92 protein-coding genes (1 of these 92 only partly in view) are annotated in these 115,343 nt (G+C 51.6%); 29 read left to right on the forward strand and 63 right to left on the reverse strand.

Going from position 1 to position 115,343, the window contains the following annotated elements:
* Window positions 1–257: 257 nt before the first annotated feature.
* The 18 genes from L1278_RS11650 to L1278_RS11735 form a co-directional block, all read right to left on the reverse strand.
* Window positions 258–776, reverse strand: a complete 519-nt coding sequence (locus L1278_RS11650; RefSeq protein WP_253404332.1) for a GreA/GreB family elongation factor — start codon at window positions 774–776, stop codon at window positions 258–260.
* Between the two features lie 137 nt (window positions 777–913).
* Window positions 914–1,834 carry a lytic transglycosylase domain-containing protein gene (locus L1278_RS11655; RefSeq protein ID WP_253404335.1) on the reverse strand — a complete coding sequence of 307 codons (921 nt, stop codon included), beginning with the start codon at window positions 1,832–1,834 and terminating at the stop codon, window positions 914–916.
* A 278-nt stretch (window positions 1,835–2,112) separates the two neighbouring features.
* Window positions 2,113–3,255: an alpha/beta hydrolase-fold protein gene (locus L1278_RS11660; RefSeq protein WP_253404344.1), complete on the reverse strand. Its 1,143-nt coding sequence runs from the start codon at window positions 3,253–3,255 to the stop codon at window positions 2,113–2,115.
* 43 nt (window positions 3,256–3,298) lie between these two features.
* Entirely contained in the window at window positions 3,299–4,249 is a 951-nt protein-coding gene (locus tag L1278_RS11665; protein ID WP_253404346.1) for a GNAT family N-acetyltransferase, read from the reverse strand.
* Window positions 4,250–4,562: 313 nt separating this feature from the next.
* On the reverse strand, window positions 4,563–6,017 hold the full coding sequence (locus L1278_RS11670; protein WP_253404348.1) for an NADH-quinone oxidoreductase subunit N: 1,455 nt from the start codon (window positions 6,015–6,017) through the stop codon (window positions 4,563–4,565).
* Window positions 6,014–7,618, reverse strand: coding sequence for an NADH-quinone oxidoreductase subunit M (gene nuoM / locus L1278_RS11675; RefSeq protein ID WP_253404350.1), 1,605 nt, complete (start codon window positions 7,616–7,618; stop codon window positions 6,014–6,016). Before nuoM ends, L1278_RS11670 begins: the two co-directional genes overlap by 4 nt.
* A complete protein-coding gene (nuoL, locus tag L1278_RS11680; RefSeq protein ID WP_253404352.1) occupies window positions 7,615–9,501 on the reverse strand; it encodes an NADH-quinone oxidoreductase subunit L in 1,887 nt (628 codons plus the stop codon). Before nuoL ends, nuoM begins: the two co-directional genes overlap by 4 nt.
* Window positions 9,502–9,505: 4 nt before the next feature.
* Complete coding sequence (gene nuoK, locus L1278_RS11685) at window positions 9,506–9,814, reverse strand: NADH-quinone oxidoreductase subunit NuoK (protein ID WP_371927350.1); 309 nt, start codon at window positions 9,812–9,814, stop codon at window positions 9,506–9,508.
* Window positions 9,811–10,368 carry an NADH-quinone oxidoreductase subunit J gene (gene nuoJ / locus L1278_RS11690; RefSeq protein ID WP_253404354.1) on the reverse strand — a complete coding sequence of 186 codons (558 nt, stop codon included), beginning with the start codon at window positions 10,366–10,368 and terminating at the stop codon, window positions 9,811–9,813. Before nuoJ ends, nuoK begins: the two co-directional genes overlap by 4 nt.
* 3 nt (window positions 10,369–10,371) lie before the next feature.
* Window positions 10,372–10,887, reverse strand: a complete 516-nt coding sequence (gene nuoI, locus L1278_RS11695; protein ID WP_026236257.1) for an NADH-quinone oxidoreductase subunit NuoI — start codon at window positions 10,885–10,887, stop codon at window positions 10,372–10,374.
* Between the two features lie 222 nt (window positions 10,888–11,109).
* A complete protein-coding gene (gene nuoH, locus L1278_RS11700; RefSeq protein ID WP_253404356.1) occupies window positions 11,110–12,081 on the reverse strand; it encodes an NADH-quinone oxidoreductase subunit NuoH in 972 nt (323 codons plus the stop codon).
* Window positions 12,051–14,786, reverse strand: coding sequence for an NADH-quinone oxidoreductase subunit NuoG (gene nuoG / locus L1278_RS11705; protein WP_253404358.1), 2,736 nt, complete (start codon window positions 14,784–14,786; stop codon window positions 12,051–12,053). Before nuoG ends, nuoH begins: the two co-directional genes overlap by 31 nt.
* Window positions 14,768–16,069 (reverse strand): NADH-quinone oxidoreductase subunit NuoF, encoded by a 1,302-nt coding sequence (gene nuoF, locus L1278_RS11710; protein ID WP_253404360.1) that lies wholly within the window; start codon window positions 16,067–16,069, stop codon window positions 14,768–14,770. Before nuoF ends, nuoG begins: the two co-directional genes overlap by 19 nt.
* 19 nt (window positions 16,070–16,088) lie before the next feature.
* Window positions 16,089–16,553, reverse strand: coding sequence for an NADH-quinone oxidoreductase subunit NuoE (nuoE, locus tag L1278_RS11715; protein WP_253404362.1), 465 nt, complete (start codon window positions 16,551–16,553; stop codon window positions 16,089–16,091).
* Between the two features lie 240 nt (window positions 16,554–16,793).
* Complete coding sequence (gene nuoC / locus L1278_RS11720; RefSeq protein ID WP_253404364.1) at window positions 16,794–18,542, reverse strand: NADH-quinone oxidoreductase subunit C/D; 1,749 nt, start codon at window positions 18,540–18,542, stop codon at window positions 16,794–16,796.
* A 535-nt stretch (window positions 18,543–19,077) separates the two neighbouring features.
* Window positions 19,078–19,716, reverse strand: a complete 639-nt coding sequence (locus tag L1278_RS11725) for an NADH-quinone oxidoreductase subunit B (protein ID WP_256488590.1) — start codon at window positions 19,714–19,716, stop codon at window positions 19,078–19,080.
* A 113-nt stretch (window positions 19,717–19,829) separates the two neighbouring features.
* Window positions 19,830–20,264 carry an NADH-quinone oxidoreductase subunit A gene (locus tag L1278_RS11730; RefSeq protein WP_253404366.1) on the reverse strand — a complete coding sequence of 145 codons (435 nt, stop codon included), beginning with the start codon at window positions 20,262–20,264 and terminating at the stop codon, window positions 19,830–19,832.
* A gap of 31 nt (window positions 20,265–20,295) precedes the next feature.
* On the reverse strand, window positions 20,296–20,733 hold the full coding sequence (locus L1278_RS11735; protein WP_253404368.1) for a CBS domain-containing protein: 438 nt from the start codon (window positions 20,731–20,733) through the stop codon (window positions 20,296–20,298).
* Window positions 20,734–21,049: 316 nt separating this feature from the next.
* On the opposite strand from L1278_RS11735, the gene ppsA reads away from it, so the two are divergent.
* The gene (gene ppsA, locus L1278_RS11740; protein WP_253404370.1) at window positions 21,050–23,458 is read left to right on the forward strand and encodes a phosphoenolpyruvate synthase; all 2,409 of its coding nucleotides are present in this window, start codon (window positions 21,050–21,052) and stop codon (window positions 23,456–23,458) included.
* Here ppsA and L1278_RS11745 read toward each other — a convergent pair.
* The 5 genes from L1278_RS11745 to L1278_RS11765 form a co-directional block, all read right to left on the reverse strand.
* Window positions 23,455–24,333, reverse strand: a complete 879-nt coding sequence (locus L1278_RS11745) for a ribose-phosphate pyrophosphokinase (RefSeq protein WP_253404372.1) — start codon at window positions 24,331–24,333, stop codon at window positions 23,455–23,457. The two genes, ppsA and L1278_RS11745, sit on opposite strands and share 4 nt — an antisense overlap.
* A complete protein-coding gene (locus tag L1278_RS11750; RefSeq protein ID WP_253404374.1) occupies window positions 24,330–25,841 on the reverse strand; it encodes a thymidine phosphorylase family protein in 1,512 nt (503 codons plus the stop codon). Before L1278_RS11750 ends, L1278_RS11745 begins: the two co-directional genes overlap by 4 nt.
* The gene (locus L1278_RS11755; RefSeq protein ID WP_253404383.1) at window positions 25,834–26,691 is read right to left on the reverse strand and encodes a restriction endonuclease; all 858 of its coding nucleotides are present in this window, start codon (window positions 26,689–26,691) and stop codon (window positions 25,834–25,836) included. Before L1278_RS11755 ends, L1278_RS11750 begins: the two co-directional genes overlap by 8 nt.
* A gap of 77 nt (window positions 26,692–26,768) precedes the next feature.
* Window positions 26,769–27,620, reverse strand: coding sequence for a membrane or secreted protein (locus tag L1278_RS11760; protein WP_253404385.1), 852 nt, complete (start codon window positions 27,618–27,620; stop codon window positions 26,769–26,771).
* Between the two features lie 72 nt (window positions 27,621–27,692).
* A complete protein-coding gene (locus L1278_RS11765) occupies window positions 27,693–28,214 on the reverse strand; it encodes a DUF2911 domain-containing protein (RefSeq protein WP_253404387.1) in 522 nt (173 codons plus the stop codon).
* 193 nt (window positions 28,215–28,407) lie between these two features.
* Here L1278_RS11765 and L1278_RS11770 point away from each other — a divergent pair, with 193 nt between their 5' ends.
* Window positions 28,408–29,505: a hypothetical protein gene (locus L1278_RS11770; protein WP_253404389.1), complete on the forward strand. Its 1,098-nt coding sequence runs from the start codon at window positions 28,408–28,410 to the stop codon at window positions 29,503–29,505.
* A gap of 197 nt (window positions 29,506–29,702) precedes the next feature.
* Here L1278_RS11770 and L1278_RS11775 read toward each other — a convergent pair whose 3' ends face one another.
* The 3 genes from L1278_RS11775 to L1278_RS11785 form a co-directional block, all read right to left on the reverse strand.
* Window positions 29,703–31,361 (reverse strand): M1 family metallopeptidase, encoded by a 1,659-nt coding sequence (locus L1278_RS11775; protein ID WP_253404391.1) that lies wholly within the window; start codon window positions 31,359–31,361, stop codon window positions 29,703–29,705.
* A 154-nt stretch (window positions 31,362–31,515) separates the two neighbouring features.
* Complete coding sequence (locus L1278_RS11780) at window positions 31,516–31,707, reverse strand: cold-shock protein (protein WP_007659836.1); 192 nt, start codon at window positions 31,705–31,707, stop codon at window positions 31,516–31,518.
* A 226-nt stretch (window positions 31,708–31,933) separates the two neighbouring features.
* The gene (locus L1278_RS11785; protein ID WP_253404393.1) at window positions 31,934–32,701 is read right to left on the reverse strand and encodes a S1/P1 nuclease; all 768 of its coding nucleotides are present in this window, start codon (window positions 32,699–32,701) and stop codon (window positions 31,934–31,936) included.
* Between the two features lie 157 nt (window positions 32,702–32,858).
* On the opposite strand from L1278_RS11785, the gene L1278_RS11790 reads away from it, so the two are divergent.
* From L1278_RS11790 to L1278_RS11800, 3 genes are all read left to right on the forward strand, one after another.
* Window positions 32,859–33,995 carry a P1 family peptidase gene (locus L1278_RS11790; RefSeq protein ID WP_253404401.1) on the forward strand — a complete coding sequence of 379 codons (1,137 nt, stop codon included), beginning with the start codon at window positions 32,859–32,861 and terminating at the stop codon, window positions 33,993–33,995.
* Complete coding sequence (locus tag L1278_RS11795; protein WP_253404409.1) at window positions 33,979–34,839, forward strand: aminotransferase class IV; 861 nt, start codon at window positions 33,979–33,981, stop codon at window positions 34,837–34,839. The genes L1278_RS11790 and L1278_RS11795 overlap by 17 nt, the downstream gene beginning before the upstream one ends.
* A gap of 122 nt (window positions 34,840–34,961) precedes the next feature.
* Window positions 34,962–35,783, forward strand: coding sequence for a phosphatase PAP2 family protein (locus L1278_RS11800; RefSeq protein WP_253404411.1), 822 nt, complete (start codon window positions 34,962–34,964; stop codon window positions 35,781–35,783).
* A gap of 38 nt (window positions 35,784–35,821) precedes the next feature.
* Here the strand turns inward: L1278_RS11800 and L1278_RS11805 are convergent, their stop codons facing one another.
* The 5 genes from L1278_RS11805 to L1278_RS11825 form a co-directional block, all read right to left on the reverse strand.
* Window positions 35,822–37,096 (reverse strand): SdiA-regulated domain-containing protein, encoded by a 1,275-nt coding sequence (locus tag L1278_RS11805; protein WP_253404413.1) that lies wholly within the window; start codon window positions 37,094–37,096, stop codon window positions 35,822–35,824.
* Between the two features lie 77 nt (window positions 37,097–37,173).
* Entirely contained in the window at window positions 37,174–38,448 is a 1,275-nt protein-coding gene (locus L1278_RS11810) for a HAMP domain-containing sensor histidine kinase (protein ID WP_253404415.1), read from the reverse strand.
* On the reverse strand, window positions 38,448–39,122 hold the full coding sequence (locus tag L1278_RS11815; protein ID WP_253404417.1) for a response regulator transcription factor: 675 nt from the start codon (window positions 39,120–39,122) through the stop codon (window positions 38,448–38,450). Before L1278_RS11815 ends, L1278_RS11810 begins: the two co-directional genes overlap by 1 nt.
* Before the next feature lie 402 nt (window positions 39,123–39,524).
* Window positions 39,525–42,032 (reverse strand): penicillin-binding protein 1A, encoded by a 2,508-nt coding sequence (locus L1278_RS11820; RefSeq protein WP_253404419.1) that lies wholly within the window; start codon window positions 42,030–42,032, stop codon window positions 39,525–39,527.
* A 474-nt stretch (window positions 42,033–42,506) separates the two neighbouring features.
* Window positions 42,507–43,514, reverse strand: a complete 1,008-nt coding sequence (locus tag L1278_RS11825) for a hypothetical protein (RefSeq protein ID WP_253404421.1) — start codon at window positions 43,512–43,514, stop codon at window positions 42,507–42,509.
* A 302-nt stretch (window positions 43,515–43,816) separates the two neighbouring features.
* On the opposite strand from L1278_RS11825, the gene L1278_RS11830 reads away from it, so the two are divergent.
* Window positions 43,817–45,340: a malate:quinone oxidoreductase gene (locus L1278_RS11830; protein ID WP_253404423.1), complete on the forward strand. Its 1,524-nt coding sequence runs from the start codon at window positions 43,817–43,819 to the stop codon at window positions 45,338–45,340.
* A 237-nt stretch (window positions 45,341–45,577) separates the two neighbouring features.
* Here L1278_RS11830 and L1278_RS11835 read toward each other — a convergent pair whose 3' ends face one another.
* The 3 genes from L1278_RS11835 to L1278_RS11845 form a co-directional block, all read right to left on the reverse strand.
* On the reverse strand, window positions 45,578–47,509 hold the full coding sequence (locus L1278_RS11835; protein ID WP_253405052.1) for a M13 family metallopeptidase: 1,932 nt from the start codon (window positions 47,507–47,509) through the stop codon (window positions 45,578–45,580).
* 381 nt (window positions 47,510–47,890) lie between these two features.
* Complete coding sequence (locus tag L1278_RS11840) at window positions 47,891–48,340, reverse strand: N-acetyltransferase (RefSeq protein WP_253404426.1); 450 nt, start codon at window positions 48,338–48,340, stop codon at window positions 47,891–47,893.
* 9 nt (window positions 48,341–48,349) lie between these two features.
* Window positions 48,350–49,963: a class I SAM-dependent methyltransferase gene (locus tag L1278_RS11845; protein ID WP_253404428.1), complete on the reverse strand. Its 1,614-nt coding sequence runs from the start codon at window positions 49,961–49,963 to the stop codon at window positions 48,350–48,352.
* Between the two features lie 102 nt (window positions 49,964–50,065).
* Here L1278_RS11845 and L1278_RS11850 point away from each other — a divergent pair, with 102 nt between their 5' ends.
* The 3 genes from L1278_RS11850 (at window position 50,066) to L1278_RS11860 (ending at window position 53,665) form a co-directional block, all read left to right on the forward strand.
* Window positions 50,066–50,623, forward strand: a complete 558-nt coding sequence (locus tag L1278_RS11850) for a fasciclin domain-containing protein (protein ID WP_253404430.1) — start codon at window positions 50,066–50,068, stop codon at window positions 50,621–50,623.
* Window positions 50,624–50,804: 181 nt separating this feature from the next.
* Window positions 50,805–52,259: a pitrilysin family protein gene (locus tag L1278_RS11855; RefSeq protein ID WP_253404438.1), complete on the forward strand. Its 1,455-nt coding sequence runs from the start codon at window positions 50,805–50,807 to the stop codon at window positions 52,257–52,259.
* A gap of 5 nt (window positions 52,260–52,264) precedes the next feature.
* A complete protein-coding gene (locus L1278_RS11860) occupies window positions 52,265–53,665 on the forward strand; it encodes a pitrilysin family protein (protein WP_253404440.1) in 1,401 nt (466 codons plus the stop codon).
* A 538-nt stretch (window positions 53,666–54,203) separates the two neighbouring features.
* Here the strand turns inward: L1278_RS11860 and L1278_RS11865 are convergent.
* The 9 genes from L1278_RS11865 to L1278_RS11905 all read right to left on the reverse strand — a co-directional run bounded on the left by L1278_RS11865 (window position 54,204) and on the right by L1278_RS11905 (window position 65,950).
* Entirely contained in the window at window positions 54,204–54,443 is a 240-nt protein-coding gene (locus L1278_RS11865; RefSeq protein WP_253404442.1) for a hypothetical protein, read from the reverse strand.
* 197 nt (window positions 54,444–54,640) lie between these two features.
* Complete coding sequence (gene hrpB / locus L1278_RS11870; RefSeq protein WP_253404444.1) at window positions 54,641–57,181, reverse strand: ATP-dependent helicase HrpB; 2,541 nt, start codon at window positions 57,179–57,181, stop codon at window positions 54,641–54,643.
* A 34-nt stretch (window positions 57,182–57,215) separates the two neighbouring features.
* A complete protein-coding gene (locus L1278_RS11875; RefSeq protein WP_253404452.1) occupies window positions 57,216–57,719 on the reverse strand; it encodes an ankyrin repeat domain-containing protein in 504 nt (167 codons plus the stop codon).
* Window positions 57,720–57,767: 48 nt separating this feature from the next.
* Entirely contained in the window at window positions 57,768–58,064 is a 297-nt protein-coding gene (locus tag L1278_RS11880; RefSeq protein ID WP_253404453.1) for an antibiotic biosynthesis monooxygenase, read from the reverse strand.
* Between the two features lie 34 nt (window positions 58,065–58,098).
* Entirely contained in the window at window positions 58,099–62,214 is a 4,116-nt protein-coding gene (locus tag L1278_RS11885) for a chemotaxis protein CheB (protein WP_253404460.1), read from the reverse strand.
* A 34-nt stretch (window positions 62,215–62,248) separates the two neighbouring features.
* Window positions 62,249–63,811, reverse strand: coding sequence for a GAF domain-containing protein (locus tag L1278_RS11890; protein ID WP_253404462.1), 1,563 nt, complete (start codon window positions 63,809–63,811; stop codon window positions 62,249–62,251).
* Window positions 63,812–64,047: 236 nt separating this feature from the next.
* Entirely contained in the window at window positions 64,048–64,794 is a 747-nt protein-coding gene (locus tag L1278_RS11895) for a carboxypeptidase-like regulatory domain-containing protein (protein ID WP_253404470.1), read from the reverse strand.
* A complete protein-coding gene (locus L1278_RS11900; protein ID WP_253404472.1) occupies window positions 64,781–65,353 on the reverse strand; it encodes an RNA polymerase sigma factor in 573 nt (190 codons plus the stop codon). Before L1278_RS11900 ends, L1278_RS11895 begins: the two co-directional genes overlap by 14 nt.
* A gap of 93 nt (window positions 65,354–65,446) precedes the next feature.
* The gene (locus L1278_RS11905; RefSeq protein WP_253404474.1) at window positions 65,447–65,950 is read right to left on the reverse strand and encodes a biopolymer transporter ExbD; all 504 of its coding nucleotides are present in this window, start codon (window positions 65,948–65,950) and stop codon (window positions 65,447–65,449) included.
* A gap of 175 nt (window positions 65,951–66,125) precedes the next feature.
* Here L1278_RS11905 and L1278_RS11910 point away from each other — a divergent pair, with 175 nt between their 5' ends.
* On the forward strand, window positions 66,126–67,148 hold the full coding sequence (locus tag L1278_RS11910; RefSeq protein ID WP_253405055.1) for an alcohol dehydrogenase catalytic domain-containing protein: 1,023 nt from the start codon (window positions 66,126–66,128) through the stop codon (window positions 67,146–67,148).
* Window positions 67,149–67,257: 109 nt separating this feature from the next.
* A complete protein-coding gene (locus L1278_RS11915; RefSeq protein WP_253404476.1) occupies window positions 67,258–67,956 on the forward strand; it encodes a hypothetical protein in 699 nt (232 codons plus the stop codon).
* Between the two features lie 9 nt (window positions 67,957–67,965).
* On the opposite strand, the gene L1278_RS11920 is transcribed toward L1278_RS11915, so the two are convergent.
* On the reverse strand, window positions 67,966–68,241 hold the full coding sequence (locus L1278_RS11920) for a hypothetical protein (RefSeq protein WP_253404478.1): 276 nt from the start codon (window positions 68,239–68,241) through the stop codon (window positions 67,966–67,968).
* Window positions 68,242–68,525: 284 nt separating this feature from the next.
* Here L1278_RS11920 and arsB point away from each other — a divergent pair, with 284 nt between their 5' ends.
* On the forward strand, window positions 68,526–69,569 hold the full coding sequence (gene arsB / locus L1278_RS11925) for an ACR3 family arsenite efflux transporter (protein ID WP_253404480.1): 1,044 nt from the start codon (window positions 68,526–68,528) through the stop codon (window positions 69,567–69,569).
* Window positions 69,570–69,586: 17 nt separating this feature from the next.
* On the opposite strand, the gene L1278_RS11930 is transcribed toward arsB, so the two are convergent.
* Window positions 69,587–71,266 (reverse strand): mechanosensitive ion channel family protein, encoded by a 1,680-nt coding sequence (locus L1278_RS11930; protein WP_253404482.1) that lies wholly within the window; start codon window positions 71,264–71,266, stop codon window positions 69,587–69,589.
* Window positions 71,267–71,563: 297 nt separating this feature from the next.
* Between L1278_RS11930 and L1278_RS11935 the strand changes: the two genes are divergently transcribed.
* Entirely contained in the window at window positions 71,564–72,694 is a 1,131-nt protein-coding gene (locus tag L1278_RS11935) for a hypothetical protein (protein WP_253404484.1), read from the forward strand.
* 93 nt (window positions 72,695–72,787) lie between these two features.
* On the opposite strand, the gene L1278_RS11940 is transcribed toward L1278_RS11935, so the two are convergent.
* On the reverse strand, window positions 72,788–74,182 hold the full coding sequence (locus L1278_RS11940; RefSeq protein ID WP_253404486.1) for an MATE family efflux transporter: 1,395 nt from the start codon (window positions 74,180–74,182) through the stop codon (window positions 72,788–72,790).
* 275 nt (window positions 74,183–74,457) lie between these two features.
* Window positions 74,458–75,540: an ATP-binding protein gene (locus L1278_RS11945; protein WP_253404488.1), complete on the reverse strand. Its 1,083-nt coding sequence runs from the start codon at window positions 75,538–75,540 to the stop codon at window positions 74,458–74,460.
* A 289-nt stretch (window positions 75,541–75,829) separates the two neighbouring features.
* On the opposite strand from L1278_RS11945, the gene L1278_RS11950 reads away from it, so the two are divergent.
* Window positions 75,830–76,729 (forward strand): neutral zinc metallopeptidase, encoded by a 900-nt coding sequence (locus L1278_RS11950; RefSeq protein WP_253404490.1) that lies wholly within the window; start codon window positions 75,830–75,832, stop codon window positions 76,727–76,729.
* A gap of 88 nt (window positions 76,730–76,817) precedes the next feature.
* Here L1278_RS11950 and L1278_RS11955 read toward each other — a convergent pair whose 3' ends face one another.
* A complete protein-coding gene (locus L1278_RS11955) occupies window positions 76,818–77,963 on the reverse strand; it encodes a serine hydrolase (RefSeq protein ID WP_253404492.1) in 1,146 nt (381 codons plus the stop codon).
* A 216-nt stretch (window positions 77,964–78,179) separates the two neighbouring features.
* Between L1278_RS11955 and L1278_RS11960 the strand changes: the two genes are divergently transcribed.
* Complete coding sequence (locus L1278_RS11960; RefSeq protein ID WP_253404494.1) at window positions 78,180–78,770, forward strand: fasciclin domain-containing protein; 591 nt, start codon at window positions 78,180–78,182, stop codon at window positions 78,768–78,770.
* Window positions 78,771–79,045: 275 nt separating this feature from the next.
* Window positions 79,046–80,017, forward strand: a complete 972-nt coding sequence (locus L1278_RS11965; protein ID WP_253404496.1) for an aldo/keto reductase — start codon at window positions 79,046–79,048, stop codon at window positions 80,015–80,017.
* Between the two features lie 3 nt (window positions 80,018–80,020).
* Here the strand turns inward: L1278_RS11965 and L1278_RS11970 are convergent, their stop codons facing one another.
* The 3 genes from L1278_RS11970 to L1278_RS11980 are packed head-to-tail and all read right to left on the reverse strand — an operon-like array spanning window position 80,021 to window position 81,879.
* Entirely contained in the window at window positions 80,021–80,914 is an 894-nt protein-coding gene (locus L1278_RS11970) for a DUF5777 family beta-barrel protein (protein WP_253404498.1), read from the reverse strand.
* A 2-nt stretch (window positions 80,915–80,916) separates the two neighbouring features.
* A complete protein-coding gene (locus L1278_RS11975; protein ID WP_253404500.1) occupies window positions 80,917–81,483 on the reverse strand; it encodes a YceI family protein in 567 nt (188 codons plus the stop codon).
* Between the two features lie 9 nt (window positions 81,484–81,492).
* A complete protein-coding gene (locus L1278_RS11980; RefSeq protein WP_253404502.1) occupies window positions 81,493–81,879 on the reverse strand; it encodes a hypothetical protein in 387 nt (128 codons plus the stop codon).
* 212 nt (window positions 81,880–82,091) lie between these two features.
* Here L1278_RS11980 and L1278_RS11985 point away from each other — a divergent pair, with 212 nt between their 5' ends.
* Window positions 82,092–84,647: a family 20 glycosylhydrolase gene (locus L1278_RS11985; RefSeq protein WP_253404504.1), complete on the forward strand. Its 2,556-nt coding sequence runs from the start codon at window positions 82,092–82,094 to the stop codon at window positions 84,645–84,647.
* A 169-nt stretch (window positions 84,648–84,816) separates the two neighbouring features.
* Here L1278_RS11985 and L1278_RS11990 read toward each other — a convergent pair whose 3' ends face one another.
* From L1278_RS11990 to L1278_RS12010, 5 genes are all read right to left on the reverse strand, one after another.
* Window positions 84,817–85,059: a hypothetical protein gene (locus tag L1278_RS11990; RefSeq protein ID WP_253404506.1), complete on the reverse strand. Its 243-nt coding sequence runs from the start codon at window positions 85,057–85,059 to the stop codon at window positions 84,817–84,819.
* Window positions 85,060–85,264: 205 nt separating this feature from the next.
* Window positions 85,265–86,074: a hypothetical protein gene (locus tag L1278_RS11995; protein WP_253404509.1), complete on the reverse strand. Its 810-nt coding sequence runs from the start codon at window positions 86,072–86,074 to the stop codon at window positions 85,265–85,267.
* 517 nt (window positions 86,075–86,591) lie between these two features.
* Entirely contained in the window at window positions 86,592–87,395 is an 804-nt protein-coding gene (locus L1278_RS12000; protein ID WP_253404516.1) for a hypothetical protein, read from the reverse strand.
* A 92-nt stretch (window positions 87,396–87,487) separates the two neighbouring features.
* Complete coding sequence (locus L1278_RS12005) at window positions 87,488–88,345, reverse strand: agmatine deiminase family protein (protein ID WP_253404518.1); 858 nt, start codon at window positions 88,343–88,345, stop codon at window positions 87,488–87,490.
* Window positions 88,346–88,408: 63 nt separating this feature from the next.
* Complete coding sequence (locus L1278_RS12010) at window positions 88,409–88,714, reverse strand: hypothetical protein (protein WP_253404520.1); 306 nt, start codon at window positions 88,712–88,714, stop codon at window positions 88,409–88,411.
* A gap of 195 nt (window positions 88,715–88,909) precedes the next feature.
* On the opposite strand from L1278_RS12010, the gene L1278_RS12015 reads away from it, so the two are divergent.
* The gene (locus tag L1278_RS12015) at window positions 88,910–89,587 is read left to right on the forward strand and encodes a hypothetical protein (protein ID WP_253404524.1); all 678 of its coding nucleotides are present in this window, start codon (window positions 88,910–88,912) and stop codon (window positions 89,585–89,587) included.
* An 82-nt stretch (window positions 89,588–89,669) separates the two neighbouring features.
* Here L1278_RS12015 and L1278_RS12020 read toward each other — a convergent pair whose 3' ends face one another.
* Together L1278_RS12020 and L1278_RS12025 are read right to left on the reverse strand one after the other, a co-directional pair.
* Window positions 89,670–90,662, reverse strand: coding sequence for a DUF2382 domain-containing protein (locus L1278_RS12020; RefSeq protein WP_253404526.1), 993 nt, complete (start codon window positions 90,660–90,662; stop codon window positions 89,670–89,672).
* A gap of 102 nt (window positions 90,663–90,764) precedes the next feature.
* Window positions 90,765–91,445: an OmpA family protein gene (locus tag L1278_RS12025; protein ID WP_253404528.1), complete on the reverse strand. Its 681-nt coding sequence runs from the start codon at window positions 91,443–91,445 to the stop codon at window positions 90,765–90,767.
* Between the two features lie 838 nt (window positions 91,446–92,283).
* Between L1278_RS12025 and L1278_RS12030 the strand changes: the two genes are divergently transcribed.
* The 6 genes from L1278_RS12030 to L1278_RS12055 all read left to right on the forward strand — a co-directional run bounded on the left by L1278_RS12030 (window position 92,284) and on the right by L1278_RS12055 (window position 102,217).
* Entirely contained in the window at window positions 92,284–93,114 is an 831-nt protein-coding gene (locus tag L1278_RS12030) for an SDR family NAD(P)-dependent oxidoreductase (protein ID WP_253404531.1), read from the forward strand.
* Between the two features lie 50 nt (window positions 93,115–93,164).
* The gene (locus tag L1278_RS12035; RefSeq protein ID WP_253404533.1) at window positions 93,165–93,833 is read left to right on the forward strand and encodes an NAD(P)H-binding protein; all 669 of its coding nucleotides are present in this window, start codon (window positions 93,165–93,167) and stop codon (window positions 93,831–93,833) included.
* A gap of 930 nt (window positions 93,834–94,763) precedes the next feature.
* Window positions 94,764–97,955, forward strand: coding sequence for a SusC/RagA family TonB-linked outer membrane protein (locus L1278_RS12040; protein WP_253404535.1), 3,192 nt, complete (start codon window positions 94,764–94,766; stop codon window positions 97,953–97,955).
* 69 nt (window positions 97,956–98,024) lie between these two features.
* The gene (locus L1278_RS12045; protein ID WP_253404543.1) at window positions 98,025–99,467 is read left to right on the forward strand and encodes a SusD/RagB family nutrient-binding outer membrane lipoprotein; all 1,443 of its coding nucleotides are present in this window, start codon (window positions 98,025–98,027) and stop codon (window positions 99,465–99,467) included.
* Between the two features lie 91 nt (window positions 99,468–99,558).
* Window positions 99,559–101,082 (forward strand): calcineurin-like phosphoesterase family protein, encoded by a 1,524-nt coding sequence (locus L1278_RS12050; protein ID WP_253404545.1) that lies wholly within the window; start codon window positions 99,559–99,561, stop codon window positions 101,080–101,082.
* A 397-nt stretch (window positions 101,083–101,479) separates the two neighbouring features.
* Window positions 101,480–102,217, forward strand: a complete 738-nt coding sequence (locus tag L1278_RS12055) for an endonuclease/exonuclease/phosphatase family protein (RefSeq protein WP_253404548.1) — start codon at window positions 101,480–101,482, stop codon at window positions 102,215–102,217.
* Here the strand turns inward: L1278_RS12055 and L1278_RS12060 are convergent.
* The 3 genes from L1278_RS12060 to L1278_RS12070 form a co-directional block, all read right to left on the reverse strand.
* Entirely contained in the window at window positions 102,207–103,454 is a 1,248-nt protein-coding gene (locus L1278_RS12060; protein WP_253404551.1) for a serine hydrolase, read from the reverse strand. The two genes, L1278_RS12055 and L1278_RS12060, sit on opposite strands and share 11 nt — an antisense overlap.
* Window positions 103,455–103,957: 503 nt before the next feature.
* The gene (locus L1278_RS12065; RefSeq protein WP_253404558.1) at window positions 103,958–105,487 is read right to left on the reverse strand and encodes a DUF5723 family protein; all 1,530 of its coding nucleotides are present in this window, start codon (window positions 105,485–105,487) and stop codon (window positions 103,958–103,960) included.
* A 255-nt stretch (window positions 105,488–105,742) separates the two neighbouring features.
* A complete protein-coding gene (locus L1278_RS12070) occupies window positions 105,743–107,629 on the reverse strand; it encodes a gamma-glutamyltransferase family protein (protein WP_253404560.1) in 1,887 nt (628 codons plus the stop codon).
* 260 nt (window positions 107,630–107,889) lie between these two features.
* Here L1278_RS12070 and L1278_RS12075 point away from each other — a divergent pair, with 260 nt between their 5' ends.
* The 5 genes from L1278_RS12075 to L1278_RS12095 are packed head-to-tail and all read left to right on the forward strand — an operon-like array spanning window position 107,890 to window position 114,102.
* Complete coding sequence (locus L1278_RS12075) at window positions 107,890–109,482, forward strand: AAA family ATPase (RefSeq protein WP_253404562.1); 1,593 nt, start codon at window positions 107,890–107,892, stop codon at window positions 109,480–109,482.
* Window positions 109,470–110,432 (forward strand): hypothetical protein, encoded by a 963-nt coding sequence (locus tag L1278_RS12080; protein WP_253404564.1) that lies wholly within the window; start codon window positions 109,470–109,472, stop codon window positions 110,430–110,432. The genes L1278_RS12075 and L1278_RS12080 overlap by 13 nt, the downstream gene beginning before the upstream one ends.
* Entirely contained in the window at window positions 110,420–112,195 is a 1,776-nt protein-coding gene (locus tag L1278_RS12085; RefSeq protein WP_253404566.1) for a hypothetical protein, read from the forward strand. Before L1278_RS12080 ends, L1278_RS12085 begins: the two co-directional genes overlap by 13 nt.
* Window positions 112,188–112,763: a hypothetical protein gene (locus L1278_RS12090; RefSeq protein ID WP_253404567.1), complete on the forward strand. Its 576-nt coding sequence runs from the start codon at window positions 112,188–112,190 to the stop codon at window positions 112,761–112,763. The genes L1278_RS12085 and L1278_RS12090 overlap by 8 nt, the downstream gene beginning before the upstream one ends.
* Window positions 112,750–114,102 carry an AMP-binding protein gene (locus tag L1278_RS12095; RefSeq protein ID WP_253404569.1) on the forward strand — a complete coding sequence of 451 codons (1,353 nt, stop codon included), beginning with the start codon at window positions 112,750–112,752 and terminating at the stop codon, window positions 114,100–114,102. Before L1278_RS12090 ends, L1278_RS12095 begins: the two co-directional genes overlap by 14 nt.
* Here L1278_RS12095 and L1278_RS12100 read toward each other — a convergent pair.
* Window positions 114,078–115,097, reverse strand: coding sequence for an AAA family ATPase (locus L1278_RS12100; RefSeq protein ID WP_253404571.1), 1,020 nt, complete (start codon window positions 115,095–115,097; stop codon window positions 114,078–114,080). The two genes, L1278_RS12095 and L1278_RS12100, sit on opposite strands and share 25 nt — an antisense overlap.
* Before the next feature lie 198 nt (window positions 115,098–115,295).
* Window positions 115,296–115,343 carry the final stretch of a sulfate adenylyltransferase subunit 1 gene (locus tag L1278_RS12105; RefSeq protein ID WP_253404572.1) on the reverse strand. It continues 1,200 nt past the right edge of the window, so only the last 48 of its 1,248 coding nucleotides appear in the window; its start codon lies off the right edge, out of view; its stop codon occupies window positions 115,296–115,298.

Consider the following 115,343-nt stretch of genomic DNA (forward strand, 5'->3'; position numbering starts at 1 on the left):
GTGGACAAGGATGTCCGAAAGAGCGTTTATCATTCAACTCCGTTTCGCGCGGGTCTGGAGACCCGAAAAAGTTGGGGGTAGGGGCCCTCTATTAGATTCGGATTGATAAATCCGAATCAGCATTAAGACAGCTTTGAGCATTAGCTTAGATGTAATTATGTCATTTCGAACACAGTGAGAAATCTGGAGAGGTATAGAACTTCCCATTCAGGTTTTTCACTAAGGTTCGAAGTGACATTTTTTTATTATTCTTATTCTCAACTATACCTGATTTCTACTACCTCCACTTCCTCTTCCACCCGGCCTAGCTTGAGCTGCAGTCTCTGCCCGACTTTTGCGCCGGTTACAGCTTGCGCGATAGGGGCTACAAAGCCAATCAGACCCTGCATCACATCGGCTTCGTCTACCCCTACAATCGTAAATTTTCGGATTGTGCCGGGCTTGCCACCGTTGATGGTGCGCAGCTTGACCGTGGCGCCAAATCGGACCTCGTCAGTGGATTGTTCCTGCGGATCGATGATTCTGGCACTGGCGATTCTACCGTTCAGGGCGTTGAGTTTACCGTTGAGGATGGTGAGTTGGCGGGTCCGGTCGGCCTCGTTTTCGCGGTTGGCTTCCGCCTGGCTGCGCTCGGCTTCCAGTTCTTCCAACTCGGCCCGGAGCTTCTCCAACCCCTGCGGACGAACGTAGTTGGGCACCCCCGCTGGAAGGGCAGCCCGTGGCGGGATGATGGGCGCTTCGCCCGTGTCGTCTTCTTTTACAAATGCACGGCTCATGCCCCGTTATACAGCAAGGGAGCGACAGATGTTTCCGTCGCTCCCTTTTCTTGTTTAGAAGGTATAGTAACTGTCGTTAAACTTCCCGGAGATGCTGAAATTTATTCAAAAGGACCAATTTATTTCTATCAGTAAACTTACATAGGCAGTTGCAGTACATACTCCTTTCCTTCCGGCACCGTCAGCTTATAGCCCCTGATCCAGGGGTTATAGAGGCGCAGCGTTTTGTAGTTGATACCCTGCTCCAGAGCAAAGGCGGGCAGGTCGTTGATGGAATTTGAAACAGTAAGTGGCTTGCTCGGCAGCGGCTTGTAGCCATGCTCTACTGCCAGGTCGAAACCGTATTTCTGAGGATTTCCCAAGATCTCTTTCAAGGCCAGAATACGGAACATGTAGCGGGAAGTCTCGTCGTTCAGGTATAGGTCGTAGTAGTCTGTCACGCCCTGCTGTTTCATGGCGCGATCTATACCTGCCATGCCGCGGTTATAAGAGGCGGCGGCGTTGGTCCAGTTTCCAAACTTGGCTTTGGCGGTTTTAAGGTAGCGGCAGGCTGCCAGCGTGGACTTCTGAATGTGATAGCGCTCATCTATTTCACCGTTCACTATCATGCCATAGCCACGGGCCGTGTCGGGCATCAGCTGCCAGAAACCAGAGGCGCCCGCCGGTGATGTCACGTGGCTTAGCAAGCTCTCGGCAAGGGCAAGGTATACGAAGTCTTCGGGTATATCATTTTCCTTTAGCAGTTGTTTTATTTCAGGTACGTAGCGCTGCATCCGCTTGAGGGCCAGCAGGGTGCTGGTATGCAGATAGGAATTGGCCAGCAATTCGCGGTCGAGGCGCTCGGCTACATCCGGCACGTGCAGGGGCACGGGTTCGCCCGCAAAGGTAATGGCATCGGGCAGGGCAGGAGACGTGAAAATTTGCCTGTTCGTTTCAAAAGCACGGTCGCTGCGCTCGTTAGGCGTGGCGTTCAGCTTCAGGCTGTTCTCGCCGGTGAATTGTAAAACCAACAGGGGGGCGACCAGCACCCATCCATACTTAATAAATTGTTGTTTCATAGCGTGCTCCTTTCTTATACCTATCTGTTATAACCTGAAAACCGTGGGCGAATTGTGTTTCAAGGTAAGGAAAAATGCAATAGGATGCCACCTGCTGCAGCGGTTTTTAGGTCTAAAAAACGCCTTTCAGAAATTAATTTTACCCCGAAGTGACCTTTGAAGAACACGTAGGGCATATAAAGCTTGGCTGTAGGGCATCAGCCGATGGGTGTTGCGGGATTATAAATATATCTGTTTTGCAATATTTGTGTGGCGAGCTTCTTTTTACAGATATCCCCTTACTTACCAAGCATAAAGGTAAGCGCCCTCGGCATACGCTTAGACCAGGCTGCTTCGTTGTGCTGGGCATTTGTGTCCAGTATCCAAACATAGTCCTTGCCTTCGCGATAACCTTTTTCCTGCAGGGCTGTGAGCATCTCATCTATACCTGGCTGCAGGCGTGCCTCAAGGTCCACACCGCCGTTGTCAATGTAAAATTTCAGCTTCCTCTTTTTACCAGTATAAGCCTGCACGTCTTTCACATAATTGATGTGCATAATCTTAAAAGCAGGCGACATGCAGATAGCCTTACTGAAAACCTGCGGATATTCCCAAGCCAGCATAAAGGCTATGATACCCCCAGCCGAAGAGCCGCCGGTTAAGGTGTGTTTTGCGCTTGGTTTGGTGCGGTAACTTTGGTCGAGGAGCGGCTTAACCGTGTTCACCACAAAATCCATGTAAGCGCTTCCTTTGGTGCCCGGCACATACTCCTCCATGCGGTCCGGAGTGTTGTTTATACCTACAATGATGACCGGCTCCATTCGCTTGCTTCGTATCATGCTGTCGGCTATTTCGTCGATGCGCCAATCCACACCGAAAGAGCTGGTGGCAGGATCGAACACATTCTGGCCGTCATGCAAGTAGAGTACCGGATAGCGCTTGCTGCCTTTCTCGTAGCCCGGAGGCAACCATACGATCAGATCGCGTGGTTTGAGACTGTCGGCGGTGAGGTTGCGATGATAACGCACTGTACCCGTAATGCCACCTGTAACTTTTCGCTCTTCCTTCTTCAGCCAATACCTTAATTCGTGCTGCACGAGGGTGTCGCCTTCAAGCTGCAGACTGAAGTTCGGCAGGGGTTCGCCATTCGCGTCAGTAGCCTCAGTTTCCCATGAACCCAGCGTGAATTTGTAGGCAACCGATGGTTCCTTCAGGTATAGTATCTTTTCCCATACCTGCCCGCCCACATATTCCAGCGCCACTTTGTCCGGCTGCCAGTTACCGAGCTCAGGCGTGCTGCCGCTCAGGTATACACGCTGTGAATCCAGGAGTGTGGCAGCGTGTATCCGGAAGGTCACACGGATGCTATCGGGCTGTTGCTGGCCCCAGACAGTCTGGCACAGGCAGAGCATAGCCAACAAAGTCAACAGAAAGTATCTCATAGGTTTTGCCTCAGTTGGTTCTGCCATAAAGATAGGGGAAATGTCACAGACAGCGGACGTCGAGCGTAAGGGGCTCGTCTGGATTGAGTTCCTTTGTGCCCACAATGTAGTGGCTGAAAGCGTTGAGGGCGCTTTTCTGCAGGGCATGGTATACCGCATCGCTGGGCTGACAGCAAATCTGCATGTAATTGATGCCCTGCTTGTAGAGTTGCAGCGACACCTCCGGCAAGGTATGGATGTTTTCTTGGGTCAGATTGTAGATGGTTGTCGTTTTCAGCATCGAACCGATCAAGGGCACATACTTATTTGTTCGTATAAACCGGTTTCCGAGCCAAAGCCCGCCACTCAACACCGGGTTCACGGACTTCACTTTGAACTGGTATACCTGGTGCGTGTTCCACAAGCCGAGTCCACCGTCTGTCACTTCGCAGTAGTTGCTCAGTTTATCACTATCCGAGAGGAGCGAAACACTGAAAATAGGCTCCCCAATGGCCGCATTTTCGACCCGTAAGGTGCGTGCTGTCGGAAAGGTCAGGTATAGAAATTCGTACAGGAAGGTACTGCGATAGGATTTGGAGATCAGGTTCAGCATGGTGAGGTTGCCTGCCCGCAAGCTGGTGAACTGTCGTGTTAGCCCCTTTGGTTCAAAAAAACGTTTACGCAGACAAGTAGCTAGTTCACGCCCAATTCCCCTGTTCCGAACAGTCGGATCGACCACTACGTCGAAACCGAAGCCAGCCTGGTGCAGTTCGCCGTTGATGCGCATAGGAGCCTGCGCAGCGGTGACACCTGCCAGCACCTTGGCATCCGGCCCGACCGCGACAAAGGCTGTATAGTCTTCAAACAGAGCAGCCCGGCTCAAAAACTCCGAACGCACGGTTTCGAGCTTCACCATAAAGCCCTGCGGTGAAAGGCGCTCGATTTCCAGGAGGGCCTGCTCATGCTCAGGACGATAGGGCACTATTTTGAAACCCTTTTTTCTATTGGCCATCATGGTATGAAATAGCTGTCTCCTAAGCGCTTAGTGAACTTATGCGGGTAGGGCTGGTGGTAATTCTAGAGGATTTAATTGTCCTTTAGAATACGATTGATTCTATAAATAAGATAATATTAATTTTAATTATATTGAGCGTGTTAAGCTGCTCTAACTCTTGGTGCAATTGTTCAAACAGATGCTTGAACTCAATGATGAATCTAGGCAAGGTTTTCTGCTAAGAGAGAGACAATAACGGTCATTTGACTCGATGACACTAAAGCAAAAAGCCCTTCATTTGAAGAGCTTTTACTAATAGCTTTTGGACGAATAGCTAGGGCACAGCAGTTGCAATTAATCCCTGAATGATCTGTAATAAGCCGGATGGGTATACGCCAATATAAACCAGTAGCAAAGCCAGTACAGTGAGGGTACCTACACTAGCCAGGTAGATGGAAGGGCGCAAACGGCCCCGCGGTTGAATGGCCGTATCCGCTTCGGGTTGCTGGAACATGACGGCTACAATGCGGATGTAGTAGAACAGACCGATAACACTATTCAGCGCCAGCATGATCACCAGCAGCCAGAGTTGCGTGTTCACGCCCGCCGCCAGGATGTAGAATTTGCCCACGAACCCCGCCGTGAGCGGTATACCTGCCAGCGAAAGCAGCATAGCCGTGAACACCGCCGCTGTCCACGGGCGCTGCCAAAACAGGGCGCGGTAGTCTTCCAGTTGCTCCGCATCGCGTTCCGTGTCCGAGAGCATGGCGATCACGCCGAAAGCACCGACTGTAGTAATAAAATAAGCCACCAGGTAAAAGGTCACTGCCTGCACGCCCATCTGGTTGCCGGCCAGAAAGGCCACCAATAGGTAACCCAGGTGTGCGATAGAGGAGTAGGCGAGGATGCGCTTGACGTTGCGCTGCAGCAGGGCCAGCAGATTACCGGCCAGCATGGAGGCAATGGCTACAATTGTGAAAATCAGCATAAGCGTTGGGTAGCGGAATCCGTCCACTTCCATGAAAAAGCGAATCAGCACACCCAGCACACCGCCTTTGGAAACGGTGGCAATAAAGGCCGTGACCGGAGCGGGAGCACCTTCATATACATCCGGCGCCCACATATGGAAGGGCACGACACTCAGCTTAAAACCTATACCTACAATCATCATCCCGAAGCCGGTCAGTAGCAAAAGAGGCAGTTCTGTAAAACCGGCAATAGCCGTGGCTATACCTGCAAATTCCATGGTGCCGGTGCTGGCATAAACCAGCGCCATCCCGAAGAGCAGGAAAGCCGAGGAAAATGCGGCCAGAATGAGGTATTTTATACCTGCCTCGTCGGACCGCTCCCTTTTGCGCAGATAAGCGATAAGCGCATAAAGCGACACACTCAGTATTTCCAGGCCCAGGAAAAGCGAAGCGAAATGTTTGCTGATGACGAGGACACAGGCCCCAATGGTTGCCAGCAGCAACAGGATGTAAAACTCTTCCTTGCGCTCTTCCCGTTGCTCGAAATAAGCATAGGAAAGCATGCTGATGAGCAGCGCCGTGAGCAGCATCATCCCGATGTAAAACATACCAAACCCGTCTACCACCAGCAGCGGCTCGATGGTATAACGCGCCACATCTCGCAGTTCATACAACGAGGCGAAGGCTGCCAGGAAAGAGATTGCCGTAATCACGTACATGATTTTGTGGTTGCGGCCCACGGCAATCACCAGCATGGATACCAGCACCGAAAAGGTGAGGATAAGCAGCGGCATGAGGTGTTGGAAATCAGTCAGTGTCATGGTGTTTTAATTTGAAGATTTGGAAATGGCTTCGCTTCCTCCAGTTTAGCTGGGCTTGCCTCGGTTTTGGACTCTTCTATATGCGCCATATTTTCTGGTTTTAGAGGGAGTTCTTCTGGCTTAGAAGTAGGTTTGGTATAAGTCTGAAGTTGCTCCTGTATACTTGGATGGGCGGTTTCGAGGAAGGGCTGCGGGTATAGTCCGAGCCAGAGAATCATCACGACCATAGGTATAGCAATCAGCATTTCGCGGGCATTCAGGTCTGGAAGTGATACCTCCAGTTTATACCCTTCAAAGAAGATTTTCTGCATGATGCGCAGCGAATAAATGGTGGCCATCACCAGCCCGATGGTCGCAAAAACCGTCAGCCAGTTGTTTGCTTGCCAGGAGCCAACCAGCGTCAGGAATTCGGCGATGAAGTTACCGAGTCCGGGTAGACCGAGGGAGGCCATGACAAAGACAAGGGCAATGACGCCCATCTTGGGAGCCATGGTCCAGAAGCCGCCCATTTTCTGGATATCGCGGGTATGGAGTCGTTCGTATAGGAAGCCCGCTATGATGAAAAGCGCACCGGTGCTCAGACCATGTGTAATCATCTGCATGACGACGCCCTGCAGTGCCCACTCGTTGAAGGCGAACACACCCAGTATCACAAAACCCATGTGGCTCACGCTGGTATAAGCCACTAATCTTTTGAGGTCCGTTTGTGAGAAGGCCAGCATCGCGCCGTAGATAATGCCGATTACACCGAGAAGCATGGCCCATGGAGCGAACTCCACAGTGGCCGTCGGGAATAGTGGCAGCACGAAACGCAGTAAACCATATGCTCCAGTTTTGAGTAATAAACCCGCCAGAATCACGCTGCCCGCGGTTGGCGCCTGTGAGTGCGCATCGGGTAGCCAGGAATGGAAAGGCACGACGGGCAACTTCACCAGGAAAGCAGCGAGGAATCCGAACATCAGCAGGCGTGCCGCTTCGGGTGCCAGCGTGGTGTTCAGCAATTCAAAATAGTTGAAGGTATAAACGCCGGTCTGGTTGCCATGAATGAAGTAAAGTCCGAGGATAGCCAGCAGCATAAGCAAGCCAGAAGCCTGTGTGAAGAGGAAGAATTTGAAGGCGGCATAACGTCGGTTTTCGTGTCCCCAGATGCCAATGAGAAAATACATCGGGATAAGCATGACTTCCCAGAAAAAGTAAAACAGGAAGAGGTCCATGGTGAGGAACACACCGGTTATACCTGCCAGCACCCACAGCAGATTGAAGTGAAAGAAAGCGACCTTAGTCTGAATCTCGCGCCACGAAATGAGCACCGATAGCAAGCCGAGGAAAAAAGTGAGCAGCAGCATGAGGAGACTCAAACCATCCAGCGCCAGACGAAAACTAATGCCCCACTGCGGAATCCAGGGCTGGTTGAACTGAATCAGCCAGGCCGAGTCCAGAACAGGTATAGGGTTGCTCAGCCACTGGTATAGTGTCATCCCGAAAACAGCCAGTACCGAGCCCAGCGCTATCCAGCGGGGCAGAGCACGGTTAACCTTTCCGGAAATCCAGGCCAGCACGCCGCCAGCCATCAGTATCACAATCAGCCAGACCAATATCATAGCAGTAGACTTATGGTTAGAATCATAATCGCGCCGACGACAATGCCTGCCACATAATTGCGCATCACGCCGGTTTGGGTGCGGGAGAAGAGCTCGTGAAAGTTCTGTGTCGCGTTGGCAATGAAGGTATAGATGGAGTCAATGAAGTCGTTTTTATTCACCTTGGACAGGTATACATAAGGCCGCACAAAAAGCGCATCGTAGAGTTGGTCGAAGCCCCAGCCGGATTGCCAGAAACGGTGAACCGCCATGGCAAATTCAGAGCGGTGGATGCTTTCAACCAGCTCTGGTTTTTTGTAATAGAAAAGGTAGGCAATGAAAATGCCACCCAGCGAAACTGCCGCCGCTAGTAACTGCAGCATCCACTCGTACTGGCTAAAATTCGGTACCATTGTGACAGCAGGCAGGATAGGTGCCAGGAAGTCGGAGAAGAGCACAACGTGCCCGAAGTTGTGCGGCAGCTCAATGAAACCACCAGCAAAAGAAAGGATACCCAGGATAATCAGTGGCACTGTAATGGCCATAGTTGGTTTATGTCCGACATGGGTTTTTTCTTCGCCAAAGAAGGTGAGGAAGACCATCCGGAAGGTATAGATGGAGGTGATGAAAGCACCCAGTAAACCGGCCAGGTATAGCCAGATGTTGCCGTTCTCACCTGCCAGCTGCAACCACAGGATCTGGTCTTTGCTGTAGAAGCCCGCCGACACCAGCGGGAAGGCCGCGAGCGAGGCTGCGCCAATCAAGAAGGTATAGAAGACGACGGGCAGTTTCTTGCTCAGGCCACCCATCTTCCGCATGTCCTGTTCGTGGTGCATCGCCAGTATAATTGCTCCTGCACAGAGGAAAAGCAGCGCTTTGAAGAAGCCGTGAATCATGAAGTGGAACACACCCGATGACCAGGCACCCACACCCAAAGCCAGAAACATATAGCCCACCTGACTGATAGTGGAGTAGGCCAGTACCCGCTTTATGTCGTACTGTGTGAGTGCTGCAAATCCCGCGATGAGCAAGGTAACAGCTCCAATCACCGCCACTGCCGTCATGGCCACCGGCGATACCGCAAAAATCACGTGCATGCGGGCAATCAGGTATACCCCGGCCGTCACCATGGTCGCCGCGTGTATGAGCGCACTCACCGGCGTCGGACCCGCCATCGCATCAGGTAGCCAGGTCTGCAAAGGCAATTGACCTGACTTGCCGACCGCACCGCCCAGTAGAAGCAGGGCGATAATCATGGCCGTTTCATTGCCTACGCTCCATACCTGCGCCGCTTCCGTGGAAATGCTCTGGATGTGCAACGTGCCGAAATGCTGGAAGAGCATGAACAAACCAATGGCCATGGCCGTGTCACCGACACGGGTGATGATGAAGGCTTTTCGGGCGGCGTAACCGTTGGCGGGCTCCTTGTACCAGAAGCCAATGAGCAGGTAGGAGCAGAGACCCACGCCTTCCCAACCCAGGTATAGCAAGAGTAAATTATCGGCCATCACGAGCATGAGCATGGAGCCTACAAAGAGGTTCATGCAGGCAAAAAATCTTGCATAGTCCTTGTCTTCGGCCATGTACTCGGTGGAGTAAATGTGAATCAGGAAACCGACGAAAGTGATGACGAAAATAAAGACCATCGAAAGGGCGTCGAGGTGGAAAGCAATGGAGGGACTGAAACCCGCCACATCAAACCACTGCCATACTTCCTGCCGGATAAAAGCCGGTCGCGAACTGAGGTATTCTATACCCAACACCAGTGTAACAGCGGCTGAAATGCCGACGCTCCCGACCCCGATGACCGAGACCAGCGCACGGGAAATGCGGTTGCCAAAGAGTACCAGCAAAAGGGCGCCGGCAAAGGGCAGGGTGGGGATTAACCAGAGTAATTCTCCCATCGTTTTATCCTTTCATAAAATTAGCTGCGTCGCTGTTGAGCGTCTTCAGCTGGTGATGAATCTGCAGTATCAGAGCCAGACCAACCGACACTTCAGCGGCGGCCATTGTGAGAATGAAGATGAACATGATTTGTCCGTCCGGCTGTGCCCAGTGACTACCTGCCACGATAAAAGCCAGCCCGGCGGCATTGAGCATAATCTCCACGGAAATGAGCATGAAAATGATGTTGCGGCGAATCATCACACTAATCAGCCCGAGCATGAACAGCACGCCTGCCAGCAACAAACCTGTTTCCATTGGTATAGTCGTCATAGGACAGCGCTCCTTTCTTTTTGCGGTTCCTGTTGCTGCAGGAAGCGGTGGATGATTTTCTTCTTTTGCCGACCTAAGTGGTAGGCTCCCACTATACCTGCCATCAGGAGAATACCCGATAGCTGCACACCCAGCACATAGGGGCCGTACAGCGCCAACCCGACAGCCCGTGCATCAACATAACTGCCAGCGGCAGGAGCGGCAGGCATTTCAGCGATGACCAACAGGTATACCAACTCAGCCAGCAAGACAAAGGAAAGCAGAGCAGGACCCATCCAGAGTTTGGGCTGGAGCCATGCTTTTTCCTGTTCCACATCTTCGCGGGTAAGGCTGAGCATCATGATGACGAATATGATGAGCACCACAATCGCCCCGGCATAAACAATCACTTCAAGGGCTGCCATGAAAGGTGCGCCCATCGTCAGGAACACCACGGCCACTGCCAGAAAAGAGACCACCAGGTATAGCAGGGCATGAATCATGTTGAAGCGCGTGATGACCATAATGGTGGCTAGCACGGCGACGGCTGCGGCTATATAAAATGTGAGTTCCATAGGCTAGGGGAGTAAGCTTTTGATGTCTACAGGAGGCGCTTCGTTCTCGGCTTCGCCCTTGCCTTTTCCGCCGATGGCCAGTCCCGCTACCTTGTAGTAGTTGTAGCCGTGGTACTTGCCTTGTCCGTTGATGAGGAGGTCCTTTTTCTCGTAGACGAGGTTTTGGCGGTTGTATTCGCCCATCTCAAAATCAGGTATGAGCTGAATGGCATAAGTCGGGCAGGCGTCTTCGCAGAAACCGCAGAAAATGCAGCGCGAAAAGTTGATGCGGAAGAACTCGGGATAGCGTCGGCCGGTCGGGTCTTCGGTGGCCTGCAGCGCGATGCAGTCTACGGGGCAGGCAGCAGCGCAGAGATTGCAGGCCACGCAGCGTTCGCCCCCGTCCGGGTCCCGCGACAAGACAATGCGGCCCCGCCAGCGGGTCGGGAGAATGGCCTTTTGCTCCGGATACTGAATGGTTTCCCGCTTGTGAAACGCATGCAGAAACGTGAGCCACATACTGCGCAATAAACTAAACATAATTGCTCCTTTCGTTTATTGATTTTTCTTTAATTGTTCTTTGACCGTTCACTATTTCGGATTTCGCATCCGAAACAGCAGTTAGAGCAGTTTTGCGAGTTGTCATTTCGAGCTTAGCTAGAAATCTGGATCAATGTGATTACCGAACTATTCCAGATTTATCATTTCATTCGAAATGACATAATTATATTCACTCAATCGCTAAATCACTCATTCACTCAATCACCTAAATCCATCATTCAGCCACAACAACACCCCCGCCGTCACCACCAGATTCAGCAAGGTCAGCGGCAGCAGATACTTCCAGCCATACTCCATCAACTGGTCGTAGCGTGGTCTCGGCATGGAGGCACGCAGAAGGATGAAGATCATCAGGAAGAAAGCTGTTTTCAGGATGAACCAGACGATCGGTGGCAGGAAATCCGGGCCGAGCCAGCCGCCGAAAAATAAAACCACCATCATGCAGGAAATCAGGGTGATACCCATGTATTCGCCGATGAAGAACATGCCGAATTTCATGCCCGAGTACTCGGAGTGGAAACCGGCTACGAGTTCACTTTCCGCTTCGGGCACGTCGAAGGGCAGGCGGTGCGTTTCGGCTATACCTGCGATGAAGAAGATGACGAAGCCGATGATTTGCGGCACCACGAACCACATACCCCGCTGCGCTTCCACAATGGTGCTGAGGTTGAAAGAGCCCGCCATCAGCACCACGCCCATAAGCGACAGGCCCATGAACACTTCGTAGGAAATCATCTGCGCCGCGCCGCGCATGGCACCCAGTAAACTGTACTTATTGTTGGAGGCCCAACCACCGAGTATAATGCTATATGCACCCATCGACGACATCGCCAGAAAGAACAGCAAACCGATGTTGAGGTCAGCCACTACAATGCCTGGCGCGAAGGGAATGACTACGAACGACATCAGCACGGTGACCACCACAATGGCCGGAGCCAGTATGAAAACCGGTTTGTCAGCAAAGGGCGGAATCCAGTCCTGTTTGAAAAACAGCTTGATGGAGTCGGCCGCCACAATCAGCAAGCCGAAGGGACCTGCTCGGTTGGGTCCATACCTGTCCTGGAACAGAGCCAGACCGCGTCGCTCTACCCAGATAAGCAGTGCCGCCACGTTGAGCATGACGAACAACACGCCACCGATAATCAGTAAGTAGTTTGGGGTTGCTGTTTCCATTTGAGTTCTCGGTTAAGTGTAGCCCAGGCAGGCAATTCGGCATAAGGTATACCCGGCAATCCGGCGGGCATACCTGCGGTGCCGCTGCGGATAATCGGACTTATTTTCACAGGCAGTTGGTATACCTGCCCTTCGATGGTGAAGCTCAGGCTCTGGCCTTTCTGCAGTTTCATCTGGATGGCGTCTTCTTCGTTGAGCAATACATAAGGCTCCGGCGCCCGCTCCACAATCGGCGGGGAGTGCATGCTGAGCTCTTCGGAACCGAAAATGTGGTGGAGCGGCAGCATGTACAGGTGGCCTTCCAGCGGCTGGAACTTCTGCGGCACCGTCTGGGTATAGGGAGCGGTATGGCTCGTATCCGGTTTGATGAGTCGCAAGCCCGGGTCGCCGCCTTTGAGGTGTCCGCCCACTTCCTGCTGGTACTTGTTGGTTGCCTGCGACGAGTTCCAGCCCGGTGCCCAGAAAAACGGAATGATGGAGGAAGGTGGTTGTCCGCGATAGCCTTCCATGGTATAGGAAAGCGGGGCGTCCGGGTCCACAGGCGGCTTGGGTTCGTTCACGTTGATGTTGGCGAGCATGGCGGTGCGACCGCTGAAACGGTGCGGTGCCCGCGGTATTTTCTGACCAGCAATGCGGAAGTCGGTGCCCGGCGCAACAGCATCTATACCTTTAAACTCCGGCATTTCTTTCACCATGGCCTGTAGGATGTCGTCGAAGCCGTGCCAGTGACTGATGCGGTCGTGGGCCAGCAAGGTGCCTAGCTCTCCGAGCCAGCGCCAGCTTTCCTGCAGGTCTTCACTGGTCGGGTATACCTGGAAGAAGCGCTGCGCACGGCCTTCGTTGTTAATCAACGTCCCATCGGCTTCGGCAAAAGTACCGGCTGCCAGTAGGATGTCGGCTTCTTCGGTGGTGGCGTTGTGCAGGTGGTCGAGCACTAGCACGTTCTTGGCAGTCTTCAGGAAGTTGGTCACCATACCGGCGTTGGCGCGTCGGTAAAGGTCGTTCTCCAAAATGATGACCGTATCAGCATAATTATTCAGAATCGCTTCGAAAGCCGACTCCAGTTTATGACCGCCCAGCATCGCTAGACCCATGCTGTTGCATTCCGGCAAAGTGAGCACAATGCCCGCTTCTTTTTCTTTTGCCGCCAGCGCATTGGTGATGTTTGCTGTGGCCATCAATACCCGCTCGCTGCCACAGTGCGTTCCGGAAATAACAAGTGGTTTTTTCGCCGCCATCAATGAGTCAGCAATCTGGCGTGCCAGCTGAATTTCGTCTTCATTTAACCCTTTCACTTCCGGGAAATCAGCATGTATAAAGTTGGCCACAGCAAAACCCAGTCGCGCAATGGCGTCAGGAGAATCGTGGTAGGTATGGGTGGCGATTTCGTCGAGTTTGGTGTCGTGGATGGTGGCGATGAAGAGCGGTCCCATTTCGTCCTGCATCAGTTCCCGAACGGCCGCATCCTGCCATACCGGTATGTTCGCTTTGGAAATATGCTCAAGGGCCGGTTGCTTGCGCACCGATTGCCGTACGGCCAGCGCCAGCATGGGAGCGGTGTTGATCAAGTCTTCACCCAAAATAAACACCGCATCGGCTTGCTCCACTTCCCGCAACGATGGAGTACGGGCGGCGCCTTCATTCAGAATCTTCAGTGCCAGACAAACTAAATCGTGCTCCGTGTCGGAAATTCCCTGGTAAAAATTGTCTTCTCCCACCAGCGTTTTCAGCATGAAGTTCGACTCCAGTGAGGCTCGTGGTGAACCTATACCTATCACGCTGCCGGTTCTGAAAGCGGCAGCCGCAGCTTGTAGTGCAGTTAATTTATCAGTCGCTTCAGGTAGTTTTGCCCGTACCAGTGGCTTTCGGATGCGGCCCACATGGTTCACGTGCTCGTAGCCAAAGCGGCCGCGGTCGCAGAGGAAGTAGCCGTTCACTTCCCCGTTATACCTGTTTGTGATGTTGCGCAAGCTGCCGTAGCGTTCGCCTGCCGTGATGTTGCAACCGAGACTGCAATGGTGGCAAACGGACGGCGCCATGGTGAGGTCCCATTTGCGGGTATAGTGCTGTTTAAGGGTTTTGTCGGTGAACACGCCGGTCGGGCAGACTTCCACCAAGTTACCACTGAACTCACTCTCCAGCACGCCGTCTTGGTGGCGACCAAAATACAAGTGGTTGTGTGCGGCGAATACGTCGAGGTCCTTGCCGCCGGCATAATCTTTATAGTAGCGCACACAGCGGTAGCACTGTATGCAGCGGTTCATTTCGTGGTTGATGAACGGGCCGAGGTACTGGTTGATATAGGTACGCTTGTCGAAGCGGAAGGCGCGGTAGTTGTGGCCGGTCATCACCGTCATGTCCTGCAAATGACAGGAGCCACCTTCGTCGCACACAGCGCAGTCGTGCGGGTGGTTGGTCATCAACCAGCCAATCACATGCGCGCGGAATTCCTTGGCTTCCATGTCGGCGATGGAGATGCGCATGCCGTCACGCACCTGTTCCATACACGACATAAAGAGCTTACCCTTGGTGTCGTTTTCGTCCTTGTAGACCTTCACGGCGCACTGCCGACAAGCACCGATGGAGCCCATGGCCGGGTGCCAGCAAAAGTAGGGGAGGTCCTTGCCGAGGGTGAGGCAGGCTTCCAACAGGTTCTTGCCAGTGGGTACTTCGTAGGGTTTGTCGTCTATATAGATGGTTGCCATACTTTCGCTTTGCTCCAGGGACAGTGGTGTTCGTGAATGTGTCTTTCAAAATCTTCTCTGAAGTATTTCAGAGCGCTCTGCAGGGGTTCCATAGCGCCGGGGGCAAGTGCACAAAACGTGTTGCCGGGGCCGAGGTATTTGGTATGAAAGTCGAGTGTGAGGAGGTGTTCGGGTTTGCCTTCGCCTTTATCGATTGCCTGCAGGATTTTCTCCACCCACGGCAGTCCTTCGCGGCAGGGCGTGCAAAAGCCACAGGATTCCTGGGCAAAGAAATGCTGCAGGTTGTGCACGAAACCCACCGGGCAGGTCTGGTCATCGAGGATAATCATGGTGCCCGTACCCATGCGACTGCCTGCTGCCTGAATGGCGGTATAATCCATGGGCAAATCGAGGTGCTCTTCGACTAGAAAATCTGTGGAAGCGCCGCCTGGCAAAAGTCCCTTGAAGAGGTAGCCGTCCTGCATGCCGCCTCCGTGCTCTTCAATCAGTTCGCGTATGGTGGTGCCCATCGGTAACTCCCAGCAACCGGGCGTTTTCACGCGGCCGCTGATGCCGTATAGTTTGGTACCCGCATCTCCGGTTTTGCTCAGGCCTTTGAACCACTCAGCGCCGTTGTTGATGATGTGCGGCAGACAGCAAAGTGTCTCCACATTGTTCACGATAGTAGGTTTGCCAAACAGACCACTTACCTGCGGAAAAGGCGGCTTGGCGCGTGGGTTGGCCCGCTTGCCTTCGAGCGCATTGAGCAAAGCCGTTTCTTCGCCGCACATATATCTGCCCACGCCGGTGTGCAGGTGCATGTCCAGACTGAATCCTGAACCCAGAATATTCTCCCCCAGATAGCCCGCTTCGTAGGCTTCGTCGATGGCCTTCATAATTTCCCGAGCTGCTACCTTATAGGCCCAGCGCATGAAGATGTAGGAAATGCTGGCGTCGATGGCGTATGCTGCGACAATCATCCCCTCTATTAGCTGGTGCGGATTGCCTTCCAGCAACACACGGTCCTTGAAAGTGCCGGGTTCCATCTCGTCGGCGTTGGCCACAAGGTATTTGGGCTTGGCCGCTTCGGAACCCATTGGTACGAAACTCCATTTGAGGCCGGTGTTGAAGCCCGCTCCACCGCGACCCCGCAGGTCGGAAGCTTTAACTAAATTCTGCACATCGGCAGGAGCCATTTCTTTCAGGATTTTACGCACCGACTGATAGCCGCCCACTTGCTCGTATTGTTTGAGTGAGAGCGGTGCGCGTCCGGGGACAATGTGTTGGGTCAGGGGCTTCTCCATAGGTATGCCCGCTTGGGTTTTAGGTATACTTTTCCAGAATCTCGTCCAGTTGTTCCACCGTCAGGTCACGGTACAAATCGTTGTCAATCATAAGGGCAGGGGCCCGGTCGCAGGTACCGAGGCAGCAATTGGGTAGCAAGGTGAAGCGGCCGTCTTCGGTGGTCTGGCCGTATTTGATGTTCAGTTTTTCGCTGAGACTGTCGCGTATACCTTCGTAGCCCATCACCCAGCAACTGATACTGTCACACACCAGAATCACATGCCGTCCCACTGGTCTGCGGAAAATCAGGTTGTAGAAGGTGGCTACACTGTCGAGCTCCGCCGGCGACATCCCCACATAGTTCGCCACATCCTGCAGGCTCTCGTCCGATACCCACCCATGGTTTTGCTGCACGATTTTCAGCGCTTCAATACACGCATTCTTTGGCGAAGGCACCAGGCTTATTTCGTGGTCGATTTTGTGTTTTTCTTCTACCGTCAACATGTGGATGTATGGTTTAAATTGCTACATGATTAAATGGTTGATTGCTAATTGTTGTCTTAGCTTCTCTTGCCCTCGCTCGCGTCCCGCGAGTGTGCGTTATCCAGTTGCGTCTCGCCACTTGTGCCCTAGGTACAAACTAAAGCGGCCGGAGTCCGCCTGATAGCTCACACTCGCGGGACGCGAGCGAGGGCAGTCAATATATTTTTATAATTCTCAGTCACTCATTCACTCAATCAAAAATTACCTATCAATATCCGCCAGCACATAATCCATCGCACCCAGTATCGACAGTAAATCTGCTACAGTATAGCCTCTCGTGATGTAGGGGAGCATTTGCATGTGCGGGAAGGAGGGAGTGCGGATGCGGACCCGGTAAGGGGAAGTGTTCCCGTCACTGGTCAAGTAGTATCCGTTGGCTCCTTTGGTCGCTTCGATGCAGCTCATGGCTTCTCCCGGAGGTATCACCGGCCCCCAGGTCACACCCAAAAAGTGCGTGATTAGTGTCTCGATATCGTGCATGGTGTTTTGCTTGACAGGCGGCGTGGTGATGGGGTGCTCTGACTTGTAAGGTCCGGCCGGCATGTTCTTCACGCATTGCTCGATGATGCGCAGACTTTGCCGCATTTCCGCTACCCGTACCACGGCACGGTCGTAACAGTCGCCGTTGCTGGCAGTAGGTACTTCAAAGTCGAAGAGCTCGTAACCGGAGTAAGGGCGCATTTTGCGGAAGTCCCAATCAAAACCACAGGCGCGCAGGTTCGGCCCAGTCACGCCCCATTCAATGGCTTCTTCTTTGGTGAAGATGCCTATACCTACCGTGCGGGCTTTGAAGAGACTGTTCTTCATCACCATCCCATCATATTCTTTGAGTCGTTTCGGGAAGTAGTCGATAAAGCTTTGCACGAGTTGCTCCCAGCCTTTGGGCAGGTCCTGCGCCACACCGCCAATGCGGAACCAGTTCGGATGCATGCGGCCGCCGCAGATCCCCTCGATGATGTCGAAGATTTTTTCGCGGTCGGTGAACATGTAGAACACCGGCGATAACTGGCCTACGTCCTGCGCGAAAGTGCCGTACCAAACGAGATGACTGGCAATGCGGAAGAGTTCGCACAGCATCACCCGGATATACTTCACCCGCTCCGGCACTTCGATGCCTGCCAGTTTCTCCACAGCCTGCAGGTAGGCGAGATTGTTCATTACACCGCCGAGGTAATCCACGCGGTCGGTATAAGGTATGTAGGTATGCCACGACTGGCGCTCACCCATTTTCTCTGCTCCGCGGTGGTGGAAACCAATGTCAGGTATAGCGTCCACAATGTCTTCGCCGTCGAGCTGCAGAATGATGCGCAGCACGCCGTGTGTGCCCGGGTGTTGCGGACCGATGTTAAGGAACATGAAATCCGTATCATCACTCTGCTTCGCCAGTCCCCATTCTTCGGGTTTAAACTGTAGGGCAGATTGCTCGAGGTCTATCTTATCGTCATATAGCTGAAACGGTCCCATCTCCGTAGCACGGGCCGGATGCTCTTTGCGGAGCGGGTGGCCGACCCAGGTACGGGGCATCAGGATGCGGGAAAGGTGCGGGTGCCCTTCGAAGCGAATGCCGAACATGTCGTATACCTCGCGCTCGTACCAGTTGGCGTTTTGCCAGAGTCCGCTGATGCTTGGTGCTTTTGGGAAGTCTTCGCGGAGGCCAGCTTTGAGTCTGATGAAGGTATTGCGCTCAAAAGAGAAGAGGTGATAGATGAGCGTGAAGCTGTAAGGTATATGGCCGTTCTCGGGTTTGCGGGTGCGTTCGTCAATGGCCGTCAGGTCGAAGAGAAGGAGGAAGGGTTGCGGCAGGTCGTGCTTCAGGAATTTCAGCACTTCCGGCACATGGTCCACAGGAAGCCAAAGGGTGAGGATGTCATCCTTGGTGGTCTGCGACTTGAACGTGTCTTCGCCGTACCGCGACTTGAGTTGCTCCAGTATGCCGCTGTTGTTGTTCATGGGAGGAGGCCATTAAAATTTGATGAATGCTTAACTCATGTACTCTCTTTCTTTTTATGCTAAGTTTATATTTGTGTCTATACCTTGCTAGCGTAGCAACTGCTGTCGCTTATAGTTGCTAACTTGTTTCATTGCTTGCCCTGGCCGGGCGGGCCTCACTTTTTTCCTTGATGAAAAGAAAGAGGGCCCCTACCCCCAGTAAGCAAAAAAGTCAAGACGCTCCAAACTCGCTGAACGCTCAAACAGTGGAGCGCCGTAAAGTGCACTTGGCTGAGGTGATATGTTGCATAGCCTAAGGGGCAAGTTAGTCTTGCTATACCTGCCAGGGGTTTATAACTTTGACTTTACTACAGCGCCTATACCTATCAATCAGCAATGGCAGAATTCCCGCTTCGAAGGGGGCAGGGGGATGTTAATCGTGCTCGAGAATCCTGCCAATCTTACAATCCTAGAAATCCTGATTCTGACAAATCATACCTGTACACGATTCGGACAGGTCGTGACCTGTCTCTACAAACCTAAACTCTCAAACTCCCTAAAGCTCATCCGGTGACTTAAATTCATTCATCTGGCTCCAGCGTTCTTTCTTGCCTGCTTTCACTTCTATTTTTTCCGGTCTGATAACTCCTTGTTCGCCGATGGTCCAGCTTAAGGGGCGACGTTCTTTCCCTACCCGGTCGGCCAGTAGCATCAGGCCTTCCATGAAGGCGTCTGGTCGGGGAGGGCAGCCGGGAACGTATACATCTACTGGCAGGAATTTGTCCACGCCCTGCACTACGCTGTAGATGTCGTACATGCCGCCGGAGTTGGCGCATGAGCCCATCGAGATCACCCATTTCGGTTCCATCATTTGCTCGTGTAGACGTTTGATGATAGGGGCCATTTTGATGAAAACTGTGCCGGCGATAATCATCACATCTGCCTCCCGGGGGGTACCCCGAATTACTTCTGCTCCGAAACGGGCCAAGTCGTATTTAGGCGTCATGCTGGTGGCCATTTCCACAAAACAGCAGGAGAGACCAAAGTGAAAAGGCCACATGGAATTTTTGCGACCCCAGCCAATCAGGTCCTGCAGCGTGGTAAGCATAATGCTTTGCTGCACAGTCTCTTCATAAGAACTGGTGCCTGTCAGGGCATTGGCCGGCGCCTCGGGTTTGCTTAACCACCATTTCATAGCGTAGGGTGTTTCGTTATACCTTTCAGACCTAAGTATTATCTGACAGTATTATACCTCTCGTCAAATAATCTTAAGTCTTTCAATTGTCTACTAGTTTTCTGTCTAAAGCCTCAATTAAGACTTGGCTTCTGCAGCAATCGTTTGTAAGCGGCCAGTATTTTCTTGCCATCCGGACCGAAGTCCAGAGCACCGTTACGCCACTCGTATACCAGCACCACCACCAACATTGCAATAAAGACAAGCACGCCGAAATAGCCATACCAGCCCAGTTCGGGGAAAGCAATGGCCCATGAGAAAATAAAGATGGTCTCTACGTCGAAGATTACGAACATCATGGCGACCATATAGAACTGAGAGGAGAAGCGGATGCGGGCACCGCCTGCGCTCACAATGCCGCCCTCGTAGGGCTCACCGGTGGCGCGTGCGTTTCCCCGCTGGCCCAGCACGTATGAAAGGCCCAGTATAAGTAGCACCAGGCTAAGCACAATGGCGCCATACACTGCCAGGGGCCACAGTAACGTTGTTGTTTCGGCTGTTTCCTGCATGGTTTCTCCTAAATCGATGATATCCGGGCTACTACTCGTGGTGCCCGGTTATATACTGCTCGAGGTCTTCAATAATGCATTTTTGCTCGTCAATCATGCATTTCACGATGTCACCAATAGACACCAAACCTACGAGTTGTTGATTCTCCATAACAGGCAGATGGCGGATGTACTTTTCAGTCATCAGTGCCATGCACTGGTCTATGGTCGTGTCGGTTGTCACCACAACGGGGTGCTCACTCATGATTTCGCGCACCAAAGTATCGCGCGAAGCCTTACCCTTAAGGATAACTTTACGGGCATAGTCACGCTCGGTGAATATCCCGGCAAATTTGTCATGATCCATCACAATGAGTGCGCCCACGTTTTGAGCCACCATTTTTTCGAGTGCGCTGTAAACAGTGCTATCGGGGGAAATGGAGATAACCCTATTTCCCTTTTTCTGGAGTAAGTGCCTGACAGTTCCCATAATACCTCCCGTATTCTTGTAATATATGCTTGAATGTTAGGGTGTTATACGAGAGTGTTTTAAAACCGGACAAAGAATTGTTTAAATAGTACTTAAAAATATTATAACCCTTGAGATTTGTCGTAAAAGCTAGCTTACCTTGAACTGATGTTATGGCTTAAAACAGGTGGCGGACAGCTAGTAAAGGGACTGGTATTTATATAAGATTGATTTGTATATAATTCAAAACCAAGTAAATAGACCTTCGTTATGAGATTAGGTGTGAATTTGAGAACTCACTTCGACCAGTTATACCTCAGCTTATATGTAGCCAGCCATGGAACCGTTCATCAAGCACTTCAAAGACATCAGTTACAAAGACATCAGCAAAGTGGGTGGGAAGAACGCCTCGCTTGGAGAGATGTATAACCAGCTCAACCCGGAAGGTATACGCGTGCCCGATGGCTACGCAACTACTTCGGCCGCCTACTGGCAGTTTCTGGAGCAGCATAATCTGAAAGCACAATTAACGGAAGTACTAGCCAGGCTGGACACCAACGATTTTCATAACCTATCCGAAGTGGGCAAACAGGCAAGGGAACGGATTCTGAGTACGCCCTTGCCGGATGAGATACGGGCAGAAATTGAGAAAGGCTATACCTATTTGAAATCAGCGTATGGCCAACATATTTCGCTGGCCGTGCGCAGCAGTGCCACTGCCGAAGACCTGCCCACTGCCAGCTTTGCCGGTCAGCTCGAAACCTACCTGAATGTGAGCGGACTCCAGAATCTTTTCAACGCCTGTCACCACAGTTATGCCTCACTGTTTACGGACCGGGCCATCAAGTATCGGGTAGACAATGGGTTTGAGCACATGCAGGTGGCACTCTCGGTAGGTATACAGACCATGGTGCGGTCAGATAAAGCGTGCTCCGGGGTGATGTTCACGCTCGATCCGGATACGGGATTTGAGAATGTGGTCGTGATTTCGGGCTCCTGGGGCCTTGGTGAGAACGTGGTACAGGGCGCTGTGAATACCGACGAGTTTGTCGTATTCAAGCCCATGATTGACAAAGCAAGGCAGCCGATCATATCGCGCAAGCTTGGGAGCAAGGCAAAGACCATGGTGTATGCCGAAAGGCCGGGAGATGATTTGCAAAGTCCAACAGACGCTATCGTCAATCTTGACACTCCCGCGGAACAGCAGGAACAATATGTGTTGGCAGACGAAGAGGTGGTGCAGCTGGCGAAATGGGGCAAGCGCATCGAGGAACACTACCAGCAGCCCATGGACATTGAGTGGGCCAAAGACGGCAACTCTGGCGACCTATTTATTGTGCAGGCTCGTCCAGAAACAGTCCAGAGCCAGCATAAGAACCAGGCTTTTTTCACAGAATATACCTTGCAGGAAACGGGAAAAGTGCTCTGCTCAGGTATAGGGCTAAGCAACCGCATTGTGTCAGGTATAGCCCGCGTGTTGCAGACCCCAGATGAGAGCAACAGGCTGCAAGCAGGGGAGGTGCTGGTTACCCGCAAAACCGACCCGGACTGGGACCCCATTCTAAAAAAAGCCAGTGCCATCATTACCGATCAAGGCGGTCGCACCAGTCATGCCGCCATTGTGGCACGGGAGGTAGGTGCCGTAGCTGTACTGGGTACCAGCGATGCTACCAGAACCATACAGGACGGGCAGGAGGTTACTGTGTCGACGGCGGGAGGGGAGACGGGTTATGTGTATGAAGGTAAACTCGCGTGGAACGAGAAAAAGACCGATATGAGCAAGCTCGGTAAACCCCACACCAAAGCCATGCTCATTCTCGGTGATCCGGAACAAGCCTTTAAGTATTCTTTTCTGCCGAATGATGGTGTTGGGCTGATGCGCATGGAGTTCATCATTACCAACTCCATCCAGATTCACCCCATGGCGCTCATCCATTTCGAGCAGGTGGAGAATATAGAGGCCCGTGAAAAGATTGAACAGCTCACGCACCATTACCCAAACAAGGCAGACTATTTTGTTAACAAACTGGCCGAGGCGACAGCGGTTATTGCAGCGGCATTCTACCCCAAAGTCGTGATTGTGCGGATGAGCGACTTCAAGTCGAACGAGTATGCCAATCTGGTGGGGGGCCGGCAGTTTGAGCCGGACGAGGCCAACCCGATGATCGGATTGCGTGGGGCCTCGCGTTATTATCACAAGCTCTATCAGGAAGGCTTTGAACTGGAATGCCGGGCCATGAAAAAAGTTAGGGAAGAGATGGGCCTGACGAATGTGAAACTGATGATCCCTTTTTGCCGCACCGTGCAGGAAGGAGAGAAGGTGATCAGGCTGATGGCAGACCATGGGTTAAAGCGCGGGGAGAACGGCCTGGAGGTATACGTGATGGTGGAGATCCCAAGCAATGCCTTACTGGCCGAGGAGTTTGCCGCGCACTTTGACGGCTTTTCCATCGGCTCCAACGACCTCACACAGCTCACCCTGGGGGCCGACCGCGACTCAGGCTTGCTCAGCGATATCTTTTCACCCTTTGACCAGGCGGTGCAGCAACTCATTGTGATGACCCTACATAAAGCCAAGAAAAAGGGCACCAAAGTCGGACTCTGTGGCCAGGCCCCGAGTGACTACCCCGCCTATGCTGCCTTCCTGGTAGAGCATGGCATCGATAGCATTTCCTTTAATCCGGATGCTTTTTTCAAAGGACTGGAAAACATGCTGGCGGCGGAGCAGAAAAAAGGGAGGTCTTAAGCCTGGATTGCCTCTGCTAATAAAGCGTCAACCTGTATGCCATTGGAGACGTGCGGAATTGTGTTGCAGGTGATAACCTGGGCAGCTCCGGCCTGAAGCAGGGCCTCATAGGCTCCCTCGGCAAAAACTGCGTGTACACCAATGCAAACGGGTGCCTGTGGCGTGAGTTTTTTCAGGTGCTGCACGGTTTCGATCATGGTACTGGCCGTGGAGATGATGTCGTCTACCAGCACAGGCGTATGCTGCTGGTAATTGGCCATTTCGGGTTGGGTCACCTGCACTTCACGGTCGCCGAGTCGGGTTTTGTTCAGCACCAGGTAAGGCGCCTCTGCTAGTCCGGCCACTTCACTCACCCACTGCAGGCTCTCTTCATCCGGACCGATCAAAATTGGCTTGTTAATGTGAGCTTTCACCCAGGAAGCAACAATTGGGGCGGCATGCAGCGCCTGTGCAGGTATAGCGTATAGCTCGTGCATGTCGTGGAAGCGGTGCAGGTGCGGGTCAATGGTGTAGAGCCTGTCTACGGTGCCCGAAAGCAGGTCTGCAAAATAGCGGGAGGTGACACCCTCGCCGGGATAGAACTGCTTGTCCTGCCGCATGTAGGCCAGGTAGGGGGCTACCAGGCTTACTTCGGCTGCTCCTAGTTCTTTCGCGGTGTTAGCCATGAAGTAAAGGGGTAGCAGCTTTTGGTCCGGCTGGTGCAGTGTGCAAACCAAAATGACCTTCCGGTCCTGCACATCCGATAGAATGCGTACGTAGCTCTCGCCATCCGGGAAACGACGTATAACGGCTTCTCCAATCTCAGCCTGTAAGTGCACTGCTAATGCTGCAGCAAGGGCTTCGTTTCCGGACAGGGCAAATACGAGGGTTTTCATGGGCTAACCAGTTCTACAATATGGCCTGAGCTATGCAGGTAATTAAGGGCGTAGCTCAACTCGCCCTGCGACTCGGAAAAGATCGTAAACAGCGGCTCTCCTTTTTTTACATACCTGCCGAGCGGAGCCTGAAAACGTATACCTGCGCCCGGAGATTTTGGAGCACCCGCCAGCTTAGCGACTTTGGCCAGCTTCCGGTTGTCGATGTTGCGCACCACGCCACTTGACATGGCCATTACGTCGTGCTGTAAAGGTGCGGCCACAGGCTCCCGGAAACCTCCCTGAGCAGCGCAGATGCTGTAGAATTTTTCAAGGGCCACGCCGCTTTGCAGGATTCCCATTGCCTTTTCAAAACCGCCTCCTTTGGGTACCAGACCAGCTACCTCGAGCGACAAACCAGCCAGTTGTACTGCCCGATCACGCAGGTCCGTGGGGGCGTCTGCTTCGTTACGCAGTACCGACAATACATCCATTGCCTCCAGGGCAGGGCCTATACCGCGGCCCACGGGCTGGGATCCGTCCGTGATCAGCACTTTCACTTCCATCCCGATTGCCAGTCCTACTGCCCGGAAGTAGTATTCCAGCAGAAAGGCCTCTTCCTTGGACCGTACCTTGGCTGTCTGGCCCACCGGAATGTCGATGACAGTATGTGTAGAACCTGCGGCGGCTTTCTTGGACAGGACGGAGGCGATCATTTGCCCGGCACTGTCCACGTCCAGGGCTTTTTCTACTGAAATGATAATGTCATCTACTGGACTCAGTTTAACAGCGCCGCCCCAGGCCATGCAGCCGCCTTCTTTCTTTACGACCTCCTTTATCTGTTCCAGCGTCAGGTCAACCGGTGTCATGGTTTCGATGACGTCGGCTGTGCCGGCAGGGGAGGTGATGGCTCTGGACGAGGTTTTGGGTATAGTCAAGCCAGCGGCGGCCAGGATGGGTACCACGATCGGGGTGGTGCGGTTGCCCGGCAGTCCGCCTACACAATGCTTGTCTACGACCATTTTTTCCTTCCACTGCAGGCGTGAACCGGATTCGATCATGGCGCGGGTGAGGTAGATCACTTCATCGAGCCCCAGGTTGTCGCCGGAGCAGACGGTTACAAAAGCAGCGATCTCTATTTTAGAGTATAGGCCCTGCGTGATGTCTGCGATGATCCGCTGAATGGCCTCTTCGTTGAACTTTCGCCCGAACATCTTCGCCCGCACCTCGCTGAACGAAAGAATAGGCCGTAAATGGGTGACAGTGATCAGATCTCCTTCCTGTGCATGCAGGTGCCGAAATCCCTCTTCAGAAAGCACGGCTTCACCGGGATGTATGATGTCAGAAGTGATGACATTGAGTGTCGCGATGATATGGCGCGAACCATGGTTCACCGATACCCGCGTATTGGCCGTGAAGCCTTCGGACCGGCATACCTGACAGTCGGCCCGCATGAAGACGATGTTTTCGGTATGCGTGTCGATGCCGAGGCGGCGCAGGCGCAGTATGTTGGAGTTGTTGTCAGGCATAGCGTCCGTTGCAAAGGTCCTCTACTTCTTTCATCACACGTGTGGCCCGTTCCTCGTTCAAACCAGCCCGGTGCAGGAGCTCCTCGTGGTGCAACAGCTCACTGCACAGCACGATTTTTTGGTCCAGTAGTCGTTGTTTTTCCGCTTTGGTAAGCGTAGTCAAGGTGGTAAGCGGGTATAGTCGGTACGAGTCCACAATGTCTTTGAGGCCCCCTTTGTGCGGATAATCCCAGCCGACCAGCTTCATTTGCATGCAGGAGGCAAAGCGGATGGCATCTTCGGTGAAGCGGGTGTTCGTCATCACCCAAACCTCATGAAAGCGAATTTCAAACTCATTTTCAGATGGCCATACCTTTTCCACGTCTTTGAAGCGGGAATGGATATACATCGGAATTTTTACATCAGACTTGTTGCGCTTCAGGTTATGGTATTTACATTCGATCATCACCCGCTTGCCATCCTTCACCGCCAGCACATCTATTTCGTGGCGCACGCAGTGGCCGTCTATGAAAACGCCGATCTCTGTCAGGTAACCCTGCGCGCGCAGGATCTCGGCGACAAACTTCTCGAAAGGGAAGCCGGAAGGACCCAGTTGCATGATGCCCTGCTTTAAACTGTAGCGGGCAGCAGCCGTGCTGGAAATCTGCTTGAGGATGGCAAAGGCCTTTCGGTAGATCTTTTTGGTGGAGATGCCGGGTGTGAGTTCGGGCACCAGTTGGCGGAGCACCTCATCGGCCTGTTCCTCATCGGCCCCGGACTTGAGGAGCGAGAGCCGGAGCTTGCCTACAGAGAAAAGTACTTTCTCGCCTGAAGCTTTTGTCACGACCAGATGGTCTAGTGTGTCCTTCATGGTGGGTGCTTGTTTAGGAATCAATTTCAGGAAAGCCTGGCAGATATCCAATTTATACCCACCATACCTGCAGGAAATTAATCTTTCGAAATGCGGGACCAGATCTCGTTCACCGGCGCACCCGTGCTGCTCTGGCCGGAGTGGTGCCAGTTGCCGTTTTTTACTTCATAATTAAAGCTGAGTGACATGCCCACCCGGCTGCTGTCGCGCGAAAAGAACTCGATGTTTTCGGTATACTTGCCGTTTTCGGCGGTATAGGTGCCTCCGCCCGTACCCGAGAACTGTCCTGTTTCGGAATTGAAGGCGATCCACTGGAAGCGGGTGCCCGAGAGTACTTTCAGCGTCTTGCGCGGACCGGGGCGCATGGTATTCATCTGCCCGTCACGCTCGCGCCCCGTAATGCGCCAGGTGCCCGCCAGCGGGGAGTTGCTGTTGCTTTCGTTGATGCGGTTCCAGGTATCTGTCGAACCGTCCCTGCTTAAAGTCCACTGGTCCTTTTCGAGTTTATAGTTCGCCGAAGTACTTGTACCTACCTGGGTAGAATCTATGGTGTTGAATTCATAGTTGAGCTCAAACGTACCGTTGGATAAGGTATAGGTGCCCCCGGTTGTGCCCAGAAACTGCTTGTTTTGCTGGTTGAAACGGGCAAACGTCATGAAGCCGTCCTGCACGATCATCACCACTTCATTGCCTTGGCCGTCAGTTGTTCGCCAGGCACCTTCCAGTTCCGTAGCCTGCCGCACAGCTTGAGTGGCTTCAGTTGATGCTGTAGCTGTATTGGTGGCAGCGGAGCTGGCGGCGGCTCCTTTTGGAACAGAGCTACTGCCCGATGACACTATCTGGTCTCCCGAGTTGGCAGAGCCGGCGCAGCCCATCAGGAACAAATAGGAGAGTCCGGCAACAGTTGTGTTTTTCAGTAGTTTTATCATCGATGCTTGAGGTTATGGGTTTGACATAAAAAAACCGCGCTATACCAGGTATAGGCGGCTTTCAAATGGTGGTTACTTTATCTTAACAGGCAACTCCAGGTTTTCCCAGCGCATCAGGATGCCATTTTTAGCGACCACATAGGCCAGTCGCTCGTGCATCTTAGCGGCTTTGCGGGGCTTTACCGTTACCCGCAGTGCGTCCTGCCGCTCATCGTACTCCGTGCCCCACTGTCCGGTGGCTTTGTTGAAAATGACTGTCCAGCTGTTCTCGTTCGGTATGGTATAGAGGCTGTACTTGCCTTTGGCCAGGTGTCGGCCTTCGATCTGCACATCCTGACTGAACTCGATCGTGGTGGCCTCGTTGGCACCGGCGCGCCAAACTTTGCCGTAAGGTACCAGTTCGCCCCAAATATTACGGTTTTTGACCGCCGGACTGCTGTATTCGATGGTTACCAGGGCATCGCCGATCTTGCCGGAGGCGGTAGCTGGCGGGCTCGGACGGTTATTCCTGTTGCCGTTTTGCGCCATGGTCAGCAAGGGAGCCAGCACCAGGATGAATAAGAGTATGTGACGTAAATAAAAGGAAGTTTTCATAAAGCGATAAAAGAAATACCTGAATGGTTAGGCTAAGATAGTCAAAAGTATAGACTGGATTGCAAAAAAATAGTTTAATACTGCAGCTGATTTTATGCGGTAAAGCTCCTTCAAACTGACTGAACGAAACCTGCCCGGGCTTCTGTTACAGGTATAGCCTCAGAAAAAAGCTCATATTCTGATCATGCATTTTATGTCCAAAAAACTTTATACCAGCATGGCTGGGTTGCTGTTTCTGGTAATATTTTACGCAAAGGCAACAGGTATAGGCAGTAATGCGGAGCCTATCGTACTGCGAGTCGAGAAGCTGCCGTTTACGCCCCGCGAGTTTTACATAGCTGATATCGTAGATGACCGCAGCGACCGCAAAGCGGTTGCCTACCTGCTGCCGGTAAGCGGGGCGGGTAAGTCACAGGCTGTCGATCTGCAAGGAGGTGCCCAGGTGGCGCTTCGTACTTTTATCCAAAAAAGCCTGCCTGCAGACAAATCACTACGGCCCATCATCATCCGGTTGAAGGAACTGCAGGTAAAGGAAGCACCTACGGCGAGTGGTCGGGTAGCCGGCAACATTTCAGTGATCATGTCCTTTGAAATGGAGCGGGAAGGGGAGACGGTGCCACTGCTGCAGTATAAGGGTGGTGGACGCTACGAGCGGTCAGTGACCCGAAACGAAGTGACAGCGCCCGCCATGCGCCAGTCGATTGTGGAAGCTTTGCGCTACCTCAACACTTGGATGGACCGCGAAGCCAATACCAATCCCAGGCTGGCCAAAGGTATAAAGGTGAGTTTCAAAGATTACGTTGGCTCAGCCGATCAGGACACTGTTTTCTACGACTCGAACCGGCCGCTCAACTGGAATGACTTTCAGGCGGATGTCAACAAAACGAGCCGCTTTTCTGCTACCGTTTTTCCAAGTTTTGCCTACGAGGGCGAGACGGAGATACGCGATGGAATTATTCACCTGAATCTGAACATGAAGGTATACGTGCTCAAAAGCTCCTCCTGGGTAAAGGAAAATGCGCAGGATCCCTATGGGCTCAACCACGAGCAGCGTCATTTTGATATCGTCAAACTGGTGTCGGAACGCTTCAAGCAGAAAATAAAACCCGAAGAACTCTCGCTTTCAGATTACAACAGCAATATCCAGTACCACTTCATCGAGTCTTTCCGAGAAATGAACCAGTTGCAGGAGCAGTACGACGCCGAAACCCGCCACAGCCTTGACAAAACCGCCCAGGACAACTGGAACAAGCGACTGGAGCAAGAGCTTAATGGTATAGGAGTGAAATGAGTTTAGGGTTGGAGAGTTCGAGAGTTGAGGAGTTTATATTTGGTTGTACTTTGAATTTTGCTTCTAACTTAAGTTATACCTAGGTATACAGATGTGGGTACTAAGTAAAAAGAAGGCCTGCCAGATTTTGCTGGCAGGCCTTCTTTTTACCTATTTAATAAAATTCTTAATTCTCAAACTCCTCAACTCTCCAACTTCTAAACTTCCTTCCCTTCCTGCACATAGAAGTTCGGGTCGATGGTCAGTTTGGTGCCGGCTTTTACTTTTTTGATTTCTTTCCAATCAGTTGTTGGTTCTAACCATTGTTCCTCGCCATTCAGGTATACCTTCACCGGCATATCGAAACCTTCTACTACACTGGTCCAGCGGTACGTTAGTTTTTTCTTTTCCAGTTTGTACTCCAGCGCAGGTAAACGGGTATCGCGCAGGTATTGGTCGAAGAAGCGGCTCAGGTCACGACCTGTGTGCTGCGAAAGGTAGTTTTCGATCTGCTCGGTTGTCACTGTCTGGTGATAGAAATCACGGTTGAGCCCGCGCAATATGCCGCGCCATTTTTCGTCGTCGTTCACAACCTGGCGCAAGGTATGGAGCATGTTGGCACCTTTCGGGTACATATCGCCGGAGCCGCTCTTGTTCACGTTGTAATGGCCAATGATCGGGCGGTCGTTTCGTATGTTCTGCCGTATCCCGATCACGTATTCGCTGCCCGCCTGCTTGCCGTAGTGGTATTCTACAAACAAAGGCTCCGAATAAGTCGTGAAACTCTCGTGGATCCACATATCGGCTACATCCTTGTAGGTGATGTTGTTGGCGAACCACTCGTGTCCTGTTTCGTGGATGATGATGTAGTCGAATTTCATACCCCAGCCCGAGCCGCTCAGGTCGCGACCGCGGTAGCCGTTTGCGTAGCCATTGCCGTACGTTACAGAACTCTGGTGCTCCATACCTAAATAAGGGGCCTCTACGAGTTTGTAGCTGTCTTCATAAAAAGGGTAGGGACCAAACCAATGCTCAAAGGCATCCAACGTGCGGCGCACATCCTTAAACTGCACTTTTGCTTTCTCCAGATTATCGCGGATTACCCAGTAGTCGCAATCCAAAACGCCTTTTTCGCCCTGGTACTTCTCGCCAAAATGCACATAGTCGCCGATGTTGATGTTGACCCCGTAGTTGTTGATTGGGTTAGTGACTGCCCAGTGGAAGGTACGTGTGCCGTCGGGGTTCTCGTCAACGCCACGCAGTCTGCCGTTCGATACATTGGTCAGGTCTTTCGGAACAGCCACACTGATCAGCATGCTGTCCGGCTCATCGTACATATGATCTTTGCAAGGCCACCACAAACTGGCGCCGTCGCCCTGGTTTGAACTGGCAATAAATGGTTTGCCTTGCGCATCACGCTTCCAGGTGATGCCCCCGCTCCAGGGCGGGTTTTTGCTTACCTTCGGCTTGCCACCATAGTATACCTCCACTTCGTTTTGAGCGCCCTTTTTCTGTGCGTCTATCAGCTGTACAAAATAGGCATTGCCTTCCTGACGAACATTCAGCTGCTTTCCGTTCTGCATCACCCGTTCCATTCGCATAGGAGGCTGCAGGTCGATCTGCATTATCTGGTAAGGATCCAGCACTTTGTAGCGAATTGTGTTCTTGCCGTGGATGCTGCTGTCCGCCGGATTCACACTGATGTCGAGGTGGTAATAGGTGAGGTCCCACCAGGCCCGCTCTGGGGTGATGGTGCCCCGCAGGGTGTCCTGGCGGGTAAAGGTGGGAGTTTTCTGCTGCGCCTGCGTCTCAAGGCTGCAGAGTCCCAGCAAAAGCGCAACTCCGGTAAGTGTACGCCTGGCCGATAGGTTTTTCATAGGTATAGCTTTCATTCAGAAAGCTTAAATTAAAAAGAATTTCGAAAAGGAACAGCCTACAGTATGTCAATTGTCACGCAGATAGGTATAAACGACAAAGGGCCCCGCATGATGCGGAGCCCTTTGTTTGATTTACGCTTTATATATAACCAGACTAAGCCAGTTTCACATTTACCGCGTTTAGTCCTTTTTTGCCCTCTTTCACTTCGAATGTTACTTCGTCGTTTTCTCTGATCTCATCGATCAAACCTGTTACGTGTACGAAGTACTCTTCGTTTGTTTCACTGTCTTTGATAAAACCGAAACCTTTGGTTTCATTAAAGAATTTTACTTTTCCGTTACTCATGATATGTTGTTGTTAATACATGTTAGACACTGCATAACGGTAAAACGTTCATAGTATGTTGCAACTTTTTGCAAAAAACTTTAAAATATGCTTCTGCGCACGCTCAAGGCCTATTATTTTTTTCAATTTGCTTTCTCGTATGCATAGTCGTCCAGAAAAAGGCATAAAAAAATCCGACAACATGGAGTAGCTGCCGGATTTTTCGGAGGTATGAATGTTGTACTGTTTAGCCGTAGATTTGGTTCAGCAGACCCGCCAGTCGAATGCCCGCCTGCAGGATGCGCTGCTCCACGGTGCTGAAGTTATCATAGCTGTAGCGGTAGCCCAAACGACCATCTTCCGGCAGGCTGTATACCTGCTCTCTTAGCTGTACCGACTCGTAAGCCCACTCACGCACGCCGGTAGACTGCCAGGCTTTCACCTGATCTTTGGAAGGAGTACCGACAAATAGGGCCAGCTCTGTAAAGCTCAGGTTTTTGCCGTCGATCATGTCGCTATCCCATACCCGGTGCAAATTAGATGGCTGTCCGAACCACTGCAATTTCACAGCATTCCCGCCTGTATCACCTTCTTTGCCCACATGTAGTGGTTGGTGGAGGTCGCCTACCAGGTGCACCAGGTACTTGAGGTATTCCTCTTCCTGCTTCGCATTCAGGTTGCCGGCTTTTAGAACAGTCACTAGTTCCTCGATCTTCATGATGATGTCACCGTTCGGGTTTTTCTCGGTCTGATCGTAAGTCTTGCCGCCCGGTACAGTTACCCAGTGCCAGTCGTGTGTGTGGTTATAGGCTTTGTCAGACTTGATATCATCCATCCAAACCGACACTTCAGCCAAAGAATTATCTGCCAGAATCCTGTTGATTTTCTTCTGTGCTTTTTTCTTCAGGTGCTGCTCTGCTATCAGGCCGACGGCGCGGTGTCCGTTTTGTCCCCAGGCCATTGCCTGCGACACAAACAATGGGAGAAACAGCAGAATACAAACTATTTTTTTCATCGATAAAATTATTGGATTTTTAATGCTGCAAAACAAAGGCTTTTTTGCTTAATTGTGTAGAATAAAGCTTATTTCTTTTAGAGAATGGCTTTTCCGGCTTTGGTTTGAGAGGCACGTGGCAGTTGTGAAAGCTCATATTTAGACTTAGATTACCGCTATGAAAATACTCCTGACAGGAATCCTTATGATGACAGTATTGGTAAATGCAAGCGGACAGGATCGTAAGCGGGCTCGGGACTATGGCATCCGGATCGGGGTGCTGCAGCCCGGTACGAACAATGCCATTACAGATGTGGCCGGTCTGCGGGTTGGGCACACCACTTTGGTGCAGAAAGATAATGTACGGACCGGTGTGACGGCTATATTACCACATAACGAAAACCTCTTTCAAAATAAAATACCAGCCGCAGTCTATGTAGGTAATGGTTTCGGCAAACTGGCCGGCAGCACACAGGTGCAGGAACTCGGTAACCTGGAGTCGCCGATTATTCTAACCAACACCCTAGGAGTAGGCACGGCCATGAATGCCGTGGTCGGCTATACCTTGCAGCAGTCCGGTAACGAAGCGGTGCAGTCGGTGAATGCGCTGGTGGGTGAAACGAACGACGGCTACCTGAACGACATCCGCGGCCGTCATGTGAAAGAGGAGCATGTGCTGCAGGCGATCAATCAAGCAGCAGGCGGACCGGTGGCTGAAGGCAATGTGGGGGCAGGAACCGGAACAGTCTGCTTCGGGTATAAGGGAGGAATAGGAACAGCATCGCGCAAACTGCCCGCTAGTCTGGGTGGCTATACCGTGGGTGTGCTGGTACAAAGTAATTTTGGTGGCGTGCTGCAGATCGACGGCATACCTGTAGGAGAGGAGTTAGGTAAGTTTTCGTACAGCAAACAGATATTGGAAAGTGCGGATGGTTCCTGCATGATCGTGGTGGCAACTGATGCGCCCGTGGATGCCCGCAACCTGGAACGTATCGCCAAAAGAGCTATGCTGGGCCTGGCCAAAACAGGTGGAATCGCTTCCAATGGCAGCGGCGACTACGTGATCGCATTCTCCACCAACGAAGGGCTGCGTATACCTTATCAGTCTGAAGAAAAAACACAGACTTTCACGCTTCTGCGGAATGATGAGATGTCGCCGCTCTTTATGGCTACGATTGAGGCAACCGAAGAAGCGATCATCAATTCGCTTCTTCGGGCTGAGACCATGAAAGGGCAAAATAATAACACGGTAGAAACACTTCCGATCGAATCCGTTATCAAACTATTAAAGAAACACAATGCCATCAAACGATAAGCTTTTCGCCTACAACCTGGGCCAGATCGTACCTCTGAGCGAGGCGCGACTGCATGTCAGTGACCTTTCCGTGCAACGCGGCTACGGGGTGTTTGATTTTGTGAAAGTGCAGCAGGGCTGTCCGTTGTTTCTGGACGAATACCTGGACCGCTTTTATCAATCGGCACAACTGATGCACCTGGAGGTACCGCTGTCAAGGGAAGAACTGAAGCAGGTGATCGCCGATCTGATAGAGCGTAACCAATTGCCGGAAGCCGGTATGAAGATGATCCTGACCGGTGGTTACTCCGAGGATGGCTTTACACCGATGAACCCCAATCTGCTTATCACACAGCTCCCGCTCACGCTGCCTTCCCCCGAAAAAGTGGCCAAAGGCATTCCGATCATGACGCATGACTACGTGCGGGAGGTGCCGGAAGTGAAAACGATCAACTATTCCATGGGTATACGCCTGCTGCAGGAACAAAAGGCCAGCGGGGCAGAAGAGGTGCTATATGCTAAAAACGGGATTGTCTCTGAATTTCCACGCTGTAACTTCTTCCTCGTGACGCATGATGATACCGTGGTGACACCCGCCAAGAATATCTTAAAGGGAATCACCCGCAAAAATGTGCTGACGCTGGCTGGCCGCAGGTATAAGACAGAAGTGCGCGACATCCGGTTAGAGGAAGTGCTGCAAGCCAAAGAATGTTTTCTGACCAGCACCACTAAGCGTGTGCTACCCATTGTTCGGGTTGATGACATTTTGATTGGTACAGGCAAGCCGGGCGAAGTGAGCCTGCAGTTATTGCAAGATCTGGTGGACCTGGAAAATGAGCAAGTGGCTGCTTTGAAAAGCAAATAACCACTCAGAACTCTTATGAAAACTTAAAGCCGCTAACTATTTGATAGGTAGCGGCTTTTTTTTAGTAGAAATCAGATTTTCTTCAGAATCGGCCTGTATATAGTAGAGAAAAGGCCTTTGCTATGAAGAAATACGTTTACTGCTTTTTCATGAGTTGGTTGTTGCTCCCCCCGGTGTTCGCTCACCAGCCTCAAATCAAAATTCCCCACATTCCGGATACCACTGTTGTCGAACAATTAGCTGACACAACCACGCAGGTGACTGAGACAAAGAAACTCAGCGAGTTCACCAGAAAAGCAGCGATACCTGTTCTGCTGATCGGGCTGGGGGTGAGCCACATGGATGATGAAGGGCTTTTCGAAGGAAGCCGCGGCCTGCGCCGGGTCGTTCGGCGCGAATACGCCGATTACAACACCCGTGTGGACGACTACCTTTACCACATGCCGTTAGCACTGACGGTGGGGCTAAACCTGGCAGGCGTAAAAGGGGAGCACCACTATGCAGAACAGGCACTATTACTGGGCATGACGCACTTCGTCAACAGGGTCATCACCAACAACCTCAAATCCATCACGGCCATCAACCGCCCTGATGGCTCTAGCAACGATGCCTTTCCCTCGGCGCACACCAGCAAGGCTTTCGCATACGCTACCTTTTTTCACAAGGAGTATGGAGGGCGCAGCATCTGGTATAGCATAGCAGGTTATTCCGCGGCCACGGCCACGGGTGCAATGCGCATCCTCAACGATAAACATTGGCTATCTGATGTGCTGGCCGGAGCAGGTATAGGAATCCTATCGGCGGAGGTCGTATATATGGTTTACCCCAGACTTCAGGAGATCATAGATCGCAGTTTTCACAGCAAGCAGCAAAATAAACTGATCATGATGCCTTATTATGGTGGCGGGGCTGGCGGTATTGCCCTGGTATGGCAGCTGCATTAAAGCAAATCGCCCGACACATGGGGTGCCGGGCGATTGTTCTAGTTGATGCTTTTGGTGTATTTCAAAATGACCCCTTTTCCTTTTTTGCCGCCCTCGCTGGCAATGTACATGGCGCCGTCCTGATCAAAGGTCAGGCCCTCGGCCTGCCGCAGCTGCGACTCGTCCAGCTCCAGGGTTCGGGAAAGCTTCCCATCCTTCGTCATCGCATAAAGTCGGTTGTTGACCGCATCGAGCAGGTATAGCGTGTTGTCAGACGGGTGCTTTTCGAGGGAGGAAGGCTGCAGCACATCGTAGTCCGACTTCTGCTTTTTACCCTTCTTTGGTGGCTCTACCTGCTCCAGCGATATGTTGATGACTGGCTCTGACTGGAATTTATTGGAGTCCAGCGAAAAAGCGTAAATGGCTTTCTGCATTTTCAGTTTCGGGTCATGGCCTTTAGGAGCCAGTAGGAGCTGGTTTTGTTCCTGGTCATAAGCAAGGCCTTCTATGTTGATCGTAGCTGGAAAGGAGGCTTCGTATACCTTGACATTCGGCTTCTGGCCCATAAATCCGGCTACTTCAAAGAGTGTTCCGTCGCTCCGCACAATGTAGGCATTCTCGCCAGCTATGGCTATACCTTCGTAGTCGCCAGGTCCTGCAAACGGGATTTCTTTAGTGATCGCTTCCTGTTGCAGGTCATAGATGAAGATCTTGCCTTCTTCGTCCTGCACACAGGCCATAGTGCCATCCGGGAGGAGGGAGATGCCCGACACTTCACGCAGTTCGGCGGGTAATTCCCAACGTGTATCTGCCATACCCAGGTCATCTGCTGTTGTTTCATTGTCGGCAAGTGGCAGGAGGGAAGCAGACTGATTCAGTATCCTGGAAGCAGGGAGTGCAGATTTCTCCATCAGCTCACCCGCTTCATTGTATCGCAGCCAGATGTCGCGTCCACTTTTTTCAAGCTCCACCACGAAGCTGGTCACGTTGTTTTCCTGCACGCGATGTACTTCCTCTATTTTGTAGCGGTCAAATTCCTGCTGCAGTTGCGCCACCACTGTTTTCGGGAGGTACTGTTCTTCGATCTCTTCGGTATAGCTGATGAGTGTGCCGTCCTCCCGGAAAAGAGCTTTCCGCTCCCGGCCGCTTATCTTGAATTCAGCTTCGTATACGCTATCCAATCGCTCCCAGTCCACTTGCTTGATGGTGGGGTAACTCTCCACAAATTTCACTTTTACGGCATCGGGTACGTTTCGGGCGGACCAGATCTGATCGCAGCTGCTGAGGGTGGTGCCCGCTACAAGCACCATTGCCCATAAATATGTATGTTTCATTTTTAGCTTCATAATTCTTTCGTGTATCTGATAAGGTATACAGACCGAATTTGAAGCAATTCTGAAGAAACGCGATTTTATGAAATATTTTTTTGAAACTTCAGCCGGAGCACGTGCAGGCCCTCTTCGTAGGTATAGGAAGGTGTGAGCTGGTAGAGCTCGCTGATTTTGCTGACCAGAGCCAGTCCAATTCCCATTGATCCGGAAAGTTTGTTACCACTTCTGAAGCGTTCAAATAAAGTCACAGGCTCTTCCTGCAGGGGCTCACCGGAGTTCTTGATGCAAAGCTCATCTGCTTTCAGGCTGATCCGGATAATGCCGCCTGTGCTGTTGTGCCGGATGGCGTTGAGCAGCAGGTTGGAAATCAGGATCTCGCACAAACCAATGTTCATCTCCACAAATACAGGCTGCATGGCTTCGATCTCTACCTGAATGTCGTGCATCAGCATCATCTCGTGCAACTGGTCGAGTTGCTCCTGCAGCAGTTCGTGTAGCGGGATGACTTCGTTCTCCGAAAACTCCCGGTTCTCGATGCGGGTGAGCAGAATCAGGGAGCGGTTGAGGCGCGACAAGCGGTTGATGGAGGCATGCATCTCTTCCAGCATGGATGCCTGCGCCTGCGTCAGATTATCGGACTGCATGAAGAGCTCCAGTTTGCTGCCTACAATGGCCAGCGGCGTCTGTATTTCGTGCGAGGCATTTTCGGTGAACTCTTTCAGGTTGAGGTAGTCGTTGTGGATCTTGCCGGTCATGGCCTGCAGCACTTCGTTGAGCTCCTGAAACTCCTGAGTATCGGTTGGTTTGAGCAGCAAGGGTTTTCGCTGTGTCAGGCTGTAGCGCTTGGCCCGCTCGAGCGTGTCGTAGAAATTGCGCCAGTTGTATTTGTTGATGAAGTAGTTCACCCCGGCCAGCCCGATAAGCAGCAACACGAAGATCCAGGCCATTGCCAGCATGGTACTCTCAAAAAGGTCCTCAAAGTCCATCAGCGACTTTAGGATGGTATACTCGAAGGGTTTGCCGTCCTGGTAGGTGGTGAAGGTGAGCTTACGGAAGGGCACATACTCTTCGTCGTAGGTGCTGAATATAAGCGTGTCCGACAACGCTTCGAGGGCTCCTGCATGGGCGCTCGTTTCCCTCACAATGATGGCTTCCGATATGCCAGAGGTCACGTTGGGTAGCTCGTTGTGACTCCGGATGTATTCGATGATGTTCTCTTTGTCCGTGAAGAGTTGGTCGTCAACTTCGTCGTAGATCTCCGTCTGGAGGATCTTGTAAAAGCTCAGGCCACCCAGCAAAAACACGATAACGGAAACCAGAAGATAGTAAAGACTGGTCTTGGTGAGTATGCGCATCAGAAGCTGAATTTATAGCCCATCCCGTACACGGTCGTGATCGGGTCTTCACCACCGGCCTCCACCAACTTGCGTCGCAGATTTTTGATGTGCGTGTACACAAAGTCGAGCGAATCAAGCGATTCGATGTGGTCGCCCCACAGGTGCTCGGCAATAGAGTCTTTGGTTAGCACCCTGTTTTTGTTGGTGACGAAGTAGAGCAGCAGATCATATTCCTTTTTGGTCAGGGTAAGTTTGCGGCCCTGCACCAGCGCCTCAGCCGACTCCGGGAACACTTCCAGGTTTCCGATCTTAATTACCTTCTGCCCGTTGAAGTTCCGGCGCCGGATAACGGAGCGCAGCCTGGCGTTGAGTTCGGACAGATGGAATGGTTTAGTCAGGTAATCGTCTGCGCCCAGTTCTAAGCCGGTTATTTTATCGTCAAGGGCGTTTTTAGCGGATATAATGATGATACCCGTATCCGGGTTGTTCTTCTTGAGCAATCTCACCAGGTCCAGCCCATTGCCGCCCGGCAAGGTGAGGTCTACCAGTACACAGGTATAGTGCTGGTCAGCGAGCATACGGGAACCGTCGTGATAGTTAAGGGCCGTATCGCAGGTATAGCCACCCGCTTGCAGGTAGGAAACCATGGAGGCATTCAGGGCTTGCTCGTCTTCAATTATCAGGAGTTTCATCCATTCGGTTTATTTCACGAAGTATACGGAAAGAATCTGAAGACAATCTGTTTCGAAGCTTCGGAAGGCAGGTATAGGCCAATACGTGCGGACACTGCCATAGGTATATATAATATCTCAAGGTATACCATTAACCATTTCGGAGGAAGGAGACTGCTGGATCAAGGTATAGCCCAATGCCGTCAAATTAAGCACTTTTCTGTCATTTCGAACTGGGGGTGGAGGCACTCTATTAGTGAGAAATCTGGAATATAGCCAAGGTCTTGAAATAAATCAGATCTTTCCTATCGTCGAGATGAAGCTTGAATTGATCATTGCTTATTTGACGGAATAAGGTATAGCCCGACTTTCTCCTGACTTCGGGAAAACACAAATTGCTCCAGGTCTAAGGGCTGTCCTGGGTTAGAACCAGCGAATTTTCCGGTTCTTTTTCTCTTCCTGCCTACGCTTTTTTTCTTCCTTTTTTCTTTCGCGGTTGCTCTTGGCCTGGTTTTTCCAGTCTTCGTAGGTTTTCACGACCGTGTCGGCAATCCGGTCAAAGATGTTTTCCGGTTCCGGTGGACCTTCGCGGTAAGACGGGCAGCTTACCATTTCTTGCAGGTGAGAAGGGAGAGGAGCAAATCGGCCGGTCCGAAGACTGGCAAACTCTTTGTCCTGCGCCACGCGACGCATATACTCTCCCCATACAGGCATGGCTGTGCGAGATCCTTGTCCCTCGGTGATCGTTCTGAACCTGACCTTCGGACTTTCTGCCCCAACCCAAACGCCTGTGACCAGTTCCGGGGTGATGCCGATGAACCAGCCATCGGCATGCTCCTGCGAGGTGCCTGTTTTACCGGCAATGTCCATGCGCAAGCCATACTCTGTCCGCAGGCGGGCAGCGCTGCCTTCTTCTACTACACCCTGTAGCAGGTGCAGCATAACGGCCGCGTTGTCGCGCGACAGCACACGCTGTGTGCCACTTCGGCTACGGTGCTGGTGAATGACACGGCTTTGCCGGTCCTCAATACGATCAATGTAAATGGGTGCTGTTTTATAACCCCCATTGGCAAAGGCCGCATAGGCGCTCACCATTTCCAGCAGCGAAAGGTCAGCGGTGCCCAGGGCCAGCGAAGGTACCCGTGGCAGGTCTTGTTGTATGCCCATACGCTTAGCTAGTGCCACGGTCCGGTCAACCCCGGTCTCGAGGATCAGGTGTGCAGATATGGTGTTCACCGATTGGGCCAGGGCACCCCGCATGGTATACTCTCCGCCGTACTGTCCGTTGGAGTTTCGGGGTGACCAGTCCTCATATTCCGGGTAGGTGGTGAGCTCGTTCGGGAAATAATCGCAGGGCTTTATACCTTTCTCCAGCGCAGCGGCATACACAAAAGGCTTGAACGTGGAGCCCACCTGGCGCCGGGAGCGCACATGGTCATATTTAAAAGCATGGTGGTTGATGCCGCCCACCCAGGCGCGCACAAATCCCGTGGCAGGCTCCATTGACAAGAGTCCAGTGTTCAGGAAGCGCTGGTAATATTGCAGCGAGTCCATTGGCGTCATGGGCTTGGTGGTGCTGCCTTTCCAGTTAAATACCTGCATGTTGACGGGCTGCCGGAAGTTTTCCAGTATTTCGGCTTCATCCGCACCACCTGCTTTTAGTTTTTTGTAACGGTCAGAGCGCTGCATGGCCAGCTGAATAACCGAGGCATCGGAGCCCCATGGTTTGCGGCCTTTCCAGTGTGTATCAAACTGCTGCTGCAGCTGGGCCATTTTTTTGCGCACTGCCTGTTCGGCATGCCGCTGCATACGCGAGTCAATTGTGGTGTAGATCTTGAGTCCGTCTGTGTACAGGTTGTAGGGCTGACCATTCTGCTTGCGTTGTGTAGCGGCCCACTGCATGAGTTCCTGCCGAAGTTGCTCCCGGAAATAAGGAGCCACCCCGTCGTTGTGGGTGATATAGCGGTAGTTTAGCTTAAGCGGTATTTTCTTCAGAGAATCAGCTTGTTGTGGTGTAAGATAATTATACTTGGCCATTTGGCTAAGTACCACATTACGACGCTGCAGCGAGCGCTCCGGGTACAGGCGAGGGTTATAACTGGTAGTCGCTTTCAGCATACCGATCAGCACAGCGGCCTGCTCTGTCTTGAGCGAGTCGGCGGTTGTATTGAAAAATCGTCGGGAAGACCGCTCGATGCCGTAGAGATTGCCTCCCATGGGCACTGTATTCAGGTATAGCTCCAGTAATTCCTGCTTGGAGTAGATGCTTTCGAGCTTGCGCGCGATGATGATCTCGCGCAGCTTATTGATCGGCATTTCCCAGATACGGCGGCCTTTGCGCGGAAAAAGGTTCTTGGCCAACTGTTGGCTCAAGGTACTGCCCCCGCCGGCACTTTCCTGACCCATCAGCAGCGTCTTCACAAACACACGCGCTAAGCTTCGGGCGTCCACGCCGCTGTGCTCGTAAAAGCGCACGTCTTCGGTCGCAACCAGAGCATCGATGGCAACGGGCGCAATATCGTCATAGCGAATGTTGGTGCGGTCCTGAATGTAGTAGCGACCCAGTAGCACATTGTCAGCAGAGTATACCTCAGAGGCCGTGTTGTTCTGGATCGCTTTCAGTTGCGCGCGAGAGGGTATGGCGCCGCCCACTATACCTGTGAACACGGTAAGGTAGAAGATCGTGAAAGCGAGTACAAGAAAAAGAGCACTCTTCAGGGCAAAACGCAGGATAGCGCGCATATCTGACATGCGTGGCTTCAGGGGGTTAAACTGACGTATAGCTTGTCCTTTCTGCTGCCAGTATGTGGCTGTGAATTTGGGCTGCTGGCTCTTAAAAAAGAGGCGAAACTGTGTGCCCAGAAAGGTGAGAACAGGTACAAGGAGACCGTAAGTGATTAATTTTATTAGCTTTACGAGCAAACGCTTCATATAAGATTAGTTTTGCACAACTGCTGCGGCAGCTGCAGCCAAAAGGCAGGCAATAACCACGCCATACCTTGCCTTGTTTTTCAGAGGCCATACGAGAGAAATACTCTTCAGGACGTCCGGTTTTGGCAATTGCCATGGCTAATAACGCAATAAGACCACATAATATTCATTTTTCTCTGGCGTATTAAAACTCCTGTGTACAATAACTCTCTTGTTTTAACTCCCATCAAAACTAAACAGCACGTGCTATTTAGCAGCTCATCTTATAAAAACAGAAAACTCCCTGAAACTAAAAAGCCTTTAACTGAAGATTAGTTAAAGGCCTAATTTACTGGTGATTTTGTGAGAAAACGTCAGGTATAACAGTACGCAATTCTAATGTCGGGAGATCAGATTTTAGAACAGCTGTTGTAATTGATAAGGCAGACTATACAAACTTCCATTCAGAAAGAATCCTTAACTAAGCAAAAGAACTTAATCTTGCTCCAACCAATCCAATGCATCTTCTTCTGCCAAAAAGTATTGTGCCTGATGGTCTATTGCGGCCTGCTTCAGCTTTTTGCCAATATTTTCGCTGCTCATTTGCTGCAGGGCATCAGCTGAGGTGATCACTGCCAGCTTTCTCAGATTCATTTTAGGTAGCATTTGCTGCGATGTAGTGATCAGCCAACCCTGGTCTTCGAGTGTGAGCACGCCGAGGCGCTGGTTATTGAGCAACAAGCGCTCTAGGCGATGCGCTACCAGGGCGCGTCCCGCCTTCAGCATTCCGTAGCGGTATTGACGGCTTTGTGGTGCCTTCTTCCAGCGAATATGCATCAGGCTTTTCGCCTTATCCAGCAGTATAGACACAAAATCGGTTTCGATGGTGATCAGATCCGGAAGGGGCTCCGGTATACTGGTGGGATTGCCCTGTTGGGCAGGTGCAACCGGTACGGAGGCATGTCCCTTGGCCTTCAGACCCGCGCGTATAAGCTTCAGGTTAAAATGGAGGGGTATTTGAATAAATTCTTCGTTGACGATCGCCTTGTAGTTGTCCCGCAGCAGCCAGCGCAAGCCTTCTTCCCAGTTATCAAATAAACAGGCTTCGTAGGGCATTTCCCCCAGGGTGAGCAAGGTCTGTCGCATCATAGTATTCATCTCGCTGGGTACCACGCGGGCCACCCGCCGGATGGAGGTATACTGCAGTGCGTCGTACATGAATTTCTTCGCCCATTGCTGATCCTCTGTCGTTACATTGTATTCGGCAGGTATTTCAACCAGCAAAAGTTCTGCTTTAAGAATAGCTGTAGCACGTGCCAGCAAACGAATCGACTGCTTTAGTTCAGCAGAAGTAGTAAAGCGGTTCCATTTTGCACAAAGCAGCTTGTAATGCGGACAAAAACTTACGGAAAGGATGTCAGTCTCATGCTCGGTTGTGGGTGAATAAGATGATTTAAAACCAGCATACTGAGGCAATAGATTTTTTGAAATATTGGTACTCATATTCATCATTTGTTTCATAAGACAGGAATCCTGTCAGTAGGTATAGGCAGCGGGGTATTGTAGTTCAATGCATTAGCAACCGCAATATAAGTATTTGAGTTCAAGGAATTTATAATTTTATGTGGGTTGCTCTTTATACCGTTCGCTACAGATTCATTCACTGGCAAAATCCGGCTGTTCACCTGATGCCAGCAAACATTGACCATCAATACGATCCTCCAACAAAGCCAAAAAATTTCAATTCAGCATACCCATTACAGCTCGCTGCGTAGTATACTTTCTAAACTACTAAGCTGAAATTTATGAGAAAGGAACGTAGATTGCCTGATATTTCGGAGACGGATGTTGTACTGATTGGTGCTGGAATAATGAGCGCTACGCTGGGTATGATGTTAAAGGAACTACAGCCCGATTTGCGGATCACGGTACTCGAAAGGCTTGATGTAGCAGCAGCAGAAAGCTCCGACGCCTGGAACAATGCCGGAACGGGCCATGCTGCTTTCTGTGAGCTAAACTACACCCCAGAAAAAGCCGACGGCAGCATCGATATCGCCAAAGCAGTCAGTATTTCCGAATCGTTTGAAATATCGCGGCAGTTCTGGTCCTACCTCATACAGGAAAATATGATCGACCTTCCGGGTAATTTTATCAATAGTATTCCGCACATGAGTTTTGTGTGGGGTGATGACAATGTCAATTATCTCCGGAAGCGCCATGCCGCCCTCACTTCCTGCCATCTTTTTGAAGGTATGGAGTATACAGAAGACCTGGATGAGCTGAAGCGCTGGATGCCGCTGGTGATGGACGGACGTGACCCGCTCGAGAAAGTGGCAGCCACACGCATGGACCTAGGCACAGATGTGAATTTTGGGGCGCTGACCCGCTCTATGTTTGAGCGACTGGGCAAAATGGAAGGGGTAAACCTGTACTTCGGCTACGATGTTCGTAAACTAAAGCAGCGGCCTGACAACAGTTGGAGTGTTCGTGTTCGACATCGGGAATCAAGAGATAAGCACAGGGTAAGCGGAAATTTTGTTTTTATTGGGGCAGGTGGAGGTTCTTTACCCTTGCTGCTGAAGTCAGGTATACCTGAAGGAGAAGGTTTTGGGGGCTTTCCGGTAAGCGGCCAGTGGCTCAAATGCATTAACCCGGATGTAATTGAGCAGCACAAGGCCAAGGTATACGGCAAAGCTTCTGTAGGCTCCCCGCCCATGTCGGTGCCGCACCTGGATACCCGCTTCATCAATGGCAAGCGCGAACTGCTTTTTGGGCCTTATGCCGGCTTCACCACCAAGTTTCTAAAAAACGGTTCTTTCTTCGATCTGCCGCTGTCCATCAAAGTAAATAACCTACGTCCGATGCTGTCTGCCGGCGTAAAGAACATCCCACTCACGCAATACCTGATTGACCAGGTGCTACAATCATCAGATGAACGGCTAGAGGCGCTACGTCAATACTACCCGGAGGCAAGGGGCGAGGACTGGAAACTGGAAGTGGCCGGGCAGCGGGTGCAGGTAATTAAAAAGGACCCGGAGCATGGCGGTGTGCTGGAGTTCGGTACTGAGGTAGTTGCTGGTGCTGACGGGTCGTTGGCGGCGCTGCTGGGGGCGTCTCCGGGGGCTTCCACAGCTGTTTCCATTATGATCAACCTGCTGCACCGCTGTTTTCCGGAGAAGATGCAATCAGCAGCCTGGCAGCAGAAGCTGAAGCAGATGATTCCGTCGTATGGGGAGTCGCTGGCCGATGATGCTGCGCTGCTCCACAGAGTACGCAGCTGGACCGGCGAGGTGCTCGGTTTGCAGAAAACGGTAAAGGGCAAGGTATAGCTCGGGGAAATTGTCAGTGCTATACCTGCTGCTCAGTCTGTCCACACAATTTGGTTGGCGATGTATTCTTATACCTGCCGGACAAGCTAGGTGAAGGCAAATCACATAAGGTTCATAAGTATTCTACTTCTATACCTGATAGTGAGGTATAGCCAGCTGTTCCGGTTCGATACTTACAACACAAAAAGCCCTCCCGATAGCTCGATCGGGAGGGCTTTTTCATAGGCAGAGCGCCAATTACCAGATTCTGATTCTTTCTTCCGGCGATTTGTACAGCTTGTCACCTGGCTTCACATTAAAGGCCTTATACCAGGCATCCATGTTCACCGGCGCACCAATTGTGCGGTACATGCCTGGTGAGTGCGAATCTGTCAGGATCAACTGGGCAGCAGTTTCAGGCAGGATATTCGTTCTCCATACCTGTGCCCAGGCCAGGAAGAAACGCTGATCCGGCGTGAAACCGTCAATTTTCTTCTTGCCCTTGCCTTGCTTGGTCATTTTAAAGGCTTCGTAAGCAGCACTCAGGCCACCCAGGTCACCAATGTTTTCACCCAGTGTCAGCTTACCATTCACATGGATGGAATCCAGCACGGTATAGCCATTGTACTGCGCAACCAATTGGTCAGCTTTCTCCTGGAAACGGGCGCGGTCTGCATCCGTCCACCAGTTGCGCAGGTTACCGTCTTTGTCGTACTGGCTGCCGGAGTCATCGAAACCGTGGGAGATCTCGTGGCCGATCACAGCACCAATACCACCGTAGTTCACCGCGTCATCAGCATTCGGGTCGAAGAACGGGAACTGTAGGATACCGGCCGGGAACACGATCTCGTTCATCACCGGGCTGTAGTAGGCGTTCACGGTAGGAGGTGTCATACCCCACTTGGTTCTGTCAACTGGTTTGCCCAGCTGGCTGATCATGTCGTTGTAACCCCACTGGCCGGCGTTGCGCACGTTCTGGAAGAAAGCATTGCGGTTTACTTCCAGTCCATCATAGGTTTTCCACTTTTCTGGGTAGCCCACTTTCGGACGGAAGGTAGCCAGTTTAGCCAGGGCTTTATCCTTTGTTTCGGCAGACATCCAGTCCAGACCTTTGATGCGGATCTCGTAGGCTTTGATCAGGTTAGCGATCATTTCGTCCATACGGGCTTTCGCTTCCGGCTTAAAGTGTTTCTCTACATAGAGTTGGCCAAGTAGCTCACCTATAGTGCCATCTGTCAGCTGCGACATGCGCTGCCAGCGTGGTGTCTGTACCTTCTGGCCAGATAGTGTCTGGGTGAACGCGAAGTTCGCATCTACAAAGTCAGAGCTCAGGTATGGCGCTGCAGACTTGAGTACGTTGAACTGAAGATAAGTCTGCCAGTCGGCTACCGGCGTAGCGGTTAGCATACCATTTAGCTCCGTGAAGAACCTTGGATTGTTTACCAGGATCGTGTCTTCACCGGTTACTTTCAGCTCCGTCATCAGCTGCTTCCAGTCCATGTTTGGCGTGGTTTTGCTGAAGTCGGCTACGGCAAATTTGTTGTAGGTCTTGTGCGGGTCACGCATCTCTACACGGGCCATCTGCGCGGCTGCCATTTTCTTTTCGATGTTGAAGATGGTCTCGGCGTTTTTCTTCGCAGCAGCCTCGTCTGTACCTGTCAGGGTGAAAAGCTTGGTGATGTAGGTTTTGTAGGCATCCTGAATGCGGGTGCTTCTTGCATCATTCTTCAGGTAATAGTCACGGTCTGGCAGGGTAGTACCGCCCTGGCTCAGTTGCGGGATCATCACCTCTACGTTCTTGCGGTCCTGGCCTACATAGAAGCCAAACATTGGGGCAGCGGCACCTGTGCTACGCAGTGTTGCTACTTCATGCAGCACACCGTTCACATCCTGTATACCTTTGATGCGCTCCAGGTCAGCTTTGATAGGGGTATAGCCGAGCTTCTCGATGGCAGCGCTGTCCATGGCAGCGGCATAGAAGTCACCCACGCGGCGTTCTACCGAACTGGCCGGTGCGCTAGTTTTGGCTGCAGCGTCTTTCAGGATTGTGCGAACAGCGATGATGTTGAAGTCGCGCAGCTGGTTGAAACTACCCCAGCGGGTTTCCTTGGCAGGCACCGGGTTGTTATTCAGCCAAACGCCATTAGCGTAGGTATAGAAATCGTTGCCAGGCTTCACGCTCAGATCCATGTTCGACTTGTCGATGAACTTGGCCTGGCTGGCAGGTTTGCCGCCGTTCTGGGCCGTCGCCTCAAGAGAGCAGAAAGTTGCCGCGCCGAAAAGCAAAAGTCTCAGGCGGTTTTTCCAGACAGACGACTCTCTCACGGTCTGAGACAGATTAGTAGTGTCTTTTGTGTTTTTCATGTTAGATTGATTGTTTTAAAATGCTCAAACAGAAGTCCTGCTAGCAGGACTCTTTTGAATGGCCTAAAATAAGGCAAATAAGCGAAATAATGATGTTTATTTTTTGGGTAGCCCGTGTTAAGGCGTGTCTTACCTGTAACACAACAAGCCCGTTTTAAGTTTAGCAGTCAATTTTGGTGCCGTTAACCAAGTATCTTACAATAATAGCTAATGATTCACTTGTCTGCTCATCAAGATCCGCGGACTTTGATCCAGGTAGTAATCTGTTACTTCTTCCAGCACGCTGAAACCAAGACGGGTATAGATGCTGATGCCGGCGGCATTGTCAGGGTGCACGGTCAGGTATAGGTTTGTTACACCCCGGGACTCCATTGTGGACATGGTAGCAGCCATCAGTTTCTCTCCAATGCGCTTGCCCCGGTGCGTTGGCAGCACACCAAGCGAGAGCAGCCAGCCCTTTTTGTTTTCATGGTCCAGATGCGACAACATATAGCCTACTACCACGCTTTCTGTTTCTGCTACCAGCAGGTAGTCGCCCGAGATATCATAGAGCTGGCGCAGCACAAAAAGCGGATAACTGTCGGCCCCGAACAAAAGCTGGTCAATTGCTTTTATACCTTTCAGGTCGCTCAGTTCGGCTTTGCGGATGGTCAACATAGTATAGACTTATTGATTTCTACCCTTGAGCAGGTTGATGCTGATGGTGGCCATATCAGAGTCCGGGAAGCGATGGAAGACACCTTTCTCAGGGTATAGACCAGCCTCGCCCGCTACTTTATGGAATACTTCCACCTCAACAATGTATTGATCTGAGAATCCATGTGTTGCATCGTAAGCAGTGGCTGCTGTTTTACCCAGGTTAGCGGCTGCCAAAGCAGGGGGGATGGTATGCAGTTCCATGGTCAGCAACCCGAACTTATCCACATAGGGCGTCCATTTTTTGAGGTGCTCCAGCAGGTTGTCTTCTACTTCGTTGTTGGGAATGCGTTTGCCCCGGAAAGCGAATGAACCGGTCGACTTGCTCAGGCGATTTTCGTTGCGCTGCGCAGGCTGCTCCCAGATGCGGTTGTGGTCGAGGAAGGTTCGCACGTTCAGCAGTTCTTTCAGATCAATGTTGTAGTTATCGCGCAGGTCCTGAGACAGCAGATCCGGACGACCGATATCGCCCCAGATCACTTTTGCCCAGATGTCCGCTTTAATCAGATTGGCCCGTGTCACTTTTAGCGCCGCCTGGTTGTAATCGGCTCCAACCAGAAAGAGCGGGTACTGGTCCAGCATTTTCCCACGGGCGGTCTGCCGCTCGATCACCTCGAACATGTGCTGTAAAAAAGCTCCGTTTCCGCAACCCATGTCCAGTATACCTTTGGGCTGCTCGTGTATGGGCCGGTTAAAGAGCTCGATAATGATCTCGTCAATAACATTAAAGTAGGTAGCGTGCGCTCCGCCGCTTCCCCACACGTTCATTTCGCGGTCCACGTGCAGTTCAGGCGCTCCTTCGGGTTTATTCCAGAGTACGTTCGGATTACCAAACAGCAGCTCATCCATTTGGCGGAAAGTCGGAATGTAGGAAACCGTTACCCCGTACGCGCTGCCTCGCTTTGCAAAGAAAATGCCTTCATCGGTATACTCATACTGGTCGCGCACCTTCCGGAACCAACCCAGGTGGGCAAACAGGTCCAGAATCTTACGGAAGTCTTCGTGGTTTTCGTGGAATTCCTCGGGACTGAAGCGGCTTTCCATGAAGTATTTGTGAAACATACCGTTCATGCCCAACAGCACAATAGTCGGTCCCATCAGCAGGCCTTCGATGTGCTTTAAAACCTGCTCCTGCACACTACGTTCTTCCGGATTCTCTGAAATTTTCAGGCTATACCTATCTTTATACCTGTCGGCCACTTGTGCCCAAAGCTGGTAGGGTTCCTTTTCGAACTTGCGCGGGTGGTAGTTGCCAGACACTTGCATAAGCTTCACAACATCCTCATACAGGTATATCAAAGGGAAAGCTATTCTCCCACGATCAGTAATGCGAAAGGTGACCTGGTTGGTGGCATTATTGAGGTCCTGCTCCAGCCAGCCCTGCGAGCAGAGCACTCGCAGCGCCACATTTAGGTAGCCGTCGTTGGCCTTAAATTGAGCTACCAGTTCGTCAAGGGACGCTTCCTCCTGTTGCAGCATGTAATCCAGCACACCGTGCTTTTGAAGGCTATAGGCCGTAGGAGCCGTCACGATACCATCCAGGTGACGGAAGATAGTTTCGCGCAGTTCGTTTTTGCTTCTCATATTAAATAGTAACTAATATCATCTTTTTGACTAATCACTGTCATATTTAAATGATTGAAAATTACGGAATATTACATCATCAAACTAAACCACCTAACAAAAATGAAAAGTTTACATGTAGCCTTGATAGCTATTGCCTTTGGTCTGATGACCTCGTGCAATACGGAAAGCCAGCCCGAGACGGCTGTAGCAGCCCCTGAAGCAGAAACCGAACAAGCCGCAGGACAGTCTGCCGTAGCTGATGACCAGTCGCAGCAGAACGTGGTGCAGATCGCGGCCGGATCGAAGGATCACTCTACGCTGGTAGCTGCCGTTAAAGCAGGCGGGCTAGTGGATGCGCTCTCCAATGCAGGCCCTTTCACGGTATTTGCGCCTACCAATGCCGCTTTTGATAAACTGCCGGCTGGTACAGTAGACGACCTCCTGAAACCAGAGAATCGCAGCAAATTACGTAACATCCTGCAGTACCATGTATATGTGGGCGTTATACCAGCTGAGCGTTTTGACAACGACATGACACTTGGGCAGGTAAACGGAGGCCGCGTGAAACTCGGTCTGGAAGGTGATCAGCCAACTGTCAATGGCGTCAAGATCATTGCTTCTATACCTGCATCAAACGGTATCATTCACGTAATAGACCAGGTCTTGTTGCCGGAATAAAGAAATTTATCGCTTTGCAAGAATACAAAGCCTGTGCATAAGAGATTTATGTACAGGCTTTTTTTTATATAGCATAAGGCTGATTTTAAACTTTAACATATTTTTTAGAATATATTTTAGTTTGTTTACGTACTATGTTCTGAATTAAGGCTTACCCGAGTTTCCACTTTAAAATCAGCGCATGATGAATCACACACCTTTTCAAAACTATGTGAGATGGGGCGCCCTGGCATTGCTGCTCAGTTGGAGTGCCTGCGGCCAGCGGACCACGACCCAGTCTCCCGACACCACCACGGCAACCGCGGAGAGTGCCCCCGTAACCACGGAGAATACAACGACCGAATCGGCCTATCAGATTCCAGTGGACTATTATACCCTGGACAATGGTTTGAAGGTTGTACTGTCCCAAGACAAAACAGCCCCGATCGCCACCATCGCTGTGTACTATAATATCGGTTTTCGAAACGAGCCGAAAGACCGCACTGGCTTCGCTCACCTGTTTGAGCACATGATGTTCCAGGGCTCTGATAACCTGGGCAAGATGGAGTTTATTCAACTCATTCAGAAAAACGGTGGCATTCTGAATGGCTCTACCCGTTTTGACTTCACCAACTACTTTGAGATCGTACCGGCTCATAAGTTGGAAACCATGCTCTGGGCGGAGGCTGACCGCATGAAGGGACTCAACATCACACAGGAAAACCTGACCAACCAGCAGGGTGTGGTGAAAAACGAGGTGAAAGTGAACGTGCTCAACCAGCCCTACGGTGGCTTCCCCTGGCTAGACATGCCGCAGTATGCCAACAAGAACTGGTACAACGCACATAACTTTTATGGCGACCTCAAAGACCTGGATGCAGCCACGCTGGTGGATGTGCAGTCATTTTTCGACACTTTTTACTCTCCAAACAATGCGGTGTTGGTAATAGTGGGTGATTTCGAGACGGGCGATGCCAAAAACTGGGTGCAGCAGTACTTCAGTGCTATACCTTCGGTTAAGTTGCCGGAGCCAGTAGACCTGACCGAACCGCGGCAGGAAAAAGAGCAGCGCTTTACCAAAGACGACAAACTGGCCAACCGACCGGCCCTAGCTTTTGCCTATCACATGCCGGAACGCAACTCTCCGGAGTACTACGCCATGGGCTTGCTTGACCAGATCCTGCTGCAGGGCAATGATAGCCGACTATACCAAGCGCTGGTGCAGGAGCGGGGTTATACCGCTAGTGTAGACGGAGGCATCAACGCCTATTTAGGCAATATGTTCAATTACAACGGACCTATGCTCTGGATGGGCAGCTTGATACATGACCAGAACGTGAATGCCGATGAAATTGTGAAAGTACTGGACGCGGAGATACAGAAACTGCAGCAGGAAGGAATTGACCAGGAGTTGATCGACCTGGCGATCGTGAAGATGCGCTCCTCCCTTTACGATCAGGTAAGCGCCTCCTCAGGTTTCGGCAAAGCTGATCTGCTGGCCACCTTTGCCTTGTTCGACGATGATCCGGCACGTATCAACCGCCTGGAGTCAGAGTTCCGGAAAGTGACACCAGAGCTGCTCCGCAAGACCATCGAGGAGTACCTGCGTCCGACCAACCGCACTGTTCTTGTTGTTAACCCACTCGCAAAAAGCTAAGCGCCATGAATAGAAATATCTTCACAATTGCCTTGAGTGCTATCCTGACCCTGTCGGCAGGTATGGCGATGGCTCAAAAGCAAACGCCACCCGAAGGGGGCCATCCAAAGGATTTTAAATTGCCCGCCAAGCAGGAATTTGACCTGAATAACGGCATGTCTGCTGTATTGGTGCCTTACGGCGATGTACCGAAGGTGGTGGTCAGTATGGTGGTACAGGTAGGAAACGTACACGAAACTGCCCAGCAAAACGGTCTGGCCGATATTGTAGGCAACCTGATGCAGGAAGGCACCGCGACACGTAATGCTACGCAGCTTGCCCAGGAGGTTGCCCGATTGGGTGGTTCGGTGTCGGTGAGCGTCGGTCCTAACGAGACATTTATCTCCGGTTCAGCACTGTCGGAGTATGGCCCGGAGCTGGTCGGGATCATGGCGGATCTGCTCAAAAACCCGGCTTTCCCAGAGTCCGAGATGGCGCGTATAAAGAATGACTTCAAGCGCCAGAACAATCTACTGCGTCAGCAACCGGGCGCTATCGCACAATCGAAATTTAGAGGGGCGCTCTATCCCAACCACCCCTATGGCCGTGATTTCCCGACTGATAAAATGATTGATGGCTTTACCAGGGAGCAAGTGCAACAGTTTTACGAGCAGCAGTTCGGTGCCGACCGCACCACGGTATACGTAGCCGGTAAGTTTGACCAGGGAGCCATGAAGGACGCACTTACCAGTCAGCTAGGCGATTGGCGAAAAGGGGCAGCCCCTCAGATCACCATTGCGAAGCCAGTCACTAAAAGTGAGATGATAGTCATCGATAGGCCGGGAGCCCCGCAGTCGACCATTGTTTTTGGTCTGCCAGTGGTGGATCCTTCCCATCCCGATTATATGGCGCTGCGTGTGACAAACTCCCTGCTGGGTGGTTCCTTTGGTTCCCGCATCACCCGCAACATCCGCGAAGACAAGGGCTATACCTACTCACCTTACAGCACACTGGCTGCCCGCTACCGGGTAGGGGACTGGGCGCAGGTAGCCGACGTGACCACCGAGCACACAGGTAACTCACTTCGCGAGATACTGCATGAAATAAACCGCTTAAGTACGGAAGCACCTTCTCCGGAAGAACTGGAGGGTATCAAGAACTACGAAGCGGGACTATTCGTTCTGCGTAATTCTTCCCCCTGGGGCATTGTGTCGCAGCTTAATTTTCTGAAGTTGCATGGTTTGCCAGATTCTTTCCTGGAAAACCAGGTACAGAATATTCACGCGATCACCCCGCAGCAGGTGCAACAAACCACCCAAAAGTACATGGCACCGAAGAACATGACCCTGGTGGTAGTGGGGGATAAGAAAGTGATTGAACCACAACTGAAGAAGTTTCAGGCAGAATTGAAAAAGAATGCGCTTTGATTAGGCAGTCTTTTACACAAAAAAGGGCGCCCGGACCATAGCCGGGCGCCCTTTTTTGTGTGTGGTAATTACAAAATAAGAACGGACTCCTTTATCAGGAGTCCGTTCTCTATTGAAAAGATTAGTTTTTATAACAATTAACTTTTCAACTTTTAGCCATTCATTTATACGGTAGCAGTTTTGCAGAGGTTACACATCTTTTGAAATTATTTTTTATTTTTCATTTATGAGTAGGCCAGGCTTACCAGTAGATAGTGCTGATGAAGGCTTTAAGCAGTCATTAACGAGATCCAGCTCTTAGAAAACATACATTTCAGAGTAGTTCCTAAATTGTTTAGACCGAATTCAGCTATCGGAGAAATTGGGAGAATTATAAGAAGTCGTTATAAATTGGACAAAAAAAGAAGAGCTCCTTCGAAAAGGAGCTCTTCTATATTGAAAAGATTAGTCTGTAACAATTAACTTTTCAACTTTTAGCCGTTCTTTTATACGGCGGTATTTTAGGTCGGGTTACGTTTACCCAAAAAATATTTTAATTTTAGTTGTTGTCCCGGTTGTTATCGTCATTATTGTCATCAACATCCACCTTTTTAGTATTCGTGGTGGTGTCATAATCCACAACAGTTTCTGTTACTTCGTACTCGGTAGCAACAGAATCCCGATCAACTACTTTTTCAGTATCGCTGGCTGTAGTACCAGTTCTGTCTGTGTTATCGCAGGCTACCAAAGCCATAGTGCCAAACAGCATACCGAAACCTGTATATAATATCTTTTTCATGGTCTTATAGTTTTAACTTTGTTATAATACAATGTTCGCCTTTTAGTAAAGCAGAACATATGTTGATTAATTGTACGGTATTGCCGGTGTAAAAGGTTGTTATTCAGTATGTTTTAGTTTGCATGTTCTTGATAATGTTCTATTTAAAGCAGAACTCTCAATGTTCCCGCCCGTTTCAGGATTTAAGCTTGTACAAATTAGCTACCTTTCCTTTTTATGCTGCGTGTAGGTATGGCACTCAGCGGATCTTCTGGCCAATGATGCTTGGAGTAGCGCCCGCGCAGGTCTTTTCTGACCTCAAAATAACCGGTATTCCAAAAACTACGCAGGTCACGGGTTACCTGTACGGGGCGTGAAGCGGGAGATAACAAGTGCATGAGCAGCGGGACCTTACCTGCCGCAATCCGGGGGGTGTCGAGCAGCCCGAAGACCTCTTGCAGGCGCACGGCGAGTACGGGGGTAGTGGGGTTAGTATAGTCCAGCGCAATGCGGGAACCACTGGGTACCTGCAGATGCGTAGGAGCCAGCTTGTCCAGTTCCTGCTGCTGTTCCCAGGTTAGCATAGATAGCAATATCATATTTAGATCGAGCCGGCTGACCTGTTCCATACTGCGCAGGCCTGCCAGGTGCGGAAGGAGCCATTGTCCTATGGTCTTTTCCAGCGCCTCGTCTGAGACATCCGGCCATTCAACTGGTGCAATCTGTTGTAAAAATGTGATCCGCTGGCGGGTTCGAACTGCTTCGTCAGACCATGGGAGGCGTGCTATACCTTTGTCCTGCAAGGCCTTCATGAGCGCTGCTGCCAGCTGCTCCGGATCAGGTTGTGTCAGCTTTTCTTCTAGTACCAGCGCTCCCAACTTGACAATGCGTCGGGCCTGCACACGCCCGCCGGCATCATCCCAGCGAACCTCCTCGGTTTGTATGAGTTGTGCGTCGAAGTATTCAAGCACTTCGTCTTTGCTTAGCGGTGCAGCCAACAGAATGCGTGGGTGTTGCCCCGCATCGAGGTGGGCGATACCATAGTAGTTCGCTTCAGAGAATAACTCAGTAGGAAGTGAGGCAATCTGCCCTGCGATCAGCCGTACCTTGCCCGTGCTCTCGCGCTGCGCCAGCCGGTCGGGGTAGGCCAGAGCGGTGAGGAGACCGGCAGCATGCACTTCGATCGTTCCTTTAGGCGCACGAAGTCGCTGCCGCAGGTGCTGGGCCTGTTCCTGCACGCGCCGTATGGCGTTATCGTCGCGCACGAAGCCGGGCATGGGAGGGCGCTTGCCCGCCAGTAATTCTAATCGCAACGCCAGATCTGGCAGTGGCGTACTGAACGGCTGTTGCGCCCGGATGATGTCGCGCTCAGCTAGCAGTGCGGCCAACGTGCAGGCCGTTTCGGTTAGTCCGAGTTCGTGGCCCCGGATCACCAGATGCCCGAGACGGGGCGTGAGTCCCATAGAGGCGATGGCCTTTCCGTGGGCTGTAGCCTGACCCATACTGTCAATTGCTTCCAGTCGCAAAAGAAGGTCACGTGCCAGGGAAAGGGCTGCAGCAGGCGGTGCGTCCAGCCACTGCAGGGTGGTTACGTCTTTCACGCCCCACAACGCCAGCTCCAGCGCCAAACCCGATAGGTCAGCCTCACAGATTTCAGGGTCCTGCCGCTCGGGCAGTTGCAACTGATCGGCATTGGACCAAAGCCGGTAGCAGACACCGGTACCCAATCGTCCGGCTCGACCGCGACGCTGGTCAGCGGCTGCTCTGGATACAGGTGTGGTGACCAGTGTAGTGAGTCCGGTGCGGGGCATAAAGCGCGGCACTCGGGCATAGCCGCCGTCCACGACAATTTTAACGCCTTCTATGGTTAAGCTGGTTTCGGCAATGCTGGTAGCAAGTACTATTTTTCGGTTACCGGCGGGGGATGGCTGGATGGCTGCCATCTGCCGGCTAAGTGCGAGGTCACCATGCAACAGGTGCAGTTCTACATCGCTTGGCAATCTACTTTCCATCTGTTCAGCTACCCGGCGCATCTCGCCCATACCTGGCAGAAAAACCAACACGTCCCCGGCAGGCTCTTCGCGCAGCGCTCTGAAAATGGCTTTGGGCACAAGCTGCTGCAGACGCTCAGCGGGCCGTGTACCGGATGCGGCAATCTCAGCTGGGGTCAGGTAGTGGGTTTCGACAGGGTAGAGGCGGCCATCGCTCCGGATAACGGGGGCCTGCAGCCACTTGCCTATACCTGTTGCGTCGAGGGTGGCGCTCATGATCACAATGCGGAGGTCGGGGCGCAGGACGGCCTGTGCGTCCAGCGCTATTGCCAGGCCAAGGTCGGCCTGCAAGCTGCGTTCATGGAACTCATCGAAAAGGATAGCGGAAATACCTTCCAGGGCGGGGTCCTCCTGCAGCATGCGGGTGAGGATGCCTTCCGTCACGACCTCCACACGGGTGCGGGAGGATACGACATGCTCCATGCGCACCCAGTAGCCCACGGTCTGGCCGAGCGGCTCCTGCATCAGGTCAGCCATCCGCTGCGCAGCGGCACGGGTCGCCAGTCGCCTGGGCTCGAGCACCAATACCTTACCACCCTGCATCCAGTCGGCTTGTAATAAGGCCAGTGGTACCAGTGTCGTTTTACCTGCTCCCGGGGGGGCTTCCAGCACAGCACGATTGGTGGCAGCAAGTGCCTGCAACAGGCTGGGGAGGGCTTCCTTTACGGGGAGCTCCGGCAATTCAGGTATAGAAAGGGCGTACGACATGTCGCCGCAATTTCCGAAAAATAAGTTAAACTTATCAGGTGGTGCTTTCTGTAGAAGCTTCGAAAAGTTTGAGAGCTTCTTCGTTGCCGACCTGGGCAGCCATTTGCTGGGCTGTCAGGCCGCGAATGTCGCGCAATTCCCGGTTGGCACCGTTTTCGAGCATAAACCTGACCATGTTGGTACGGCCGTACATGGTGGCAAACATCAGGGCAGTGCCACCACTGCCGTTCTGCAGGTTAAGATTAGCGCCGTATTCCAGCAGGAGCTCGGCTATACCTTCATAACCATTGAAGCACTGACCCATAAGGGCGGTATTCCCGGCCAAGTCCTGGGCGTTTACATCAGCACCCGCTTCCAGCAGCATGCGGGCTGCCACGGGCTGGTTGTTGTAGGTCGCAATGATCAGGGGCGTAAAACCGCGCGGACCCTGTTCGTTTACATCAACGCCTTCGTCAATCAGTTGTTTGAGGAGGGGGAGATCGCCGCGCCGGGCAGCGTCGAACAGAATGTCAACGGGTCTTGTAGAGGAAAAAGTCATCGGGATAAGGGCTTTTGGTCTTTGCCTTACCTACGATAAAAAACTGATTTAGTCACTCACCATGTCAAAAAAACGCACTTTTAGGCTGCCGGGTACCAGCTTCAGACCTTTCGGTATACCTTCGTGTGAGGCCTTCATGTGTTCTTTGTACCATTCCCTGTAACTAATTTCGTCGGTCCAGGTGGTCATCACCCAAAACTCATTTTCGTTTTCCTGCGGAGTGAAAACCTTCATGCCCAGAAAGCCCTTCTCGTGGTCGACCATGTGCGGTCGGTTTACAAATGCTTCCTTCACATCGGCTGCCATTCCGTTGGCAACCTCAAACTGGCTCATGGCTATATACATAGTTCGTTTTAAATTTGATGGATTGCCCGCCTTCTTACTGCTGAAAAGTGAGGGTGAAGGTGGTTCCTTTGTTTGGTTCGCTTTTGACGTGCACCTGCCCGCCTGAGTTGTCCATGATGCGCTTTACAATATAAAGCCCCATGCCAGTGCCGTCTACGTGGGAGTGGAAGCGTTTGAAGAGCGTAAACATCTTACCCTGGCTTTCTTTACTGATACCGAGTCCATTGTCTTCTATGCTCAACACGAGTTTTTTCCCTTTGTAGCTGCTTTTGATCTTGACATACGGTATGCGTTCCGGAGAACTGTACTTCAGTGCGTTGCTCATCAGATTGTACAGGATACTGTGCAGGTTCTTTTTAGAGAAACTGATATTGGGTGCCTCCGAGAAGTCAGTTTCGATCACCGCCTGTTTACGCGCTGCCTCTTCCCGCAAGCCTTCGTAAATCGTGTTGTAGACTGCTTCGATCTGGAGTGGTTCTGACTCGCCATCCACGTCGCGCTGCACTTTAGCGATATCCGTCAGGTCGCGGATCACATTTTTGAAACGTTTGATAGAGTCTTTGATCATGACAAAGAGCGGATCTGTCGGCTCGCCTGGTAGTGGTTCCGCTTCCTGTATCTGTTCTTCCAGCACCAGCATCAGTCCTTCTATGTTCGCGATAGGCGACTTCAGGTCGTGCGAGGCCGTGTACACGAAGGTGTCCAGGTCGTCGATCACGCGCATCAGGTGCTCGTTGGTTTGCTGCAGTTCCTCCTGTGCCAGTTTCAGGTCCGAAAGGTCTATAAATGAGCCGATCATCCGGTAGGGCATGCTGTACTCATTATACAGAATGTAGGCCCTGTTTGAAACATAGGTATAACTGCCCCCTTTGTGCTGTATGCGGTATTCGGCGTTCCACTGCTTTCTACCGTTGTTGATGGCATCATTCACGCTTCGCTCCACTCCCTTCCTGTCATCGGGGTGCAGTTTTGAGAACCAGCCTTCCAGTCCACCCGACATCTCCTGTTCGTCGAAGCCAAGCATTTTAAAGAGACCATCACTCCACCAGATCTCGTTGGTTGCCAGGTTCCAGTCCCAAACCACGTCGTTGGTAGCCATGGCCACCAGCCTGAACCGTTCTTCGCTTTCTGCCAGCTCACGGGTACGATCCTGCACCAGGCGTTCCAGCTGATTGTTGAGTACGGTTAAATTTTCTTCTGCCTTCTTGAGTTCCTCGTAGGCTTCTAATGTCTGATCCTCGCTGTTTTTTTTGTCATTAATGTTAGCCATGGTAACGGCTATGCCGGTACCCATTTTCACGGCGGCAATCTCGTACCAGGCTTTCTGCTCATTTAAAATGAGTAATTGCTCAATATGCAGTGGTTTGCCAGTTTCCACTACCTGGCAAAACTTCCGGAATAGCCCGGTGTCACGCAAATGAGGTATGGTCGCTGTCACACTTCCATGCATCAGGTTGGCGCTCGACTCACCAAGCATTTCCTCTGCCTTTTTGTTGAGCAGGGTCCAATTGAAGTCCTTGATCTGCTCTTTGTTGTCGCGCACGGCCTGCATGGCCATGATGCTGCTAAGCGAACTGTCGAGCACACCCTGTACCACACTGCTCAGTGTTTTAAGGGTGGTGACATCCACAAAGCTGATCACGACCCCGTCTTTGTTGCCGTCCCGCTTCAGGTAGGGGATGATGCGCATCAGGTAATAGCGCCCATTCTCGGTCTCTACTTCCTGCTCTATTTCCTGCGAGGTATTGTTTACCTGGCGTACATCGTCAAACAGGCGGTCGTACTTAAGTTTGTGCGACAGGTGGTATACCGGTCGCCCGATATCGCCCCCAATGATGTTCATGATCTGCTCTACGGAAGGGGTGTACTTGCGGACTTCCAGGCTGTGGTCTACAAAGATTTGCCCCACATTGGAGCTGCGGAAGTAGTTGTCCAGGTCTTCGTTGAGTTCCTGCAGTTCCTTTATTTTGAGCTGATGCTCGGAGTTAACCGTGTGCAGTTCTTCGTTGAGCGACTGCATTTCCTCGTTCGAGCTTTGCAGTTCCTCGTTGCTCGACATCAGTTCTTCGTTGCTCGACTGCAGTTCTTCATTGGCCGTGCTAAGGTCCTGCACGGTCATCTGCAGGCTTTCGCGTGTCTCGCGCAGATCAGATTCCAGCGTCGTCAGCTGTTGGTAATAGTCGGCGTCTGAGAGGTGTGGCGTCTCACTTAATCTCGGCTGCGGACTCACTTCGCCCATTTCCTGCAGCAAGACCAGGATAAGCGGCGGCTGGCCTTTTTCGAGCGTCACCGGGCGCACAGAGGTATGGATCAGGCGCTCTTTCTTGCCGAACTTCACGGCTACCTGCCGGCCTACCACACTTCGCTTGGTCTTAAGGGCTTTGCGGATGCTCACACTGAGTACAACGGCCAGTTCTTCCGGCACCATTTTGATGAGGTTGAAGTGCAGGCGCTTATCCGGAAACTTGAGGAAGCGGTTGATGTCGCCAATGCCGTGCAGCAGTTGATAGTTTGCGTCCACGTAAAGAGCGGTCACTTTAAAGTCCTCTGCCAGGGCATCCATAAATGCCTCGTTATAGCGGTTCAGCTGCGTGGTCTTAAACTGGCTAGCCTGGCTTTGCTGCATGCTGTTGGTATGGTAGTCGGTAACGCCATAGCTGCGTTGCAGGCTACTGCGGTCTTTCACTTTTCGGAAAATATTCCATTTGCGATTTTCTTCCTCAAAGTATTCCTGCATATCCCCGATGTGCTCGCTGGGGCCGAGCATCAGGTAGCCGCCCATGTTCAGAGCATAAGGAAACAGCGAGAGTACTTTATGCTGCAGGCTCGGGTTGAGGTAGATGAGCATATTCCGACAGGTGATCAGGTCGATCTTGCTGAAAGGCGGATCCTTCTGCAAATCGTGCTGTGCAAAAATCACCATCTTGCGTATCTCATCACTTACGATGTATTTGGTACCTGTCTGCTGAAAGAAACGTTGCAGCCGCGCTTCTGATACCTGCTTACGGATGGTAGCGGCAGGGTAGGCTCCCTTTGAAGCTTTCCGCAGGGCCTGCTGGTCTACGTCGGTCGCAAAGAGTTTGACATCCAGGGGGCGACCCAGTTTATGGGAAGCCTCCTGGAAAAGGATGGCCAGTGAATAGGCTTCCTCGCCTGTGCTACAGGCCGCTATCCATATTTTTATTTGTTCGCCTTCTTCTTTTGATTTCAGAATATCCGGAATCACCTTTGTTTCCAGCAGACGAAACGCCTCCGGGTCGCGGAAGAAGCTGGTTACATTGATGAAAAATTCCTGGCAGAGGATTTTGATCTCAGCCGGATTAGCGTGCAGGTAGTCCAGGTACTCCTGCAGACTGTTCAGTTTGAGGGTTTGCATCCGCTTCTGGATGCGGCGATTCAGCGTGGGCTTTTTGTAATGCGTGAAGTCAACCTGGGTGTGGCTGCACACCAGGTCCAGGATTTCTTTCAGCACGGCCTCATCATCGATTGGCTTTTCCTGTTGCTTACTGTTCTGGATGATATTCTTGACGAGCGGGGTGCGACGCGTGTATTCCATAATCTCGTGCGGAATCTGATCCGGCGGCAGCACAAAGTCTACTTTACCCGTGTCGATGGCGCTGCGGGGCATACCGTCGAATTTTGCGCTTTCCGGGTCCTGCACCACCACCAATCCACCTGCCTCTTTAATAGCACGCACTCCTTTGCTGCCATCCGTACCAGTGCCCGATAACACCACGCCAATGGCATATGGACCGCGGTCCACGGCCAACGACTCAAAAAAGGTGTCTACTGCAAAGTTGGGCTCCCGATTGCGGGGCTTTTCGGTCAGGCGCAATCGTCCGTTCTGCAGGCTCAGCTGCTTGCCACTAGGCAGTACATATACGCAATTGGGCCTTGTAAACGTATTATCTTCTGCTTCGCGCACCTGCATGCTGGTATGCTTGGACAACAACTCGGCCATCAGGCTTTTGTGATCAGGCGAAAGGTGCTGGATGATCACGAAAGAGAAGCTGGAGTTTCCAGGAAAATGGTCGAAAAGCTTGTGAATAGCTTCCAGGCCTCCTGCAGAGGCGCCTATGCCAATCAGGTAATGATCGGCAGGCTTCGGTATTATTTTTTGCTCCTGCTTATTGTCTGCTTGCTGCAACATGCTGTGTTAGCCGTAATAAAGGTAATTCTTTTACTTAGTACTTCTCGCGGATGATCTTGCTAAGCACAGCACTGCGCAGCGCTTCGGCAGCTTCCAGCTCTTCCTGTTTCCAAGGGTGAGAGGTCAGCTGCACGGTTTGCTGGTAAAGCGCAAACGAGTTGCGCGGATGATAGCTCTTTCCGTCCGGTTCCATCCGGATGGCCTGATCAGGATTACCGCTCCAGTTGACGGTGCGTAGCACTTCTCCCCGGAAACACAGGATGTATTCTCCCTGGTCAGGGTTTATGGGCAGCGCCAGCAAACCGCTTGCCTCGTCCTTGTAGTCTTTGCTGTTCGGATAGGCCTGTGGGAGCGAGTTGGTTACGTATGTTTTGTCGGAGCTGTTGCGCCGCAGCCAGGAAGCAAGTTCTTTTAGTTTTGGAACAGGCGGGGTGTTGCCCACTGTGTGAACATTACCTTCATACAGCACAGCCGCACCACCAAGCGACAACAGTTCTACCAGGTTTGGCTTACCGTGCAGAAGTGCCTCGGCAAAAAAATCATGGTTGAAGAGCTGCTCCAGCATCGTGGCGTGCTGTCCGCGCATGTGCGCTTGCATCGTGGCGAGCTGCTCCTTTTCATAAGCGCCCAGCCGTACTGCCGCGATCGTGGACAGCAGTTCCATAGCAGTGCGCTCCTGGTAGCTGGGGTTTTTCGGGGTTTTGTGGTGGCAGGAGATTAATCCCCACAATTTGCCTTCCATAATAAGCGGCACCGACATAGACGCCGAAATGCCCATGTTACCCATGTACTCCAGGTGCACGCCTGCTACGCTGCGCAAGTTGCAGCTGGTCAGGTCGGTAAAGCGCCGTGTAATGGGGTTCAGGATAGGGTGGAGGCGTACCGGTTCGTAGTCGCGGGCAGGTATAAGGCGGTAGGGATTTTTGAAGTAGAGGTCGCGGGCCTGCTTAGGCACATCAGATGCGGGGAACCGAAGCCCCAGCAGATCACTCATGTCCTCCGTTTTGGCCTGGCCGATCACGGTACCGTTCCACTGCTGGTCGAAGCGGTAAACGAGCACCCGGTCAAAGCCTGTAAACAGCTTAAACTCATCGGCTACGATCTGCGCGATCGCCTCGGTGCTGTCGGCTTGTTTGATGCGCGATGTGATGTATTTGATCTGCTGAAAAAAAGTCAGGAAAGATTTGTCATCCTCACGCTGGGCCGGCTCCATTTCAATCAGGATCTGCTCTGCTTCCGGATGCACGGTGGCCGTAAACACTTTGCTGCTTTCTCCTGTTCCGAAGGTCAGCGAGAAGGGGATGTCCACCTGGTCCAGTTCAGACTCCTGTTCCCGTGTGAGTTTCAGCTGCAGGTCAGCCAGCTCTTTTTCGGGCACGAAAGCGGAAAGTGGTTGTTCCAGAATCGTATCGGGCGCAAGACCAAGTAGGGCAACACTGTTTTCACTTACCTGTCTGATGTGTAACGAATTGTCAAGAACCAGCAGCAGGCCGTGAGGTTGTATCAGGTTAATCTGGTGTAGCGGAATGCTCCCGCAGAAGTCAGAATCGTAGTTTTTTTCGCCACCGTTTAGCAGCGCAGATGTTTTATTTTCCATAGTATGCCAAGACCTCTGCCAGGGATGGTAGAGGAACATGAATCTAAGCAATCTTGGAGTCTATATTCTTCTGGCAAAGGGCATCAGGGTGTAAATTAAGTGTTTTTACCCTAAAATCTTGATGAAAGTACTGAATTTTGACGCCTAGGGTTACATCGTAAAGCCGATCATGTGTGATTTTGACGCTGGGGAAAAGCAAAAAGAGACATGCTTTGTTACGCATCTTTTTTGTGGAACTACCTCTTGTTTTCCATGTGCAGTTGCAGTGTTTTGTCTGGACTTTCTATACTAAAGGTCTGCGGAGCAAAGCCAAGACTGCTGACAAGTAAGGTATGGCTGCCTTCTGTGAGCGAGAGTTTGAAATAACCCTTGTCGTCGCTCATAGTTTGCCAGGGACTGCCCTGCACCTGAATGGTAGCGTGTGCTATACCTTGTCCGTTTGCATCCAGCACCTGCCCTTGCAGACTAAATTCGGATGGGACTCTCTGACCGTCGTTGTCAAGGGTGCTTTTACTGACAGGCGGAGCTGGAATGTCAAGCACCAGCGCAGCATCGATCGTGCGGGCCAGCAATTCTTCCGGACTAGGGGGCAGTATTTCGGCCGCATGTATGGCTGCTTTTTCCTGATCGGATGTGCGTGTGTAAGCGTAAAACAGGATAAGGCCCAGCGAACTGAACATCATCAGCACGCCCAATGCCACACGCCAGTCGGCCAGGCTAAGGATTGTTCTGGGACGATGTTTGCGACGCAGGCGGGTGCGCACGCGCTGCCAGATGCGGTAGCGGGCCTGGTTTGTCCGGTCCCGGTCAGCGAGCGACATGCCCGTCAGTATATCCTCGCACATCTCGCAGTCGAGCAGGTGCTTCTCGAGTTCGTAATTGGTAGCCGGCGGCAGCGAACCTTCCTCGTATTGCCGCAGCAGTTCTGTGGAGGGGTGTTCCTCCAGTCCCCATTCGCTTATTTGTATTTTATCGTTGCGCATGGTTTTTTTCAATGTAAATTTTAAGGTTACGGCGCCCGTTCTGTATGTAACTCTTCACCTGTTTAAGGTCGCAGCCGGTTATCTCTTCTATCTCGCGGTAGCTTTTCTGCTGCAGGTAAAACAGCTCGATGCAGGTGCGTTGCTCGGCAGGGAGGTGTACGAGGCCATGTTCGAGCGCTTGCCAGTCGAGGTCGGCCTGCTGTGTTTCGCCTTGCTGCATGGTGTGCTGCTCGCGGGGCAAGGCCTGGCTCACTTTTTCTTTCAGGCGGTTGGTGCGCAGCAGTTGCAGGCAGTGGTTTTTGGTGAGTGAGTGCAGCCAAGATTTAAAGTTGCTCACCTCATGCCGCTTCAGGGCCACGATCAGCTGCTCAAAAACCTGCATGGTGGCATCTTTGCTTTCTTCTTCCTCCCCGAGGTAGCGCAGGCAGATCAGGTATACCATCTCCGTGTGCCGCTCGAAGAGTTTCCCGATCACGTCCAGGTCACCGGTCCGGCGGTATTGCCGTACCAGCTCCAGGTCATCAGTGGAAAGGGATTTCGAGAAGAACTTTAAAAACATAGCGGGTGAAGGCTTAATGTATATTCAATAAAGTAAATATTGTTGAATGCACCATGACTTATTAGGAAGGAATTCACGAAGCAGGGCTTTTGCTTACCGGGTGGCCAGTAAAGCTTTGTCTTCTTCGCGAAGCTCCACCAGGGCATATTTGCGGGTGTCAGTTATCTTGAGCTCGTCGAGTGCGTCCACCAGGTTTTTGAAACGAGAGCTTTTTGTTGCTTTCACCAGCACCACCATATCCGGATTGCTTTTCACCTGCTCGGCCAACAGTACCTGGCGAAGGCCAGTGGTGGAAAGATCCGTTTGCCTTACTTCGGGGGCATCGCCCGGGTAGCCGAAAAAGTAGTATACCTTGTCTGCCTCGTCTAGCACAATGTTCAGGGCATTTTTGCCAGGTATAGGCGTGTCAGGGCCTTGTGCGGTAGGCATGTTGATCTCCATGGTCTGGAGTTTGGCAAACGTAGTGGTAAGCATGAAGAATGTCATCAGCAGGGAGGCAAGGTCCACCATAGGCGTCATGTCCAGGTGAAAGCCTTTGTTGCGTGCGCGTTTTCTACTGCCTTTTGCCGGGTTCTGTTTTTCCTGTACCTGTGCCATGATGCGGCTCCTTTCCGTTTAGGGTTGACGATGCAGACAGGCATTCTGCTGCATTTATATAGTAGATGCAGCAAAGCCCCGGATTCCACACCGCCTTTCCATTTTTTTCTATAACCATACTGCAGCAGCTGTTTGTCGTAAGCAGGACTAGTACATCTTTAACTAAACCTTGGCAATGTTCGAACGACAGGTATACCGCATGACAAAGGCGGGCTCAATCCGCAACCTGGAGCTGCGAAAGGAATCACTTGAGTCACCCGGCCCGGATGAGGTGTGCGTGCAGGTGCTGGCCATCGGGCTCAACTTTGCTGACATCTTTGCCATGCAGGGTCTGTACAGTGCCACCCCAAGCGGCTCGTTTATACCTGGGTTGGAGTTTGCGGGCGAGATCGTGGCTGTGGGAGAGGAGGCTGGCAACTGGCAGATCGGGGACCGGGTGATGGGCGCCACCAAGTTCGGTGGTTACGTTACGCACATCAACAGCCACCACCGCTATGTGTTGCCGCTACCCGGGAGCTGGAGCTTTGAGGAAGGCGCCGGTTTTCTGGTGCAGGGGCTGACGGCCTATTACGCCCTTACCGAACTTGGTAACCTGAAGCCAGGCATGAACGTGCTCATCCACAGCGCGGCCGGTGGGGTGGGGATACTGGCCAACCGCATCTGCCAGAAACTGGGGGCTTATACCATCGGCACCGTGGGCCGGCCTGACAAGGTGGATTTTCTTCGAAAGCATGAGCGCTACGGCGATGTGATTTTGCGGGACAGTGACTTCTATGACAAACTCATGCACAGTCTGCACGGCCGCCCTCTCAACTTGATCATGGAGTGCATCGGCGGACGCATACTTGAGCAGGGCTGGCAGGCACTTGCGCCGATGGGGCGCATGGTGGTCTACGGCAATGCCTCTTTCAGCAGCCATGGCAGCAAGCCGAATTACCCGCGCCTGTTCTGGAAATACCTGCGCCGCCCCAAGATTGACCCGCTCAGGCTGCCCACCGAAAATAAGTCGCTTATGGGCTTTAACCTGATCTACCTCTACGAGCAGACCGACATGATGCACGAATTACTGCAGGGATTGCAGGCCTTGCAACTGGCACCGCAGCATGTGGGGCATACATTTGCGTTCGACGACATGCACGCGGCCATCTGCCTGTTTCAGCAGGGCAAAACTGTGGGCAAAGTGGTGGTGACAGTATAAGCTTCAAAAATACCCACTTCTGGGTATTGAATACCTGAATATGAAGTTGTTATATTTGATTTATACCTGTATGCTGGGTAAATTCGTTGACCTTTAATGGGCCTCCATTATGAATATTCCTGAAGCCATCAAAACGACACTTCGCTTTCGGCAAGTGCCCATGACCACCCACCAGATCGCCTACTTCATTTGCTTCAACCGCTTGCTGAAAGCTTCCGCCGGTTTCCAGGCCATGGTTCAGGCTGTGGAAGAGGCAGTTTACCAGAATCCGGGGTGCTTTATCATCTCCGATGACCTGGTGCACATGAATAACTGGCAGAAAGAAGAGCAGCAGATCGTGGAGAACGTTTTCCGGACCGTGCAGCAGGCAATTGCCCTATTCCGGGAGCTTGTCCAATGTAAGGATTGCTGTAACAACCTGGTACTGGCGCTTGTGCTCTACAAGCGGCTTTCTGATATCGAGCGGAGTCAGCAGCTTGGGGCGCCCATCGTGCCCTACCTCTGGAAATTCGATCGCGTAATTAACGACACCATGCTGTCCGAACTCTCCGCAAGGGTATACGAGGTAATGGATTACATTGAGCGTACCGACGATCGGTTGGCCAATACTTTCCTGTTCGGCAAGGAAGAACTCAACCACATGAACGAACCCGGCAAGCTGGTAAAACTGCAGGAGGTCATGCGCCTGCTGGCCACGCTACAGCTTGACGAAGAGCACGTTCCCACACCACTTTTCCAGGCTATCTTCAGCCAGCTCTTCCGCAATAACATCAAGTACACTGCAAAAGAGCTCTCAGCTGAGGTATAGGGCCCATCCTTAGGCAGTTACTTTTTGTTGCGTGATCTGTCGTGCACTAGCGATACCTTTGGAGGCAGTCTTGCGACGTTTGTAATAATTGCTGAGGCGGCGCAGTTGACCAGTATGCATCCGTTCATTCTGCTCCGGCGGGTGGGGGATGTGGCAAATCGGGCAGACGGGCACTTCGAACTGTTCCTGCATTTCGTCAATCGCGTCTTCCACCTGACGCAAGTAGGCTACAATGGCTAGCGTACCCAGCAGGCCAATGAAAGTGAGAATAGAGGTGATGATCATGGAAACTTCGGCTAAAAGTTGTCATTTAAAGAAAGCAAACCAGCAGCTAAAGGAGCGCGCGATCAGCAATAAGCTCCTATATCTGAAAATTTGATTTCTTTAATTAAAGCGATTTTTCTCAAAAACCGGAGCCCGTTTCCTAATTGTTTCAAACTTCCCTACTCAATCATCGATAGGTACCATATAGCTGTACTTTCTATCAGGCTTGAAAAGCTGCTAAATAATTTTTGCAGTTGATTTTATTATCGTAATTTTACGATGTGTATACCTGAACGGACAGCAGCATGGCACAACCAACCCAACAACCCAAAAAGCAGATTGCCTTTTTTGAAAAATACCTCACCATCTGGGTGATCCTCTGTATTGTGGGCGGCACCCTGATCGGTTATGTGGCCGGAGACCAGATGGAGGTGCTCAGCCAGATGGAGGTATACCAGGTGAATATTCCCATTGCCATCCTGATCTGGCTGATGATCTACCCGATGATGTTGCAGATCGACTTCACTAGCCTCCAGCGCATCGGTCGCAAGCCAACTGGTATCGTACTTACCGTGATCGTGAACTGGCTGATCAAACCTTTTACCATGGCTTTTTTTGCCTGGCTTTTCTTTTCCAACCTATACTCCGCCTTCATCACGCCAGAGCAGGCCGGCGAGTACATAGCAGGTGCCATCATTCTGGGGGCAGCGCCCTGCACGGCTATGGTATTTGTGTGGTCATACCTGAGTGACGGCGACCCGAATTATACTCTCATGCAGGTATCTGTCAATGACCTGATCATCCTAGTGGCCTTCGTGCCGATCGTGGGCCTTTTGTTAGGCATTACGGATGTAACGGTACCCTACGATACGCTGTTTCTGAGCATTGTTATTTATGTGGTGGTACCATTGGTGGCAGGTTTACTGACGAGCCGTACCCTGATCAGATCGAAAGGAGAGGACTGGTTTACGAGAGAGTTCCTGCCCCGGCTCAAGCCTATGAGTGTGCTAGCTCTGTTGCTCACCCTGATCCTGCTTTTCGCCTTCCAGGGCGTGAACATTCTCAGCAATCCGCTCATCATCATCTTTATTTCCATTCCGCTCATACTGCAGACCTACTTCATCTTTTTCCTGGCTTGGTACAGTGGTCGTAAGCTCAGGCTGGGGTATGCGGTTTGCGCGCCGGCGGCTATGGTGGGGGCCAGTAATTTTTTTGAGCTGGCTGTAGCGGTGTCCATCGCGCTTTTCGGCCTTGACAGTCCGGCTGCGCTGGTATGCGTGGTGGGCGTGCTTGTAGAAGTACCGATCATGCTCTCGCTGGTGGCTTTCGCGAACAAAAACAAGTATTAGACTTTATTAATCTGCTTTCACGGGGAAGTTTCTTTTTTCTCTTCTATACCTGCACCATTATTACTAACGAGCAGTTGCTGAACAGGCAGTGCAAAGCCTTTGCCTTTGCTATTGACCGCATCCATCATCGTAATGAGGAGTCCTTCCTTAATTTCTAAGTGTTCGTTGAAGTCGCTGGTCAGAATGTAAGAAAACACCTCGACTTTCAGGGCATCAGCCGTAATTTCGATGAGGCGAACGCGTGCACTGGTTTTTTCTATTTTAGGATGTCCGGAGAGTGTTTCCCGCAGGGAGCGTAACACGGCTTGTATCTGAGGCGGCGTGGTGTCATAGCGCAGTCGAAGGGTAGGGCTGAACAGGAAGCGGTCGCGATGGGCGAAGTTCTCGATTTTCTGCGAAGAAAAATCCCCGTTTGGAATCGTGACTATGGTGCGTTCGGTGGTGCGCAGCCTGGTGGAACGCATCCCGATCTGCTCTACCGTGCCGCTCGTGTCGCCTACCTTGCAATAATCGCCCACCCGGATGGGCTGGTCGGCAATAAGCGTAACGCTTCCGACAAAGTTCTCCACCGTTTTCTGGGCACCCAGCGCCAACGCAATACCGCCTATACCTAGTGCGGCCAAACCTGTGGTCACGTCGAATCCCAGGGTGCTGAGAATGAAAATAACACCGAAAATGACCAGTGCAATCTTGGCGCCGCGTTGCAGGAAAAGTACAATGGAGATGCCCGCCATGTTGTGGCGATCCACCAGGCGGCGCTTACTAAAACTTGTGATCACATCCACCAGGCGCCAGAGCAGCAGCAACACTGCTATCAGGCCTATGATGATGGTTAGCTCACTGAATTGCTGCCGCAACACAAACGAAATGCCCAGTCGCTGGCTCAGGTATACCAACAGGACGGCGGCCAGGTAGAGTCGCACCGGCAACGAGAAGGCGCTGATAAAACCATAAGTCGGCTCGTTGCGGGTTTTGCGCCAAATGTAACCTATCAGATAAATCAATCCTGAAATGATACCCCAGGCGAGGAGATAGGATACAATGCCGATCAGCAGCAAGCCCAGCCAATGGCCTGCCGGTGCGCCTCCCCAGCGGTTTTCTTCCAGAAAGTCAGGCAACGTTTTCTCAACTACGGTTTCGGCGGGAACTTCTTCCTGCAGGGGCACCTTGCTTAATGTTTCGGCTGCTATCAGCCAGATTGGGCCGCCCGCTGGTCCCTCCGTTTTTTCGAGGAGGATGTCAACGTTGCGCTCATCCACGGTAGCCGTACCGATGCGTTCCAGGTTTTGGGGTAGGTTGTCTTCGAGGTCGCCCTCCGGTAGATTGCTGATCCAGGAGCGGGGGAGGGTTTTGCTACGCTGATCCAGCATACGTTGCAGCGCCTGTGCCATGGCGGCGCCGTCCTGTATCGTGTCGTTGGGGCTTGCCAGGTTCAGGTAGAAAGCAGCTCTTGTGTAGTCTCCGTCGGCCACTGCTTTGATGAAACCCGAGATGGTGCCCCGCGGCGTGCGTCTTCCCAGGGAGTCTTCGGGCCAGGTGGGAGCCTCAGCAACCACTGTATCCTGTTCCGTTACTTCTACTTCCTGCGCACGCGTCACACCAGGCAGGGCAAAAAGCAGTAAGACTGCCAGCCAGAACAGGTATGGAATTTTACTGTGCTTTATGGAGTTTAGGAGACGGATTGGTGCAAGGGACATGATGCGTGGCGTGTTGGAGCTCTTTAAAACTGTCAGGTTAACGGATTCTGGCAGACAAAATTCTGTTACATCCTGCAATAACGGCTGCGTTTGTTCCGGGTTGTACGAAATAAGTTCAAGCACCCGAATAGCCTGTAGCACCCAAATCTGAAAAAATAATATTTAAGACCATAAAATTTGGTTTCGGTACAAGAACAGCTAACTTTAATACTGCTATTTCATGTGTTATCGCCATATTATCAAAATTGACTTTTTTATAAATTTACATCATCTAAATCCTACTTTTTTACGCGTAGTATGAACAAAAGAACTTCTACTCTACTTTGCCTGGGCCTCGCTTTTATCACTTTTTCCTGTGAAAAGGAAGTGGATGAGATGGGACTGGCTTCCAGCAGCACCCTGCAATCCACTGCTGTTAAAAACCTGAGCGCATCGGAGCTTGTGCCCTTACAGCCAATGGACGGTCAGGTACCGATACACGAAAATCTGCGCAGCACGTTGATGAGCAATGTCGTGGAGCCCTCTACCTGTAGTCCAACAGCATTTGCTGATGTTCAGAACCGATATTTTGCACCTTTGGCAAATGACCTGATTGGCTTGTTTGGACCGAATGCCCAGGCGATCTATGATACGTACCTCACTTTAGGTCAATATAGTGCCATGATTGACGAATCTACGCAGTACTTTGGTGCCAACGGTGAGTACACCGACCTGATGAACAAGCGCAAGCGGGAGCTGGAGAAGTTCTGGAACATGCCAAACCAGATCCGGTTGAATGGGCAGCACACTGCTACCCTGAACGACAGAGAAAGACTGGCCGATGTGTACGAGCTAATTGGTGTTGGCATTACATCTAGAGAACAAGCCTATGCCATAGCGGACCAGATCCTGTATTTCAACACCTTCTCCAATCAATTGCCGGAGTCTCCTTTCTTAGCTGCTGATGGTTTTGCAACAACTTATAACAACCTGATCGTGATCGGTGATGGGCTGGTGCAAATGCTTGCTGAAACAGGAGTAGAGCAGGACATAGTCTGGACAGGTATACTAGCACATGAGTGGGCGCACCAGGTTCAGTTCAAGAACAACAATGCCTGGTATCCGGCGGGCACTTTCGCCAGTCAGCCTGAGGCCACGCGTTACAAAGAACTGGAGGCCGACTTCCTGGCTGCTTATTACATGACCCACAAGCGCGGTGCTACTTATAACAGCAAGCGTGTGGCGCAGTTCTACGAGTTGTTCTTTGAGATCGGAGACTGTGGATTTAAAAGCGACGGCCACCACGGCACACCAATCCAGCGTATGGCGGCAGCTGAGCTGGGTTTCCGTCTGGCTGCTGATGCCCAGAAGCAGGGTCACATCCTGACTGCGGAGCAGGCACACGCTTATTTCGTGGCGAATTTCAATGGCTTGTTAGTGCAAAATTAGCCGGCCTGTCTTTCCATACTAAAACAGGTATAGCCGTTCGTGCTATACCTGTTTTTTGTTTTCAAACCTTTGGTGAGTTTATGAGGCTATACCTTATACCTTCACCGCTTTCCAGGTGCCGCGCCGGAAAAGCCACCAACTGACCAACGCATGGAACGAGTGGCAAAAGGCAATGGCGAGGAAGATGCCGGTTACCCCAAATCCGAATATTTTAGATAGCAGATAAGCCAGCGGAATTTCGATCAGCCAGAGCACCAGGATATTAATAATGGACGGTGTGCGGGTGTCGCCTGCACCGTTAAAGGCCTGTACCATCACCATACCCAACCCGAAAAAGACGTAGCCCAGCGTAATGATTCGAAGCGCCTCGGAGGCCACCGCAATCACGGCTTTGTCTGTTGCGAAAAAAGCAGCCAGGTACTCACCAAAGAAAAGAAACAGGAGCGTGACGGCCGCCATAAAGATCACGTTATACTTTGCCGTCAGCCATACAGCCAATTCAGCCCGCTTCGCTTTCCGGGCACCCAGATTCTGGCCAACCAGCGTGGCCGCCGCTGAAGAGAGTCCCCAGGCCGGTAGCAGGGCAAACACGATCAGGCGAAAAGCAATGGTATAGCCGGCCAGGGCGCTGCTGCCAAACTCCGCGATAATGCGGGTCAGGAAGATCCAGCTCGCAGAGTCGATCAGGTACTGGCCCATGCCACCCGAAGAAACTGCCAGAATACGCTTGATCATCGCCAGACTAATGACCAGGTTATCGCGGCCGACTTTAAGCAGGTGCTTGCCATTGAGGAGGTGGTAAAGCTGGTAAACGACACCTACGCTTCGGCCGATGGTGGTGGCCCAGGCGGCGCCCTCCAGCCCCAGTCCATCGAAGCTGCCGATGCCGAAAATCAGGAGCGGGTCCAGCACGATGTTGGCGCCGTTGGCGAGCCAGAGTGCCCGCATCGCCAGGTGCGGCTGACCGGCTCCCCGGAAAATTCCGTTGATCAGGAAAAGCATGATGATAACCAGGTTTCCGGCAAAAATGATCTGCGCATAACGGAGCCCGGTTTCGAGCAGAGCGGCATCAGCGCCCATCAGCGTAAGCATATCAGCCGCAAACCAAGTGGCCAGGAGACCCATGAGCAAGGCTAGCACCACACCCGTGACCAGGAGCTGGTAAGTCACGTTGCCTGCTTCATGGTAGTTCTTCTCACCGATTCGGCGTGCAACCAGTGCCGTAGCGGCAATGCTCACGCCCATGCCCACCGAGTAAATCACCATCAGCACCGTTTCGGTGAGGCCGACCGTGGCCAGTGCATTAGGCCCCAACTTTCCGACAAAGAATATATCGACCACGGCGAAGAGCGACTCCATCATCATCTCCAGGATCATGGGCACTGCCAGCAGCACAATACTCGATCGGATGCCCAAGGTCGTAAAGTCTTGCTCCTTGCCTTTCACGGCTGACCAAACGAGCTGCAGAAAGTCTTTCAGGTTGTTCATATGCGGTGATCAGGTATAGCAGGGGTACGGGAGAAGGAAGGAGTGGGGTTAGGGTATAGCGCTAGGCAAGTGCAGGATCGTACACAGGTATAGGTATAGGTATAGGTATAGGTATAGGTATAGCCTCTCTCATATCACACTATGTGCGTAGCTCCCTTGGGTGTCTGACTCAACACCTTTCGCTATACCTGTACCTGCTTCTCAAGAAAGGCTGCTCTGTTAGACGGTCGTGGGTCTGCAAGACGCCGCGGTTTCTCTTAGACGTCAGCTACATCCTATCGCAAAGACCTGAAATATACCTTGAAAGTGGAGCCTTCACCCAACGTGCTTTCCAACCGTATCTCTCCACCCATTTGCTCCACCATGCCTTTCACAATAAATAGCCCAACGCCGGTGCCTGGCACCTCGCTGTGCAGTCTGGTATAGCGCTCGAAAATCGAGTGTTTCTTATCTTCTGCTATACCTAAGCCGTTGTCCCTTACAGTGAGCAGTATGTAGTCGCCAGACATTTCCGTTCGGATGGAGATAACGGGCGCTTTGCCCGGCTTCTGGTATTTAATGGCGTTGTTGAGCAGGTTGTAAACGATGCTCCGGACATTTTTTCGGGAGAAGCTGATTTCTGGCTCCTCAATTTGCGTGTTGATCTGTGCGTTAGTCTCTGCAATCCTGTCCCGGAGGGCGAGCTTGGCGTCTTCGATGATGTTCTCGAAATTCACCCGTTCCGGTGCCTGGGCAAAGCCCGTGTCACTAGCCTGGATGTCGGCCAGATCCTCCACTGTCTGGCGCAGGTTGGCTACAGACTCGCTCAGCATGTCTTTGATTCGCTGGCTGTCTGCCTCGTCCTCCGGCGCTTCCTGCATCAACCTGATCAGCCCTTCTATATTTGAAAGAGGACCTTTGATATCATGGGAGATGGAGTGGATGATGTTTTCATAGTTTCTGTTCAGGCTCTCGTAACCTTTCAGAATCTGAATGCGGTCGTCGATGTCGATAAAGGTGACGATGACCCCATTGGTTCTGTTCTCCTTGCGCACGATGTAGGGCAGGATGTTCATTTGGTACCATCGCTTGTCAGTGGTCTGGATCTCCTTTTCCAGGTCCTTGCTGCTTTCGATCACCTCGGTGATGTTCTCGATGAAAGTAGGGAATCGGATGTTGCTTGAAACGTCCACGATGTGCTTTCCAATATCATCAGAAGTCAGCTTGAAGTGCCGCATGGCAGGGGGCGTGAACTTACGCAGGATCATGTTTGCATCTACGAACAGCTGCGGGATGATCGTGTTATTGAAGTAATTTTCAAGTTCATCATTCAGCTCGATCAATTTGCTGTGCGCCATCCTGTTGTATGTATGATCCATAAATTTTGTGTCTAACTACCTGCCTTCTCCCTATATGTGAGCTTTCTAAGTTCGGCAAAGCCTAAAAAGCAGATAAATGAAAATGACTATACGAAGGAAAATGAAAACGTTTGGATCAAGGGCTCTGAAATTAGATTTGTCGTCATTTATCTTATCATTAGGTCCTTCGTACACCGGTAGAGACAGGCTTCCTAAATTACCTATATCCAAGTGAGGTCGCTCCACGTTATAGTGTTCGATTATCAGTTATAGACTTATAGTTTCACACCCGCATTAGAAAACAATAATTATGAAATGGCAAGGCAGAAGAAAAAGCACCAATATAGAAGACCGTAGAGGTCAGTCAGCAGGCGGTTTCGGAGGTGGCAGGGGCATCAGTCCCATGCTGCTCGTCCCTTTGTTCAAACTCCTTTTCTCGAAAGTAGGACTCATCATAGTGGGGGTTCTGATATTGATCCTGTTTCTGACAGGCACAAACCCCTTAACTCTCCTGCAACAGTTTGTGGGTGGCGACGCGCAGTATGCACAGTCTACCGACTACCAGCCCAGTCCGGAAGAGCAGGCACTGGCCGATCAGACGGCCGTGGTGCTGGCAGATACTGAAGATGTCTGGAACACGATGATACAAGGGTATAGAGAACCCACGTTGGTACTGTTTTCGGATCAGGTAAACTCAGCCTGCGGACTTGCTTCAGCCGCCACCGGTCCCTTTTACTGCCCCGGCGATGAGAAACTGTACATTGACCTGAGCTTTTTCAGCGAAATGGATCGTAAGCTGGGCGCGGAAGGAGACTTTGCACAGGCTTATGTGGTGGGCCACGAAGTGGGGCATCACATCCAGAAACTCACTGGCACCATGGACCAGGTAAACGCCATGCGGGGCCAGCTATCCCAAACTGAATTCAATCAGCTCATGGTGAGGGTAGAGTTACAGGCTGATTTCTATGCCGGCGTGTGGGCACATCATACCCAAAAAGAAAAAGGAATAATGGAGCCCGGCGACCTGGAAGAGGCCCTGAATGCGGCCAGTGCCATCGGCGATGACCGTCTTCAAAAGCAGTCCACCGGTAGAGTGGTACCTGACTCTTTTACCCACGGCACCTCAGCCCAACGCGTCCGCTGGTTTAAAAAAGGCTTCGAAACAGGCGATGTCAATCAGGGCGACACCTTTAACGCTACCGAGTTGTAACACCACAGTATAACAGGTATAGACTGGTCATATAAAAAGCCTCTCCATTTCCGGAGAGGCTTTTTATATGGTTAAATTATCGCAAAGGTTATTTCACCAAGTTATTGTAAAGGCTGTTGATGACCGCTGCCAGTGCCACGTTATACTCATTCACTTCCGGGGCGCTGGTACCATTGGTGATCACCACAAACCCGAACTGCTCCTTTGGCTGAAAGAACATGGCGCTGTAGAGTCCGTAGGCATTGCCGGTGTGACCTACTATGGCCTTCCCCGGAATCAGGTTCTTCTCAGTTTTCAGCGCCAGTCCATAACCATTGTCAGCGATCTTTGATTGCATCTTTTTAGCACTCTTCTTGGAGATGATCCGGGTGCCGTTATACTCGCCCTTGTTCATATGCATGGTCATGTACTTGGCCAGGTCGGTAGCCGATATTTTCATGCCGCCAGTAGGCGAAAAAATAGGCGTGCTGTAGCCCATTTTGTAGTTTCTGATTTCCTGCCGGCGTGGGTTATAGGCTGAGGGAGAAGGGGAGAATCGGCTGGAGTCAGGATTGTATTCATAAAGTGTCACGAAGCGGCTGGCGTCAAGGGAGTCTACATTATAGCCACCGTACAGTCCCAATGGGTCCAGGATGTGGTGCTTTACGTATTGATCGAAGCGCTCGCCAGTCAGTTTCTCCAGTATGGTGCCGGCCATGTTGAAGCCCAGGTTGCAGTACTCATACTTTGTGCCCGGTTCGTAGTCGTTGTAACAGGCCGCCCAGTTCGGGTTTTTAGCTGGGTCGATGGTGTCGAGGGTAAAATAGCCCTGGCTGTCGTTGATGCTGGAGGTATGCGATAGCATCATGCGCAGGGTAATGACCTTATTAGGGTACTTGGGATTCCGTACCTGAAAACCGACCAACTTACTCACATCATCATTTAAAGAGAGCTTACCCGCCTCGATTAATTGCATCAGGGCCGTCACGGTAAAGGACTTGGAGATGGAAGCGATCCTGAAAATGTCGCTGTTAGAGAGCGGCGTCTGGCTTTCAACATCCTTCAAACCAAAGGATCTGTTATAGACAATATCCCCTTTCTTGACTACGACAACTGCCAGCCCGACCATGTCATGCTGCTGCATAATGGCCTGCAGGTCTGCTTCCGTTTTATCATTTTGGGCATGGCTGGGTAGGGTGAAGGTTATGAGCGCAAGCGATGTTAGAGAGACTTTCTTCCAAAGGTTTTTCAGCATAGTTGTCATGGCATGTAATGTATGAGAAGTCTAATATAAGCATCTCTCCCGGAATTCCGTCATTTGCCTGCTTTGTCGGCCAGTGCTTTTTTTGCGTGCCGGGATGTGACAAGGCTAAAATTCGTGGCAGTGCCGCATCCTTTTAAAAATAGTTTTGAACAAAGGTGCTGGCTATTGGTTTTTTCCCTGTTAATCAAGCAATTAAAAATAACACTTATGAAAAAACTAAGCATTTTGTTCTTGTCGGCCCTTTTCCTGTATGGCTGCAACACCAACGAACAAGCCACCGAAAGCGAGGAAGTCGTGACAACGGACACTGAAATGACGACCGGGGATGACGCCATGACCACCGATGAAACTATGGCAACCGACGATGCCACGACTGCAGGTTCGCAGGACATTGTGGCCCTCGCTTCTGAAACTCCGTCACTCTCCACGCTGGTTCAGGCCTTACAGGCAGCTGACCTGGTGGGCGCCTTGCAGGGCGCGGGTCCTTATACCGTTTTTGCTCCAACAAACGAAGCTTTTGCTGCCTTACCAGCCGGAACTCTGGAGAACCTGCTGAAGCCCGAGAACAAGCAGCAACTCGTCGATATTCTGACCTACCACGTGGTGGAAGGAAACGTGAAATCAACCGATCTGTCGAACAACATGTCTGCCAAAACATTGAACAGTGCTGAGCTGAAGGTGATGCTAAATGGCAGCAGTGTGAAGATCAACGACGCCAACGTGACCATGGCAGATGTGGAAGCGTCGAATGGCGTGGTGCACGTGATCGACAAAGTGATGCTGCCGCCAACCAAGTAAGCAGCAGATTACACTTCATTAAAAACGGGCAGGTGCTTTCCCATAGGGCGCCTGCTCTTTTTTTTATTTAATAGTCTATACCTATACCTATCTTCTGTACTTTCTATACCTGGCCCCACCTTGCTCCGGCTGCCTTACATCCTATACCTGGCTTTCCATTAACTTTTTTATCCGGTCTATCGGAAAGCTTCGTGACTTGAGGTACCTTGAGCAGCAACTCTTGTCTGGTGGCAAGAGTATGCATGCAGAACTGAGAACTTAAAAATTAGCAAGGTATGGAGTACAGAAGATTTGGCCGTACAGGCTGGCAGGTGAGTGAAGTGAGTTATGGAATGTGGGGTATGGCCGGCTGGACCGGTTCGGATGACCAGCAGTCGGACCGTTCATTGGACCTGGCCGTGGAAGGCGGCTGCAACTTTTTTGATACCGCCTGGGGCTACGGCAAAGGTAAAAGCGAGCAGATCCTCGGTCGCCTACTCAAACGTCATTCAGACAAGCGTCTATACGTGGCGACCAAGATTCCGCCTAAAAATATGAAGTGGCCGTCGAGAGCAGAATACAAGCTAGAAGACTGTTTTCCTGCCGACCATATCATCTCCTATACTGAAAAAAGCCTGCAGAATCTGGGGGTAGAGACGATCGACCTGCAGCAGTTTCATGTCTGGGAAGACATCTGGGCAGAACAGGAGGAATGGCAGCAGGCTGTGGAGAAGCTGAAAGCCGATGGCAAAATTCAGCACATGGGCGTGAGCGTGAACCGTTGGGAACCTGATAATGTGCTCCAGACCCTGCGCACCGGCCACATCAGCAGCGTGCAGGTCATTTACAACATTTTCGATCAGGCACCGGAAGACAAGCTGTTCCCACTTTGCCGCGAACTGGATATCGCTACCATCGCCCGCGTTCCCTTCGACGAAGGCACCCTCACCGGCACTTTCACAACTGAAACCACATTCCCGAAAGACGACTGGCGCAGCACCTACTTTGTGCCCGAAAACCTGAAAGCCAGCGTGGACCATGCCGACCGACTGAAACCACTTATACCTGCCGGCATGACCATGGCCGAGATGGCTCTGCGCTTTATTCTGAGTAACTCGGATGTGAGTACTACTATACCCGGTATGCGCAAAGCCCCCCACGTGCAAGCCAATCTGCAGGCCAGCGATGGGAAAGGTTTGCCGGAAGAATTACTGAAGACACTGAAGTCGCACCGCTGGGACCGGAAACCTACGGAATGGTCGCAGTAGGCCTCACCATTCCTGTTTTTCTTTTCCCTTCAGGTCGAAAACACGTGAAATGTTAAAGCCGAAATAGATATCGCCGTCAGACCAATAGCCGGTGTTCTGAGAAACAAAGAATTTCTCGACCATGCCCTGCGCATTCGTGAAGATCAGCTGGAAAACGTGTCCGCCTGTCTCGATATCGAATCCAAGGGAAAGACCATTCCGGAAGTCCTGGCGGGTTTGGTCAGAAAGCAGGTAAAAGTATTCCGCGTTGAATGAGGTCCGTTTGGTGATCTTGAAGCGCCCGCCGCCACCTAATGCATACACATTGTTCTCAGCCCGGCGCGTTGGAACGAGGTTGTGATGAACGAGGGTGGGGGACAGTTGGAGTGAGAAACGCTCCGTAAATTTCCTGGCTATAAGCACCTGTTGCGTAAAGGATAAACGGTGCCTGAACTCAAAATTGTTTTCTTCCTCCGGCCATTTCAGCGAACGGACAGCTGCGCTGGAAAAGAGTGTGAGCGTGACTGGCCAGTCCTTTTCCGTTTGTTGCTGCAGCAGTTTATACTTTAGAAACCCGTCAAAGGTCTTTTCCAGGGAGCTCCTTCCGACACCGATGTCTAGCTGATCTGTGATGCCATACTCCAGCCCCAGGCGGATGGTCGCCTGATCGAGTCCAAAAAGCTCATAGGCGCCGCTGTTTAAGGTACCGAACCGGTGGGAGATCAGAAAGAGCAGCACGCCATCGCTGTTCGTTTCTACAGTATGCCCGTTTACCAGGCGCGTTGCCTTAAAGGTACCGGTCACATGGTCAGCGGTTGCACTATCACTGGCTTCCGCTATTTTAAGCAGTTCGTCCTGCGCCTGCACAAAGGCTGTCTGCAGGCAAACCATCACCAGGAGAAACCATTTCTTTATCATATCTAAAGGCTGTTACCAGTTAAGGGAGCATACACGATATCCACTGTTATGTCAATTCGCCTGGCGATGTTATTTCGTACAAGCCGCGGAATCACTATGTCGAACTCCTGGGGCGTGACGGAGAAGGTGGATTTGCCATAAAGTCGCCCCCCTTTTACTTCCAGTGTACCAACGGTGTCGATGGCTTTGTCCTTCCCGTGTATGTTCAGCACGCCTTTTACCCGCACCTGATAGGCCGCTTCCCTGCTTATGTCAACAGTTTCCATGTTAGTTATTTTCCCCTTAAATGTGGCCTTCGGGTATTTGTCCGACTCTACATAATTTTCATTGAAATGCGTTTGCATCAGGGACTTCCGGAACTGAAACTCCTTCATCGGTACCGAAAAGACCATTTCGCCGGTGCTCATATCTATAACAGAAACCACCTTTTTGTTATGGGCTTCAATGTCCTCCAGGGGCGCATCTGAAAAGAACCAGATATGGCCTGTTTTGGTGAAGTAACGCGCTTGAGCCACCACATCAGCAAAAGTGATCAGTACAAGTGCTATAGCCAGGATGAGCTGTTTCATGATGAAAGGTCAGTTGTTCAGGGCGCCATCATTTACCCATTTCTTTATTTTTTCAATGTCACAAGCTGAGAGTTTCGCTGCGCCCTGCGGCATAGGAACGAAGCCCGGTGCATGCGTGATCGCACCGATCAGCCGGCCTTGGTCTACCTTTGCTTTTACACCACTGTAGCTACTCAGCACCACACCGCCCTCAGCGATGTTGACTGCATGGCAGGCGTAACAGTTGGTGGCCAGTATGGGCGCCACACTACCGGAAAAAGTAACCGTGTTTGTGTCGCATTGCTGGGGGGACTGCTGCGGCATCAGATCTTCTTCGTTGTCATCAGCACAGGCCGCAGCAGCCAAAAGGAGAATGCCCAGCAGCATTTTTTTTATTGTAGAAAGAATTCGTGCCATGTGTTCCGTTTGTTTTTCCTTTTCATCTTGATGCCCCCATCACGGAGACTTTTTTCGGATGGTTGCCTCGGGTTAAAATAAAATCGTGCACCTGACTGGCTGAATTGCGTTGTCACATCAATCTTGCGGTTTTGTGCAGGTATAGGGTTTCTGTTCTACCTATTTTGTGCTATATTTCAGCATAGATCGACACGCCTGATTATTTTATAAAAATGAAAAAGACCCCGGCAGCAGTTTTACTTGCCCTCTTTATCCTGCTTTACAACACCTCTTATGCGCAGGAAATCAGTAAAAATTTCGACCCCAAGAAGCTCCAGCTGAGCTATGAAATAGCGGACGGGAAGTACGAGAGCAAGCCGCAAACGCTGGCGGTCCTCACCCTCACCAATGCAGGTGAAACGCCTCTGCCGGCCAGCGGGTGGACCTTGTATTTCCATTCTTTCCCAACTCTCAAACCCAAAGCAGAAAATGCCCCTGTCAAGGTAGAGCATGTGAACGGTGACCTACGCTACATGGCACCGACAGCTGCCTTCAAGGAGTTGGCACCGGGGGCTTCGGTACGTCTGGAGTTTGTTTCAGGCGGGCTGGTGGTGAACGAGTCCAGAACACCACATGGCTTTTACCTGGTGTGGGACCATGACAAATCGATAGGACATGCGACTGCGCAGATCAACGTGAAAAAGCCGGACCAGCCTTGGGTAGACTGGCTGCAGGCGAAAGATGTCTATGAGCAAAACAAAGTGATCACCGACATCCCCGAGGAGAAGCTAACCAAAGTATTCCCGACGCCGGCCGTTTACCACGAAACCGGAAAGCCCTTTACCATGACCGCCGCTATACCTATTGTAACGGATGCTGCTTTCATGCGCGAGGCTACTATGCTGGCAGACCACCTGGGCACTGTCTTCGGAAAGAAGCCGGTGATCAGTATGCTGGGCACAGGCAAAGCGATCCGCCTGCAGCAGAAAAAAGGGCTGGGGCCGGAAGCCTACGAACTGCAGGTGAGTCCGCAGGAAGTGGTTATCAACGCCTCCACGCCGGTTGGTGCTTTTTATGGTACCCAATCGCTTAAGACGCTGATCCCGGCGGCAGCACTAACTAAAAAGCAAAGTTCTGTTTCTCTAACTGGCGTGCGGGTGTCGGATAATCCTCGATTCGGACACAGGGCCTTTATGATGGATGTGGCCAGGAACTTTCAGTCAAAGGAACAGGTGCTGAAGGTTCTGGATCTGATGGCACTCTACAAACTGAACGTGCTTCATTTTCACCTGAACGATGACGAAGGCTGGCGCCTGGAGATTCCGGGTCTGCCGGAACTGACAGCAGTGGGCAGCAGACGCGGCCATACAGTAGACGGGAAGGATCATCTGCAGCCATCGTATGGATCAGGTCCGGAGGCTGACAAAACAAGCGGCAGCGGACACTACACCAAAGCCGACTTTATCGAGATTCTGAAGTATGCGACGGAGCGTCACATCAAGGTGATTCCTGAGATCGAAACACCGGGGCATGCCCGGGCAGCGATCAGATCGATGGATGCCCGTTATGCCCGTCTGATGGAGGAGGTGAAACCTGAAGAAGCAAAACGCTACCTGCTCCGCGACCTGGAAGATAAATCGGTGTATCGCTCTGTACAGAACTGGAACGATAACGTGATCAATGTAGCGCTGCCTTCTACCTATACCTTCCTCGAAAAGGTGGTAGACGAAATCCTGGCCATGTACAAGGAAGCTGGTGCCCCGATCCAGACCATCCACATGGGCGGCGACGAAGTGCCGAATGGCGTGTGGGAGAAATCTCCAGCAGTAGACGCTTTGATAGCGGCAAACCCATCGATAAAGGGTAAATACGATCTTTGGGACTACTTCTTCGGCAAGCTGAACGACTTGCTCAATGCCCGCAACCTATACCTGTCGGGTTGGGAAGAAATCGGCTTGACAAGGGTAGAGCAGAACGGGAAGAAAGTGTATGTGCCCAACCAGGATTTCAAGGACAAGAACTTTCATGTGGATGTATGGAACAACCTGTGGGGCGCAGAGGACCTGGCCTACCGCATGGCCAATGCCGGATACAAGGTGGTGCTCACCAATGCCTCTAACCTATACCTGGATCTGACTTACCAGAAAGCCTACGAAGAGCCCGGATTGTATTGGGCAGGCTACCTGGATCTGGACAAGCCTTTCTACTTCATTCCGTTCGACTACATGAAGAACCAGAAAGTGGACACAGACAATAAGCCGATCAATCCCGCAGTAGTGTTTAAAGGAAAAGAACGACTGACCGCCTATGGCCGGACGAACATTGTGGGCCTGCAGGCGCCGCTTTGGTCCGAGATGATCAAAACCCCGGAGCGACTGGAGTACATGTTGCTGCCCAAACTATTAGGTTTGGCGGAGAGAGCCTGGGCACCCGACCCGGCCTGGGCAACAGAGCCGGATGCTGCCAAAGCGGAAACTGCTTACAACGAGGCTTGGTCTGCCTTTGTGAATGTACTGGGCAAACGGGAGCTACCGCGTTTGAGCCATTATGCCGGCGGCTTTCAATACCGCATCCCGACACCAGGGGCTGTCCTAGAAAATGGAAAAGTACTGGCTAATGTGCAGTTGCCTGGCTTTGTCATCCGCTATACCACAGACGGTTCGGAGCCAACCGAAAAGAGCAAGTTGTATAAGGGCCCGGTCAGCGCAAAAGGGGAGGTGAAGCTGAAAGTGTTTAGTCCCTCCGGACAATCTGGCCGTGTCGTGACAGTTTCAAATAAGGCGAGTTGAGGCGGGTGTAAAAGAGTAGCTGCAGACCTTGGTGCCAGCATAAAAACAAAAAGCCTTTCCGTCAATGGAAAGGCTTTTCTCATAATTGTGCTTGTACGTACTAAAGAGTATTTATGTGATTAAACTAGTTGGACGAACAGCATAAAGCGGCGGCAGGACGAATCAGGGATTATTCTGATTCTGCAATAGGCTCTTGCACAGGGAAGTGATTTTTCCGGAGGTTCATCCCATAGGTATAGTTCGTTGACAGGATCACGTCATTGCAATCGAAATGTTTGATCACGCCATCTTTCTGCAAGGCTACCACCCAGCATGTGTTCTGATGCATCCCATAGTCGATTAAGAAAATTGCCTGGCCCGTACCCAAAGGCGTCTCGACCAGAATGGTTGGTTTTAATTGAAGTATAGACATAGTGTGCGTTTCAAATATTATTGACTTTGACTCTTTAACTAATAAGCCAAACAATAGTTTAGGACACCTTTATACCTGACTTATTTGTTTTATCGCGCAGCACCTATTTAAGGGCAATGCAGTTGGTTCATTCTCGTTGGGACAGGTCGCGACCTGTCCCAACGCATCGTGACCGGTAATTGACGAATCATACACAAACTAATAATCAGTCAGGATAAGCAATAATATCACACACCTCCTCATCGCAAAGCAACTGCCGAAGTTCGGGGTCCTGCAGCACCTGCGTATAATCCATCCATTTGCCGTTGACCTTTAGCTTGCGCTGTATGAGCCGGATGCCGTGGCTATAGTCGACGTACCAGTTGATGTGTCCGGTATAAAGCGGCTGTATGGGTTTACCATCTGTGCGGTGCCAGCCATAAATGGCCACCCGGTTGGGTCGTGGGTCCCGGCTCACTTTGCTGCTTATCACGACATCTTTTTTGATGCCGGCAATAAGTCCCTTACGTCCCTGGCGCTGCCCTTCGATCATGAGATGGTGGTGGTAGAAGGTAAGTGTACTGTCGCGGAGCGCGTAGAGCGGGAGGGGCTCTAGTTTTACGCTGGCTTGCCTGTAAATGGTGTCCACCATTTTGCGGGTAGGCAGAAAGCAACCCAGGCTGTCAGCCAGTTGCTGTGCGGCCATCGGGGTGAGGGGGATGCGGGCCCAATTGGCGTTGTGCCCGATGCTTACGTAGTCCGGGCTGGCATAAAAAGTAGCTTCTATCGTTTTGCCCTCGGCGTTTGTAGCGGTGACAGGTATAGCCACAAATTTTTGAAGGAAGTCCGGCATATTGCCGCTCAGGATCTCCCGCACAGCCAGCGAATCGCGCTGCTGCCAGGTATAGCTGGCGGCTTGCTGGTAAAAGTCTGACCCTGACAGAGCAGCAGCCGGACGGGTTGGGAGCGTCATTTGCCGCTGGACGGTGCAGGAGAACGTAAACAGCAGGAAGGAAAAGCAAAGGAATCGTTTCATCTTTTTGTCGGTCTCCGGGCATGCAATGCGGCAGCGCCTGTTGCCGGTGATTATTTCATTAGCCAGCATAGCCGTCGTTTACCCGGATTCAAAGGCTTAAGGTAAAGAAAGATCTGTTGGTCAGGAAGGGAAGATAGCTTATTTTGATTATTTGTGAGGGAAGGTGCCAGCCCAGTTCATCAGGTATAGGAATTCAGATTGCTCCTGTCGTCGAAATGACAGGGTAGGGATCGTTTAGAAAAAGGCGTGCTTTTATGCGAAACTTTCTGTAAACAAGCAAGTTAACTATAGTATAGGAACTTAAATGGTTCTATGTTTCACTTATAATCAGGATTGCCTATGACACCGAATACTGCACTTGCGCTGCTATTGGTTGGCTCAGTCGCTTATTTCGTTATTGAGTTGATGATCGACTAAAGAGGCCTTGCACTTTTATTAAATGAGCACCTGATGAGGCGTCCGTTCAGCTGCCTGGCGGTGGTTGAAATAGAACACCCATCTGTCAGGTATAGCCGGGCTATACTTGTTCCTGCACAATTCTCCCATACCTGAAAAACACCAGTAACGATACCAAACCCACAACCGCCAGACAGATCCAGGCTGTAGTGATGATCTGCAGGCTTTCGGCTGCATTCAGTTCGCGGTGTTTCAGGATGATGCCGTAGAGTGCCCAGACACCGACCAGCCCAACCACGGGGTTCGTACGGCTAAAGACCACAAACACCACGATCAGGGTAGCTGCGACGATCATGAACGTGGTCCAGAGTCCTTCACTCAGGCCAAAGCCATTCCAGCCCAAACCTACCAAAGCAGAACTGATGTTGGCGACCGTGGCAATGATGATCCAGCCAAAGTACAAGCTCAGCGGCACCTGCGTAAACCAAATGGAAGCGGCTGAGCGGCTCCTGTCAAATATAGCCAGTCGCAGGTGGATCAGCAGCAGCGTGACCAATTGTATCAAAATCAGCACCACCGAGAGCAGCAGGCGCTCGTTTACCCAGGCAATGGTCCAGGCACCGGTAGCCAGGTTGTTAAGCATGAAAAGGAAGCCGAGCCCTTTCAGGTCCGCGTTGGCTTCGTGCAGGGCGGGTTCCTTAAACGCTTTGATGAGGTGGTATATGCAGAAGGCAGACAGCGCCAAGTATATGATTCCCCAGATGGAAAAAGTGATACCTGCCGGGGTGAAAAGCGCCGGATATTTTGCGGACACTTCGCCGATGGTCTGGCTATTGAAAAGCTCCAGCTGCGTGAGCTGCGAAGACACCAGGTGCAGCAGGAAAAACACGGTGTTCAGAATGGCAAGTGTCTTGATATTTTTCATAGTCCGGAGCGCGTTATTTCGGGATTGTTCTATCTACGCAAAAGAAAAATACTTAACCGGCCTCTACTTGAAATGTTCGCCGGAACCTGTATTTATACCTGCACATTCCATGTCACACAGTTGAGTACGCCGCCATCTATGGCCAGTTCGCGCGCAGGTATAGGGATCACTTCATAGTCACTGAAAATGCTTCGTGCCGTCTGCAGCGCTTCTGCATCTTCGGGTATATCGAATTGTGGGAACAGGATCACCTTACCGATCCAGGCAAAGTTGATGTAGCAGCCAATGGCAGTGTATTCTCCATCGTCATCCCGCTCCTCAGATAAGACATTGGGAAATTTGACAAGTTGTAGACCAGTTCGCCGCAGCGTCCGCTCGTACCTGGCTTTCCAGCTTTTACTATGCTTCTCGTAATCTGCCACCAGCAAGGTATGGTCATCCAGGAAGCGTACCATACCATCAGAGTGCCCGGTCATATCATCGGGCTGCTCAGGTATAAGGTATAGCTCCTCGACTTGCAAAGCATGCTGCAGTTGTGCTATCACATCCTCTTTTGCAAGCTTCTTGTTCTCACTGAAAATCCGCTCTGTTAAGATAACCGCATTCCCGGAGCGAACGACGTTGCCACCATCTAGCACAAGCGGATGCTGAAGCTTTGAGCCGGCCAAAAGAGACTTAAGCTGTACCTGCGAAGTATCGGTGATCGTGTGTCGGTACTCATCGTTGTCGCAGTAGGAGGGGTAGTATTTGAATTGCACGAACTTATCCTTCGTCACCTGCACCGGCATATAGTCGCGGCACCAGATGTCACTCGTGTTCTCGATAAAGCCATACCCTATACCTGCCCGTTCAAGGGCTTTCTCCAGGTATAGCCAGAATTCATATAGTGCCGGGCGCTCCTTGATCAGGTTGCTGAAATAAACGAAGTTGGTGTCGCGGTCGGTGATCAAGTTCAGATTTCTCCTTTCGTCTAAATGACAGGGTGGGGGATTGGCTTCAATTTAAGGTATAGCTTACAAAATAGAACTGATGATCAGCTGATCGCCGCCTTGCTTGCCGATCTCGTTCAGCTTGATCTTTTCGGTGTCCGGTGCCGGCTGCTCGCGCAATGCTTTGATGTAAGCTTCGAGTACTTCCTGTGTCTCGAACAGCGCATGTACTTTTTCCTTTCGCTGGCTGAGGGTTTTTACGGCGTCGCTGGTGAGGCTATAGAGTTTCCAGGCACGGAAGCGCCCGCTGTAGCATTCATAGCCGCCAATGCACACATAAGCATAATAGTCGCGGTCCCAGTCGAAGTCGTGGATAGATACTTGTGCCATCAGAAAAAAGGATAAAGGTATAGGGCTGCAGATTTGAAATGATGCCTAAGATAAGAAAAATAACAGCAGCTATACAGGCTTGTTTTGGCATTCTGGTTAAAATACTATATTTGTCAAATACTCGCTGGCTATATCTTTAGGGGCATTTAACATGCTGGTCCTACGCACAGCGGGTATACCTCAAAAACCATTCTTATGAAAAATTTTACCTGGCTGCTGGTGGCAGCCCTGGGCCTGACGAGCTGTATGGGCACGAAGAAATACGCGTCGTTTGTGGAGCAACGGGTGCAGACAGAGCAGGTGGCCCTTCCGCAGCTCGAAGCGCTGGTGGTGAATGCACCGGCCACCGGACAAACGGGCAATCAATTCAAACAGCTGGAGCGCTCATTTATACCTGCGCTGGTATACTGGGGCTGGAATTCCACCATCTCCTGCGAGCTCGATCCGGGCAAGGCGGCAACCTCTGTGCGTCGCGGTATTTACCAGGCAGCAGACAAACTCAACCTGCAGGACAGGCTGGCTGGCAGACAGTTGGTGGTCGATATCCGGCAGACGCCCGGCCAGTTTATGTACGTGAATAAGGGCAGTGTTATTTTCCTGATCTTTGCGCACATCACATCGGGTGAGGAATCCATCACACCGCGCCCGACTGACCTGGTGCTGCACTACCAACTGCTCGAAAACGGTACCGTTATAGCCAGTGGGGAGGAACAGCTAAAGAACACGCAGGAGCCGTTGCGCAACCTCTGGAAGTCGTCGAAGAAATTTACCTGGCTATACTTGGAGCAGTTTGATCAGGAAGCAAGTCGCATGGGGGAGGAGTCGCTGAAGAACATTCTGCTAAAACTGGAGGGCGACATGAGTCGTCTGTAGTCAGCTGGGTTTTAAAGGCCCGTTGCTATATATAAAAAAATCCCCTCTGATAAGGCAGAGGGGATTTTTTTATATGATCTGATTATATTCGCGAATCCGTTCGGTCTTCCCGTTTGGGCGGGTTAGTCGGATCGTCCGGATCGATTGGCCTGTTTGGGGCGTTCGGGTCTACATTCCTTCGACGCGGATCTTTTGGGTCCAGTTTGTCGATGTCCACCTCCGTATTTCGGACAGTGTCTCGGATAGTCTCGTCGTGCTCCGTTACGTCCTTGCGAAGGTTTATCTCTTCCACCACACGGGCTTCTTTGTTGATCACGGCCTCTTCGGCACGCTCCGTCAGGTTGATCTCACCTTCTTTGGCATTTGCCAGATCGGCATCTGTTGCCGGACGATCAACGGGTCTGCGCTCCACATCAACGTGCTCTTCGCGTAATTTGATGTGCTCCTCAACAGGACGCTCTACAATGCGGGTCCGAATGTTGGTTGCACCGGTTTCTACTTCCCGCTTCCCAACATTCAGATCCTCTTTGATGATCGGAATCGTCTGATCGCCTTCCTGTGTGCCGGTAGGAGTTGGTCTGTTACGATAAAATCTATCTTCGTCGTAGGCAGGGTCATTGTAGAAATCATTCGTATCGCGGGTGTCCCGGCCTATTACGGCAGCACTGGCGGCAGCTCCAACTGCCCCCATACCTCCGAATACTTTGCGGACAGACATTTCTGTATCGCGTGTCAGGCTTCCTTTCTCGTAAAGCGGCAGCGCCTGCAGTTGATCAGCTGTGATATTTGGCAGGATCACATCGTCGTCTGAGTCCTGTAACTCGGCTACCCCGATAGGTATGAGCACATGGCGCGGTTCCAGATCGAGGTAATTGCCTTCCAGGTCGAGCACGATGTAGCGCACCTTGCGGCTCTGCGGATCAAAGAGGAGTTCTTCCACCTCGCCGATGGTGTTGCCCTGCGGGTCTTTCACAGTCCAGCCTTTGATGTTAGGCTCTCCTTCTGCTATCTGGAAGTCACTGCCGCCCAATTCCTGCAGGCGGTTTCTATCATTATAATCTTCGTTTGTATTCATCGTCGTAATAAGTTAATAGTTAATAAGCTGGCTTGGTATTAATAGGTTATACGCGTGTTCCTGGCGCACGAATAATTCTACTTCATGCGGGGCCGCCGATGCTTAGTTTCCGCGTCGTGCCACGATCTCCACGCGTCTGTTCTGCTGACGCCCCTCGGCGGTCTGGTTGGTGGCAGCCGGGTCGGCCTCACCTACCGCATGTACCGTAATGCGGTCGGCACTGATGTTGCCATTTTGTGTCAGCCAGTTGCGCACGGCCTCGGCCCGTTCTTCAGCCAGCTGCTCATTGTAATTTTTGCTGGCCTTGGAGTCGGTGTAGCCGTAGATGCGTATCTGCCCGTCGTTGTAGCGCTGGCTCAGCGATTGTGCCACCTGCTTTAACTTCGGTGCGGCCTCCGCGCGGATCTCCTTCGAATCAGTACCGAACAGGATTGTCTCATCGACGCTGTAAATGGCATACTCATCATTGCCTCGTACAGTCACGTCCCTGTCAGTGATCTCCTGGTAGGTGGCAACCGGCGCATTGCGGTCGATGTCATCCCAGTCGGCGTCAGTTGCTGTGCGATTGTCGGTATCCATAGCGCCGGTTGTGCCGCCGGTGGTAGCACCAGCAGTTGTGGCTGCGGTGGTGGCAGTTGTAGTATCTGTGTCCATGTCACGGTCAACGTCGTTGTCGTCACATCCACGTAGTAAAAATATAATGGCCAGCAAGGCCAGAAGAGCCAGTACGAGCCATATCCAGATGGGTCTGTTCTTTTTCGGTTCAACGTTTAATTCAGCCATTTTTCAGTCGTTTTATTTTGTTTAAAAGGATTTAGATCAACATTGCGCCATCTTTGAAAAAACTAAGGCGCAATAGAAAGATTACGACTTACCTGTAGAATTAGTTATATATATTGATTTCTTAAATAAAAAAAGTCTAATTCTGATGCGCGTCTTAGACTGCAACAGATTTCCTGATCCGTATACCACCTGAGCAGCCTGGTAAATGCTTTTGATGAGCACTTTTATCACTCACCGGACTTTATTATTGAATACTCTTTTGAATGCTGAGACTCCTCCTGAAACCGTGTCCGGATGTATGTATAAGACTGCTGTTCCGGATATATGTATCCGGAAGTGTTTCTGCAGGGGACATCCTTGTCCCCGTATACCTGCAACGCCAGCTCACAGGCTCTCTCGGATTTATTAATGCGAAAGCAAACGGTAGGGGATTTCCAAATCACCGTATACCTGCAGACCTACACGCTGGGTTGTGGGCATCCCCAACAGAAAGCTCCTGGATATGGATGCCCCGAAGAGTTGTGTAGCCGGATCCAGTACCCTTTTTTGTCAACCTGAAAGAATCTTGAGAGGCAGTGCCGAGAGCTTAACCTCCCTGCCAGCGAGGATTTTAACAGTATGAAGGTAATTTCCATGCAGATTTTCACAGCATGAAAAACCCCGCTGGTCCCCTCAAAGGGACAGTTTTGTTGTTACAGTTATTAGCAGAAGGCTCATATCCACCACACAGCGCAAAAGCCAGAACAATCGTATAAGACCGCACCAGTTTTTCTATACCTGTCAGGTATGACAGCAGCTGTTCTTACCTTAGTTTTTTAATTATTAAAGATATACCAACATGCAGGCAGACCTCAGCGGTAAAACCATCATCATTACGGGCGGCAGTTCCGGTATAGGCGCAGCGGCGGCACGAAGCCTGCGACGGCAGGGGGCGCAGGTCGTGATTACGGGTCGTTCCGGTGAAACCAAAAAGCTGGCCGAAGAGATAGGCTGCGACTATTACCTCGTGGATTACTCCCGGTTCGCGGAGGTGCGCGCTTTTGCCCGGGATCTGCTGGCAGAATATCCCCGTATTGATGTGCTGGTCAACAACGTGGGCGGCATTATTGCTGACAGACGGATGACAGAAGACGGCCATGAAATGACATTGCAGGTCAACCATTTATCAGGCTTTCTGCTCACACTACTGCTTCAGGAACGACTGGAGAGCTCCAAGGCAATCGTGATCAATACCTCCAGCGCTGCCAATCTCATGGGCCGCGTGAACTTCGACGACCTCGAAAACCAGAAGAACTACAAAAGCATGTCGGCTTACGGAGCAGCCAAATTCATGAACATCCTGCATGCCATGGAAATCAGCCGGCGCTTTAGAGGCGTGTGGGCGGCTTCGTTTCATCCGGGGGTGGTCGGGACAGGTTTTGCGCGGGAAGGGGGCGGCCTGATCAGGTGGGCGTATGAAGGTTTGCTGGGGCGTTTCCTGATGATCTCCCCTGAGCAAGGAGCCGATACCCTGCTCTGGCTGATCAGCACTATGCCGGGCAAGGACTGGCAGGATGGGGAGTATTATTACAAACGCAGACCCGGTAGCCGAAATCCGCAAGTTAGCCCGGAACTGGCCGCTAAACTATGGGATGTTTCTGTGCAGCTGACCGGGACCGGAAAACAATAGCCCGTGTTGCAGGTATAGCAAGGTAAGTAATCAGATAAATAAAACATCCTATGAAAACAGCACTCGTAATTGGCGCAACCGGCCTGGTAGGAACGCAACTGGTACAGCAGCTACTGACAGACGAACGCTTCGGCAAAGTGACCGTGTTTGGCAGGCGTTCCCTAGGTATAGCCAACCCCAAACTGGAAGAGCACCTCATCGACTTCGACAAACCCGAATTGTGGCAGCACCTGGTGAAAGGCGATGTGTTTTTCTCCACGCTAGGCACGACGCTCAAGCAGGCAGGTGGTCAGAACGAACAGTACAAAGTAGACTACCACTACCAGTACAAGTTCGCCGAAGCAGCCGCTAAGAACGGTGTGCCGGCCTATGTGCTGGTTTCCTCATCAGGCGCTAACAAGGATTCCATGATCTTCTATTCCCGCATGAAAGGCACGCTGGAGGAGAATGTGAAGAAGCTCGACTTCCAGAGCATCAGCATCATACAGCCCGGCCTGCTGCACGGCGACCGCAAAGAGAGCCGCACCGGCGAGGAAGTAGCCTATAAGGTGATGCACTTTTTAGATAAAGTAGGTATAGCAGGCAAGTACAAACCCTACGAAGACAAGGTAGTGGCGAAAGCCATGATCAACGCAGGTATAGCCGCCCGGCCCGGCGTGCATACCTATACCTTAGGCAACATATTCAAGCTAGCTGAAAGAGAGCATTTGAGCCGGTAGGTGTGATAGAAGTGGCGCGAGTGTCCTTGATCGTGTCAACTATTGTAAGGCCTCTGGCCCAGTTATAAGTAAGCTATAGGTATAGCTTACTTTGCTGTGTAGCTACAGCTAGTACAGGTATACCAAACTGAGTTGTTCTATAGCTTCGCCTGTGCGGCGGGCACTCACTTTTTTCCTTGATGAAAAGAAAGAGGGCCCCTACCCCCAGTAAGCAAAAAAATCAAGACGATTTTAAACTCGCTGACCGCTCAGACACAAAATCGTCAAGAGTGCACCCGGCACTGCTTTCTGTTTCATAGTTACCGGGGCAAGTTACTCTTGCTATACCTGTCAGTGGTTTGTGATATCGACTACGAAGCTATACCTGTAAAGCAGTATCAACACAAGCTCCCCTCCTTGGACAAGGAGGGGCAAGGGTGGTTGGCCCAGGTATAGCAGAAAAGCTGCTGCAACTACGAAGCTATACCTGTAGATTACGAAGAAGCTGAAAAGTCCCCCTCTCGAGAGGGGCAGGGGGATGTTAATCGTGCACGACTCTTTTAGGGTAGGGGCCCTCAATAAAAGGAGAAGGCTGGGATGAGGCTAATTTCCTAGAACGCCTATACCTGTGAATAGGCGATTACAGGCTCCACTTCTGCCATCTGTTGAGGGGTATCCTAACCCGCGTTTACAATCTTTCATAATTCGGAGATTAGGAAATCCCCTACAGCTAACTATCGGATTGATCAATCCGATAGATCAATTGCTCAAGTTGATGGTATTAGGTGTAGGACGTCTCCTTTAATGAAGTACAGGTATTTTATACATTATTAAAAGGTCAAGATTTTCGGATACTCCTCCTGATTCCTTAACCTTTACATTTCCTTTCCTTAATATTGGGGTAACCTGCCCGGAATAGCTTTGCGACCAGATAAACCAACATCTTTCGCTATGCTATTAAGAACTTTTACACTTTTAAAACGGCAACTTCCTGCCTTGTTGCTCCTGCTGCTTTGCTGTCAGGTGGCCGTGGCACAATCGCTGTCCATTCAGGGCAAAGTAACCGACGAACAGGGCTCAGGACTGCCGGGAGCCAGTGTGGCCGTGAAGGGCACGACTAATGGCACAATCACCGATGGAAATGGCAATTACAAACTAAGTGTCCGCAACCAGGACGATGTGCTGGTGGTGTCCTTTATCGGGTACCTCGCGCAGGAACTGCCTGTCGGAAGCAAGGATTTTATCAACATCCAGCTGCAGCCCAATCAGAATCAGCTGAACGAAGTAGTGGTAACCGCCTTAGGTATAGAGCGGGAAGAGAAGGCCCTGGGGTATGCTACCCAAACAGTTAGCGGCGAAAGCCTTACCAACGCTCGCTCCAATAACTTTGCAAGCGCTCTTTCCGGTAAAGTGGCAGGTCTGAGCCTGGTGTCTCCTGGTTCAGGGCCAGTAAACTCTACACGCATATCGCTGCGCGGGGATAACTCGCTGGATCCTAATGGCAATAATGCACTGATCATACTGGATGGTGTGCCGCTCAATAGCGGAATGACCAGTTCAGGAGTTGACAATGCCTATGGGGCAGGCTCAGGGAATGATATCCCGGTGGACTTTGGTAACGGCATTGCGGATATCAACCCCGACGATATTGAAAGCATCACCGTGCTGAAAGGACCGAGCGCGGCCGCGCTCTATGGCAGCCGTGCCGCCAACGGCGTACTGATCATCACCACCAAATCCGGCACCAACAGGAAAAAAGGCCTGGGCGTGACGGTGAACTCCAACTTCAGCTTTAACGATGTGCTGCAGTGGCCGGATTACCAGTATGAGTATGGGCAGGGAACGCATGAGCTGGACAAGAACGGAAAGCCCGTTTACTCCTACCACGTGTCAGAGGACAGCAAGAATACAGGCAGTACCAGTAGCGCCTATGGTCCTAAGTTTGACGGACAGTACTTCTACCAGTATGATCCCACCCTGGAGGGGCAATCGGCTGAGCGCCAGTTGTGGAGACCCTACAAAGACAATATCAAAGGCTTCTTTAGAACAGGTTCTACCATTACGAACAGTGTAGCCGTGGATGGCGGCAATGACCGTGGTTCGGCACGCGCCTCCCTGACGCATTCTAAGAACGAGTGGATCATGCCCAACACCGGATTTGAGCGCATGACGGCCGCTCTGAGCTTGAACTACAACGTGTCGGATAAGCTGAAGCTGAACTCAAAAATTAACTTCACGCACAAGAAAAGCGACAACCTGCCCGGCACCGGCTACAGTAACCAGTCGATTGCCTACTTCATGATCTTCCAGAACCCGAACGTGGATCTGGCCTGGTACGAGCCAAGATGGAAAGCGGGCAAAGAGCAGCTGGAACAGATTCACCCGTTTAGCTCTTACATCGACAACCCCTATGTGATCGCCTACGAGATGACCAATGCCATGAATAACTATTCTACGGTGGGTAATCTCTCGGCTACTTATGAGTTCTCTCCGAAGTTTGACCTGCTGGTGCGCTCTGCGCTTACGACAAGACAGGAGGACCGGGCGCAGCGCCGTCCATTTGACACGGCCAACTTTCCGCTCGGTTACTACAAGGAGCAGAACATCTTCGACTATGAGATCAATAACGACTTCCTGGTTACTTACAAAGATAAGATAGGTAGCGATATTGATATCAGGACTTCATTTGGCGGCAACGCCAGACGTGAAAAATACAGACTGACAAACGGGGTGATTGATGGCCTGGTGATCCCAGCGGTATACAAACTCTCCAACGGCCTCAGCAACCCGATGATGACAACAAACCACTCAAACAAGCACGTGAACAGCTTGTATGGTCTGGCCACCTTCTCTTATCAGGACAAAGTATTTGTGGACGTGACGGGCCGTAACGACTGGTCATCTACGCTGCCGGTACAAAACAATTCCTTTTTCTATCCTTCCATCAGCTCCAGCTTTATACTGAGCGATATCTTGACGTTGCCGCGCCAGGTGTCTTATGCCAAGCTGAGGCTTTCCGCGGCGAAAGTGGGTAACGATACAAGCCCTTACAGGACTAGAAAATACTACGGACAGAGCGACTTTGCAGCCTCTGGCTCGGTGCCTACTACACTACACAACAAGGACTTCAAGCCAGAGCTTACCACCAGCTATGAGGCCGGCCTGGAATACAGGTTGTTCCAGGGGCGCCTGGGCATGGACATTACTCTCTATCAAAGCTTTACGGAAAACCAGATTCTGGAAATCCCGCTCGACCCTACTACAGGCTATAGCAGGGCTGTAATGAACGCCGGAAAGGTGCGCAACCAGGGTGTAGAACTGATGGTGAACGCCACGCCTATAGAAAGAAGCGGTTTCCGCTGGAATACGTCTGTGGTATGGTCTAAGAACGACAACAAGGTAATGGAGCTGGCGGAGGACCTCGGAACCGATCAACAGGTGCTGCACATGGGCGGCCAGGCAAGCATCATCGCTAAAGTGGGCGGAAGCACAGGCGACATCTACGGCTTTGGCTTTGTAAGAAGCCCCGACGGACAAATCGTGTACGACAAGGCAGGCCTGCCGGCTTACCCTGCTGAAACGCAGTACATCGGCAATGCCTACGCTGACTGGAAGGCCGGTTTCAACAACGAATTCACCTACAAAAACTTCCGGTTCAATGTATTGCTTGATGGCCAGTACGGCGGCATCATTTACTCCCAGACGCACCATAAAATGGCGGAACAAGGCAAGTTGAAAAGCACGCTGATGGGCCGCGAGGATGGTTTCATTATAGGCGATGGCGTAGTGGACAACGGCGACGGCACTTTCTCGCCAAACACAGTAAAAGTAAAGCCTCAGGCCTACTACACACGCTACTATCGTCGCGCCAACTTGGAGTCTAACTCCTTCGATGCTTCCTTCCTGAAGCTGCGTGAAGTGCGCATGGAGTATAATCTGCCAAAAACGCTGCTCGCTAAGACCAGGTTTATCAACGGGGCCAGTGTGGCTCTCTACGGTCGTGACCTGGCCATGATTTCCAAGTTCCCGATCTTCGATCCGGAGACGGCTGCACTGAATGGTGGTACCATTATGCCTGGAGTGGAAATGGGGCAGATGCCCTCTACCAGAACCTTCGGTATGAATGTTACCCTGCAACTTTAATTTGAATTCCTAAAAGATAGCCTGGGCCGGCCTGGGATTCTCAGGCCGGCTTCCCAAATTTTCAAAGCAATGACAAAACGTATAAATAAATTTCTGGCAGTGCTGGTTGTCCTGACCTGCCTTAATTCTTCCTGTACCGACGACTTCGAGGAGATCAACATCAACCCGAACCTCATCGAAAAAATCAGCCCAGGCACATTGCTCAACCCGATCATTTATGAGGTGTCGAGCTTTAACGCCACCCGGAGCAATTCCTTCACGTTTGATCTGATGCAGGTAGCACTGCCATACCCGAGCGCATCCGGTGGCGTGCACCGTTATGACATCGGGGAGAGCGCCGGCAACTCGACCTGGAACACTTACTACCGCTGGCTTGCCAATATCAAGGAAATGCAGGCGGCAGCTGTAGCGGCAGAAGATCCTAACTACGAGGCGATTGCCCTTACCCTGAATGCCTGGGTATACTCGCTGTTGACAGACTCCTTCGGGGATGTGCCCATGGATGACGCATCGCGTGGTGATGAAAAAATTTTCTACCCTGCCTTCAATACACAGCAGGAGGTTTATACCAAAATACTGGCTGACCTGGAGCGGGCAAACATCCTCTACAGCACTTCCAGAGGTATGGTGTACGGCACGGATATTCTCTATGGCAACAACGTAACGAACTGGCAGCGCTTCACCAACTCACTGCGCCTCCGCCTGCTGCTCCGGGTATCTAACAAGTCAGAGATGAATGCAGTGGCCGGCCTGGCCGAGATCATCAACAACCCGGAGGCAAACCCGGTGTTTACCAGCAACGAACAGGCGGCGATCCTTAAAATTACGGGCATCCCACCGATGATATCGCCGTGGGGCCGTGCCGTTGACTTTAGAACAGGCCGTGCTGCCTCTGCTTTCTTTATCGACAATCTGAACGCGTTGAATGATCCGCGCCGTCCGAAGTTCTTTGGAGAGGCAACGTTAACAGACGGCAAAACCAAGGTGGGTTACAAGGGCATTCCGAGTGGTTTTGACAGCAACAGTGCCCAGTTCGATTTCTCTCCATCCAGTCCGAACATCGCCTTGGTGACTGCACCAATGATTGCGGTCATGATGAGTTATGCCGAGGTGGAATTCATCAAGGCTGAGCTGGCGCAGAAAGGCATTGCCGGTGCCGATGCGCAGTCGCACTACGAAAGAGGCGTAAAGGCTGCCATTGCGCAGTGGGGTGCCGAAGTGCCGGCCGATTACTTTGAAAATCCGGCCGCTGCTTACGATGGCTCCCTGGAGCGCATTATGCTGCAGAAGTACCTGGCATTGTACTTCACGGATTACCAGCAGTGGTTTGAGTACCGCCGCACAGGCCTGCCCGTGTTGCCTAAAATGGAAGGTATGATGAACAACCAGCAAGTGCCGGTGCGTTTCCGCTACCCAGCCAACGTGCAGCAGATGAACGGCGAGAACTACAAAAAAGCCGTGGAGCGTATGGGCGGCGACGATATTAACACCAAAGTTTGGTGGGAAAAGTAAGCCTACAAAAGCTATGAAAACAGGGAGTCGTTGCTCGTACTGGGCGCGACTCCTTTTATAATTGAAACAACCATTTCAGACTGATTTAAAAATGTCTCAGAAAAGAAGATCCTTCCTTAAATCCCTCGGCCTGGCAGGTATGGGCCTGACGCTGGCACCTAGTATCCTGCAGGCCAAACCCGCTATACCTGTCCGCGGCAAAGACCTGAGCACCGTAACCCTGAGCGGCAAGGTATACGCCAACGGAAAAGGGATAGCCGGCGTATCTGTAACCGACGGCATTAATGTGGTGACCACCGACTCGGCTGGCCGCTACGAACTCCTCAGCAATGCTACCGCTGACTTTGTATACCTGTCCATACCGCGCGGCTACGAGTTCGAAAACGAAAAGAGCATTACCCGTTTCTACAAAAGAATTGTACCGCAGCGGGGACGTTTCAAAGCGGACTTCGAGCTGAAGCGCCTGGCGCAGGACGACACGCAGCACAACTTCGTGGTATGGGCCGACCCGCAAATCATCTCAAAAGCAGACGCGGAGCAGCTGAAGCGCGAGTCAGCGCCTGACTTGAAAGCGCTGGTCAGCAGTTATCCAAAAGACACCCTTTTTCACGGCATTGGCTGCGGTGACCTGGTGTGGGACAAGTTTGAGCTTTTCGACGACTATCAGGAGGCGCTGGCCATAGCCGGTATCCCTTTCTTCCAGGTGATCGGCAACCACGATATGAACCTGGATGCTCGTACTGACGAAGGCTCAACCGAAAAATTCAAGGAGCTGTTCGGGCCAACCTATTATTCCTTCAACAGGGGAGAGGTGCATTATGTGGTGTTGGATGATGTATTCTTTATCGGCACGGCCAAGAAATACATTGGTTACCTGACGGAGCGGCAGCTGGCGTGGCTGGAACAGGATCTGGCGACTGTAAAGCCCGGTTCAACGGTGGTAGTTAGCTTGCACATACCGGCCTATACCCGCCAGCATGAGCGTAATAAAGAGAAAGAGCCATCCTTGGGCGGTGTGGTGTCGAACCGTAAAGAATTATACCGTCTGCTGCAGCCATACAAAGCGCACATCATGTCGGGCCATACCCATTTCAACGAAAAGATCTTTGAGGGCGACAATATCATCGAGCACGTACACGGTACCATCTGCGGAGCCTGGTGGACCGGCCCGATCTGCTACGACGGTACGCCGAGCGGCTATGGCGTATATGAGGTGAAGGGTAGCGAATTGCAGTGGTACTACAAATCGACGGGACTGCCGCGCGAGCACCAGCTGCGGGTATACCCGGTAGGGGCTATGACCGCAAAGCCGGAGCAGGTGGCTGTGAACGTCTGGAACTGGGACCCAAGCTGGAAAGTGGAGTGGCTGGAAGACGGCAAGCGCATGGGCGAAATGACTCGTGAAACCGGGCTGGATCCTTTGTCAGTAGAGCTGCATGAAGGAGCTGCTAAACCTTCCAAGCACAAATGGGTGGAGCCACAGCCAACTGATCACCTGTTCTTTGCCAAACCATCAGTTGGAGCCACCTCCTTTGCCGTGCAGGCAACCGATCGTTTCGGAAATGTATACAGGGATGAAGTGAAACTTGCCAGGCCGGAAAGTGCCGTTCGCTAGGTATAGATTTTTGCCAGGTATAGCTTGTATTGTCTCTTACCAGGTATAGCCTCTCACTGAAGCAGGTATAGCAATTTGCCTGACCAAGTATAGCATGCAGGTGCCAGAACTCTTTTGGGGTTCTGGCACATTTGTTTGGAATCCGGTAGAGTCTGAGGCTAGTCGCTACAGGTATCAGGTTGCGGGTTCCGGCTTACGCCAAGCTATACCTGAAAAGAGCAGGCCAGAAGCTGCGACCGCACCAACAGATCGTTATATTTACGAAACTATACCTTTAGCTATACCTATGCGCTTCCTTTCCAATCTGTCACTGCTGTATTTAAGTGGCCTGTTGCTGCTGATTTCCTGTGCGCCAAGCTCTCGGCAAAGTACACCTAAACACGCATCTGAAACTCCCGTGACCCAACTTCGCGTCATGAGCTACAACATTCACCACGCCAATCCGCCAAGTAAGAAAGGCATGATTGAGTTGGAGACCATTGCAAACGTCATCAGAAAGGAATCTGTTGACCTGGTGGCCCTGCAGGAAGTGGATGTGAATATTGCACGATCAGGAAATGTAAACCAGGCCAAAGCACTGGCCGAGCTGCTCGGGATGCACTACTACTTTGCGAAGGCCATTGATTTTGGGGGAGGCGAGTATGGCGTAGCGATCCTTTCGCGCTTTCCGCTATCAGATACCCGGAAAGTCCCGCTGCCTGAAGAGGCCGAACCGAAAGCAGAAGACCGGGTAGTAGCACTTGCTACCGTGCAGTTACCGGGTGGGCAACGCATCCTATTTGGCAGCACCCACCTCGATGTGCTGAGCAGTGACAACCGCCTGCAGCAGGTTCAAACCATCAACAACATTGCCGAAGCTCAGGAAGGGCCTTTCATCCTGGCCGGCGACTTCAACGACTATCCAGATAGCCCCGCCATCACGGCGCTTGACGGTGTATTTCAGCGTACCTGCCAGACCAATTGCGAACCTACTTTCCCGCAAGACAATCCCGACCGCATCATCGATTACATCGTTTTTTCGCGCACATTTAATTTGAAAGTTCTCTCACAGCATGTTATGCCGGAAAGCTACGCCTCAGACCATCGGCCGGTGGTGGCGGTGTTAGAGCTCCCGGCTGCTCCCGCTAGTCGTTAGTGGCCAATTGCTCTACACCGGTAGGCCAGCTTTCCATGGACAGGATTTTCTCTCGGAGGGCATCGGTTATTTCATCTGCTATCCGGTTGGGTGAGCGGTTGTAGCGCGTATTGGCCAGCACCACAAAGCTGTACTCGTCGTTGACCCTGGACAGCACGGTCGTGGTGCCCGGCAGGGAGCCATAGTGGGTCCAGGTGTCGCCACCAAAATAAGTAGTCTGCAGCAGGTTTTCTCCGATCAGGTCAGGTATAGCCGGGTTACGATCAATCAGGGCCATGAAGCGCATCAGGTCGCCTGTGCTCGACAGCCAGCCGCCATGTGCGTCCATACGTGCCATGTTATACGAGTAGGGATTGTGCTCCCGTTGGTAATATTTCACCTCTTTCGGTGCCTGTTCTGCTGCCGAGTCGCCCGCTATCTGCATTCCGAAAACCTTCGCCGGATGTAGAATTTCCTCCTGTACAAAATTCTGATAAGGCTTGCCTGTCACTTTTTCGATTACCCGGCCCAGGATGCTATACCCCAGGTTAGAGTAAGTAACAGTTGAGCCGGGCTGGTGCTCCAGGACCTGGTGCTGCACCTGCTCTGTAATGATCTCTCTGGCCGTAACAGCGCCATCGACTAGCATCGGATCGCGTTTGCTGTTGGGCCATCCGGAGGTATGGGTGAGTAAATGATTGATGGTGATCTGTGTTATGTTAGGATCAGCTGGTTCCGGGAAATCGTCTGCCAGTATACCTTCTGCACCAAACACCTTGTCAGCCAGCGTAAGCTTTCCGTCCTGTATCAGTTTGAGAATACCGGCGCTCGTGATGGGCTTGGAAAGGCTGGCAATTCGGAACAGGCTCTGGTCGCTCACGAGTTCTTCTTTTTCCTTGTCTGCATAACCGTAGCTTCTGACAAAAACCGGCTCACCATTTCGGGTGATGGAGATGGCAAGCCCCGGTACGTCATAACGCCGCATGATTTCATCGAGCGTCTCGTCGAAATGAATGTACGCGGACCCAGGTATGGCCTGCCGCTGCACCACGCTTCCGTCGGCATCTTCCACATTGTAATAGATGCTGCGCTGCGCCCCTGAGTTTTTAGGATCACTTCCCAAAACATTGTTGCTGCTGATATCTGATATGGCAGGTGAAAGGTACATTGAGCCGCCCGTGGTGGACGCTACGGCAGTCATCCGCTGCGAAGTGTTATCGGGGAATCCAGAGAAAGGGAAGAAGCCGGTCTCTGACAAGTGGGTCTGTGAATTTGTAGGTCTCCTGATTCCGGCCTGGCATGCGAAGATGCAAAGCAGAAATAGCGCGACACACAACCTTCGGTGCATACTGTTAAAAGGTAATTGGTACTAAAAATGTATAGCGGCGAAGCAGTTGGGTAGTAATGATAACCCAGGCTGCGCCGATTTTCATAGTGCAGGTATAGGAGCTCGAATCTGAAAGCGCTGACGCTGCGATTCTGATGCTAATTTAAATTATGTTTGTTTCTGAAACAAAATAAATTGTAAACCGTAATTGCACTTTATTTATTAAGTTAATCCGATAATAAGAGAGAGTTATTGGATTGTAGGATATTTCTAATGTGATAAATTTAATTAAGTTTAAAAAAATTAGGACAACAGGTAAAAGTCTCTGCTCGACCAGATAACTTTGTACTGCTAATTTGGTAAACTCATCAGAAAAAATAAACCCCGTGACCTTTTCCAGGTACGGGGTTTAAAGTATACCGAGCTTCCTGCACTTAACCAGGCTGTTGAACAGTAGCAGGAGTTGATTTCTTCTCTTTCGGGTTGCGTTGCAGAATAGGTAGCAACGATACGCCAATGTAGGCATTGGCGCCATATGGCTTGCCTAGGTTAAGGGCACCCCCGATGTTATCAGAGCCGATGTAAAAGTTCATGAAACGCACCATAGCACCTACAGTCAGCACTGAATAGTTATTTTGCAGGGCCACAGGCACAGCTAGCTCAAACTTTTTGAACTCAGCACGTGGTGTAATAGCAAACAGCGAATTCTGGCGCATTCCGATTGAATTGCGGCCACGTACACCCTGGATCAGAGTGGCATTCGCGTAAATGTTTCGCGTCAGGCGATAGTCAATATTAATGTTCAGGGCGGTGGGTAAAGAGGCGCGGAAAGAAGTCTGCTTTTCGCTTTCGCTCACATCCAACTGTTCGTTTAGGTAGTCCAGCTTATCCTCAGTTGTTTCTGCGTCTCCTATGTCTGAGAGGTTCACCTCTTTGTTAGTGCGTGTCACGTCGTAAGCCCATACCAAATCCGGGTTATTGTAATGGATGCCACCAACATCCATCAGCGACACAGCTACCCTGTATTTGTACTTGTTTTGTTCAAGGTTGGTAAGTTGCTGTCCATTGCGTGTGATCTGGTAATCCGGGTTGCTCGTGCGGTACTCGTAAGTAAAGCCCAGGTCGGCACCCCATCCGCTGCCAGCACTTTTGCCGCCTAGCAACAAACCGAGGATGTCACCACTTTCAGCCGCGTCAAATTCTGGCGCAGCCGCATAGCCATAGCGGGCATGCACTTTATCTAGTTTCACTACGTATTCTGCATCGTCAGTGCCTTCTACCATTCTTTCCTCGGCTTGCAGGTCCGTATCTTCCAGGTTAAGGAAAGCCGCCGAGCCACCGTTGAGGCGCTTCAGGGTTATACCTGCCTTCACAAAATGTGGCCCCTGGTCCAGCACTACCCGGGCATAGCTCAGGCCAAACTCCGAAAACACATTGGCATTCAGGTTCATGTTGTTGCCGGTGTAGGGTTTGTACAGGTAGCTGTCGTCTTCGCCATCCGCTACTTTATACAGTCGCGCCACTTCCTCTGACAGATTGTTTGCCTGGAAAGCGGCACGTACGCGCGTTGTTACTGCAATGCTGTGCTGGGGGCTTAACTGCCACATAAACGCCGGACCTCTGAAGTCTGCACCGGCCATCACGAGCTTCTGCTTGCCGTTCAGGTTCTCCTGGATGTACTCACTTTTAAACTCCTCGCCCTGACGAGCCAGCTTCAGCAGCGACATAGGTGCATCGTAGCGAAGGTAGTTATTTGTGGCGCCAAACTCAGCTGAAAAAAGGCTCAGGTAGAACTTGTGGCGGGAATCAGCTATAGCCGAGGGATTGGTATAGAGGCCGTTTGTGCCGGCATAATTGCTGTTGGCTATACCTAACTGCTGCGCCTGTGCTGTTTCAGGCAGCAATGTTTTGGCGAGGAGACTGAGTCCAAGGGCAATTTTAACTGCGTAGATGTTTCGATTCATGCAATGCGAATAAGGGTGAGTGAATGGGACAATTAAGCTGTAAATCATAGCCCGGAAGGGCATACGTAGGTAAGTGTATTAAAAAGCACAACAGGTAGTTGCTCAATTATAAATAGAAAAAACACTATTCTTATGTGAGTGGCTGCAAAGGTAGCAGGACAGATTTTAATTGCCAATACCTACGTTTGGGTATTTAGTGAAAAAAAATCCCCTTCAATTTGAAGGGGATTGTGATGTGAAGACAAGTATGGAAACTTACCAGGCGATGCCGTAGTCTTCGCCGTGGTTGCTGGAGCCTCCCCAGAAGCTGCCGTGTTTCCAGTCAAAGAAAATGGCGTTGATCGGTCCGCTGGTGCGGTCGCCGAAACTCAAGGTATAGCCCATCTTCTTCAGTTCGTTGCGCACAGAATCAGGTGTACTTTCGTTGAGCAGGATGTGGCCGGGCTTCGGTTTACGGTCATCGGTCTTGGTGCCGCCGAGCGAGAGCCAGAGTTGGTTGGTGTTGAAGTTGGCAGCCTCGGCTGCTTTCTGCACGTTCATGTCAAACTCCACCACGTTGAGGAAAAACTGCAGCAGGTTCTGTTCCTGCGTATCGCCGCCCTGCACCGCAAAGGAAAGGTATGGCCGTCTGTCTTTCAGCGCCATGGAAGGTGTGAGCGTTACACGCGGACGTTTGCCGGGCTCCACCACATTGAAAGGATTCAGCGTTGGGTCGAGCACGAAGCTCTGCATACGCTGGCTCATACCTATACCTGTATTGCCCGCTATAGTGGCCGCAAGCCAGCCCCCGCTCGGTGTGATCGAAACGATCCAGCCTTCCTTGTCTGCCGCCTCAATGGTGGTGGTACCGCGCCAGAGCCGGTCCTGGTACTCAGTTTCTTCCTGAATTAAACCGGTGCGTTGATCGTGTGTTGGGGCAAAGTTGCGGCGCACAGTGTCTGGTTCAAATCCTCTTTTCTTCAGCAATTTCAGGTAGGGGTTCTTGCGGCCCTCAAAAGGATAAGGGTCACCCGGACCAATGGTCGCGTCGTTCTTGTCTTGTTGGATCAGGCTGGCCCGTTGCCTAGCATACTCCTTACTGAGCAGGCCTTTCATAGGTTCTTCCGGTTTAAAGTAAGGATCGCCGTAATAGAAGTCGCGGTCGGCAAAGGAGAGGCTCATGGCCTGGTATACGATGTGGATGTAGCGGGGGCTGTTGTAGCCCATGTCTTTCAGGTCGAAGTTCTCGAGGATGTTGAGTGCCTGTAGCAGGGTAGGTCCCTGCGTCCACTGCTGCATCTTGTATACCTCCACGCCTTTGTAGTTCACCATTAACGGCTCCTCCTCGATCGGCTTCCATTTGGCCAGGTCCTGCATAGTGATCAGTCCACCTTGCTCTTTAGAGCCACGCACAAACTCTTCGGCAATGTCCCCCTTGTAGAAACGGTCGTAGGCCGCCATAATAGCTTCCTTGCGGCTTTTGCCTTGCTTCAGTGCGGCTCTTTCAGACTCCACCAGTTTGGTGAGCGTCTGCAGCAGGTCCTTCTGCACAAAGATCTCACCCGCCGCCGGCGCTTCCCGTTCCTCCCCCGGATGCGTCAGGAATACTTTTTTGCTGTAAGGCCACTGCTTGATGAGTTCCTTGTTTCGTTCAATGCTATTGGCCGTTTGCGCTTCGATCGGGTAGCCGGCTGCCATTTCCATGGCGGGCGCCAGCACCTCTTCCAGGCTCAAGGTACCATAGTTAGCCAGCATGTGCATCAGCCCGCCGGGAGTACCGGGGGTGGTGGCTGCCAGAGGACCGTTTTCAGGCGGGAAGTTGTAGCCTTTGTCTTTGAAAAACTTGGCAGTAGCGCCGGTAGGAGCGACACCCATCGCATTGAGGGCGATTACTTTTTTGGTTTTGGGGTTGTAGATGAGTGCCTGTGTTTCGCCGCCCCAACTCAGCACGTCCCACATGGTGCAGGTGGCTGCCAGCATGGTACAGGCCGCATCCACGGCATTACCGCCTTTCTGGAAGGTCATGGCCCCTGCGGTGGCAGCGAGCGGCTTGCCTGTTATAGCTACCCAGTTTTTGCCGTGCAACACCGGCTTCTGGGTCTGCTGCGCCGCCACCGGGAACAGGGGCAGGGCCAGCAGACAAAGGGATAGGAATCGTTTCATTTGTTTCGGTTTAGGAGATCAATTTAGTGATTTTTCTCAGAGAAGACCTATGGGACCTTCCTCATTTATCCTGTTTTCCAATTGAATCACGGTATAAAAGGTATAACGTATCTGAATAATCAGTCCAAACTATATTTATGTAAAAAGGGCTGGTAAATAAAGAGAAAATTTGCAGCTTAGCAGTGAGATACCCTGCCTTCAAGTTATAGGATTTCTGCTTTTTGAAGCAACGTGCTATCTACTAATCTATCAGCCAGCTAATGAATACAATAGTCAACAAAGCCCTTGGCTTCTTCCAGAAAGTGCCATCCGCACCCACCAATCCACAGGATGTTTCTGAGTTTGCCGCATTCGATATAAAAGATCTGTATGCCAATGAGGACGGTGCCGATAATGGGCAGCTCCAACTCGGGTTGGACGAGAAACTGCGCCAGGCTTATTTCTGGATCACAAACTCGGCCATCATCAGCCCCTTTTATGACATCGAGTATGAGGATGGCGAGTCGAAGCGCTTTGTATTCGGCGACAGCAAGGTGGAAGTAACCCTGCCACAGGGGCAGAGCTACTCCAGTTTCGTGCTGATACCGCTGCTAACACTGGCCGTGCGGGGTAAATGCCTGATCGTGGGCGGACCGGGTCGCGGTAAAACAGCTACTTCCATTTTGATGGGCTTGCTGGCCGGTTACTCCAAGACAGACGTGCTACGCGCCATCCAGCATGGGCAACCGCAGATGACGATTTCCGACCTACTGGGCCATCCACTCCCTGCTGATATGGTGAAGGCCGAGAAAACCTCTGATATCCGGATTGCCTGGCGCAAATGGTTGGGCATGCGGGTGAAAATCATTGACGAATACAACCGCATTCCAACCCGTACGCAGTCCGCCCTGCTCACGGTGCTGTCCGATAACTACGCCGAGATATTCGACCAGATTTTCGAATGTCCGCAGGCAGCCTGGTACCTCACCGCAAATGATGATGCGGGCGGCGGCACCTATCAGGTGATCGAGGCCCTGAAAGACAGGATCGATATTGTGATCCGGGCCTTTCACTTCAACACCCGTTTCATCGAGGACCTGCAGAAGCGAATTGAGCTTAATTATAAACCGGAGTCCATGATCCCGGAAGAGATCATCTTCACGGAAGAGGAGATGGACAGGATCCATGAGCAGATCAGAGGTATAACGATTGCCCCACCGCTGCGCAAAAGACTGGAGTTCTTCTGTCGCCAGTTCGAGTTCTTTGAGTCGTCTTCGGACAAACTGGAGTACATGACCAAGGATACCGCCAAACTTTCAGGCCTGGATTTCAGAACGCTCTTCAGAAAAGAGACCGGAAAGGATCAAGTGAAGGATCTCGGCTCACAGACTAAAAATGGGGTGTCGGTGCGCAAGATCATGACCCTGCTTATCTATGCCAAAGCACTGGCTTATTTCAGGGGCAACAAGCAGGTAGAACTGGAAGATATCCGGCAAATTCTGCCCTTTGTGCTCCACGATTCGCTGGTGCCGCACCTGGAATCGCCCTATTTTGACCAGGCCGGTAACGAAAGCTACCGCGTAGACCGGATCGTGTGGTTGCGAAAACTCTTCGACCTGTCCTGTGAGGAGTACATGAGCCAGGACATGGACACTGAGGACCCGGTGGAGTATTTTGATGCGCAGTTCCGGCAGGGTCTCGAGAATGTGTCGAAGAAAGAAGTGGACAGGCGCTTGCTTGAAATTGAAAAGCAACTGCACAAATGGTCGCAGGAGAAAAAACTGTACGGCTATCGACATGACGACATCTTGAAGCTGAAGTATTTTCACCAAAGGTATACCAACTACAGACGCTGGCTGCAATGGAAAAAATAAGCTATACGCCGCTGATCCAGCATTTGCAGGACAATACAGAGCTTTATAACCAAGTGTATCGCGAGTATGAAATGAAGTACGGTTCCATCGACAGAACCGTGCTGAGCCGGTGGATGGTACAGACGGTGGAGCCTATCGTGCGTGCCGTGGATGCGCTATACCCGGATCATATGCCACAGACTTTCAGGGCCTGCTATACCTATACCTTGCAGCTGCTTGGCAACAAGTCAGGCATCGTGTACGAAGGAGAATACCAGGCTGCCTGGAGCTTATGCGCGCAAGTGCCGTCTCTGGTTGCGCTATACCCTGGCCGGTTGCTATCGGCTATCAATGCGGCGCTGGACTCTATCAGAGCGCATCAGCCGGAGAGGGTGTTGCAGTGGGTTACAGCCTTGAAGAGTACCCTCAGCTATGTCCTCTCGTTGGAAGAGTTTCTGGCTTTGGGAAGAATCCATGCGTGGCGGGCAGGTATGGCACATCTGCGGGAAAAGGCGCAGCAGGAGTTCGATAATTTGAGGGACGTGCTGAAGGAAGCGCTGTTGCATCAGTATGCTGACTTGAAAAGTGACCATGCTTTTGAGCAGGAATGGCCGGGCCTGGCGGCTCCCCAATTTATAGAAGCGCCTGGTGGCTATGTCGGGTATGGGGGTGTTTTTATGGCCCCGCCTAAGGTGGCGCAGCTTGGCAGACACCTTCTGGCAACCGACGGACAGCAACCCTACGCCTTCTTTGCCGATGCCTTTGGTAGTGTGTTGCTGGCAGATGTTCCGGTACAGCCCAAGGCTATACTGAAGCGCTCCAATCTGCAGGGACTGGAAGTTTTTAAAACCCAATTCGGAAAGCAGGCCATTCCTTTTGATGATGTGATTTCAGCTGTGCTGCTGCCCTCTACTTTAGTGCTCACGCGGGCGAGTTCTCACCACTTATTTGTGTACGGATGGACGCGATAGCAACAGAACAAGCCATGGAGACGGTGCTAAAACACTGGAAGGATAGCTGGCAACAGGCCAAACAAGTCTGGAGTCCTTTTGTGAAATTGCGTGAGCCAGTCTGGTGTGCTGCTTCAGGGCAAGCCAAAAATGAAGGGCTAACCGGAAGCTTTGCTATGATCAGGCTGAACGACCACCGCATTGTGATCGATCTGGAGAAAGTGCTGCAGGAAGGCGTGTCCGATTACCCTGTCGAGATTCTGGCACATGAGATCGGTCATCACATTTATACCCCGGCTAATCTGCACGAAAATGCCGTGTTACTTTCCCGGATCAGGTGGTGCCTGGCAGATATTGAAGACCGGGCTCCCTTCGTGGCCAACCTGTATGCGGACCTGCTGATCAATGACACCCTGCAGCGCAAAAAGAATTTGCAGATGGCAGCGGTTTATCAGAAGATCAACCAGCAAGGTACTTCTACCTCTAAGGTATGGCATTTTTACATGCGTACATTTGAGTACCTCTGGAAGCTGGATCGGGGCGCATTGGGTGCAAAGCCAAAGAAACAGGATCCTATGATCGATGCAGACGCCTCGCTGGCTGCTTCTTTGATCAGAAGTTACGCTAAAAACTGGCTGGAAGGTGCCGGCAGGTTTGCCGCCCTGCTCTATCCCTACCTAATTAAAGACAAGGAATATGAGAAAGCCAGGAAGATCTTCACTATCTACCTGGACGCTGAATACGCCGGAGAGGGTGGTGGGATGATCGCTGGTCTGGTGGAGATTGATGAAGAAGGATTGGCTGGTATCATTGATCCACGCGTGGAAGCAGCCAATCGTGCGGGGAACAAGGATGCGGGCGGCGATGCTTTTGGAAAGGTAGAAGCAGGAGGGGAAGGACCGCGGCAGCGCTACCTGAATCCCGGCCGCTACATCGACCTCTTCAAGCAGATCAACCCCAAAGCAGATGAACAGGAGTTGCTCAATAACTATTACCGGGAAATCGCCTTGCCGCACCTGGTGTCTTTTCCTTTGGAGGCCGCAAACCCTGTGTCTCTCAGTTTGCCTGAAGGCACCGAAAGCTGGGACATCAGTGATCCGATGGATGAGATTGACTGGATCGAAACGGCTGTTGGTTCGCCTGAGATATTCCCGGGATATAACACTGTGAAGAGAATTTACGGGTCTGACATTGACGATGCGGAAACCAAAAAGCCGTTGGACGTTTACATCGGCATTGATTGTTCCGGTTCGATGGGAAATCCACGGCAACGTTTTTCATGGCCCGTTCTGGCGGCTACTGTCATTGGTTTGTCCGCTCTTAGGGCCGGGGCGAAAGTAATGGGCTGCCTGTCCGGAGAACCGGGCAGTTTCATGGAAACAGACGGCTTCCGAACTTCTGATGTCGAAGTGCTAACGGTGCTGACCTCCTACCTGGGTACAGGTTATGCCTATGGCGTGCCCCGCCTCGAAACACCCTTTGGCAAGCCGGCAAAAGATAAGTCGCATGTGGTGATCGTGACGGATGACGACATTTTCCGGATGCTGGGGGCTGTTAATGAAACCACTAACATCAGCAATTGGGTGACTATGGAAAAGGCGCTCGTTCATGCCGGTGGTGTCGGTACGCTGGTGCTGCATTCTCAGCCAAATTGGCATCGGGAAGAAGTGCTGCGCCTGAAGAAGATGGGCTGGCACGTCTATTATGTGACCAATGAGCAGCAACTGCTTGAGTTCGCGGCTGAATTTTCTCAGAACCATTACAGTGTGAGAACGGATGATTGACATCTATACCTTGTTTTACCACCTGAAGAGCTGTCCGGAATACTTTTTTCATTGTCCGCCGCTCAACCGGGGTGTTGTACCGCATACCGAAGTATTGCTCAAGGACATGTACCGAAAAGTGCATGGCGACTTCAGCGTGCAGGATGCAGCGCTTCCTACGCTTGTCAACCTCTGGCAGTACGATGAAAATCAACTCATCTCCATGCAGGTGGGGTGCTGGCTTTTTCACCATCCTTTCTTTGCTGGCAAGCCATCATGGGTCACAGGTATAGACTTTTTTCTGAATGATGATCTGCAGGCATTGAGCCCTTTTGTGCAGGCACGGGAGTGGGTAGAGGACGAGGACCGGGCCGAAGAATTTATCCGACTGGCTCTGAGAAAGTGCGGGGTTATACCTGCGGGTGAGACCGCGCTGGAGGCGGCCGACAGGCTGGAGGCATTGGATACCTTGAAGCGTCAGGCGGTGCTGCGCGGCTCACAGGCCTCGTACGACAGAATACGGGAGATCAGGCGCAAAATGGCAGAACAAAAAGCCCGGGAGGCATCAAATGTGTATGGCAGAGAATAAGAAACCAGCTATCGGGTTGAATGACGCAGAGCGCTTCCCGCTGTTGTCAGATCTGTCGTTTCTACAGCAACTGCGGCAGGATGAATTCGCGCCCCGGTATAATTTCCAGAGTGGCGATAGGCTGGAAGCGACCCACCTGGAAAAGGTAAAAGCCTATGCCCATATCATCACCAATGCCAGCACTTTCTGGCAGGCAGGCGGAACACCAGACTGGTTGGAGCAATACCTGAGCTGGTGCCGAAACACCATTCCCTTTTATGAAGCAAGGCCTGACTCCTTTGCAGCGCAACCCACCATCGGCAGGAAAGATCTACTAGCCGCGCCCTGGGAGTTTGTCTCTCGGGAAGCGCCGCTGGAAGAGTTGCTCGTGTACCAGACCTCCGGCACCACGGGTCCTGCCATGGACGTGCTATTTGACCCGGTGTCGCAGGCCTGCTGGATTCCGCAACTGCAGTCCATTTTGCAGCAGCACGGCATCCTCCTCGACGCGGCGCCAGACAAGGTGGCCATCGCCCTGATCTGCTCCCAACAGGAAACACTCACTTACGCTTCCCTCTCGACTTACCTGAACGGGGCCGGTGTGCTGAAGCTCAACCTGAACCCGGCTGGCTGGAAAGATCCGAACGATCGGTTGCTATACCTTGAAAAGTACGATCCGCAAGTACTCACCGGCGATCCTTTTGCTTTTCTGGACCTGATGAAGTTGGAGCCCGCTCTCCGTCCAAAAGTGCTGGTTTCTTCTGCCATGAAACTGACTGCTGGCGTGAGAGAAAAGCTCGAAGATTACTTCCGATGCCCTGTACTGGATATTTACTCGATGACCGAATGCCGGATGGTGGCCTGCGCCGAAGGTGACAGGTATAGAGCAATAAGGCCGGAGCTATACCTGGAGGTGTTTGACAAAGACAAAGATGTGGCGCTGCCTTACGGCGAAAGAGGTGAATTGGTCATCACAGGTGGCAACAACCCTTTTCTGCCATTGATCAGGTATAGGACAGGCGACTTTTGCAGCATCGAAATGGAGCAGGGTATACCTTACCTGGTCGGTCTGGAGGCCAGGCTGCCTGTTCCTTTCTATACCCTTGGCGGAGAGTTGGTCAATAACATTGAGATCTCACGGGCGATGATGGAGCTACCGCTTGCTGGTTTCACCCTCCATCAGGACAAAAACTTCCGACTCACCTTTACCGGTTGGAGCGACGAAGCGATAGCATTGGCAGTGCAAACTGCCTTACAGAAGGTATTTAAAACAGGTATAGCGGCAGATATTGCCATACACCCCGTAGCTGCCATGAAAGAAATGAAGGTCGTGAACTATACCAGCGCTTTTGAGCTGTAGGTTATGGAAGGATAATTCGCGAAGAACTTTTGATCGATCAGGGCGATGGCTTGCGCCAGTCTTTGTTGCCAGTTGCCGCTGATTTCATGATAGGCAATACCGTAACGCTGCAAGGTAGCCCGGTGCGATGTATCCAGCAAATTGCGGTCGGCTTCGCTGAGCCTGGTGCCGTCCTGAACATGGGGCATGTCATTTTGCAGATATAGGTACAGCTGCCCCTGGTTGCAGGTATAGATGTCGGCAGGTAGGTCCAGTTGTTTGCCAAACATAAAGCTGGCGTAGGATTGGGTAATGTGCACGTCGGTATCTATGAACAGTAGGGGTGAATCGGAGACATCGCAAGTGATAATGCGGTGGGCGTGTTCGTGCGCCACGGCGTAGAGGTCATCGAACGCAAACTCGTTGGAGTCCTCGATCAGGTCACGGCCAGCCTCCAGCACAAAGGGAGCGCCATAATGTTCAGCTAAAAGTTGTGTGAGGGTAGTCTTGCCTGTCGATTCTGTACCGAGTAAGATGATCTTTTGCTGAAAATACGGTTTAACTGCTTTCGGCAAATACTCCCAATTTGCCACCGGATTGTTTCGGATAGCTGAGGCGGAGATAGGTACCTGATGCCGCTCTTCATCAAAAGCGATGTGTTGGATGCCCATAAATTCAGCCACATAGTTGCCGTAAATCTCCGAGGTGATGACTAAAGAGCAGTCTGGCACAAGCTCACTGAACTTCCGGGACCAGATGGCAGAGATCGCTTTGGAAGACTCTGATGAATTTGGGTATTCACTTTCCAGGTAATTAAATACCCGGATTTCCAGTCGGCTCTCCCCTCGAAATGTATCCTCAAGCCAGCCCTGTCTCCGTTTCGCAGGTATAGCTTCCAGGTCACTGCAGCATACCAGCACAGTGAGAACATCACACTGCGTTAAGGCGAACTTGATCATCGCCTGATGTCCTTTATGGAAGGGCAGGAACTTACCAAACACAAAAGCTTTTAACATGGGAATGCTGACTAAAGTATGCAATATACAAAAGCAGCGGAAGACATGGCATGGTAGGCTTAAGTTGAGTGGCCAGGTTAAAACGTTACGAAAAAAAATAGCCCTTCCGGAGGGGAAGGGCTATTAAATATCTACTCAAGTTGGGAAACTATTTAGTGCATGGGGAACAGATAATAGATGCCATCCTCACCCGCAACATTACCTGATCAACCCAACTCCAACCGTCGAATTAGTCTGCTCGTCGAT

This window comes from Pontibacter sp. HSC-36F09 (assembly GCF_024171605.1).
In the GTDB taxonomy this organism is placed as follows: Bacteria; Bacteroidota; Bacteroidia; order Cytophagales; family Hymenobacteraceae; genus Pontibacter.

What these genes read in the sequence shown, in the direction of transcription:
- L1278_RS11650 (WP_253404332.1), bottom strand. Translation starts at nt 776, where the DNA reads ATGAGCCGTGCATTTGTAAAAGAAGACGACACGGGCGAAGCGCCCATC.
- L1278_RS11655 (WP_253404335.1), bottom strand. Translation starts at nt 1,834, where the DNA reads ATGAAACAACAATTTATTAAGTATGGATGGGTGCTGGTCGCCCCCCTG.
- L1278_RS11660 (WP_253404344.1), bottom strand. Translation starts at nt 3,255, where the DNA reads ATGAGATACTTTCTGTTGACTTTGTTGGCTATGCTCTGCCTGTGCCAG.
- L1278_RS11665 (WP_253404346.1), bottom strand. Translation starts at nt 4,249, where the DNA reads ATGATGGCCAATAGAAAAAAGGGTTTCAAAATAGTGCCCTATCGTCCT.
- L1278_RS11670 (WP_253404348.1), bottom strand. Translation starts at nt 6,017, where the DNA reads ATGACACTGACTGATTTCCAACACCTCATGCCGCTGCTTATCCTCACC.
- nuoM (WP_253404350.1), bottom strand. Translation starts at nt 7,618, where the DNA reads ATGATATTGGTCTGGCTGATTGTGATACTGATGGCTGGCGGCGTGCTG.
- nuoL (WP_253404352.1), bottom strand. Translation starts at nt 9,501, where the DNA reads ATGGGAGAATTACTCTGGTTAATCCCCACCCTGCCCTTTGCCGGCGCC.
- nuoK (WP_371927350.1), bottom strand. Translation starts at nt 9,814, where the DNA reads ATGACGACTATACCAATGGAAACAGGTTTGTTGCTGGCAGGCGTGCTG.
- nuoJ (WP_253404354.1), bottom strand. Translation starts at nt 10,368, where the DNA reads ATGGAACTCACATTTTATATAGCCGCAGCCGTCGCCGTGCTAGCCACC.
- nuoI (WP_026236257.1), bottom strand. Translation starts at nt 10,887, where the DNA reads ATGTTTAGTTTATTGCGCAGTATGTGGCTCACGTTTCTGCATGCGTTT.
- nuoH (WP_253404356.1), bottom strand. Translation starts at nt 12,081, where the DNA reads ATGGAAACAGCAACCCCAAACTACTTACTGATTATCGGTGGCGTGTTG.
- nuoG (WP_253404358.1), bottom strand. Translation starts at nt 14,786, where the DNA reads ATGGCAACCATCTATATAGACGACAAACCCTACGAAGTACCCACTGGC.
- nuoF (WP_253404360.1), bottom strand. Translation starts at nt 16,069, where the DNA reads ATGGAGAAGCCCCTGACCCAACACATTGTCCCCGGACGCGCACCGCTC.
- nuoE (WP_253404362.1), bottom strand. Translation starts at nt 16,553, where the DNA reads ATGTTGACGGTAGAAGAAAAACACAAAATCGACCACGAAATAAGCCTG.
- nuoC (WP_253404364.1), bottom strand. Translation starts at nt 18,542, where the DNA reads ATGAACAACAACAGCGGCATACTGGAGCAACTCAAGTCGCGGTACGGC.
- L1278_RS11725 (WP_256488590.1), bottom strand. Translation starts at nt 19,716, where the DNA reads ATGAAATGGTGGTTAAGCAAACCCGAGGCGCCGGCCAATGCCCTGACA.
- L1278_RS11730 (WP_253404366.1), bottom strand. Translation starts at nt 20,264, where the DNA reads ATGCAGGAAACAGCCGAAACAACAACGTTACTGTGGCCCCTGGCAGTG.
- L1278_RS11735 (WP_253404368.1), bottom strand. Translation starts at nt 20,733, where the DNA reads ATGGGAACTGTCAGGCACTTACTCCAGAAAAAGGGAAATAGGGTTATC.
- ppsA (WP_253404370.1), top strand. Translation starts at nt 21,050, where the DNA reads ATGGAACCGTTCATCAAGCACTTCAAAGACATCAGTTACAAAGACATC.
- L1278_RS11745 (WP_253404372.1), bottom strand. Translation starts at nt 24,333, where the DNA reads ATGAAAACCCTCGTATTTGCCCTGTCCGGAAACGAAGCCCTTGCTGCA.
- L1278_RS11750 (WP_253404374.1), bottom strand. Translation starts at nt 25,841, where the DNA reads ATGCCTGACAACAACTCCAACATACTGCGCCTGCGCCGCCTCGGCATC.
- L1278_RS11755 (WP_253404383.1), bottom strand. Translation starts at nt 26,691, where the DNA reads ATGAAGGACACACTAGACCATCTGGTCGTGACAAAAGCTTCAGGCGAG.
- L1278_RS11760 (WP_253404385.1), bottom strand. Translation starts at nt 27,620, where the DNA reads ATGATAAAACTACTGAAAAACACAACTGTTGCCGGACTCTCCTATTTG.
- L1278_RS11765 (WP_253404387.1), bottom strand. Translation starts at nt 28,214, where the DNA reads ATGAAAACTTCCTTTTATTTACGTCACATACTCTTATTCATCCTGGTG.
- L1278_RS11770 (WP_253404389.1), top strand. Translation starts at nt 28,408, where the DNA reads ATGTCCAAAAAACTTTATACCAGCATGGCTGGGTTGCTGTTTCTGGTA.
- L1278_RS11775 (WP_253404391.1), bottom strand. Translation starts at nt 31,361, where the DNA reads ATGAAAAACCTATCGGCCAGGCGTACACTTACCGGAGTTGCGCTTTTG.
- L1278_RS11780 (WP_007659836.1), bottom strand. Translation starts at nt 31,707, where the DNA reads ATGAGTAACGGAAAAGTAAAATTCTTTAATGAAACCAAAGGTTTCGGT.
- L1278_RS11785 (WP_253404393.1), bottom strand. Translation starts at nt 32,701, where the DNA reads ATGAAAAAAATAGTTTGTATTCTGCTGTTTCTCCCATTGTTTGTGTCG.
- L1278_RS11790 (WP_253404401.1), top strand. Translation starts at nt 32,859, where the DNA reads ATGAAAATACTCCTGACAGGAATCCTTATGATGACAGTATTGGTAAAT.
- L1278_RS11795 (WP_253404409.1), top strand. Translation starts at nt 33,979, where the DNA reads ATGCCATCAAACGATAAGCTTTTCGCCTACAACCTGGGCCAGATCGTA.
- L1278_RS11800 (WP_253404411.1), top strand. Translation starts at nt 34,962, where the DNA reads ATGAAGAAATACGTTTACTGCTTTTTCATGAGTTGGTTGTTGCTCCCC.
- L1278_RS11805 (WP_253404413.1), bottom strand. Translation starts at nt 37,096, where the DNA reads ATGAAACATACATATTTATGGGCAATGGTGCTTGTAGCGGGCACCACC.
- L1278_RS11810 (WP_253404415.1), bottom strand. Translation starts at nt 38,448, where the DNA reads ATGCGCATACTCACCAAGACCAGTCTTTACTATCTTCTGGTTTCCGTT.
- L1278_RS11815 (WP_253404417.1), bottom strand. Translation starts at nt 39,122, where the DNA reads ATGAAACTCCTGATAATTGAAGACGAGCAAGCCCTGAATGCCTCCATG.
- L1278_RS11820 (WP_253404419.1), bottom strand. Translation starts at nt 42,032, where the DNA reads ATGAAGCGTTTGCTCGTAAAGCTAATAAAATTAATCACTTACGGTCTC.
- L1278_RS11825 (WP_253404421.1), bottom strand. Translation starts at nt 43,514, where the DNA reads ATGAGTACCAATATTTCAAAAAATCTATTGCCTCAGTATGCTGGTTTT.
- L1278_RS11830 (WP_253404423.1), top strand. Translation starts at nt 43,817, where the DNA reads ATGAGAAAGGAACGTAGATTGCCTGATATTTCGGAGACGGATGTTGTA.
- L1278_RS11835 (WP_253405052.1), bottom strand. Translation starts at nt 47,509, where the DNA reads ATGGATCTGAGCGTGAAGCCTGGCAACGATTTCTATACCTACGCTAAT.
- L1278_RS11840 (WP_253404426.1), bottom strand. Translation starts at nt 48,340, where the DNA reads ATGTTGACCATCCGCAAAGCCGAACTGAGCGACCTGAAAGGTATAAAA.
- L1278_RS11845 (WP_253404428.1), bottom strand. Translation starts at nt 49,963, where the DNA reads ATGAGAAGCAAAAACGAACTGCGCGAAACTATCTTCCGTCACCTGGAT.
- L1278_RS11850 (WP_253404430.1), top strand. Translation starts at nt 50,066, where the DNA reads ATGAAAAGTTTACATGTAGCCTTGATAGCTATTGCCTTTGGTCTGATG.
- L1278_RS11855 (WP_253404438.1), top strand. Translation starts at nt 50,805, where the DNA reads ATGATGAATCACACACCTTTTCAAAACTATGTGAGATGGGGCGCCCTG.
- L1278_RS11860 (WP_253404440.1), top strand. Translation starts at nt 52,265, where the DNA reads ATGAATAGAAATATCTTCACAATTGCCTTGAGTGCTATCCTGACCCTG.
- L1278_RS11865 (WP_253404442.1), bottom strand. Translation starts at nt 54,443, where the DNA reads ATGAAAAAGATATTATATACAGGTTTCGGTATGCTGTTTGGCACTATG.
- hrpB (WP_253404444.1), bottom strand. Translation starts at nt 57,181, where the DNA reads ATGTCGTACGCCCTTTCTATACCTGAATTGCCGGAGCTCCCCGTAAAG.
- L1278_RS11875 (WP_253404452.1), bottom strand. Translation starts at nt 57,719, where the DNA reads ATGACTTTTTCCTCTACAAGACCCGTTGACATTCTGTTCGACGCTGCC.
- L1278_RS11880 (WP_253404453.1), bottom strand. Translation starts at nt 58,064, where the DNA reads ATGTATATAGCCATGAGCCAGTTTGAGGTTGCCAACGGAATGGCAGCC.
- L1278_RS11885 (WP_253404460.1), bottom strand. Translation starts at nt 62,214, where the DNA reads ATGTTGCAGCAAGCAGACAATAAGCAGGAGCAAAAAATAATACCGAAG.
- L1278_RS11890 (WP_253404462.1), bottom strand. Translation starts at nt 63,811, where the DNA reads ATGGAAAATAAAACATCTGCGCTGCTAAACGGTGGCGAAAAAAACTAC.
- L1278_RS11895 (WP_253404470.1), bottom strand. Translation starts at nt 64,794, where the DNA reads ATGCGCAACGATAAAATACAAATAAGCGAATGGGGACTGGAGGAACAC.
- L1278_RS11900 (WP_253404472.1), bottom strand. Translation starts at nt 65,353, where the DNA reads ATGTTTTTAAAGTTCTTCTCGAAATCCCTTTCCACTGATGACCTGGAG.
- L1278_RS11905 (WP_253404474.1), bottom strand. Translation starts at nt 65,950, where the DNA reads ATGGCACAGGTACAGGAAAAACAGAACCCGGCAAAAGGCAGTAGAAAA.
- L1278_RS11910 (WP_253405055.1), top strand. Translation starts at nt 66,126, where the DNA reads ATGTTCGAACGACAGGTATACCGCATGACAAAGGCGGGCTCAATCCGC.
- L1278_RS11915 (WP_253404476.1), top strand. Translation starts at nt 67,258, where the DNA reads ATGAATATTCCTGAAGCCATCAAAACGACACTTCGCTTTCGGCAAGTG.
- L1278_RS11920 (WP_253404478.1), bottom strand. Translation starts at nt 68,241, where the DNA reads ATGATCATCACCTCTATTCTCACTTTCATTGGCCTGCTGGGTACGCTA.
- arsB (WP_253404480.1), top strand. Translation starts at nt 68,526, where the DNA reads ATGGCACAACCAACCCAACAACCCAAAAAGCAGATTGCCTTTTTTGAA.
- L1278_RS11930 (WP_253404482.1), bottom strand. Translation starts at nt 71,266, where the DNA reads ATGTCCCTTGCACCAATCCGTCTCCTAAACTCCATAAAGCACAGTAAA.
- L1278_RS11935 (WP_253404484.1), top strand. Translation starts at nt 71,564, where the DNA reads ATGAACAAAAGAACTTCTACTCTACTTTGCCTGGGCCTCGCTTTTATC.
- L1278_RS11940 (WP_253404486.1), bottom strand. Translation starts at nt 74,182, where the DNA reads ATGAACAACCTGAAAGACTTTCTGCAGCTCGTTTGGTCAGCCGTGAAA.
- L1278_RS11945 (WP_253404488.1), bottom strand. Translation starts at nt 75,540, where the DNA reads ATGGATCATACATACAACAGGATGGCGCACAGCAAATTGATCGAGCTG.
- L1278_RS11950 (WP_253404490.1), top strand. Translation starts at nt 75,830, where the DNA reads ATGAAATGGCAAGGCAGAAGAAAAAGCACCAATATAGAAGACCGTAGA.
- L1278_RS11955 (WP_253404492.1), bottom strand. Translation starts at nt 77,963, where the DNA reads ATGCTGAAAAACCTTTGGAAGAAAGTCTCTCTAACATCGCTTGCGCTC.
- L1278_RS11960 (WP_253404494.1), top strand. Translation starts at nt 78,180, where the DNA reads ATGAAAAAACTAAGCATTTTGTTCTTGTCGGCCCTTTTCCTGTATGGC.
- L1278_RS11965 (WP_253404496.1), top strand. Translation starts at nt 79,046, where the DNA reads ATGGAGTACAGAAGATTTGGCCGTACAGGCTGGCAGGTGAGTGAAGTG.
- L1278_RS11970 (WP_253404498.1), bottom strand. Translation starts at nt 80,914, where the DNA reads ATGATAAAGAAATGGTTTCTCCTGGTGATGGTTTGCCTGCAGACAGCC.
- L1278_RS11975 (WP_253404500.1), bottom strand. Translation starts at nt 81,483, where the DNA reads ATGAAACAGCTCATCCTGGCTATAGCACTTGTACTGATCACTTTTGCT.
- L1278_RS11980 (WP_253404502.1), bottom strand. Translation starts at nt 81,879, where the DNA reads ATGGCACGAATTCTTTCTACAATAAAAAAAATGCTGCTGGGCATTCTC.
- L1278_RS11985 (WP_253404504.1), top strand. Translation starts at nt 82,092, where the DNA reads ATGAAAAAGACCCCGGCAGCAGTTTTACTTGCCCTCTTTATCCTGCTT.
- L1278_RS11990 (WP_253404506.1), bottom strand. Translation starts at nt 85,059, where the DNA reads ATGTCTATACTTCAATTAAAACCAACCATTCTGGTCGAGACGCCTTTG.
- L1278_RS11995 (WP_253404509.1), bottom strand. Translation starts at nt 86,074, where the DNA reads ATGAAACGATTCCTTTGCTTTTCCTTCCTGCTGTTTACGTTCTCCTGC.
- L1278_RS12000 (WP_253404516.1), bottom strand. Translation starts at nt 87,395, where the DNA reads ATGAAAAATATCAAGACACTTGCCATTCTGAACACCGTGTTTTTCCTG.
- L1278_RS12010 (WP_253404520.1), bottom strand. Translation starts at nt 88,714, where the DNA reads ATGGCACAAGTATCTATCCACGACTTCGACTGGGACCGCGACTATTAT.
- L1278_RS12015 (WP_253404524.1), top strand. Translation starts at nt 88,910, where the DNA reads ATGAAAAATTTTACCTGGCTGCTGGTGGCAGCCCTGGGCCTGACGAGC.
- L1278_RS12020 (WP_253404526.1), bottom strand. Translation starts at nt 90,662, where the DNA reads ATGAATACAAACGAAGATTATAATGATAGAAACCGCCTGCAGGAATTG.
- L1278_RS12025 (WP_253404528.1), bottom strand. Translation starts at nt 91,445, where the DNA reads ATGGCTGAATTAAACGTTGAACCGAAAAAGAACAGACCCATCTGGATA.
- L1278_RS12030 (WP_253404531.1), top strand. Translation starts at nt 92,284, where the DNA reads ATGCAGGCAGACCTCAGCGGTAAAACCATCATCATTACGGGCGGCAGT.
- L1278_RS12035 (WP_253404533.1), top strand. Translation starts at nt 93,165, where the DNA reads ATGAAAACAGCACTCGTAATTGGCGCAACCGGCCTGGTAGGAACGCAA.
- L1278_RS12040 (WP_253404535.1), top strand. Translation starts at nt 94,764, where the DNA reads ATGCTATTAAGAACTTTTACACTTTTAAAACGGCAACTTCCTGCCTTG.
- L1278_RS12045 (WP_253404543.1), top strand. Translation starts at nt 98,025, where the DNA reads ATGACAAAACGTATAAATAAATTTCTGGCAGTGCTGGTTGTCCTGACC.
- L1278_RS12050 (WP_253404545.1), top strand. Translation starts at nt 99,559, where the DNA reads ATGTCTCAGAAAAGAAGATCCTTCCTTAAATCCCTCGGCCTGGCAGGT.
- L1278_RS12065 (WP_253404558.1), bottom strand. Translation starts at nt 105,487, where the DNA reads ATGAATCGAAACATCTACGCAGTTAAAATTGCCCTTGGACTCAGTCTC.
- L1278_RS12070 (WP_253404560.1), bottom strand. Translation starts at nt 107,629, where the DNA reads ATGAAACGATTCCTATCCCTTTGTCTGCTGGCCCTGCCCCTGTTCCCG.
- L1278_RS12075 (WP_253404562.1), top strand. Translation starts at nt 107,890, where the DNA reads ATGAATACAATAGTCAACAAAGCCCTTGGCTTCTTCCAGAAAGTGCCA.
- L1278_RS12080 (WP_253404564.1), top strand. Translation starts at nt 109,470, where the DNA reads ATGGAAAAAATAAGCTATACGCCGCTGATCCAGCATTTGCAGGACAAT.
- L1278_RS12085 (WP_253404566.1), top strand. Translation starts at nt 110,420, where the DNA reads ATGGACGCGATAGCAACAGAACAAGCCATGGAGACGGTGCTAAAACAC.
- L1278_RS12090 (WP_253404567.1), top strand. Translation starts at nt 112,188, where the DNA reads ATGATTGACATCTATACCTTGTTTTACCACCTGAAGAGCTGTCCGGAA.
- L1278_RS12095 (WP_253404569.1), top strand. Translation starts at nt 112,750, where the DNA reads ATGGCAGAGAATAAGAAACCAGCTATCGGGTTGAATGACGCAGAGCGC.
- L1278_RS12100 (WP_253404571.1), bottom strand. Translation starts at nt 115,097, where the DNA reads ATGTTAAAAGCTTTTGTGTTTGGTAAGTTCCTGCCCTTCCATAAAGGA.